The following is a 112,512-nucleotide window of genomic DNA, read 5'->3' on the forward strand; positions in this document are numbered from 1 at the left end:
CCGGCGGGGCGCGCGCCCCCCGCCGCCCCCCCCCCCGCGGGCGGGGGGGGCGGCGCCCCCCCCCCCCCCCCCCCCCCCCCCCCCCCCCCCCCCCACCCCACCTTCAGGCCAGCCTCAGGGGATGGTCCAGCGCATCCAAGGCGCTGGCCACGGGTGCGGGGGCGGAGCACGCCGCGCCCAGCCGCTGTCATTCGGTCAGCCTGCATCTCGCGTCAAGTTGCCGCCCGTGCACAGGTTCTGAGCCGTGCGCCTACCTGGGAGATCAGCACGGAGTACACGCCCAGGGGTGTACTTCGGCGCGACATGTGCGGCGGAGTGCACGAGTAACGTGATCCCCAGTGCACATCCGGCTAGGATCAGCGCGTCCACTGATCAATGAGAGGCCCGACCGCGATGGCAGCTGCACGGAAGCCGAAGCCTGGTGGTGCCCCGGTTCACGCACCCCAGGGGCCTTCGGAGCGATCACGAGGTCGACGGCCATCTCCTATCGACGCCTTCAGGCGGCAGGCTGAAGAGCAGGGCCTCGACGCTGCGATCAGCAAGCTTCCCACCAACCGGTCTGTCGGCATCGTTGTCCCGGCCGACCGGGAACCGGTTCAGATGCTCGGGGAGGAGTGGCAGATTGACTCCTCCAGGTTCAACCAGTGGCTCATCCTCTACTTCAGTGAGTACACGCCGGTACGGGTGTGGCACTGGATGGCTGGAGAAGCTGAGTACGGCGGGTTCCTCCAGACCACCCAGAAGAAGATGGCTGATGCTCTGTCTCTCAAGCAGCAGCATGTCGGGTCTGCCATTGGAGCACTCACCTCGCTCAACCTCTTGTGGATGGAGAAGCGCGGAAAGTACTGGCTTCAGCCCTTTGTCACAATCAAAGGTGGCGGTCCGAAGCAGGCCGAAGCGCTGGAGTATCTCGCCAGCGTGAATGCACCTCCTACATTCCTTCGCATGCCAGTACTCCCAGATCCTAAGACCAGGCCCCGAAAGAAGAAGGAGTCGGCGGAATGAGCGCCCAGATTGAGCTCTTGTGGACGCCAACAAATGCTTTCGAGGTCATCTCGCGAATTGGCCTTTCGCGACTGGACAGGGACGTGCTTGATGTGCTGATGGGCCTGCAAGAGCCCGGTGGTCGGGTAGTTGCAACCCATGAGGTGATTTCAGAAGGGCTGGTCTCTCGAGGAAAGAAGGCCCGAGACCGAAGCTCTGTCACTCGTTCTATGGGTGCATTGAGAATGGCTCGGCTCGTTCGGTGGCCCGATACTGGTCGTGGACGTGGTGGCGTATACCAGCTCAATGAGATGATCTCGGGCTTTAAGCACCCTGAGGACATCTACGATGCCATCGACAAAATGCCAGAGGACATGCGCCTAGACGACCCCGAGTATCAGGCCAAGCTGCAGACGGCGCGGGCTCGAGCCGGCCGACACCTTCGGGCGATCTAAGACGGTGCTGCAAGCGCTTGGGCTTACCAACCTCGCTGGCTGGTAAGCCCAAGCTCTGTGCGTCAGGCCCAGGTTCCGACGACGAACGACTCCGGGCGGGGCACCTCCAGGGCGACACGCTCATCGGCGCGGATGGAGATGACGCCGTTCTCGAAGTTCAGGCCGTTCTCGCTGGACACGGTGACGGAGACGGACTCGCGATCGTGGAGCTGGGCGCCGCTGCCGAAGGCCCCAACGAGGAACTTGTCGTCGGCCATGGCGGTGGTGTCGACGACGCCGAGCCGCCAGACCTTGCGCTCGGCGCCGACGGCGACGGCAACGGCGATGCGGAAGGCGCCGGTGTCGTCGGTCTCGAGTTCGAGTTCCTCCCACAGGTTCGGGGAGATCACCAGGCCGGTCATCTCGTACTCGGCCAGCACGCCCTTGGTGATAGCGCGGCGGACCTGCACGGACCGCTTGTCGGCCTGGAGGGCCTGGTACTCCTGAACGCCGGGGACGTTGAACAGGCCTGTCAGCTTCTCCCCGTCGCCGGTGGAGTGGAGCAGGTCGTAGTCCTCCCGGTACTTGACGCCTTCGATCATGCGGCCGTTGATGAAGGTCTTCAGCCGCGGCTCGTCCGACAGGATGTTCTTGTGGGCGTGAAGTACGTGGGCGATCTCGCTGATCGGGTACATGACCGGCTTGAAGTCGAGCTTCGACTCGGGCGCTCGGCCCCACTGGTCGGACGGCAGGCCGGCGGCGGGCGAGGTGCCGTCCGCGGCCGTGCGCTGGCGGACCTGGGCGGCGTTGTTGGTCCAGCCGGTCTCGCGGATGCCGTACAGCACGGAGGCCTTGGTGGTCGACTTCGGGAACAGGTCGCGGATCCGGGCCTTGCGGCGGGCCAGCTCGCTGATGCCCACGTTCTGCGCGCCACCGAACGAGTTGTGGGTGACGGTACCCGCGGAGAGCGCCCAGATGCTCTTGCCCTCCATGCCCGCACGGATCTGGGCACTGCCCTCGAAGCCACGCTCGCGAGCGCGCTCGTAGCCGTCGGACTCGATGAACAGGTCACCGAGGGACTTCACCTCGGAGCTGGGGGCGGAACCGTAGAACTGGCCGGCCGCGGACGGGGTGTCGGGGGCGTCGAGGAAGCCGGCGATGTCGTCGGCGGCCTTCCGACTGTCGATCAGGGACTTGAGCTCCTGGGCCTCCTGGATCACCTTGCGGTAGGCCTGGTTCTGCTCGGTCGAGACGGTGAAGCGGCCCTTCTCGTCGACCTTGAAGGTGTCGGAGATGCGTCGCGCCTCGGACTGACGGGCGGCGAGCTCGTCGATGAGGGTCTTGAGGGATACGTCGGTGCTGCTCACGGTGCCTTCCAAGTGCTGGTGGACAGATGGCGCGCGTCGCTCGCCCGGCCAGCACCGGGACGACTCGAACGTCCGGGACAGTGGAAGGGACCAGGGGGGTTAACGTCGCGTGCTGCCGTCCCTGGGCACGAACGGCAGCACGGCGGGTCGTCGTCGGGTCAGGCCGCAAGGGCCTTCAGCTGGGCTTCGACCTCATTGGGATCGAGCGTGATCGCGGCGGCGTCCTCATCGCCGTCATCGGGCGTAGTGCCGACGTCGGCCGCCGCGGGCTTGTCCGGGCTCTTCGGCCCGGTTGCCGGGGCGCCGCCCTGGTCGGTCGCAGGAGCCTCGTTTGCACCGTTCGTGCCGTCCGCCTCGTCACCGTCATCGGTGGCATCGTCCAGGTGGTCGTAGAGACCCCAGTCGTCGGCGAAGTCGTCGTCCGGATCGTCGCCGTCGACGGTGACGGGCATGCCCTTGCGCGCGAGGGTGTGCAGCAGGCGCTCGACGGCCGGCCGAAGGTCCTCAAGCTGCTCCGGTGCGATGTCAGCGACCGCGATGGCCGAGGTGGCATCAGCGAGCCGGCCTGCAGCCGGTCGGAGGAAGCGTGCTGCGGCGGCCTCCTCCGGTTCGACCTCCACCTCTTCGTCGTCCGGCCCGTCGGCGTCGACGGCCACGACGACCAGCTCGACCCGCTCCGGGGTACCGAGAGTGACGACGTCGCCGACGGCCGCGTACGGCACGGCGTAGGTGGTGCTCTCCCCGGCACCGGGCCGGTCCACGGACACGATCACGCGGTCGGGGAAGGTGGCCTCGATGCACGCCCAGGCCGCCTCGGCCGCGCTCTCCTGGTTGGGCAGGAACAGCACCTGCACCGCGTCACGGAGACGGGCCTGCTGCTCCTCATACGATCCGGCCATCGGCGGGTGCATGCTCTTCTCCTCGGTCGTGGGCCCCGCGGTGCTGAGCGACTTCGCCTCCGCGACAGCCTGGTGGGCGGTCTTGATCTCGAGATTCCCCCTCTGAGCGGGGAGAGCCTTGGCCTCAGCGACGGCCTGGTGAGCGGTCTTCACCTCGGTATTGCTCAGCGGGGCCACCGATGTCCGGCCGCCGGCCGGGTCAACGGGCTCGGTAGCGGGCTGTTCCTCCGGGCGACCCAACGGGATGCCGACCCGGTCGGTGCCCCTGACAACGAACACCTCGTCGAACGCGACCGGCGTCGGTTCGATGGCGGGAACGTCGTCCGGGAGGTCGTAGCCGAGCGTCAGGTGCGGGGTGAACCCGTGGTCCTGGTGCAGCGCCTCGCTGAACACCGACCCGGCCAGAGCGGCAGCGATTCGCTGCTGAAGCTCCGCCAGGCCGGGTACGTCCACAGGCACCCACACCGGCACGCCCTGCTCTCCGGGCGGGAAGCGGCCGATCCCACCGAGCTGTCCTTCCAGCTGAGGCGAGCCGGCAGTCGTCGAGCGGATCAGGTCGGCCAGGTCGTCCGGGTGGCCGCCCAGGCCGTCGGACTGGCCGAGGTAGGCCAGGGTGATGTGCAGGTCGCCAGCGGCGGTGCCCTGCGGGTGAGCGAGCTGGTCGGCGACCTCGGGCGCGGGGTACAGGGCGATCATCACGCCCTGGCCAGCCAGGGGCTCGCCGTGCGGCTGCCCTGTGGCCTTGTACTCCAGCCCGTTCGGCTGGCCGGCCGGATTGCCCTTGACCTCCAGGGCCATGGTGAGCGGGTGGGCGCCGTGCAGCACCGGTGAGACCTCGTACAGGTCGAGGTCATGGATGATGCGCACCCCTGCGCGCTTCGTGGCACCGCCCTTGGGGACCACGTAGCCGATGGACCACTGTGCTCCACCGCCCTCGTCGTGCCACTGCCGAACCTGCTCGAAGGTGTCGCGGCCGCGGGTGGTGCGAAGGTTGAAGCCGACGTCGGCAACCAGGGCGCCAGCCTCCTTCGGCCAGGGCTTTCCCATCGGCGTGGTCTTCGGCAGCCGCGGGTCCCCGGGCAGCCACTCGGCCACCTGATGGCAGACCCCGATGGGGTCCTTCCACTCGTGGGAGAACACCGGCTTGACGGGACGGCTCGACAAGGTGCGGGTGAACGCCCCGGGCAGGATGACGTCTCCGACCTCGTCCTGCACACCGGTGACGGCGCAGATGGCGGTGACGATGCCCTGCAGACGGCGGGGCGCCCGGGCTGGTGTACGCGGCGGCACGGTGTGCTTCCTCCAGGGCCGGGGACGAGTGGGCCCCGCGACCGTGCCCGCTGGGACCACCTACCGTCGCGCGGTCACCCCATCACGTCCATCACCCGGCCGAAGGCGGAGCCTGCGCAGCCTCAGCCGTACCCGCGCCGTTGAAGCCGCGTGTCCAGAACCGCCGCCGGTACCGCTGCCCGAAGTTGCCGTCGGCAGGGTAGGGGCAGTCGGACACGTCCTTCCCGGCGGCTGCGGCCTTCGCGCCTTCCGCCAGTGCTCGTACTGCGTCGCCACGACCAGGCAGATCCTGGGCCTCCATCGCCACCTCCTACTTCTCCAGCTCGTCCGGGAGCCCATCCTCACCGTCCGGTTCGGGATCCTCCAAGTCGTTCGCCTCGTCGTCCGCCGACGGGCCGCTGGCGCCGCCAGCCGGTGCCATGCCGGCGTCGTCCACATCGACGGCCCACGCATCAGGGTCCGAGTACCGGTAGACCTGCCCGGACGGATCCCGCAGCCAGCCGGTCAGCGTGCCGTCCTGGGACCGCTCCAGCCAGGCCTCCTCACCATCCTGCGCCGAGAACCGAGCCGTTACCGACGGGTCGTCCGGCAGCACCTCATCGCCCTCGTCGTACGGATCGCCTGCCCATCGCCGGCCGTCATCGGGGGGAGCAGCCTCAGGCGTCGGCGGAGCGGCCGCGGCGTCATCGGCCCGCGGGAGCGGACTGCCGCCCTGCTGCGGGGGGAGGGACTTCACGGAGACTCGGTAGGTGCGCACATGGCGAGGGTGCGCTGAGGGACAGGCTTGTGTCGCGCCGCACATCCTGCAGCCCCATGCCGGGAAGCCGTCTACGCCACGTACAGCAACAAGCCTGATCTCCCTACGTAGAAATCGCCCCAAAACGGGATCAGATGGGGCGGGAGCCTGGACAGTTCCGGATAGGGTGGCAGTGGCGGGAAGGGCGTTCGCCCCCGCCACCCCATTCGCAAAGGTCCACGCGCCAACCCCATCTGACCTGCGGAAACGTCGCTTGATGCGCGTTCCTGCCCTCGCCACTGTGGTTCTCGTGCCGGAAACGCCAGCACATCCCACAGGGAGGGAACCGCAGATGGCCAGCACGAGGCGTCCGACCGCCGACCGACCGAATGCCGGATGGCAGCAGGTCAACCTGCAGTGGCGCAGGCCCCGGTTGCTCGAGCTCATGCGGGTGCTGACCTCGATCCCCATCGCGGTGCTGCTCGCCGAACGGGGCGGAGAGGACCCCGTCATGATCGGCGCAACCGCCACTCTTGCCCTTCACACCGCTGCCGATGTCGGCGCACGGTGCGTACGGCGCACCCGCAGCTGACCCTCCGCTTCCGCGAGGCAGCCCAGGACCAGCCCTGCTCCGGGCCCGCTGCGGGGCCGAAAGGCCCCGCAGCGCACCACGGTCAGTACACCGTTCCGGCGACATGCACCTCGTCAAGCCGCAGCGGCGCCCCGTGCGTCCCAAGGATCCGGCTGCTGCGCTCCTCCAACAGCGCCAACACCGATCGCGCATCGGCGCCGTCGACCGCCACCGGCTCCTCGGTCGGCGCTGCCCGCACGAGCACGCCATCCCGCTGCGCCGCCTCGACCATCGCGGCCACCAGCCGGGATCCGACCACCGGCCGGTCGCCCCGGCCGGTGACCTCCACCTCGTACAACTGCCCGCCAGGCAGAACGCCCGTCACCCGAAGCGCCACCGTCTCCTCCGATCCGTTCACGCCCGCCGGCCCAGCGTGCTCATCACACCGAGCAGCCACTGCCGCAGGTCGTCGTCCAGATACCACGTCGACCCGGTGAACATCGCCTCCAGCGCGGTCGGCAGCACCTCCCACGAACGGCCGTCGGCCGGCTCCGAGCCGGTGAACAGCTCAGGCCAGCCACCCTGCCGGGCCGTCGCCTGCGGGTGGTGCCCGCGTCCCGGGAACAGCTCGGCCAGCCGCACCTGCGGTGCCCGCTCCCGCATGCCGACCTCGCCCCGCGAGGTACGCACCCAGTGGTACGCCTCCTCAGCCGCGACCAGCTCCGGAACCGAGTGCTGCAGGTGGTGCGCGAGGGCGTGCAGCGCGGGCGCGTCGTTCTCCCCGAGGGCCAGGTGCCTGTCCTGCGGGTCGTAGGAGCCGCGCTGGGCCCCCGAGCTGACCGTCACCGGGCCGGCAGCGGCCAGCCACTCGGTCGGCAGGAACGCTGAGAGGCCACGCATCCGCTCAGCACCCTCACCATCCGCCTGCAGCGCACCGCTGTTCCCCGGGCCCATTGGGCGGACCTGGCCCAGCGCATCGCTGGCGGCGTCGCGCAGCGCGACCGCGTACGCCGCCTGAACGCGCTGCTCGTCCGCCCGTGCCTGACGGGCTTCCGCCCGGGCACTGTCGAGTTCCAGCTCCGCATCCCGGCTGCCGGCAGCTGCCTCTGCGGCGATCCGGTCGGCACGCCGGATCGCCGACTGCGTGTAGCTGCGCACCGACTCCATGTAGCGGTGCGGGCTGGCGCCGAGCTCCGGCGCGACCTGCTCCATCCGCGCGGTGACCATCCCGTCCAAGACCTCGCCCGCGCCGCGAACGGCCGCCAGGTGCCGCAGGGCCTCCGGGCCCGGGCCGCCGTCGACCGCCCGGTCCGCGACCCATCGACGTTCCTCGACGGCTTCGGGAAGCCGTCCGGCCTCGAGGTCGGCAGTGCTCGCCGTATCCCAGTGGCTGACCGTACGCTCCACCCGCCCGAACCGGCCGGCCGGCAGCATGGCCAGCCACGGTGTCAGGTCCGCCGCGTCCGAGGCCTCCTGGGCATCCTCGGCCGCGGCAGTGACCGCGGCCTCGATCTCCTGCGCCTCCGGCCACCAGCGAAGCCGGCGCAGCAGCCGCTCACGAACACGCTCCAGCCTCCTGCCGTCCTCGCCTCGCATCGCGGTGGCCACCTTTCGCAGCAGCTCCCGGAGCCAGAGCGCAATGCGGCGGGCCAGGCGCACCAGCGCGGCCATCACCCGCGAGGACAGCCCCGGCCGGTCCTGCGCCGGCAGGCCGTCCAGAATCTCGCGCGCCACCTCTTCCTGCCCGTCGGCCATCGCCCGGACCGCGCGTTGCACGATCGCCTCGACCTGCTGCTCGTCCAGGCGCCGACGGCGCACGGCCGCGACAGCCGCGCCCAGCGCCGAGCCGACCGCCCGCCCGGCGAACGCCGCCACCGACCGGCCTGCCTGCTGCCGTGCCCGCTCGCCCGCGCCAGCGGGTGCTGCCGCCCCGCTTCCAGCCGCCCGGTAGGAGCGCGCCATCGCCACCAGGGCGAAGTGCACCGGGTCGATCCCCTCAGGAATGCGCCGCAGCAGCCGGACCGCGCGTTCGGCCGTCTCCTCCTCGGACTCCCCGTCGAGCGGCTCCAGGTCGTTGAGGGTGCGCAGCACCGCCCGCACCGCGGCCTCCCTGGCCCTCTGCGCGGCGTGCCGGACGGCCTGCTCGGCGTGAGCGTGCGCGGTCTCGTCCAGACCCAGCCGGCGCAGGGCCTCGGCAGCGCTCGCGGCCGCACGCCGTTCGCCGCTGCGGGACGCGCCAGGTGCCAGCCGCTCCGCAACGGACTGCCGCAGCGCGTGAATGGTGTCCGGCACCACGCCGTCTACCGCAGCCTGCACGACGGCGTCGATCGCATCCCTCGCGCGGGCCGCGACAACATCCCCGGTCCGCGGCTGCGGCGCGGGCGACGGCGCGGCAGGCCGTGCCTCGCCCGGCCCGGCGGCGGGTGCCGGCGGATCGGGCAGGTGGTGCACCGGTGCCGCGGCGGGCAGCACCTCTTCCTCCTCGATGCCGTAGGCGTCCTCCAGCGTCACGGCCTGCGTGCCGCCCGGGCCCGGCCGGGAGCCGGTCACCATGACCGGCTTCGAAGTGCCGTCGCCCTGCGGAACCGCCACCCGGTCGCCCGCTACCAGGTCCCCGGCGGTGCCGGGAACCGGCTCCTCGCCGGCCGGCTGCGGCGTGCCGCCGGAGGCCTCCGCGAGCCGGTCGGCCGCGCGCCCGGCCGTACGGCCCTCGCCGGTGCCGGGGTCGGAGTGCTGGCGCAGCACCTCCTCCAAGGCCTGCGCCTGCTCGACGGTCACCGGCAGGCCCGCGTCGATGCGCTCGGCGCCCTGCTGCGCCTGCGGATCATCGCCGTTGCCCAGTCCGAGGCCATGAATCCGCGCGCGTTCGACGGGCGACAGCTGCGGTGTGACCGCGGCCCCGGCCTCCGGTTCCGCGACGACCGGGGTGACCCGCCGGGTGTCGTCGATCCCGGTGACCGCTTCCTGCGGGGCGAGGTCGGCTGGCCGGCCATCAGCGCTGGTGGCGCGCTGCAGCAGCAACGCCCGGTCGGCGCGCAGCTGCCCGCGAGCCCCGGTCTTCACCTCCTCGTAGTCCACGGTGACGCTGTCTCCGTCGAGGTCGGGCCGGCCGACGACCCGCACGGGAGTCTTCCGTCCGGCGTCGTCGACCAGGACCACGTCGCCGTCCGCGAGGTCGCCGGCGGCCACCGGCCGCAGGTCCACGATCGCGGGCCCGGCCTCGTCCGGCTGCGCGCCGCGTGCCACGGTCACCGAAGCGCCGTCGGCGACCAGGACACCGTCCGGCGTCGCGACCTGGACGTTATCGCCATCCACGGACTGCACCACGCCGAGCGGCCGGCGGCTGTCCGGGTCGACCGCGACCTGCCCCGGCTTGATGTGCTGGCCGTCCCGGGTCCAGCCGGCCGGCCGAGCGGCGCCGCCATCGGTGACCTCCAGGTCACCCGGGGCGGCATCCTGGTCGTGGCGCCGCCCGTCGTAGCGCACGGACGCCGTCGAGCCGGTCACCCCGGTCACCAGGCCCTCGCGGCCACCCGGCCCGCGTACCAGCGAGCCAGGGAACAGTCCTTCACCGTGCCGATCGGTTGGGTGGTTGCCGTCCAGCCGCCCGTTCATGGCCTCCAGCTGCGCACCGGACAGCAGCGCACCGCCTCCAGCGTCCTCGTCCCGGGCGCTCGCCCGGGCGGCCTGTGCGCCGGCAGGGACGAACACCACTCCGCGTCGGCCCGACACACCGTTGACGTCCTCGGCGATGGTCACCTCGTAGCCGCGGACGAAGTGCCCGCCCTGGCTGATCAGTTCGTCGTGCCGGCCGAGTACCCAGCCGGAGCGGGCAATCGGGTTGCCGTCCATGTCGGTGCCCTCGACCCGGGCGACATCGCCCTGCTGAAGCTGGTCGACCGCCACCCACTGCGCGGGCCGGCCGCCGACCGGCTCCGGGGCGCCCAACTCCTCCAGCCGCGCAGGCCGTTCGGCCGGGACCGGCACCTCGGCTTCGGGACGGCCAGCGGTAGGTACGTCGTCCGCGTCCGGCCGGACAGTCGGCCCCTCGCTCGGCCCCTCGCTCGGCCTCTCGCTCGGCTCATCGTCCGTCCCGGCCGGCCGCGCGTCCCCCGCGCGCGGACGCGGGAGCTCACCGTCGCCCGGGGTGCCCTCCACGGGTGCCGGACCGTCCGGCGTAGCCGCGCGCGCGGCTTCCTGCTCCTCCTCCCAGCGCTCGCGGGCCTGGCGCTCGCCGGCCAGGTGCTCCTGGTAGTAGCGGGTGAACGAGACCGGCCGCTGGCCGCCGTTGTGGTACTCGACCCATTCCCGCAGCTCGTCCGAGGCGTGCCTGTCATAGACGGACTGCGGTGCCTCGAAAAGGATGTAGTCCGGGTCGTCTATCCGGCCGCCGGCGGCGACCCGCCGGGCCGGACGGTCCTCGGCCGCCGCGCGCGCATCCTCCGCCTCCTGCTTCGCCCGGGCGGCGCGCGCCTTCTGCGCCGACTCCCGGCGCACCAGGTAGCCCTTCGTGTACTCCTCGACCGCGTTCTTGATGGTCGGCGTGTACTCGTTGTCGTACTGGTGGCGCAGCCGCTGACGCTCCGCCTCCACCCGCTCCAGGTACTCCCGGCGGGACTCCTTCGTCGGAGGCAGGCCAGCCGCCAGCTGGTCCATCAGCTCTTCCTCAGCCGCCCGCTCAGCATCATCGGCTGGTGGCACGTCCGAAGCCTGAGCGGCCAGCGGGGTGAGCCTCTGCCCGGAGTCCCGGCGCTGCGCGGTACGGCGGTCCAGCTCGTCGGCGACCCGGTGCAGCTCCGGGTTGTCCCAGTCGTTGGCCGCTGCGGCCCGGTCGCCCAGCACGACCAGGTGCGCCTCCAGAAGGCCCTCGTCGACGTCCGTCAGGTCGTCGGGGAGCACCTGGTCGGTGCCGTCCATCGTCGGCATGTCCGGGTCGGGCTGCCCTTCCCGGGCGTCGTCGGACACGTTCGAGGCAGCAGCGTGCTCGTCGCGGACCGCGCGCATCGCGTCGCCGATCTTCCGGCCCTCGGCGTCGCGCCAGCCGCGTCCGGCCTTCTGCGCGTCTTCCGCGTCCCAGGGGAACGGGCGGCCGTCCGCATCGACCAGCTGCTCGTAGCGGGCAGCCATGGCCGCTGCGTCGTCCTGGGTGCCCTCCAGCGTGCTCGCGTCGCGCGAACCGACGGTCGCACCCGTACGGGCGTGCCCGAACTCCCAGGTGCGGCCGCCGTCCTTCGACCAGTACGCCACCCCGCCGCCGGGCGACACACCCAGCGTCGGGTTCGCGCCGATCCGCGCCACGTACGCGCGGTTCTTCGCGCTCCCAGGGATGCCCGCCCCGCTGGTGAACCGCTCCCGCACCCCCGCTACGCGCTCGCCCTCACCGGGCGCCTCAGCCCCATCCAGGCCCGAGCGACCCGCGCCCGCAACCTGATCGGCCTCCACGGCGCCGAGCTGCGCCCGGCGCCGCTCGTGCGCCTCCAGGGTGCCGGGGAACCGTTCCTGGCGGACCTCGTCCGGCAGGCCGGCCACCATGGCGTAGAACGCCTCGTGCCTGGCCACGTTGATCGGATCGTGGATGCTGTCGTCGTCGACCGGCGACTTCCGATCCGGATCGGCGCCGTTGGCGTGCGTCAGGAACCGCTCCGCGACATCCGGGTCCAGGCCCCGCCGCTCGGCTTCCGCCCGGGCCTGCGCGACATGCTGCGCAAAGGCCTCCCGGACCTCATTGAAGTAGCGGCCCTCGCCGACGATGCCCGGCCCGCCGCGCCGCCCATCACCCCGGTACGAACCGTAGTAAGCGGCCTCGGCCGCCTTCGGGCTGGACGCGGTCCGAAGCCGCTCCAGGTAATCCGCCAAGGCCCGCTGACCCACAGCCTCAACGTCGGCCCGCAGCATCCCCGCGCGCTCGGCCAGGAACTCACGGACGGGACCATCATGCTCGTCGAGGAAGTACTCGACGTTCGCGTCGAACTGGCCGAGCGGCTTCAGCGCCTCGGCCTCGCCCAGCAGCTCCCCCCATTCCTTGGCGTCGTCCGGGTGACCACCAGCGGCCGCAGCCAGACGCCCGGCGACGTTCGGGACCTGCCCGCCTTCCTCCGGGTTCCAACGGCTCGCCACCACTCCGTGCGGCGGGCGGACGTGGCCGCCGCGGCCCACCGGCCTGCCCACGGCCGCACCACGCCCGCGCGGGTTCGGCACCCGGCCAGGCCGGTCGGCCGTCGGCGCCGGCGTGAGCGGCAGAGGGATACCGTCGGGCAGCGGCGCGCCGATCAGCGGGAGGTCTGGCCCGTCAAGGTCGACGTTCAGGTCCACGCCGTTCGGGCGGCCCCGGCGCCGGCGCCGCCGGCGGCGCCGCTCGTCCTCACTGCCGTCGCCGTCCTCGTCATCCTCCTTGTCTTCGCCGCTTTCGTCGTGAGCCCGGTCCGACCCCAGATCGTCGTCGTGCTGCTGGCCGTCCACCAGGTCCCGCTGTTCGTTCCCACCGTCCTCACGGTCCTCACCATCAGCTGCGGATCGGTCGGCCGCCGGAGTCGCCTCGGGCGCCTCCTGGTGGTCGTCCTGGTGCTGCCCCCGGCCGTCCTCGTCGACCGGCCGGGCCCCGTCGCGATCCTCCCGGTCACGCTCCTGGGTGTCGTCGCTGTCTCCCCCGGGCGCATCCGGTGCCGGGAAAGCCTCGCGGCCGTCCTCCGTCCGTTCCTCCTCGTGCTCAACCACCCCGGGAGCATCCGTGCCGCCGGAAGGGTCGGCCTCAACGGAGTCGTCTCGTTCACCGTCGTCCGGGTCGGCTGCCGTCGGAGCGCCCGGCCGTTCAGACCCGGCGTCCTCGTCGTCGGCCGCGATGGACTGCAGGTCGGAGCTCACCTGCTCGGGAGACAGCAGGACGCGGTCCTCCGCCGACCGGCTCTCCCCACTGGCACTCGCGGCATCGTCGGCCTCGTGATCGGCCGGGGAGCCGATCTTGTCGGCAGAGGTCCCCTCGACGCGGGCCTGCTCGCTGGCGCGGTGCGCATCGAACTCGCGCCGTTCCCGCTCGATGTCCTGCGTGCTCGGCTCACCCGTCGCCCTGTGCGGCCGGTCCTCGGGGCGCAGTGTGTCGAAGACGATCCCGAGGCCCATCTTGAGGAAGGGGGAGTTCGGGTCGCCGTCCAGATGGGCCAGTTCGCGGCCGTCGTCACGTACCGTCCGCAGGTCCTGGGGAACGCTTCCGCTGTCGGTTCGTCCTGCTGCGAGAGCCTTCAGCGTGCGAGTGACCGCGGCGTGCAGTCGCGCCGCCTCCTCGTCGTTCTCCAGGCGGCCGAGCGGCGGGAGGGTTTGCAGCAGGTATTCGGCGAGGCCTCGGAGGTGCCAGTCCGGTGCGTCGACGGGCGGCGGCCCATCGAGATCGTCGAGCTTCACGGCCTGGTCGATGGCTTGTTCCAGGGTCGCGAAGTCGTTCGGCATCTTCATCCCGCGCCGCTTCTTCGGACCACTGATCCCGTACGGGTGGTACGGGAAGTACCGGCCGTCGCGGGTGGCCAACCGGCTGATCAGCCGCCCGTCCCGCCAGAGGTCGTAGAAGTCGCCGTCGGGCTGGAATCGGTTGAGGGTCACCCCGTCGCGGTGGGTCGGGTACGTGGTGAAGTCGCCCGGGCCAGGGAGCGGCGAGCTGGCCGACTCTGCGCCGGTGGTCGCGTCCGTAGACGGTGCGGCGTCAGGCGCGATCGACTCCAGGTCGGCACCGACCTGTTCCGGAGACAGCACCGCCTGGCCGGCCTCGTCTCCGGCCGCCGGATCCGATGGCTGCCCGACGTCCGCGCCCCGAGTGCCGGGCGGGGTGAACCGGCCGGAGTCGGTCGCCTTCTGGAGGTCCTCGTCCGAGGCGACCTCGGCGCGCGGCTGCGGATCGCCGTTGCGCCGGCGGACCTGCTGCAGGGAGATCGTCGAGCGGCGGCCGCTCTCCTGGTCGCGGACCGTCAGGACGCCATCGGCCGCAACGACCTCGCCGGTGAGCAGCCGCTCCCCGTCGTCGTCGATGTAGAGCACGGTGTCGCCCGCGGTGAAGTCCTCGGACGTCCAGTCGCGCAGGTAGTCGGTGTCAGGGCGCTCCATCGGGTCGTCGGAGCGGGTTACCTCCCACACCCAGCCCAGGCCGCCGGCGTCCAAGGCCTCGGTGGCGCGCGTGACCGCGACGTAGGACAGCCGCAGGTCCTCATCGCTCGGCATCGTCGCCAGGTCGTACCGGCCGTCCTCGTTGAGTTCCGGACCACGGAAGTCAGCGGCGATCCGGACCCGGCGCCACTCCAGGCCCTTGGACTTGTGCGCGGTGGAGATCACCACGTCCGGGTCCTGGTGCTCACCGACGATGCCGCCCTCGCCCTCCGCAGGCGCGTGGCTGTGCCGGTCGATGTACTCCTTGACGGCGGCGTGCGCGGCATCGCGGTTGCCGGTCGGGTTCTTCACCGTCCAGGTCCGGCCGGAGCGCCGGTTGGTCACCGTGTGCGTGCCGGGCTGGTAGTACCAGCGCTTCGACTGGTCGTCCCAGGCAGCCTTGCCGAACCCGTTGGCCTTCGCATCCTTCAGCCAGCGCGTGAAGTCCTCATGGTCCGGATCGCCGAAACGCGTGCCGGAGATCCACAGCCGCTCACCGTCGTCGCTGATGCGGATGTCGGACGCCAGCCCGCCGGACTCCAGCAGCCGGTCGAGCGTGCCGTCGGTGTCGTTCTCGATCAGCTGGACCAGGGTGCGCATCGACCCGGCCGCCTCGGACTCCTGCTCGACGTACTCGACGACATCGTCCCAGGCAGCGAAGTCGGCGAGGTCCTTGTGATTGGTCCTCTCGCCGGCCTGCAGCTGCCGGGCCGCCTCGACGAACTTGCGGATCTCGTCCAGGCCGCCGGCCACCGCGACGCGCTTACCGCGATCGAGCGCGTCAATCGCCTCGATCACCGCGGTCGCGTTGGTGCGGCACAGCACGGCGTCCGCGTCGTCCGGCCCGAGCTCGGTGATCCGCGAGTCCTTGCTCGGCAGGCCCTTGAGACGCATCTCGGTGCCGGACAGCCGCAGGAACCGGTTGCCGATCTCGGCGATCTCCTCGCCGAACCGGAACGACTGGGTGAGGGTCAGCCGGGCGTCCACAGGAAAGCGCGCCAGGGCGTCAGTGGCGCCGCGGAACCCGTAGATCGACTGGTTGGAGTCGCCGACCGCAACGACCTGCACGCCCTGCTTCATCGCGGCGCGCACGACCCCGTCCAGCACGGGGTTCACGTCCTGCGCCTCGTCGAAGAAGATCACGTCGGAGTCGACCTTGAAGCCGGACAGCGCCCACTGCTTGACGATGTAGTCCTGGTCGTACGTCAGCTGCCCGTGCGGGTCGAGGATGTCCGCCCACATCCGGTCGGCGATCGGCTTCAGCGCCTCGAACAGGGCACCGCGGTGCTCCTCGTCGATCCACGGCGGCAGGTTCAGGTGCTGCGGCCCCATCTCCTCGTCCGCGGATTGCGACCAGCGGGAGATTATGTCGCGGGCCTGGTAGGCGGCCGACGACGGCTTCAGCGACTGCCCGGGTGTGTACTCCACCCAGTCGTAGACCCGCATCAGGTCGGCGACCGTCTGGGCCGTCTGCCGCTTCGCACCGCCGTCGCCGTCCTGCGGCAGACGCTTGCCGAGGTCCCGGCCAGCCTCCTGGTAGCGCTTGTTGACCGCGCGGAACGCCATGCCGTTCGCGGTCTGCGGGGTGACGTTGTCCGCGTACTCACCCTTGGCCTTGGCCTGCTTAGCCTCCTCGGCCACGGACCGGTTGAACGCCAGGTAGTCGATCCTCTTGCCGGGCATGCGGCGCGACAGCTGCTTGAGCGTGGAGGACTTGCCCGTGCCTGCGAGCGCCATCACCGCGGCGTTCAGGCTGCGCCGGGCCACCGCCTCGTGGATCAGCGCCTGCTCGGCGGTCGGCGGGTACTCCTCCTGCTCGGCGGCCGAGGCAACGATGCGCGCCCACTCCTCATCCGACGGCGCGCCCGCCTTCGCCGACGGCATGTCCTCGATCCGCTCGACGTTGCGACCCTCGCCCTCGTCCGCGCGCAGCCCATAGCCCCACAGCCGGTTCTGAACCTCCTCACCGCGGTCCTCCGGCTTGCCGACCTCCGTCTTGCGGTTGAGCTCCTTCTGCACCTCCCACTGCCGCAGCTCCGCACGCCGGCGCCACGCAAGAGCCAGAGGATCGGTCGAGTCCTTGATCTCGTCGAGCGCGGCCTCGAGGTCCGACAGCTCGTCGTCGAGCTCGTCGTGGCCCATCTCCGCAACCGGCCTGCTGCTGAGCACACCTCGGTCGCTGCCGTCAGCCGGAGCCCCTGTCGTTCCCGGCGCCGGGTCGGCCGCGCCGTTCGGGGCCACCGGCGTGTCCGGGACGTCCGGGGTCTCCTCGGCGGCCTTGTACGGCTCCGCGAACGGGTCGGGCTCGCCCGGCCGGGGAAGGGTGGCCTGCGACCGATCCGTCTCGTACGCCTCACGGTCCAGCTTGTCCGCCGCGTTGCGCAGCACCTTCTGTTGGCGTCGGCCGGCAGTGGTGCTGGTGTCCGCCTCGTCGGCGGCCGCCCGGGCGGTAGCCCGCAGGGTGCGCATCTGGTCTGAGCGCAGCGTGTACCGCCGGTGGAAGCCGGGCTTCCAGGCGATCGGTTCGTCCGGGTCGGGCTGGGCGAGCGGGGCGAGCTCCCGTACCTGCGCCTCGGTGAACGTCACCTCCTTCCAGACGTTTCCCGTCTGCCACAGGCCGGTCTTCTCCCCGCGGTGGTTCAGCTCGATGCCCTGGGCAACGTGATTCGCCGTCCGGATGGGCGGGATGCCGGCGGTCGCCGGCATCTTGTCGTGCCAGGTCATGCTCTCAGGGGCGCCGCCGCGGGCATCCTGCCCCCACCAGGCCGTGCGGCCCTTGTCGTCCGGCCGGGAGCGCACCCAGCCGATCGTGTTCCCGTCCTCGTCGACGATCCAGCCGTGACCGGCCTCCATGTCGAGGCTGTGCAGGCGGGCGCCGTACCGAAGGGAGAGACCCTCAGGGGTCGCGGCCTGCGCCAGCTTTACCTGCCGGTCCTCATCGGCGGCCGCGGCCTCGCGAAGCGCCTCCGCCACCGGCTGCTCGCCGGGCTGGTGTACGTCGCTCAGCGGGTGCATGACGTAGGTGCCGTCGACGTTGACGAGGGCCTGGCCCCCGGTGGCACCGATGAAGTGACCGGTGCCGTCCGGGGTGACCAGCTCGGTCCCGTGCTCGTACGGCTGGTCCGCAGTGCCCTCTTCGGCGGCAGCGGGCGCCGTCGGCGGCTTCGGCCCTTCAGCCGCTTCCTGTGCGGCCGTGGCGGTGACAGCCTCCTCGGCGGCTTCCGAGGTGGTAGCTGGCTGCGCATCGCCCTTACCAGGCCGCCGGCCCGAGGGGGTTGTGTCGTCGGCGCGCCGGAACGTGTGGTCCGGGCGGTGCATGAGGGTACGGCCGTCGGTGGTGCGCACCCGCACACCGCCCCTGCCGCCCTTGCCGATGGCCTCCGGCTTGCCGGCCACCTCGGCGACGGTGCCGTCGTCCGCGATGTACCGATCCCCGGTGCGAAGGTTAGCGGCCTTCAGCCGCCCGGTGGCACCTTCGGCGTCGGCAAACATGTCGGGGGTCCCGAACTCGTCGCCCGCTCGCTCGGTGGGCTGAGCGGCGAGCACGTCGGCTGCTCCGAACAGCCCCGGGTCGGCGCCGCCCGCCTGCTCGGCCTGCATCTCCATCCAGCTGCCACCCGGTCCCTTCGGGGCGCCGGTCTTGGCGTTCTCCGCACGACGGGTCTGCTCCTTGACGAGCTGGGCGTGCCGGGCGACGTCCTCGTTGCCGACCTCCCCATCGCCGAGTAGATCGGGTTCCAACGAGGCCATCTCGTCGGCGATCTGCTCGTCCGTCAACGTCGACAGATGCGGCCGCTCCTCCCGCGCAGGGGCCGCGGTGTCCTCGGCATCCGGGATGTCGGCCTGGGGCGTGCCGTTCTGTGCCGCCGGCTCGACAGCGCCCTGCCCAGCCCCGGCCAGCCAGTCCGGTCCCGAAGTCGGCGAGGCACCGGAGCTGTCCGGACGAGCCGACTGCTCCTCCCCACGGGGGGCGGCGTCGGACGGCGAGTCCGGGCCGATCGACGCCAGATCGGACTGCACGCTCTGCGGCGTCAGGTCCTGCGGGACGTTGTCCTCGTGCTGGTCGGCGGAGCGCTTCTCAGCGGCGTCCTTGGCCCGCCGCTGTGCCTTGAGCCTGCGCTGTTCCTTCCTCGCTTCCCGGTCCGGCCAGGTGACCGTGGGCCGGCCGGCGGCGTCGGTGGACACCACCGGCGGCGCGGGGGTGCGGGGTGTCACGTCCAGGTCGTGCTCGGCGCTCGGATCGTCGGTTGCCGCCGGGTCCTCGCCGGCACGGATCCGGGCCTCGCGGAGCTCCTGCTCCAGTGCCTCGATCTGCCGGCGCCGGGCGTCGCGGGCCGCCTCGTCGCCGGTGACCGGCTTGGACTGGGCCGAAATGATCGCGTTGACCAGCCGCGAGCGTTCCTCGGCCGTCTCCAGTTCGGCCGCCTTCTCGAACGGCTTGTTCAGCCGCTCGGCGGCGATCTCCGCGTTTCGTTCCTCGCGGCGCAGCATACTCTGCGCGGTCTCGATGTGCGCCTCGGTGTCGGTGAGCGAGTCCTCCAGGCGCGTGATGGGCGTCAGCGACTCGCCGTCGAGCATCGCCTTGGTGTAGGAGCGACGACTGCCGGGCACGTCCGGCATCGAGATGTCGGCGACGTAGACGCGGGCACCGTCGCGGTAGCCGACACGGAACTTGCCGACGACGTCGATGCCTCCGACTTGACCGAGGCGGACCTGGGCGTGCGTTCCCCAGGGGTTGGTTCGGCCCTCGTCGATGACGGCGTGGGCCAACCGTGAGAGTTCGGCGGCCGCCTCCTTGCGGCTGGTGAGGTCCTTCCCGTCAAAGGATGCGTTGAAGTCGTTGCCGCGGGTGACGCGCTTTCGCTGGTTGACCGACTGGAGCTTGGCGACGAGGCTGGCGGTCTGCTCGCGCAGTTCCTCGGTCTGCTGGATGGTGAGGCGGGCGCCGTCGACGCCCCGAAGGTACGCCTTGTGCTGGCGGCGAAGCAGTCCGAGCGAGGCCCGCACGTTGGCCTGCTCCAGCAGGTACGGGTTGCCGGTCGAGATCGCGGTGACCTGCTCGGCGTTGAACACGCCGTCGGGGATGTCCTCCACCGTTCGGTCGGTGAGGTTGCCCTTCATCAGCTGCTTGATGAACTTCGCCTTGCGAGCGACGGTCTGCCACGAGAAGCCGTCGAAGGACTGCTCGGTGACGTACTGGAAGATCGACACCTCGGGGTTGGCGTTGCCCTGCCGGATGATTCGGCCGTTGCGCTGCTCCAGGTCGGCCGGCCGCCACGGGCAGTCGAGATGGTGCAGCGCGGTCGCGCGCAGCTGCGCGTTGGTGCCGGTGCCCATCTTGGTGGTGCTGCCGACCAGGACGGCGATCTTGCCGGTCCTGGCCTCGTGGAAGAGGCGGGCCTTCTCCGCGTCGTTCTTCGCCTCATGGATGAACCGGACCTTGTCGGCGGGGATGCCGCCGTCGACGAGGAGGGCCTTCAGTTCAGCGTAGGCAGGGAACGCGCTCTCGCTGAGTTCGTCGAGGTCGGCGGCCTGCTCCTGCTTCTTCCCCTTGCCCTTCTTCTTATTCGGGTCCTTGGGGGTGCCCATGTCCAGGAAGACGAACTGGAGCCCACCCTTCGTTGGGTGGGGGGTCGGGTCGTCCTTGCTGGTCGGGTACTCGGTGTCCTTGGTCGCCGCGTGGATCCGCAGGATGTTCTCGGCGGCCGTACGCAGCTTGTGGCCAGGCTCGTCAACGCCAACCATGCGCGGGTCCAGCGAGACCTTCCGGCCGTCGCTGGAGATCTTCAGCATGTTGTCGTCGGACGGGTCGACGAGCCCGTTCTTCACCGCGTGCGCGCGGCGTTCCAGGTCGGCCTGGTATTCCAGTTGGCCTTCGGTCGGTTCGACCTTGATGGTGATCGCCCGGCCGGTCGACAGATCGGGGACGTCGAGGTCCAGGTCCTCGGCGGTCTTGACGTCCGCGACCGTGCGCCAGATCCGCATCAGCTCGGGCATGTTGCGGAACGCCGCGAACCGGGACACCTCGCGGAAGCCGGAGCCGTCGGCCGCGAGCTCCACGCCGTTGATGATCTTGCCGTACGTGGACGCGAACTCGTCGAAGTCACGGATCCTGGCCTGCTCCAGGAGGTCCGGGCGCAGGTAGCGCAGCATGGTGTGCGCCTCGGTCACGCTGTTGGAGATGGGCGTGGCCGTCGCGAAGGTCACCACCCGGCCGGACTGGGTCCGTCCGCGCAGGTAGTCCAGCTTCATGTCCAGATCGGAGGCCCGGTTGGAGCCCTCGATGCCGGCGCCCGGGATCGAGCTGTTCGTCGCCAGGTTCTTGTAGTGGTGCGCTTCGTCGACGACGACGTAGTCGATGCCGGTGTCCTCGAAGGACAGGCCGGCCTTGTCCTTCATCGCGGCGGTCTTCTTCTCGATCTTTGCTTCGAGGTTCTTGAGCCGCTTGCGGATCTCCTTGACCATCCGCGTCTCGCGGCCGGAGGCCGGGCGGTCCGCGTTCGCGACAGCTCGCTCGCCCTTCGCGCGGGCCAGTGCTCGTTTGAGGGACTCCTTCTCTCGGTTGATATAAGCGAGCTGGGTCTCCGGCCGCATGTCGATCGACTCGAACGCCCGCTGGGTGAGGATCACCGCGTCGCAGTCGGTCGTTGCCACGCGGGCGATGAACTCGCGCCGCTTGCGGCCCTCCAGGTCCTCGCTGCCGGCCGCCATGAGCTTGGCGTCCTGGTACAGCTCCAGGAACTCGTCGTGGAACTGCTGGAGCATGTGGCCGGGCACCACGATCACCGGCTTGTTGACCAGCCCCAGGCGGCGCAGCTCCATGACGCCCATCGCCATCTCGGCGGTCTTGCCAGCGCCGACCTCGTGGGCAAGCAGCACCGCCGGTTCGTTGACCATGCGGGCGACGGCGGCGTGCTGGTGGTCGTGCGGTACGAAGTGCTCGGACAGACCGGGCATGGTGCGCCGCTGCCCGTCGTAGGAACGCAGCGCGAGGTTGTTGTGGGTGTCGTTGTAAGCCTTCTTGATAGCCTCGGCGCGCTTCGGGTCCTCCCACAGCCAGTCCTGGAAGCGGTCGCCGAGTTCCTCGGCCTTGGTCTGCGCGAGGTCGGTCGCATCGACGTCGACCCAGCTGGTGCCGTCGTCGCGGTAGCGGCGGACCTGGATCTTGCTGTTGGTGAGGATCGCCTCGATGAGCTTCGGGGCGGGGTAGTCCTGCGTGCCCCAGACCTCGGTGGCCGCCTTGGACTTCTTGATGTGGGCCTTGGCCTCGACCTTCCACAGGCTGCCGCCCTGGTACTCGACCTTGACGGGCTCGTGCATGATCGAGCTGAGGAACGCCTGTACGGGGCCAGCGCCGAGCCAGGACGCGCCAAGCGGGGCGTCGATCTCGCCGGCGGGGATGTCCGGTGGCAGCACCTTCTCCAGCTGCTCGACGTTGGTCCGGAACCGCGGGTCGGTGCCCGCCTTCGTCGCAGCCTCGTTGAGCTTGGCGCGGACGTCACCAGACAGGTAGTCGGCCGCCATCTCCAAGGAGCCGTCACCGGGTACCTCGAAGGCAAGCGGCATCTCCTCTCCAGTCGCCGGGTCCACGGACCGGGCCGCCAGAAGCCGAGCCCTCGCTTCGTCGGGGGAGGTGCGCATGACGCGGGCAAGTTCGTCCACGTCGAGGTGGCCGACGCGCTCGTGCACCAGCACGGCGGCGTCCTGCGGCGATTCGGCGGTTTCGGCGATCGCCCGGTGACGGCCGATACGGCGGGTGAAGATGGGCGAAGCGGTGCTGGTGCCGGTCTCGGTGTCGTAGGTGTCCAGGGCCTTGACCATGGCCATGGTCGGGTCCTTGGTGAAGAGACCGCCGCGCGGCGGCCTGTGGCGGATCGCCTTCTCGACCTGCTGGCCGGTATCCGGGTCGGTGGCCTTGCGCACCCGCCACTCGAACCGGTTGATCGCCCCGAACTGGCGGTGATAGGCGTCGTAGCGTGCCTTGAGGTTGCCGCGAAGCTTCTCGATCAGCGGCTCGTCGTTCTCCGGCGCGTTCTCGGCGGTGACCAGCGCCTTGAAGGCATCCCGCAGTCCGAGGAGAGCCCTCGCCTCCTCGGCCTGGGTCTTGGGTACGTCGAACTGGTGGACCTGGCCGTCCCGGACCTGGGTAAGCGTGCCGTCCGGTTCTATCTGGACGTGACCGTCCACCCGGGTCGAGCCGGCCTCCAGAAGACGCGGCTTGGGCCGTCCGCCGTCATCCTGGCGGTAGGCCAGGCCGTTGCTCCTCGCCTGGTCGACGACCTGCTTGAGCGCGTGGTCGAGCGCCGGCGCGAGGTGGCCGTCGCCGTCCACCCGCAGGTCGTTCGCTCGGTACGCACCGTGGCCGATGGCCATCTGCCCCAGCACCCGGTCCGGGTGTTCGGCGAAGTACGGGTTGACGAAGACCCGTTCCTTCGGGTCGACCGGTGCCTCGGGGTCCTGGCCGGGCAGGTCCGTGGCGGGGGCGGAGTGCACCCACATCGGCGGGTCGTTGGGGCCGCGCTCCTCCAGCGGCTTGATGGCCTTCTTCCGGTCCCGGCCGCTGGTGAACTCCTTCTCCCCGTCACGGCGGCGGAAGATCAGCAGGTCGGTGACCACGCCGGTGCCAGCGGTCCGCTGGTGCGCGCTGGACGGCAGACGGATCGCGCCGAGCAGGTCGGCCTTCCGCGCCATCTCCATGCGTGCGTCCTCGGCCCGCACCGAGTTGCCGTCCATCGTGTACCGCGAGGTGACGACGGCAACGATGCCGCCCGGCCTGGTCAGGTCCAGCGACTTGATGATGAAGTGGTTGTGGATACGGTGGTTGCCCTTGTTGTGCCGCAGGTCCACGACTTCGTAGTTGCCGAACGGGACGTTGCCGACCGTCGCGTCGAACGTCGCGTCCGGCAGGTGGGTCTTCTCGAAGCCCTCCGCGCGGATGTCCGACTGTGGGTACAGGGCCTTTGCGATGCCGGCGGTGATCGGGTCCAGCTCGACGCCGGTCATGTGCGCGTTCGGCGGGGCGTAGCCGATGAAGTTGCCGCTACCCGCGCCGGGCTCCAGGACCTGGCCGCCGTCGAACCCGAGGTCCCGAAGAGCCCCCCACACCGCCCGGGTGATCTGAGGATCGGTGTAGTGCGCGTTCATCGTGCTGTCGGCCGCGCGCTCCCATTCCTCGTCGGAGAGCAGCGACCGCAGTTCCCCAGCGAGGGAAGCGAACTCCTCCGATGGGGAATCCATGAACACCTGCGGCGTGGCTCCCCACCCGGACCAGCGGGCCAGGACGGCCTGCTCCTCGCGGGTAGCCGGGCGCTGCTCGTCCTGGAGACGGCGCAGAACCCGTATCGCCTCGATGTTGGCCCGCACCCTCGGCGCGACGCCGGACGGCACCAGGCTCCGGCCGTCGGCCGGCGGCATCCAGGACGGGGCGCTCCCCTCCTCCTGGGGGGAGCCGAGGACTACACGACGATCGAGGGCAGCGCGACCCTCGGCATGTCCAGATCCTCCGTTCCGGGCTCCTTCTCCTGGCTGTAGATCAGCTCGTGCAACGCCCTCTCGCGGGCCATCGACCTTGCCATGTTCGTCAGCCCCATCGCGGCCTGCGGATCCGTCGGCGCCTCCTGCTCGTCGTAGATCTCCTCCCAGGTCTCCCCGATCTGCGTCTCCACCTGTTCGCCGATCCCCGCGAAGAACGCCTCGGCCTCCGGCCCCATCGTCGCCGTCGCCGTCGGCCGGTACGTCTCCCAGTACGCCTTCGCGATCCGCCCGTACCCGTTCACCCTGATCTCCTCGCTGCTCTGCGGCCGCACCACGGCCTCCGTCATTCTCCCGACCGCGCGCCTCCGCGATCACGCGGGCGAAGGCCTTGGCGAACTCCTTGTCCTCCAGACGATCCCGCAGGTTGGGCGAGTCCCAGTCGAACAGATTCCCGTCGTCGTTGCGGACCTGCTCAGCCGCGTTCGCGACCAGCAGCGCCTCCCGCTTCGTCGAGAACACAGGCCGCGTGCGCTCGCGGTCGCCGTACTGGTCCGAGATCAGCAGGCCGGTACCGGAGTGGTGGACGACCCACTGGCCCTTCGGGGTCTTCGAGACCATGAACCGGCCGTTGGTCGACAGCTGCTCGCTGCGGGTCAGCTGCGCGACCTTGAAGGCACTGCGCCGGTCCTTCTCCGCCCTGTCCGGGTCGGAGCTCGATGAGTCGGCTTCGTCGTCCCAGTGGTGCAGCACGTCCATGACCGCTCCGAAGCGGCGCTGCGCACTCTGGCCAGCGGGCAGCCAGACGCCTCGACCCCGCGCGGCGTTCGGCTCCTTCGGACCGTGTCCGCTGCTGGCGTCGGGGGTCGGCTCGACCGTGGGCAAGGAAGCGGACCCGCGCTCGTTGGACGACTGCCAGCGGGCCTCGGCCTCGATGTCGGCCGACGGTGCGTCACCGTTGCGGTCCTTCTCCCACCGCTCGAAAGGGTACGGCTGGCGAACCAGGTGGAAGCCGTCCGCTGCGCCGCCGTTGGCGACCTTCAGCGTCTCCTTGCGGCCGCCGTGGCCCTCCCAGGTGAGCGTCGTGTACTCGCCATCGTGCTGCACGTCCAGGACGCGCCGCGTGTACCAGCCGCCGTCGGCCTGCGGGTTTCCGGCCACCACGAAGTCGCCCTGCTCGACCAGGCGCGCCTGACTCCAGCGGTAGCCGGGCTGCTCCTCGGCCGCACCGGCCGGCGCACCCGCCTTCTCCGCGGCCGCGCTCAGTTCCTCCGAGGTGTAGGACTGCCAGCCGCCCTGCTTGTGGATGGGGCCGGCCTCGAGCGCGTCGGCCTCGCTCAACGCGTCCCGCTTGCTGTTGTGCTGGCCCTCGTGGACGCGGCCCGTTGCCGCCTCGTACACCCGCCACGTGCCGTCCTGCTGGCCGACCAGATGCCGGCCTGAGCTGGTCAGCTGCGGCGAGGAGATCGCGTCGGCGCGTTCCCGAGCAGCCTCGCGACGCAGCTGGGCGTCCTGCGGCTTCTCCGGGTCAGCGGCCAGCGGCCGGACCTCGCCCCGGCGCCACGACTCCAGAACGCTCGCCACGGTCGGCTTCTCGTCCGGGATGTCCTGCCCGTCATCGCCCGTGGCGTGCGGCTTGGCCGGTACCCGAGGGTCTCCGGCGTCCGGCTTGGTGATGCCGTCACCCCGGCCGCCGCCCGCGGCCTGCGCCTCGCGCTTGGCGTCCTCCGCCAGGACCTTGTCCTCGCTGGCGGTCGGCGCGGTGCCGTCCGGCCGGGCCACCATCGTCAGCCGGTTCGCGTAGAGCCTCTCCTGCTTGCCGCTGTCGAGCCGCTCGACGAGGACCTTGTCGCTGGCCAGCGCCCGCAGCACCCGGGCCAGACCGCCGCCCCACAGCCGGGCGATCCCGCCCGTCTCCACGAAACGGCCTTTGCTGTCACGCGGGTGCAGAGCAGGGTTCCAGGGCCGGCGGGCGACCTTGACCTCAAGGCGGGCAGCGGCGGTGCGGTTCTCGTGCGGCATGCGGCGGACCATGCACGCCCGCTGCAGCTAACGTCGCGCCCTGCCGGGGCAGCCGAAGCGGCAGCCCCGGACACAGCCGGGGGTCTCACATCGTCTCGGTGAGGATGTGGAAGAGGAACCACGCCGAGAAGCCGCACCACGCCACGGTGAACACAGCCCGGCCGGGCTTCGTCCGGACCCGGAACCAGGCCCGGGTCCGCTCGGACAGGGTGTCTCCCAGCTTCCGGTTGCACAGCGCGTAGGCCTCGACCACGGCGCCCACGCCCAGCACCAGGCCCCAGACCAGATCAGCGTTCGGCATCGACTTCTCCCTCGTCGGTCAGCAGCGGCTCCGCCTGGTAGCGGAGCCGGCAACGGCAGTTGCGGATCAGCGCGGGCGGCGCGATCGGGTCGCCCGGGTAACGCAGCGGGAATCCGTCGGCGGAGAACGGCTCCAGCACCGGCAAGGTCTGCCCGTTCAGTTCCTGGTGCGCAGGCCGGACACGTTCGTCTCCGCGGCTGATCCAGGTGCGGGTGACCTGCGGCCCGCACGCAGCGGCGGAGGCCTCGGCGGCGCCGTTGACGGCCGCAGCGGCAATGCCGCGCGCCGTTGCGTCTGCCACCGCCCGGGCGTGCTCAGCGAACAGCCTGCGGACATGGCCGACCAGTTGCTCCAAGGTCAGACCGGGATGGTTCTCCTGCACCGCGGTGATGGCGTCCGCGACGTCTGCGAGGAAGGTCTGGACCGAGACCGCTCCGAGGGTGACCGCATCCAAGGTGGCGGCGTGCAGGCCGCCGGCCGCGGCCGCGAGCAGCGGCGCGCTGCCGGCGCTACCGGCGAGTGCAGCCAGGCACTCCGCGGCGGTGGCCTGCACCGCCAGGGCGACGAGCGGTTCAAGGGTGGAGACGGTCTCCTCCGCCCACCGATCCGGCGCCACGACCCGTGCCGGGTCGATCGGTGCGTCTCCGGACCGGGTGTCGACCTCGTACGGCCCGGGCTGCCAGTACCTCGTCTTGCTGCGGACCTTGGGGGAACGCAAGCGCGCTCCGATCACCTCGGCCTGGCGGGCGAGAAGCGCATCCAGGGCGGCGGCCGCCCCGGCACGGAGACGATCTGCCTCAGCTTCCGACGGCTCCCAGCCCGACACAGGGCTGGGCCCGGATACTGGTAGAGCCTTCGTCTCCCTGACGGATGCCACCGCGGCAGCCGCAGGCCCGAGACCGGTACTCGACCTGGAAGCACGCGCCTGGTCAACGGCCGCCGCTGCTGCGCCCGACCCCTGGGGGGCATCCGGGCCGCTCCGGGCGTTCGCGACGGCCGCCGCGGCTGCGCCCGGTACCGACTCGGCCTGTTGCCCCTGAGCGGCCGCGACGGCCGCGGCCGCCGCGCTCTGAGGACTTCCAGGCGAGGCAGGGCCCCGGGCCGCCTCGACCGCGCTGGCGGCCGGCCCGCGCGGCACCCCGGACGGCTCGCCGTTCGTCTGAGCGCCGACGGAAGCCGGGCCACCACCGCCGATGTCCTGCCCCGGGCCGCCGCCCAGACCAAGTTCGGCTGCGTCCTCCGGGCGCCCCGGCACGGGGGCCTTCTGCGGGCTGAACCAGAGCGCCCGGGTCTGCGCGTTGTCGATCGGATCCCGCCCCGCGGCCTCCCGGTACTCATCCGCGGAGATCAGGCCGGCCGTCCACTCCTCGCGCAGAACCCGTAGCCGCTCCCGCCGGGGCAGGTCCAGGACCTCGACATCCGAGGTGTCGATCAGCGGCCGCCACCCCTCGTCGACATCCAGGTCGGGCAGGAACGCGGAGGCGATCAGGTCCAGGTGCGGCAGCTCGGTGATCGTCCAGAACGTGAACTCGTCCTGCTCGGCATTCGCATAGGTCTTGCCGGCGGTGTTGCCGAACATTGCCTCGCTCACGCCGAAGGCGGCGAGGATCTCGTCTTTGCTGATGCTCGACAGGTCCTTGTACGCCATGTCGCGGGGCTTGGCGGAGGTGTCGACGAAGTCGATGCCGCCGGGGCCGGTGCCGATGACAGCGAGCTGCCCGGCATGGTCGACACCCGGGGCGAAGCGGGCTTCGATCCGGTCCAGCTGGCGCTCCGTAGCGCCCTTGAGGTCGACTCCGACGATCCCGCCCGGCCGGCCGTCGCGCCGCAGGAACGTGACGTTGTAGAGGCGGGCCAGATGGTCAAGGTCGACGCTGATGCCGGCAGCCTCCAACGGCGTGATCCCCGAGAACGGGTCTGTCGGGTGGGGTTCACGCACCCACCTCACGCGCTCCGGATCGAGCTCCCTCAGGCGGCCGGTCCTCGTGGTGAACTCGTAGTGACTGATGTAGTCGCCGCTCGGATCCGGCACGGGCCGTACCCGGTCCGGCGGCAGCAGGTCGAGACGGGTGATCGTCCCCAGCCGGCTCTTGGTCACTTCGATGAAGGCGCCGCGCTTGGACAGCAGCACCTGCGCACTCAGGCGCTTACGGAAGACCCGGCCCGACTCCAGCGGGTTGGCCCGGCCGTTCAACACGCGGTAGAGCGGATGCTCAGGCAGGAACTCCGTGTACTGACCGGGCTTTTCGCCTCGGCCGATCGTGAACGGCCGCCGCGCCTGGTGACCGGCGATCGTCTCGACGCTCTTGAACACCCAGACGCCCTGCTCGTAACCCTCGCTGACGACACGCTCCATGTCCCAGCCGTCAGCCCGGCCCTCCGTGCCGTACTCGGCAGTGATCCCCGGCAACGAGGCCCACGACCCGTTCCACCGCGCGGCCTTCGACTCCACCCCAGCTGGTACCGGGCGGGTGACCAGGCGTCGCAGCCCCGGCGCCAGGCGCCGCCCCATCAGGCGTCCTCACTGGCCAGCCACAGGCCCGTCGCCACGATCAGCACGGAGATCACGGCCGCCCCGCACAGCGGGTGGAAGACGAACGCCACTGCGGTCAGGGACAGGGTACCCACGACGGCCAGGAGCAGCCCGACGAGCTCCCGCGGCGGGAGCGGCGCCGGCTGCGACTGCGCGGGCTGAGGAGGCTGCGAGGCCGGAGGAGTCGTCACCCGGCGGACCGTAGGCACCCCCACCGCTTGCGTCGCGCCCTCACACCATCCGCTGGACGTACGCCTCGACGCCCCGCCGGCTGTACGTGTGCCCCGGCACCAGCCGGGCACCTGCCGGAGCCACCGGCGCCGGCAGCCGCTTCGCCCGGACCCGCTGATCGCCACCGATCAGGTGCCGGTTGTCGACCACCGCCGCGCACTTCTCATCTGCGACATCCTCGTACGGACGCCGGCACCCCTTGCAGTACACCTCCAGCGCGGTCACCCGCTGCTGCGCCTTGGCCAGGAAGCTGCCGCGAAAGTCGGCATACCGGGCAATGTCGGAACTAACCGGCAACTCGGCGGCGACGACCCACTCGTGGTCGGCCGGGATGGACTTCTTCGTGGAGTTGGTGCTGCTCACAGACTTCCCCTCGTCGAACGGCCGAGAGGACCGGCTCCACTCCGTTCCTCTCGCTGGGAAGTACGGCGCGGGCCTCAAATTGGTTACACCTCCACCCCGCCGACCCGGTGTGAGGCTGTGCCTAGCGTTGGCTCCTCGTGCGGCGCGGTACCGTAGGCCCAGTCATTTCAGCGCCTGTAGCTATGAAAAACAGACCTGTAGGAGCTGAGCCGGTGACAATCGGCGTGGGGAGGTCCGGCAAAATGGACACCATCTCAGGTGTCGAGGTGGAAGGCCGGCCCGTCCACGCAACGCACAGCGCCCGCCGGGGAGGGGTTCCCCAACGGGCGCAACTGTGCTCGACCCTTAACCATCTGCAAGGAGCTCAAGAGTCGTGAACACCAACGATAGCCACCCCACGGGAGGTGGGCGCGCATGAGTGCCGAGACGTTCCAGGCGCCCGTCGACGCGGAAGCCCGGATCCCCGGCCAGGCCGGGGAACTGGATGAGCCGGTGGCGGAGGTCAAGGGTTACACGCCGCCGGAGCAGGAGCCGGACGTGGTTGCCGTCGCCGGCTTCAAGGGAGGCGTCGGCAAGAGCCGCACGGCCAAGGAGCTGGCCTTCCTGCGGCAGGCCGTCCTGACGGACTTCGAGTGGGACTGGGGTGGCGTCACCCGCGGGTGGGGCTACTTCGAGGAGGACCGCGTCAGCACGCCGCCTCTCCTGCGCGCCTTCCAGACCGGTGAGACGCCGAAGCCGCTGTCCGGCAACGGCCGCAAGCCGGACCTGATCCCCGGCCACACCGACTTCGAGCGCAACCAGCCGAAGGCGGACGTGGTTGCCGAGTCCCTCCAGCAGTGGTCGCGCGGCCTGAAGCGGCGGCTCGTGGTCGACACCCACCCGGGCGGCTGCGAGTCCACCTACGGAGCCATGGCGGGCGCCCGGGTCACGGTCGTCCCCGCAGTCCTCGGCAACGAGGAACTGCGAGCGCTCGAAGGGCTGCTCACGAACCTTCCCGACTATCCGCTGCTGCTCATCCCCTACAAGGTCAGCCGTGCCCCTGCCGCCTGGCTGCTTGACGAGCTCGAGCGTCTCTCGGACACGTTCCAGGCACAGATCGGGCCCGCGGTCGGCAACTACTCCTGGATCCCCGACCGGCGCAGCCGCGTGCCGATCTGTGCCGGCAAGCCGTCCAAGCGCACGGGGCAGTTCATCGAGGAGATGCAGGCTGTCGCGGAGGCGGTGGAGAACTATGGCCGATGAGATCGTGAGCGAGACGGTCAACGAGCCAGCGGTCAAGAAGGCGGCGGGCATGGGCGCTCTGAGGGCGCGAACCCAGAGGACTCCGCGCCAGGAAGTGGCCCGCCGCGAGCCCCCGAAGCCGCTGCACCCCAAGGCGCTCCCTGCTGCTGCCACCGCAGTGCCTGCGACCTTCCAGCCCGCAGAACAGCCTTCCAACGCCCCTGACCCGGACAGCGTGCCGACGACGAGCGTGCTGGACGAGGCCCCACAGAAGGCCGCACAAGCCGAGCAGGCGGCCGCCCCCACGGAGGCGCAGCCCGCCATCGAGACGGCCGTGGTCCCGGTGCCGGAGATCCCTGCCCAGACCGCGCCGTCGAGCGATGGCGCGAAGCAGCCGATCGAGTCCGACACCGTCACCCAGCCCACGGCAGCCGCTGAACCGACGGCTGACGTGCAGACCAGGCCCGCTGACAACGCCTCTTCGTCCGCGGTACCGGCTGCAGGTCAGTCTGCACCTGCAGCGCCTGCCGCCGTGGCCGAGAAGGACGCAGACAGCCGCGGCACGTTGCCCGGTCCCGAGGACGCCCGGCCGTCTGAGGCCGCCAGCGTCCGAGCGGCCGGCGCTGCCCTTGAGATCCGCGCTGGGCAGATCCCGGTGAAGGCCGACCCCGCCACCGCGACGCACTGGGACGTACGCCCTCCGCAGCAGGTGAGCGAAGGCTACCCGAGGGCCGAAGAGGTCCTTAACCAGCGCCACATCACCCGCGAGGCGCTGAACGCACAGATCCCCGTCGAGCTCCAGATCCCTCATCGGCTCGAGCTTCTTCGGGTCGTCTCGCGGATAAGGCAGATCCCGCAGGCCGACTTCGTGGCGCTGGCCGTTGACTGGTTCCTCCGGGGAGGCAGTCAGACCCCTGACGCGATGCTGCCGCCGTGGAATCACTACACCGGCCCCGGCGAACCCGACGAGATCCGGCAGGCCGAAGCGGTCCTCGAGGACCGCTTCATCTCCAGGGAGCCTCTGAAGGCTCAGGTGCCTGTGGAATTGCAGCTTGGACACCGCATCGCGGTCTACCTGGTCATGAACAAGCTGCGCAAGACGCCGCCTGCCGACATCGTTGCGGTTGCCCTGGATCGCTGGCTGCGCGTCATGGGCTACTAGGCGTACAGAATGAAGGTGCCCGCCATCTCGCGAGATGGCGGGCACTTCTCGCATGGTAGTAATAGGCCTACGGCTAGGGCAACGGCTAGGCGCCTAGCCGTAGGCCTATTACTACGAAAGCAGAAGGAGAAGCAGATGCCCTCGAAGCATGCCGCACTTGCCCGCAAGGCTCAGCAGCTGGCCGACGCCCTTACGGCCCTGGAGGCACAAGGAGAAGCGGCCTCCAGCTTCGCCCCCCACCCCGACACCGACGCGCTGCTGAACCGGCGTGGCGTCACCCGCGAACAGCTCAACTACGCGGTACCCGAGACCCTGGACCTCAAGAACCGCCTCAACGCCTACAATCTCGACAACGGCAGCCCTGGACAGGGGAACATCGTCGCAGCCGTCCTGGACGCATTCCTCCGTGCCGAGGGATACCCGCCCGACCTGGACACAGCGAAGACGCCCTAGCGGCACCCCTGCTCCGGCTGCACCGACGGTAGGACACAAGCCCCGGCCGGCGACGACAGTGCCCGCCATGTCGACCACCGTCGCGCCGCTGCGCACCGCCACCGCCGAAGTCCTGGCGGAAGCAGCCCGTACCGCCGGCCAGGGCGTCCGCTCCAAGGACGCCGCCAACATCGCAGACCTACTGCTGCGCGCCCCGGTCCCAGCACGGCGCGCCGCCGTCAAGACCCTCAGCGCGCGAGAACTCGGCTTCGTCGTCCGAGAGGTCCGTCGCGAACAGGGCACCCTGTACGGACTGTGGCACGACAGTCCGTCAGGGTTCGTCGAAGACGTCCTGGGCGAGACGATCTGGAGCAAGCAACGCGCCGTTCTCGACGCCGTCGCCCGCTACAAGCGCACCGCCGTCCCCGCCGGCTTCGGCGTCGGTAAGACCTGGCTCGCTGGCCGGCTCGTCGCGTGGATGGGCTGCGTCAACCCGCCCGGCACCGCGGTCATCGTCACCACCGCGACGCGGTTCCGGCAGGTCCGAAACCAACTCTGGCCGCACATCCGCAAGGTCGTCGCCCGCGGTGGCCTGCCCGGCTGGTGCGACACCACCCAGTGGAAGATCCCCGACACCTGGGGCAACGCAGTCGTCGTCGCGTACGGCTTCACCGCACCCGAGAACGACGAAGCAGCCATGCAGGGCATCCACGGCACCCCGAAGCTTCTCATCGTCGTCGACGAGGCCGGCGGCATCGCCCGCACCATCGGCAACGGCACGAACAACCTGCTGACCGGCGATGCCCGGATGCTGGCCATCGGCAACCCGCCGGCCGACGACCCCCGCTCGTGGTTCGAGCTGCTCTGCGACGAAGGCGACGACCCCGAGGAACCGACCACCGCAACGATCCCGATCCGCGTTCTTGACTCGCCGGCCATCACTAAGGAGCGCGTCCCGTACTGCCGGGACTGCCCGCCCGGCGGCGCCCCACACTCCCTCGCCGAACACCTGCCCAACATGGACTGGGTCGGCCGGACCGTACGCGAGTACGGCGAGGACCACCCCTACGTCCAGGCCAAGGTCTACGCCCGATTCCCGAAGGGCGGGTCGAGCAAGGCCATCCCCCTCGCCTGGATCGAGGCCGCCCAGGACTCCGACGACCCCGACGGCCGGGACTGGATACGCCTCGACCAACTCGGCCTGGTCGGCGAGACCGCCACCCACACGGTTCGCCGCGGCTCCTGGGTTCGCCTCGGCATCGACGTCGCAGCCGACGGCGGCGACGAGGTCACCATCTACCGCGTCGTCGGCGACGCCCTGGAGCAGCGGCACGCATCCAGCGGCCAGATCAACATCAACCAGGTCGACGTCGCCGAACGGGCCCTGGAGGAGATCCTCCGGGCACAGCGTCTGGCGGCCGCGCTCGGCAGCCGGGCCCCGGTCCGAGTCAAGGTCGACCGCAACGGCCTCGGGCACGGCGTCACCAGCATGCTCGAACGGTGGGGCGAGGAAGGCCGGCACGACGCGGAGATCGTCGGCGTGATGGTCAGCGAGAACATCGACCCGGACCGAGAAGACCCCGCGCAGCTGATGCGCCCGTACCGCAAGCGCGACGAAATGTGGCTGGCCGGGCGGGCGCTGCTTCAACCTGACCCGGCGACCGGCAACGGCAAGCTGCGCCTACGCGTCGATCACGCCTGCGCGGTTCAGCTCTCCTCGCCGAACCTGTCCACCAACTCGAGCGGCGCCTCGGTGGTCGAATCGAAGAAGAGCATGAAGGCCCGCGGGGTCTCGAGTCCGGACCGCGCCGACGGCGCGCTCATGGCCATCTACGAGCCCGAAGACCTGTTCGGCCACCGCCGCATGGGCCTGATCAACTAGCGGCACGGAGTTGCAGCGGGCCCGCATCTGTCTGCCTGTCAACTACCCAGCTCTGGCGCGGTCTTTTCTGGGGTACCGTCCCCCCGGGACCAAGGATCGGAGTGGACAAGTGCCCGAAGAGAGCTTTGAGCACGCTGGCAAGCGAATTGCCTACTACCGCAAGTTGCGTCGGCTGACCCAGGAGGAACTGGCGGCGGCCGCCCTGACGTCGTACAGCCTTCTCACGAAGGTCGAGCAGGGGAAGGTGCCAGCCTCCCCGACTCTGCTGGGGGCACTCTCCCACGCTCTGAGAGTCCCGGTGACGGACCTCACCGGGCAGCCGTACCGCACGGAGCTGGAAGCCGACGAGATCGACCCGCTGATCCAGGGCATTCGTGATGCGCTGGACGGCTACGACCTGGGGGCGGACGAGGAGGTCCGGCCCCGACCGCTGAGCGAGCTCCACCAAGCGGCCGAGGCGCTCTGTGCCCGGGTACGCAACACGGACATCAAGGGCGTCGCCATCGAGCTGCCTGCGCTCATCGACGAGGTGACCTCGGCGGCCTACCTGGCGCCGAGCGACTCCATGTGGCGAGTGCTGGCGTCGCTGTACCGCACGGCCTACGACGTCACCAGCAAGCTTGGCTACCCCGATCTGTCGATGATCGCGCTGGACCGCCTGCAGTGGGCATCCGAGCGGGCGAGCGACCCGGTGCTGGCCGCAACGCGGCAGTATTACCGGACGCTCGCCTACACCCGCTCCGGTCGGATTCGAACCGGCAGCCGGCTGATCGCGGCGAGCATAGCTCTCCTGGGGGAGGCCGCTCCCGGCCGAGAGCGGGACGTGGTGGCAGGGCAGCTTCACCTGGGCGCGGCTGTGGTGGCGGCCCGCTCCGGCGACGGCGACCGGGCCCTGGACCACATTGCCGAGGCAACCCGGATCGCCGCCCTGACCGGGCCTGCGGAGCAGGTGCACTGGCTGTCGTTCGGGCTTCCGAACTGTGGCGTTCACAAGGTGTCGATCCTGGCTGATCTCGAACGCTACCCGGAGGCGGTCGAAGCCGCGGGACAGCTTGAGATCCCGACGCACTGGCCGGTCTCACGCTACGCCGCGCACGTCACCGAGGTTGCCCGGGCCCAGGTGATGATCGGCGACAGCGCCAGTGCTCTGGCGAGCCTGCGTAGGGCCCGTCGGATGGCGCCGCAGCAGGTGCGGTACCACCCCGTGGCTCGAAGCGTCGTCGGGGCGTTGATGCACGGGCGACGAAACCCTCCGCGCGAGCTGACCAGCCTTGCTTCTTGGGTTGGTATGTGACGCACAGTCAAGAGGCCGGACTATCAAACTTCTTTGATAGTTCCGGCCTTTTTGCGCGGGCACACTTGTAACTGTCCGAAACGGATTGGCTACGAGGTGATCATGGCTGTCTTGCGCAACAAGAGCGGACCGGCGCCGATACGGCGCACGCGCCAGGACCTGGAGCGACGTCGACTTCTTGCCGAAGCGGCCGCCGGCCATCACGGCTTCACCCTGCGACCCACCGGCCCGCGGCCGGCGCCGGCGCAGGGGGATGACGCTCCCCGCTGAGCCCAATCCAGCGACCGACCCCGCTACCAGAGACCCGTTCGCCATGGCGGCCTTCCCGTGGAGCAATGACATGCGCACCTCAAGACTCTCTCTCAAGCCGGTGAAGACCTCGCTCTATGCCCTGTCGACCGGCCTGTCAAAGCCAACGCCGGCTCTGACCGACTGCGAGATCCTGGCGAAGAAGCGTGGCTGGCAGCCGGTCGGGGAGTTCTGGGACTGCGCGCCGCCAGGGTGTACGCGCCTCGACCATGCACAGCGGTGGGCCGCGGCGCTGAAGCAGGCGGAGATCGGCATGACCCGCGGGATCGTGGCGAGCAGGTTGGACGACGTGGCACCGGACGCGGCGGCCTACGCCACCCTCACCGCCTGGGCCGCCGACCACTGCACCTTCGTGCTCTTCGTGGACGGCGGCCGGTACGGCCCGCACCACCTGATCGGCCCGGCTCCGTCGGCACCGACCGCGAAGGCGGCCTGATGAGCGACGGTCAGCGGGAGGGCCGGGAGGCCGCGGCTGCACTTGACGCCGCCCTCGCCCGAATCGGGTTCAGGCTGCCGACGGTGGAGGAGTACCCCTGGCCCGTAGGGCCGCGCCCGGTGCCGATGGTGAAGATCGGGCTGTGCCCGGCCAAGACGATCAGCGGCCTGGCCGCGTGGATCAACAAGCACGCCGACTGAAGCCGGGGAGGTGGGGCCGATGCCGCAGGTGGAGCTGTTGGTGGTCGCGAGTGCCAGGCAAGCGCCGGGCCTGCGGGCGCGGGTGATGCGGGAGCTGCAGACCTGGGGCGTACGCCTGGACGGCGCCGCCGCGGACATGGTGGGCGTCATCGTCAGTAACACCTTCGCGACCGCGCTGCACGGCCCTCACCTGGGGCAGCTCGTCATCGTGCGCCTGGTCCTGAGCGGCCACGAGCTGGCCGTCGAGGTGTTCGCCGGAGCGACAACGTTCCCACCCCATCGGACGGCCGACGCCGGGTCTGCAGGTCGCTTCCCGAGGGTCCTCGCGATCTACGCCGTCGAGACCGGGATCGAGACCGGCGCCCGCGGCACCCGGTACTGGGCGACCGTCCACCTACCCGCACCGGCGCGCCGACGCCGGCGGTGGCCACGCCTGCCCAGGCCGTACACCCTCGCCTGAACTGCGCAACCAATCCCGATCCACGAGAGGAACCTTCGCGTGTACGCCCCGCCCGAGCACCGTCCTGCGCCCGTGTTGCTCCAGCCACTGACGCCGCCCGCCCTGCCCCCGGGCAACCCTGCGGGGATGCGCTGGCTCGCCGAGCTGCATGCCGACCCGCAGTCCTGCCTGGACGCATGGACGGCCGGCCGGCTGGCCGGGATCCCGCTCGGGCGCTTCGAGGTGCTGCGGGTATCCGCGTCGATCGGCTACGCCATCCTTCAGAACGGGCCGCGCACCGCACCGGTCCTACACACCGTGGCCCTCGGCACGACGGACTTCTTCCTCATCCCCGGGAGCATGCCCGCGCACAACAGCGTCGGCATGCTGCAGCAGACAGGCGTACTGCCGTGTCCCGCCCCCGGCCGCGCCCTGCCCCGGCGCCGCACACTGCCCCTACCCGGCGAGCACGTGAGCCCGGAGGACCTCGCGCCGACCTGGCTGGTGAAACCGGACGGCAGCGGCGACCTGTGGCACGGGGAGCAGGTGCTGGCGGCTACTCACTCGGCCTACGCCTACTTCGACAGCCTCTCGCACCACGAGTCCACCCCCGCGCCTGCCCAGCCGGGCGCACCACGGCCCGAGGCGGCCGCGCAGTTCATCGCCGCCTCACGAAGAGCGTCCTGAGCCCCTCGGGGCGGCCGGCAGCGGCAGGCTGGCGGCCATCCCGAGGTATCAACGCCCGCCCCTTCCGGGGCGGGGCAGAGCGGCAGGGCAGCACGCCATCCTCCTCGCGCGCCGGGCTCGCCGCCACCGCGGGCACCGTAGCGCCGACAACGGCGCAGCGGACCCGTCCCAGCCACCGCCCGACACGCCCCCGTTGACGGGCGGCGGCACCCGGTGGGGCCCGGCCTCTGGAAGCGGAGCCCGGGCCCCACCACCCGAAGCACCACGCCGACGACGAGAAGGACCGAACGGGGATGACGAGTACGAGCATCCTGGACAGCCGCAAAACCGCACGGCGACGCCCGCGCGTCACCGGAGGCCGGCCACCGGCACCGCAGGCCAGTCCCGACGAGGACCGGCCCGAGCGTCCGGAACCGCCGCTGTGCGTCCTCTCCTGGGACCTGGAGGGCGCCGACGTGTGGTCGGCGGCCGACTGGATCGCCGACCAGGGCGCCGACCTTGTCCTGCTCCAGGGCCTGCCCACCCAGCACGTCGCGCGCCTGCACGAGGCCCTGGCCATGCACCTCTACACCCGGGCGGGCGAGATCGACGGGGTGTGCAGCGCGGTAGCCGTCGCGGATGACGGCCCGCTGGTCGTCGGCGCCGATCCCTTGCCCCTCGCCCAGCCGTGGCCGTTCGCCACGCCGGTCGCGGTGCGGCTGCGGGCACAGGGCAGCGGCCGCGAACGTCCGCTGCTGCGCATCCTCTCCGTGGACGCCTGCTCCTGGTCCGGACCGCGGCGCCTGGACGAAGCGCTCTGGCTGACCGCGCTCGCCCAGCGAGAGAGCGTCCTCGCCGCCGGTAACTGGCACTGCGCACCCATCGGCCAGGGCACGATCGTCCGAGAGATCACCGACCCGGTGCTGGGGTGCCACCGTTCCTACCCAGTCGGCAAGAACACATGGTTCGGGGACGACCGCCCCGACCGCGTGCTGACGAACGGTGGCCTGCCGGACCCCGCCTGCGCCCCCGAGGCCCGCCCGCCCGGTCCGACCACCGGCCACCGTAGCGGCGACCGGCCGCTGGAACGCCTCCACCGTCTCCACCTCGCCACAGCCCTGCTGCCCGCCGTCCTCGGGGTGATCACAAGTGACGACCCCGACCTGCGCAAGTGCGCCGTCCACCTGCCGGTGACCGCCGACCTGGACGTCACACGCCTGAACACCGGGCTGCGCGAGGATGCAGCCCGGCGCGCCGCGAGACCCCCGTGTAGCTGAGCTTCCCGCTCCAAACCGGCCCACGGCCCGGAGCGGGACGCGGTACGCGGCCGGACGCGATCCGTCGGGCCACGTACCGTGCCGCGGCGGCCCGGCCTCCTCCCGATGTTCTGGGGAGACATTGGGCGGGCCGGCCGCCGCGCGCACCACCACCGGGGGCGAGAACCCCCTCGTCCCCGAACCACCCTGCCGACCAACCGACCGGAACGGTGTGCACATGACCGCCGCCACCCACGTGGGCAACCTCGTCCTCGGCACCCACCTGCGCCACCTGCGCGAGTGCCAGGACCTCACCCCCGCGTCCGTCGCCGCCCGCCTGCCCGACCCGGCACCCGGCGTCGACACCATCAACCTGATGGAAGCGGGGAGCAGCCCGGCGCTGCGCGACGCCGCAGCGAACAACCGCCTGGCCGCCTTCCTGCACGCCTACGGCGCCGGCCTGGTCGCCGTCGCCGACTTCCACCAGGCCGTCGACGGGATCGACCGTCACAACAGCCGCTTCCCGGACGACGGAGCGGGCTGGACACACCGCTACCAGCTCCTCGAGCAGCGCGCCGACGCGCTCCTGCTCGCCGGCGTCACCTCCATCCCCGCCCCGCTGCGCACCATCGGCATGGAGCGGGCTGTGTGGCTGGAGCTGCACGCGCCGAGTGTCCCGCTCGGCCTGCCGGCGCTGATGGCCCAGCCGACGGGCGGCTGCCAGCCGTGCCGGCTGTACCGGGACGATCTGCTCAAGGACTCTGCGATGGCGGGGGTGTGGCGGGCGGCCGTCGCCGCCGCACGTGCGGAGGCCTTCGACAAGCGGATCCGGCGGGAGAGCGGCCAGGAAACGGTCGTCCTGCTGGACGAGAACCTGCTGTACCGGCCGCAGGCCGGGCCGCGTGCCCACGCCGACCAGATGCGCCACCTCGTCGACCTCGGGGCAACCACGCGGCTGCGCGTGCGGGTGGTGCCTGCGAACAGCGGGGCGATCCTGCTTGCCGACATGGCCGAGCTCACCACGCAAGGGCGGACCCTGACGGCCGAGCTGGGGGACTCGAAGGCCGACTACGCGGACGGCGTCCACTCCGGTCTGCGGTTCGCCCTGGAACGGTCCCTGGACCCGGAGGCGAGCGCACGTCTGCTGGAGCGCGCCGCGGCCGGCACCCTGCCCCGCCGGTGGCCGTGAAGGCCCCTCGAACTTGCCACCATCACTACGCACCTGGCCACCCAAGGCGTGATCAACGGCTGAACCGGCCCCGCCACCCCCCGGAGCTCTGGGAGGCTGGACCACCCACGTCCCGAGGCAAGGAGCCAAACCCATGAGCACCATCCTGACCACCGATCACCCCGCCTGGCAGGAACAGCCCGACGCCACCCTGCTGCGCCCGCTGCGCACCCCGCACGGCATGTGGCTGGCCAGGTTCGGACCTGACGGGCTCGACCTGGCGTGCGTGGACGGCGCCGAGGACGACAAGCCCACCGCGGTGGTCACCGATCCAGCCGACCTGCCGGCCACGGTCCCCGCCGCGCTCAGCACCGGCCTGCGCGCTCTCGGCCCGAGCCGGCGAGTGGCGAACCCTTGGCTGTGGGACGCGATCACCACCGCGATCCTGCGCCAGGTGGTCCGCGCCGACCAGGCCCGCAAGCTCTACCGCACCTGGTGCGCCACCTACGGCACCCCGCTCAACGGCCCCTACGGGCCGGTGCACATCGCCCCCGGTCCCGCGGAGGTTCTCGACCTGGCGGACGAGCAGTTCGCCACGGTGGGCACCAAGTTCCACCGCACCGCGCTGCGCGCCGCGGCCGCCGCCTACCTGGAGCACGCCGACACCTGGCGCCAGCTCGCCCCGGCCGCCCTGGTGAACGCTCTGCTCGCCGTCGAACGGATCGGCCCGTGGACGGCCGCGGCGGCGGCCGCCGACTACACCGGCGACTTCGCCGTCTACCCGCACGCCGATCTCGCGGTCCGCACCTGGGCCGCCCGGATCGCCCCCGACCACCCCTGGCCTACCGCCGACAAGCCGAAGACCACCGAGGCCCTGTTCGGCGCGCACTGGCACCACCTGGCCGGCAACGGCCGCCACCTGCACACCCTCACCCTGTCGACACTCACCTGGGGGGCTCATGCCCGTACAGATCAGCTCGGAGGACACGACCAGCACCGACCGTGACCTCGTCGCTGGCGCGGACCCGCACCGCGTCCTCGACTGCCTGTTCGTCAACGCCCCGCTGCGCGACTACGACCTGCGCCCGCGGGTCAACGACTACACCCTGCCCGTCCTCGGCATGGCCTACATCGCCACCTACGCCGCGCAGCAGGGCTTCAACGTCGGCATCCTGGACGCCGAAGCCCATGGCCTGGGCATCGCCCGCACCGCCGCCATCGTCAACACCCTCCGGCCGCGCTGGGCCGCGTTCAACCTCCTCGCCCCCACCTACGAGGTCTCCGCGCGCATCGCCGCCGCCCTCGACCCCGCAACGCTGGTCATGGTCGGCGGCCACCACGCCCAGGCCGACCCGGACCGCGTCCTCACGGACCCGCGCTTCGCCCGCCTGGAGGCCCTGGTGGTCGGCGAAGGAGAGACCCGGGTCGCCGCGCTGCTCGCCGACGTACGGCGCCGCAACGAACTACCCCAGGTCATGTGGCGAGACCAGTTACTCGGAACCACCGCGGTCGGCATCCCGCAGGGCCCCACCACCCGCTGGCTGTCCCCGGACATCAACGCCCTCACCCTGGACCGCCGCTTCCTGCCCCAGGACCCCTACCGCGCCGGCGACGGCCGCATGGAGGCGAACCTGGTCTGCAGCAGGGGCTGCCCCTACGAGTGCACGTTCTGCGGCGCCGCCGCCTCCATGAACCCCGACGTGAAGATCCGCGCCCGCCACCCGCGGAACATCATCGACGAGATGGACCAGCTCCACGCCGACTACGGCTGCACCGCCTTCCGCGCCGTCGACGACCTCTTCCTCGGCACCCGCCGCATCATCCACACCTCCCTGAAGGCCTTCAGCGACGCCCGCATCGGCGAGCGCTACGTCTGGGACGCCACCGGCCGCATCAACATCCTCGACCACGAGGACGACACCGTCCTCGACCAGCTGCGCACCAACGGCCTGCGGGAGGTTGCGCTCGGCATCGAGTCCGGCTCGGCCCAGATCCTGAAGGCGATGGACAAGCGCATCACCCCCGAGATGACGCTGAGCGTCGCCCGCCGGTTGATGGAACGCGGAATCCGGGTGAAGGGCTACTTCATCCTCGGCTACCCCGGCGAGACCCGCGGGGATGCGGTGGACACCCTGCGGCACATCCGTGAGCTGTGGGAGCTCTCCGACCGCCTGGAGGGCACCTTCCGGGCCTCCGCGTTCACCTTCCGCCCCTACCCCGGCTCCCCGATCTTCAACACGCTCGTGGAAGAGGGCTGGGACCCCGAGGCGATGCAGACCTACCAGGACGTCGACCTGACCGGGCACGGCGCCGACGAAGCGATGCGCGGGCGCGACGAGTTCAACTTCGCCACCGGCCAGCAGTTCGGCGAGGTGCCCCTCTCGCAGCTCTACGACTGGCTGGGCGACATCTCCCGTGAACAGCACGACCGCACCGCGACCGCGAAGGCGGCGACGGCATGAGCGGCCTGCTGATCACCATCGACGGCCCCAGCGGCCTGGGCAAGTCCACCACCGTCGCCGCCACCCGCCGCGCTCTGCAGGCGGCCGGCCATACCGTGCACACCGCCACCGGCCCCTCCACCACCCCGTTCGGCCAGGCCGTGCGCGAGGTGGCCGCGACGATGCGCGGTCGCGCCCTGGCCCTGGCCGTCGCCGCCGACCGCCTCCACCAGCTCGACACCGAGATCCGGCCGCACCGTGCAGCGGGCAACATCGTGCTCTGCGACCGCTACCTGCCCTCCACGCTGGTCCTGCAGCGCGCCGACGGCGTCGACCTCGACTTCCTGCTCGCCATCAATGCCGACGCGGACGTACCCGACCTCTCGGTGATCCTCACCGCGGACGTGGACACCGTGCAGCGCCGCCTGGCCCACCGCGGCACCCGGCACCGCTTCGAGCTGGACGCCGCCGCCACCGCCCGCGAGCTGCAGCTCTACCACGAGGCGGCGCCGGTGCTGGCCGAGCTCGGCTACCGGATCCACACCGTGGACACCACCCACCTGACCCCGGAGGAGATCGCACAGTCCATGCTGGCAGCGGTCCCCATCCGGACGATCAACACCCAAACCCCGTACGGCAGTTAGAGAGACCATGACCACCAGCACCACCACCAACGACACCGCGACGACGCCGGCCATCGCGCCGCCGGTCGTGGACACGCACGTGATCGTGCGCACCGAGGACGGCAAGATGCTGCTGTCCCAGCGCGGCGGCCCCTACGGCTACGGCCAGTGGCACGCCCCCAGCGGCAAGCTCGAACCGGGCGAGCTGCCGGCGGTCGGGGCCGCCCGCGAGCTGGAGGAGGAGACCGGACTCGTCGTCGACCCCGACCACCTCCGGCTGGCCTACACCGTCAGCCACTACCAGAGCCCGAGCGTGCAGCGCCTCGGCCTGTTCTTCGTCGCCACCGTATGGGAGGGCGAGCCCGAGAACCGGGAACCGGCCAAGTGCCTGGACCTGCGATGGTTCACCGAGCACGAGCTTCCCGAGGACCTGATCCCCTACCCCGCCGCCGGCATCCGGGGAGCCCTGACCGAGCCGGGCGGCCTGGCGCTGCACAACTGGCCGACAGCCTGACGGCCGTGGTGGCCGGGGACGCTGCTCTCCGGCCACCAGAGGCTTCAGAACAGCAGGCCGGTGGCCGCGCAGTGCCGGGCGCGTCGACCTGGCGAAGCCGGGCGTGCCCGGCCCCGGTCATCAGCGACCGCCAGCCGGCCCACGGTTGAACCTGCCACTCGCTGTGCTCCCTGGCCTGGAGGACAAGGCCGTCGAGCCGCGGACCGGCGAGGCGGCCTCCCTCGAAGACGAACCCGACCTTGGCGCGGGCCACCGCGGGCCGGGACCGGCGAAGGACACGACGGGCAGACGCGGCTGTCTGACGAGGCCGGGGTGCAGCTCCTCCACGGCGTGACCGGACTCCTCGCCGAACTCGCGCACCCACCCCCGACACCAGCCTGCGCATGGTGACCAACGCCGCCGCTTCGACCCCTTCCGGCCGAACCCGGTGAACAACCCGTTCCCGGGCCCTACCAAAGATGTGGAGTTCAGTGTGATCGCACCCGCCGTGTTCCCCACGTTCCAGGACGCCTACGCCGCCGTCCTGCGGCACGTCACCGAGACCTACGAGTACGTCAACACCGCTCGGGGCAACGACAGCCACGAGATCATCGGCGCAGCCTTCCGGCTCACCGACCCCCGCCAGCGGGCCCTGTACCTGACGAGCCGGCCGGTCAACCCGGTCTACCACCACGCGGAAGCGCTCTGGTACCTCGGCGGCATGCGGAACCTCGACCTGATCGGGCACTACGCGAACCGCCGCCGGGCCGACTCACGCAACGGCGTCACCATCGACGGCTCGTCCTACGGCGCGCGGATATTCGCTCCCCGGACGGACGGTGCGCCTTCCGCCTTCGACCAGGCGCTGGAGCTGCTGAAGGCCGAGAAGGACAGCAAGCGGGCCTACCTGCCGGTATTCGAGGCCCGGGACCTGGATGAGATCGGCCACCCCGACCTGCCGTGCCTGGTCGGCCTCCACCTGCTGGCCCGCGACGGCCACCTGCACATGGTCACCTACATGCGCGCCAACGACGCCAACCGCGGCATGGTCTGCGACGTCTACAGCTTCACCCTGATCCAGGAGTTCGCCGCCGCCCTGCTCGGGCTGCGCCTGGGCTCCTACATCCACCACGTCGGCTCGATGCACGTCGGCCTTCGGGACCTTCAGCGCGCAGGCAAGGTGCTGGACGAGGCGGCGGCAACGGCCCCCGACACGATGCCCCGCTTCGCGGCCCCGGTGATGCCCGCCGGCACCACCTGGGAGCACATTCGGACCGTCCTGGAGCACGAGGAGCTGCTGCGCACCAACCGGGTGCAGTACACCCCCGGGGACGTCGCCGAACTCGACCTGCCGCGGTACTGGCAGCGGGTGCTGCTGCTCTTCGAGGCGCACCGCCAGGTGGTCAACTGCCCGGCTGACCCGGTCGACCAGGGCCTGCTGGGCGCGCTGGAGCCGGGTGCCCGCTGGCAGTTCGAGCGCCGCTGGCCGGCCCGCGTTGCGGCCGGGGAGAGCGCATGACCCGGCAGGCCGGGCAGCAGAACCCGCTGAGGGGGGTGGACTGGTCCCGCTGGAGCGTGGTGCTCCTCAAGCCGGACTGCGTGCGCCGAGGCCTGACCGATCAGGTGCTGGCCCGGCTGGAGCCGGCCGCGCGGATCGTCCACCGGCAGCAGGTCGTCGTGGAGGACTGGCAGATCTTCGTCCACTACTGGGACCTGCTGGTCACACGGGACCGCTTCGAGGTGGACGTGCCTCTCTGCCTGCGCACCGCCTACGTGGGGCAGTCGGTGGAGGTGGCGCTCGCCTACGGCGCCCCGGGCCTCCCCGAGAGGCTGCGCGGCCTGCTCGGGCACTTCGACCCCCGCCAGGCCGAGCCGGGAACCATCCGCGCGGACCTGGGCACCGACACTCTCACGGCCGCCCGGGCGCAGCAGCGCCTGGTGGAGAACCTGATCCACACCTCCGACCACGCGCGCGCCGCGCGCCGGGACTTCGGGACGTGGTTCGGGGCCGGCCAGCACCAGTTACTGGAGATCAAGGAGGATCACCGATGACGACCGCCACCCCGAGGGCCCGGCGCCCGCTGCCCCTGCTGAACGCCGGGCAGATCGCGGGGCTCAAGCCCGAGCTCGCCGAGGTCATCGAGTACCGCAAGTCCGGGCTGTCGCTGAACCACATCGTCGGCTGCCCGCTGGACTGCGGGTACTGCGTGCGTCACCTGTTCGACAACTTCGAGCTGAAGACGCCCCGCGCTCTGATGAGCGACGAGGATGCAGTGGCGCTGCTGACCGGGCACAAGTACTTCCGGCCCCACCGCACGCCGGTCCAGATCTTCAACCGGGCGACCGACCCGATGCTGCCGGTCGTCAAGCCGCACACGTTCAACACGCTGCGGCTGCTGGACGAGCAGGGCCTGACCAATCACGTGCTGGTCATCACCAGGTGGCGCGTCGACCCTGAGGACTGCGCGGTCCTGAACTCCTACCGCAACATCCGGCTTACCGTGCTGGTCACCCACTCCGGGATCGACCACCCGGGCATCGAGCCCGTGGACTCGGCCATCGCCGCCGCCAGCCTGCAGACGCTCCACCGGCACGCCGAGCGCTACCGCACGGTGCTGTACTGGCGGCCGATCGTGCCGGGCCTCAACGACTCCGACGAGCACATCCAGCGGGCCCTGGAGCTGTCGCGGCACGCCGACGCGACGGTGTTCACCGGGCTGTTCTTCCGCAAGGAGATCGCCGCGTACTACGCGGACCACGGCCTGCCGATGCCGTACGACGACATCGCCCGCCGCAAGATCATGCCGGAGGAGTCCGAGCAGCGGATCCTCGCCGCTTTCCGCCGGCCCGACGACCAGGGCGAGCCCTACGGACCCCTGTTCCGCAAGACGAGCTGCGGCGTCGCCTACGCCCACAAGGTGGCCGACTACAACGGCCACTACGGCATCCGGGAGCTGTGCGACATCTGTCCGGTGGCGCAGCTGGGCCTGTGCCGCGACGCCTGGCAGGCGCCCAGCCTGGAGGAGGCCACCGAAGCCGCCCGTGCTCTCGGGGCAACCGGCGACGTTGAGGTGGACGAACGCGCCATCATCGTCGAGGGCTTGAGCGAGCCGCCGCGCTACTACATGCAGCACGGCTTCGGCTACCAGGTCCACGACCGTGACAAGCCGCACCGCCCCCGTCGGCACGGCCGGGCCGAGATCGGCTGGACCGACCCGAAGTAGAGGAGACCGCGATGGACTACGGCACCTGGCCCCGAGTCTTCGTCGTGGACGTCGAAGGCAACGGCGCACAGCCGCCGGACCTGGTGGAGGTCGCCGCGATGCCCGTGATCGGCGGGAGCCCGGTGCCGTCGTCCACGCGCTCCACCCTGATCCGCCCGCCCCACCCGATCACCCCGTTCGCCCGCCGGGTGCACGGCATCCGCGACCAGGACGTCGCCCAGGCGCCGACCTGGGAACAGGTCGGCCCCCAGATCCACGCCTCCCTGGAGGGCGTGTGGATCGCCGCGCACAACGCCCACGTGGACTACGGCGTGCTGCTGCGCCACATGCCCCACTGGAAGCCCGCCGGGGTGCTGGACACTCTGCGGCTCGCCCGCGCGACCTACCCGAAGGCCGGCAGGTACAGCCTCGACGCGCTGATCGAGCTGACCGCCATCGACCTGGAGCCCATTCCCGGCCAGCGCCACCGGGCCGCCTACGACGCCCACGCGACCGCACTGCTGCTGATCGCCCTCGCCGGGCACTACGACACCTGGGACGCGCTGCTCGAAGCCGCGGTCCCGCCCGGGATGCCCGGCGCCCCCTTGCCCGCCCCACCCAAGTCCGAGGAACAAACACTGTGGTGACACCGCTTCGCCTCTACATCGCCGGCACGCACTCGACCGGCAAGACCACCCTCGCCCGCCGCATCGAGATGGAGCTGCGCGCCACCGGCATCACCGTCGCCCGCACCGGCGGCTTCGCCAAGCGGGCCGCCGAGCTCGGCCTCCCGAAGATGACCAGGCACACCGCCCAGTCCACTACCTGGATCATCAACGCCACCTCCAACGCCGCCCTGGAGGCCGAGCTCACCGCGGACGTCGTGATCGTGGACCGCACCCCCTACGACGCCCTCGCCTACTACCTGGCCGCGGTCCAGCACCGGGACGAGCACCCCGACCCCGAGGCACTGTCCCGCCTGACCGCCCTTGCACAGCTGGCCTGCCCCCACCCGCCGGCATTCCTCGCCACCCTCCTCGACCCGGCGCTGCCGCTGGCCGAGCACCCGGGCAAGGACCCCGACTGGACGGACACCGGCTTCCGCGAGGCCGTCGACCAGCAGCTCCACCAGGCCCTCGCCGCCTACGCCGTACCGCACATCCCGGTGCCCAGCCACGGGCACGCCACCGCCGTCGACGCAGCGGTCAAGACGATCACCGCCGCCTGGGAGGCCGCCGCGTGAACACGATCACCATCGCGGGCAAGAAGGTCCCCCGGCTGGGCCTGGGCACCATGCGCCTGACCGGCCCCGGCACCTGGGGCGAGCCGGCCGACATGGTTGGCGCCGCCGCGCTGCTGCGCGAAGCCGTTCACGACCTCGGCATCCTGCACATCGACACCGCCGACGCCTACGGACCGCACACCGTCGAAGAGCTGATCCGCCGCGCACTGCACCCCTACCCCGAGCAGCTGCTGCTGGCCACGAAGGTCGGCATGGTGCGGCCCGCACCGAACGTCTGGCGCCCGCTGGGCCGCCCCGAATACCTGCGCGCCGCCGCCGAGGCGTCCCTGCGCCGCCTGGGAACCGAGCGGATCGACCTGTGCTACCTCCACCGGGTGGACCCCGCGGTGCCGCTGGCCGACCAGGTCGGCGAGCTGGAGGATCTGCGCACCGAGGGCAAGATCGCCGCCATCGGCCTGTCCAAGGTGACCCCCGAGCAGATCCGCGAGGCCGCCGGCCTGGTCACGGTCGCCGCCGTGCAGAACTGCCTGAACGCCGCCGAGCCGGACGACCCGGCACTCGAGTACTGCCTGGCCAACGACATCCCGTACGTGCCGTACCGGCCGCTGAACGCCGGCCTGCTGCCCGATCCAGCGGCGGCACTGCGGTGGCTGCTGGCACTCGGCCCGCTGGTGGCGCCGATCCCCGGCACCGCAGACCGAGCCCACCTGCGCGCGCTCTTCGCGCGCGCGGCCTGAGCGGCAGGCCGGCGATGAAGACCTGGATGCCCCGCGAGGAGTTCGTCGAGACACTGCCCCGTGCCCTGCACGGCTGCGGAGTGCTGCTCTTCGACCCGGACGGGAAACTGCTGCTCCTGCACGACTCCTTCAGCGCGGGCCGGGCCGCCAAGGGCTGGCCACAGCGCTGGTGGGCACCGGGCGGCCTCCTCGAAGCCGGCGAGGCCCCCGAGCAGGCTGCGCGGCGGGAAGTCCTGGAGGAGACCGGCCTGCGGCTCGACGGCCCGCTCTGCCCGGTCGGCGTGGACTTCCTGTCGCCGGCCGAGGGCTGGCCGCCCGTCTCGACGTACTTCTTCTCCACCGGGCCCCTCACCCGGGGGCAGGCCGACGCGGTCACCCTGTCCGAGGAGCACGACGAGCACCGGTTCCTGTCGCTCGCCGCCTGGGAGGACGAGGTGTCGGCCACTATGCATGCGCGCCTGACCGCGCTGGTCACCGCGTTCGCGACCGGGCGCCAGGTCGTTCTGCACTGCGGCAGGCCGATGTGAGCTGGCAGCAGCACGACCGCGAGACGGTGTTCACCGCGCCCCGCATGGCCGTCCACCTGGACCAGGTCACGCGGCCGGACGGGCAGCCGGGGGAGGTGTGGGTCACCGAGCAGCCGGACGGCGCCCTGATCGTCCCCGTGGACGACCGCGGACGGGTCGGCATGGTCCGCTCCGTTACGTACCTCCACGGCGAGGTCGTCACCCCGCCGGGAGGGACCGTTGAGCCCGGCGAGAGCCCCGAGGACGCCGGAAGGCGGGAGCTCCGCGAAGAGGCCGGGCTCACCGCCCGGAACTGGACAGCGCTGGGCAGCGTCGCCCTGATGACCCGAAACACTGCCCGGCTGCACTTCTTCCTCGCCCGCGGCCTCACCCTGGGTGAGCAGCAGCTGAGCAGCTCGGAGGTCGGCATGACCCTGGAGTGGTGGGACCTCCTGGAGGCGGTCGAGGCGGCCTGCGATGGCCGGCTGACTCTGTCGGGCGCCTCGCTGGGGGTCTTGATGGCAGCCCGCCACCTGGAGGGCGGCCGAGAGCAGTAGGGGGACCGTGGTGTGTACGACGTTCGTCAGCATCGACCCCGGCTCGCCGGTGCCGGTGTTCCTGCTCGCCGTCCGGGACGAGTACACCGACCGCAGGTGGCTGCCGCCCGGCCGCCACTGGCCGGACCAGCCCAATGTCACCGGCGGCCTGGACCTGGACGCGGGCGGGACCTGGCTTGCCGTCGCCCCCGGCACCGTGCCCAGTGCCGAGCCGGTGGCGGCCTGCCTGCTCAACGGCATCGGCCACACCGCGCCCCCGCAGGAGCGGCTCTCCCGCGGTGGGCTGCCGCTCATCGCCGTCAGCGGCCGACCGGTCGCCGATCTCCAGCTGGAGCGCTTCGATCCGTTCCACCTGGTCGTCGCCAGGCCCTCCGGGGTGCGGGTGGCCAGCTGGAGCGGCAGCCGCCTGGAAGAGCAAGAGCTGCCCTCCGGTCTGAGCGTCGTGCTCAACGACGGTGTGGCGGGCAGGACGGGCACTCAGCCCTGCCCGCCGCACATCCGCGCGACGATGGCCGCCCGGGCGGCGCACTTCCGGGCGCGCCTCCAAGCGGTTGCCCGCCCCGAGCCGGCGGACGAGCTGCCGGACGCCGCGTGGGGCGAGTGGCTGCCGATCGCGCGCGGCGACGGGCTACCGCCGGACGACCCGGCGGCCCTGATACGCCGCCTGGTGTCGCCGAGTGGACGGGTCTGGGCCTCCGGGTCGCTCTCCATGGTTGCCCTCGCACCCGAGGGGGCACGCTGGGACTTCGGCACCATCTCGGGCTCTGGTCCTTTGCCGCGGATCGCTCTGGAGCCGGTTTCCATCGACGCTGACCCCACCCCCTGAGGCCGAATGCGAGGATCCGAACCTCGCCCTCGTGGAGATGCGCACCACCGCCATCTCCGCATCCGCAACCGCCCCTACCGACCGGACAACAGCTCTGACAGCGTCGACCTCCCGATCCCCAGGTCGGTCCGGGCCGCGGCCTGCGACCCGAGCTGATCGACGAGCAGCTGGGCGGCGATGCCACGCTGTGCCCGCACGTCCGCCCCAACGGTGTGCCGCAGCAGTTCCGTGACGACCGCAGCCGCCCGGGCACCGGCCCGAGCCCGCTCGACACCGGCATCGGCCGGGGTAGCCAGCGACTCAACCAGCCGGCGCGCGTGCCGAGCGGCGAGCAGCGTGGGCGGCAACCCCTCCTCGCGCAACGCCGGGAGACGGTAGACCAGCCGAGCGGCCTCAAGGCCGCCGACATCGGACAGCTCCCCCTGCCGGTCCGTGGACAGGTAGAGCCCGCAGCGGGTGACGAACAGCTCGACACCCGGGCCGGTCACCCGCTGCGCCGCGGCAAGGTCAACAACGCAGGCCTGCTGCCACGTGTAGTGCGGGCCGGTGACGACCTGGAGGTGTCGGCCAGCGGTGGCGCCGGCCACCTGCCACGAGCCGTTGGCGATGAGCAGCTCGTCGAAGGTGTCGCCGGCAGCCAGGCGCTCGTGCAGCACCTCGGCATCGATCGCCACCAAGCCGTCCGGCTCACGTGGCCCGAGGGCCCAGCCCCGGCGCCCGAGCCGCAGGCACGTGGCGGCTGCACGCTCCACGGGAGTCTGAGCAAGCTGCAGGAGGTCAGCGGTGGTGAGGACGAGTCGCACGGGAAGTCCTGCCGTCGGCGGTTCGGGGCACGCCGAACCTAGCTACGCCCCGCCCCTACCGTCTCGCCTGTCGGAGTGTGGATCTCGAGGTCGGCCGCCCTTCGGGCGTAATCGGCAGCGGTGGCCCACAATTCGCGACCGCGGCGGCTGACCGTGTCACCGCCGGCTGCCTCGGCGGCCGCGGCCGCGAACCCCCACATGTCCCGCAGGGGCCCGGTGCTGGCGGCCTCAGCGCCGCGCAGCACGGCGGTTAGCGTTGCAGGGGACGGCTCGCCCGCGCGCGGGCCGAGGGCATTGGTGATCGTGTTGAACGCGACGGTGCTGTCCATGGCCGCAGGATGGCAGCTGCCACCCACAACGTCGTGCCGACCAGGTCTGAGTAGTTGGAGTACAGGAAATCCCGGCGAGAACGATCATGGTCCGGTCGGCGCGAGAGTGCTGACGCGGTTCTCGCGGGGGGCGGTCGGTTCCCCGCGCCCCCCGCCACTCACGCATCAGACGACCTGCGCTGGCGAACGCTCTTTAGTAGGAGAGGGTCACCCGCAGGAGGTACACCGCGTACGGCGGGAAGCCGTTCACGTAAATGCACGTGTACCTGACCTGGTAGCCCTGGGAGCCGTAGTAGGCCTGGAGGTACTGGCCCTGGGCATTGCAGTCCCAGATGTTGTAGTACCCAACGTCGTAGGTCTGTGAAGCCGAAGCCGAAGCGGGCGCGGCAGCGGCCGAAGGAGCCGAAACGGCGACTCCCCCGAGCGTGATCGCAAGTCCTGCCAGCGCTGTGACGACTGTCTTCTTCATGTGCAACTCCCGTGTTGGTTTGGCGAGGAGCGTTCTGTGGCCATGCTGCCTTGCCTCAGAGTTGCAACAGCCTTTAGATCAGGCCAAGTTGTTGGGCTTGTGGCTGGAGCACCCAGAACACCGGCCTCGGCTCACACCCGGACCACCGCCGCGTCGCTGGCTGGCATCGGAGAAGTGGTCAGTTCTGCAGCTGGTCCTCGATGACCCGGCGGCCCGTTCGCGTGCGGCCTACCCGAGGAAGGGGTTGGGGCTGGCGGCGAGGCCGTCGGCGGTGAGGGTGTGGGCGAGGTGGGCGAGGGGGAACACGCCGGGGGCGGGGGTGTAGGCGGCGGCGACGGTGCGCAGTAGCTCGCGGGGACTGTTGTAGCTGTCGAGGCGGCGGCCGCGGCCGCTGGTGAGCAGCGGGCCGGCTTCGGGGCTGCTGTCGGGGGCGGCGGTCCGGCGGTGGGGCAGGTAGCTGTCGACGGCGAAAGCGACCGGTGGCGGGAGTTCCTGGATCTCGGTGCCGCCGCCTTTGAGGGTGACGCGTGCGGTGGTGCGGTGCTGCTCGCGGATGATGTCGGTGATGTCGAGGGCGACGGCCTGGTGGGCGCGCAGGCCTCGGCCGAGGACGAGGTAGCCGAGCGCGCGGGCCCGTTCGGGCATCAGGCCGTTGTAGCTGTCCAGGGCGCTGATGTAGAGGGTGGACTCGGCGCGGGTGAGCGCGGGGCGGCCGGCGGGCAGGCCGTCGACGGCGGGCCGCAGCCCCCTGGGGACCGGGTTGGCGATGGTGCGGTCGAGTTCCTGGGCGTGCTGGTAGAAGCCGCGCAGGACGCTGATCCGCCAGGCCTCGGTGCGGGGCCGGTCGGGGGCGTTCACCCAGTCGCGGACCTGGCGGCCGGTGCTGCTCCAGATGTTGGGGCCGGTGTGCTGGATCCAGCGGGTGACCTCGCGCTCGTAGTCGCCGCGGGTCTCTTCGCCGTAGGGCTTGGTGAGGAGCCAGTGGGCGAGGACGTGGTGCGGGTCGAGGGTGCTGGTCATGTGCCACAGGGTGTCACAGGCTGGGCCACGGGGTGGTCGGCGTGGGTGCGGGGCCGGGTCGTGGCTGGGTTCTACGGTCTGGTCATGTACTCGAAGGTGCTGCAGGTGGTTGGAGGGTTCCTGGCGCTGGTCGGGTTGGTCGTCGCCGGGTTCGGGGTCCGGGACACGCGGAGGTACTTCGCGCCGGAGCGTCCTGGGACGTGGCGGTGGCTGCTCGGGTTGGTGCCGCGTGGGTTCCGGTGGGTGACCGGGGCCTCGCGCAGAGGGCCGGCGGGTCCCCGGGAGGCGGTGTACGCCTTCGCGGGGCCGGTCGAGGCAGCGGCGACGGCCGAGGACGGGCGAGGGCGAAGGATGGTCGGGCCGCTGACGGTGGAGCAGCGTCTGGAGGAGGCGGTGGCCCGGGTGGAGCGGTGCGAGGGGGAGCTCGGCCGGTTGCGGAGGGCAGTGTCCGAGGAGACGCGGGTCAGGGTTGATGCGGTGGAGAGCCTGGGCGTCGAGGCCTATCGCAGGATGGACAAGGTCGATCGGGACATCGACAAGATCACGGTGGACGGCCTGGCCGGGGAGACGTGGGGTCTGTGGTTGGCCGGCGTGGGTACGGCCCTGCAGATCTGGGGGACGTTGATCGCGGACTAGGGAAGGCGGCGACCCCTCCAAGAATGACTTGTGATAACAGCCCTACCCCCACCAACCGCCTTGGCGAGCCTTCCGAACCGCCGTTTCCACGTGCGCGTGAGGGGCGCGCGCGGCGCCGGCTGAGTGGGTGGCTGAGGTCCAGGGCTGTTATCACAAGTCATCACGGGGTTCCTGGTGGGCCCCTCAGGGGCCCTTGGCCGTGTCCGGCGGGCGGCTCCCACCACACACCCGCCGGACACTCACACCCTGAAGTACGACAACGCGCCCCGAAGCGTTACACCCACCCCCGCCCGGGCGAAGCCCTACTCGCACCACCACAAACGGCAGTTTGTGGCAGCGAACATGGACTGCCCGGCGGCGCCCCCTGGCTGTTCGCCGACACCAGGGCCCCTCAACCCGCGCCGCCCCGGCACGAGAGCCCGCCGGCCACAGGACGCTCGCGACCGGGCCAACGAGCGGACGCGGCTGGTCGCTGGTGTTGTGGGTGCTGGCCGGTAAGCTCGGCGCGGCGCACCTCGCTTGTGCGCGCCGGCCCGGGCCCACCCCCGGAGCACCGGTGAACCGTGCTGCCGCGCGGGGGCGAGCAACGACGGGCGCCCTCTTCCAAGCCGTGCACCCTGGCCATGCTCGTGGTGGGACGAACAGCAGGCGTCAGGACGCGACGAAGGAGAAAGATGTCCTCGAACAACACCACCAACCAGGAGCGGATCGCCCGCGCGCTGAACCGCTTGACCGGCTGCGGCTACCAGAAGGCCCTGCAGCGGGTGAGGACCGCTGCCGCCGCCGGCCAACTGCCCGCCAAGCTCGACCACGCTGGCCGCGACCAGGCTGTGCGGATGCTCGCCGACGACCACTCCCGGCCCGCCCCGGCAGCCGTGCCTGGCGAGAAGGCCGCCGGCGACCAGCAGAAGCACCAGGTGCCGCTCGCAGACCTGATAATGGAGGCGCACCGAGCGACGGAGAGGCTCCGGGGCCTGCGGGACAAGGAGCGCACCGTCGAGGCCATGCGGGCGCAGCGGGACCAGCGCCTGAACCCCTTCCTCATGCCGCAGGACCTGGAGCGGCTGATGGAGCTAGGCGGCGAAGGCAAGACCGTCACCGACGCCTCCGAGCTGGCCCGCCTACTTCCTGGGCAGCAGGGGGCGGACCGGGTCCTGGTAGTCGACGTAGACCCGCCCACCTCCTCGCTGGGCTGGCTGCGGCAGGCGGCCGCGTTGTTGCCGGAGCCCGGGTACGAGCCGGTGTTCGTGGACGTGGACGCCCTGCCTTCCGGAGCCCCCGAACTGACGCCGCAGGAGAAGGAGGAGCTGCTGCGTCGGCTCGCGTCTGACGACCCGCAGTAGTCCGGCCCGGCAGTGACGGCCTGACGCGAAGGCGGGCTGCAGCTTGCAGGAGGCCGCCGAGGCGTGCCCTCCGTCCACGACTGACCAGGTATCAGGCCTGCTTGCGCGCTCAGCCGAGCGAGACCGCGAGCAGGCCGGCCTCCGCATCGGCCTTCGGCAGGCTGATCTTCCCGCGGTGGCTGACCTCGACCTGGTAGAACTGCGGCCCCTTCGGCACGTTGGGCACCGTCACCGGGAAGTCGCAACCGTCCAGCGACTTCCCCTTGCCCGCACCGAGCGTGCCGGTGGCCAGGACCCGGCCGCCCTCGTCGTACACGGTGACCGAGGCACCCATCGCGATGTCGCTGTACCCGCCACGGCCGACGCACACGGCCCCCGTGGTGGCGCCGCTCTTGAGGGACATGGACCCGGTGAGGGTGAACGTCTCGGGCGCCGCCGGGTCGGCCGAGGAGGACAGACCCCACGTCAGACCGACCGCCCCGGCGCCGGCCGCGAAGCCCACCAGGCCCGCGACGAGCCACACCGGCACGCGTACGCTCGGCCCTGCCGGCCTCTCGACGACCTCCTGCAGCGGCTCGGTGGTGGGTGCGGGCGGCGTGGCGGTGGTCTCGTCCATGCCCGCGAGCATCCCAGCCTGCAAAGGCCCCGTGTGGGCGGTGGAACCGAATCGTGATCAAGGCCCTGCCGGCCGCGTCAGGCGACCAACTTGCGCCCGCGGGAACGGGCGAAGCGCTCCGCCTCCACCCGGTGCACCAGGAAGCGCCCGCCCTTGGGGCCCAGCCGAATCGGGTTGGGACCGTCCGGCTTGCCGACCAGCCCGTACAGCGTCGTCGCCGGCGTCCCCGTGGCCTCCGCGAGCTGCTGCACGCTGAACCACTCCACCCCATCCGCCCGAGGCACCCCACCCCCCTCCCGGCGCTGCGCCGCAACGCTGCCCCGGCTCTGCTCCACCACTTCCGTCAGGAAGTCGCTCACCGACACCCCGCGCTCCAGCGCGGTGCTGAGCAGCCACTCCGCGATCGACGCCGGCAGCTCGTGCGTCAGCTGCACCAGCGTCTCCCCTGCCGCGCCGGCGTCCAGGCCGTGCCGGCGTAGCAGGGCGTTCTTCGACTCGAGGAGCTGGCGCAGCACCTCCAGGTGTTCGTCGGTGACGCTGTTGGCGGTGAGGTTGAGAGCCATGTTCGTGATCCTGTCGCCGAATCGGTGCTGTACCCGGATGTACGGCGGGCGGCCCGCCGGCGTTACAGCAGCCCTTCGGGGCGGCTCTGTCGGTGGTGGCGGATAGGGTGCGCAGTGGTCCCGAGAAGACCGTTCTGCGGTCCCGGCGTTCTGCGCTGGGACCGCGCCAACGTCCGCAGGTCTACCGCGGGGCGTAGCACCAGGGGCAGTTCGTGCCGTCGGTCGGCAGGTCGACGGCCCAGCATTTCCTGCACATGGAGAACTGCAGCTCTTCTTCCTCGTTGCAGCCTTCGGGACAGTCCGGCAGGACGCATCGCTCAGGTCCGGGGCACTGGTAGGCGTCGAGCATCGCCTGATGGGCCGCGTACTGCTCGTCGCCGCGGCGTCGGCCTTCGGCGCACTCGGGGCAGTCGGGGATCGTGCAGGTACCCCAGCCGGATCCGTCGTCGTGGCTGGGTTTGATGGGGGCAGTTCCCTCGGCCCAGCGTCGTTGGTCCAGCGCGGCCACGGCCTGCCGGTAGCGTTCGCCAGTGGTGGCCATGCGTTCGCGGACGGCCTTCTTGCGGGAGTGCTTGTCGGGCACGGGGGCTCCAGGGCTCGAGGACTCAAGCGCGGTGCGGAGCACCTTGGATGAGACGCGGCGCCGCCGTCGCCCTGGGCCGGCGCAACGGCCCCAAGTTGGACGGGAGCGTAGCAGCTCCGAGCGCTGACTCTGGACCAGGCGTCCCGGTGTCCAAGATCTTTCTGTGAGCCGGTCCGGCGTGCTGTGACCTGTCGCTGCGAAGAGATCGATTACGAGGTCCCCATCGGGCCCATCTCGGCGGTGCCGTTTTCGCTGGTGAGCGACGTGTAGTCGGTTCCGGCATCCGTAACATCGGCCGACGCCGTGACGGCTTCGCGTACCCGCTTGGCCTTCCGGGCCCGGTAGGCGGCCTGTCGGCACGCGGAGCTGCAGTAGACGGCGTCTCGGCGGTGGCCGTGTTTGTGGGCGAAGCGGCGGCCGCAGGCCGGGCAGCGGACCACATGCTCGGTCTCGATGCCCATGGTGAACCACAGGCCGATGGCGACGGCCTCAAGGTAGTGGTGCCGCTGGCGGCGGGCAGCGGCTTTGCACTTCGCCGAGCAGTACTGAGCGTCGCTGCGTGCAGTCGCTCGCAGCGGTTCCCAGCAGTACGCGCACCGGCGTACCCGGCCGGCCATGGTTCCACGGTACGCCCGTCATGGAGACGTGCTCCACGCCCCGAGAGTGCTGCCTGACCTGCGGGATCGCAGGGCTCATCCGGGGTTGCTACGGCCCCGGGACGGCGCCCGGGCCCGCTCGGGGGTTCGGGCCGGGGCCGCTGTTGTCCACGATGCCGGTGCCGGCCGGGCCCGGCATGCGGGGTTACGCCGTGACGGCGGCGGCCGTCGATCCGGTGGTCCGTTCGATGGCCGGGGCCAGGGGCTGGGCTGTGCCGTCGGGGCCGGGCAGGAGCAGGGTGGCGGTACGGGTTCGCGTGCCGGCGCGGCCGCGGCCGGTGCAGGCGGCGTCGACGGTTCGGGAGGTGATGTGGCCCCACCCGTCGCCGAGGCCTTCGATGCGGGGTCGGCTGGTGGTGAGGCGCAGTGCTGCGCCGGGCCAGGGGGTGGTGACGAGCAGGGTGGAGCCGGATTCGCGGAGGCGGGCGGTGAGGCGCTGGTGGTCCCGGGGCTGCGGGGCGGTGGTCGGTTCGAGCAGGATCACGCCGAACGCGCCTTCGCGGACGAGCGCGGAGACGACCTCGGCCCACTGAGGACCGGGGTCGTCGGCCGTGGCGAGGCGGCTGTAGCTGACTCCCATGGCGCTCAGGGCCGCGAGCCCGAGGTCGGGGAGGCCGACGAGGCCGACGTGCAGGTCGGGGTGTTGGGCGGCGCCGGCCGCGAGCGCCATCAGGAGATAGCGGTCGCCGAGGACCTCGACAACCGCGCCGCGGGGTAGGCGGCGGTCGGGCAGGAGCGGGGCGATGGCGTCCAGGGCGGGCCAGGTGGTGGCGTCGACGCGGCGCTGGCGGGCCTCGGGTGAGGTCTTCGCCAGCAGGTCGGCAAGGCGCTCGTCGTGGTTGGGAGCCGGGGCGAGGTGGAGGGTCACCGGGGCTGCTCCGTGGTCGGTGGCGTGGATTCCGTGGGTACTGGGCGCAGGGTGATGCCGTCGGCGATCAGCCAGGCGCATTGCTTGTCCTCGCCCCAGCGGAACTGGGCGATCCATGGGAGGTCGGGGCCGGGGCGGCGTTGTGCGGTGACGAGGCCGGAGCGCCACTGGTCGTCGATGCGGGCCCAGGCCAGGCGCCAGCACCGGGTCTCGCCGTCGGCGCCGGGTGGGCCGGTCAGCTCCGGGGGCACGATGACGGCGTCGCGCCACGTACCGAGGAAGGGTGGGCCGGTCGGTGGTGGGTCGGCGGGTTCCGGGAGCGGGCGGATGGTCTTCCCGTCGTCGTAGAGGAACCAGCCCCATCCCTCGGTGCCGGGGGTGGTGCCGTCCTCGCCCCACGTCACGTGGACCACCCAGACGCTGCTGTTGGGTGGGCGGCGCCACACGGTCAGCAGCGCCGGTGTCCAGCGGCCGGCGTGCTTGATTTCCACCAGGCACCAGCGGCGGGTGTCGCGGTAGGCGCCGGGCAGCGTCATCAGCTCTCGTGGCGCGCGCTCGGCGTCGCCCGGCAGCGCGGTGGCGCGGACGGGGCGGGAGAAGGGGACGGCGGCGGTCACACACCCAGTATTCGAGTATTTGTTCGAGTGATCAAACGTCAGCCGTCTCCGTGCCGCACCTGCGGAAACTCGGAGGCGGGCGGACGGCGCCTGCTGCAAGGATCGACGACGTGACCAACACCTCCGCGCCCTCTTCGCCCGCCCCCACCCCTGTCCGTCCCCGTCCGGACGACCGACATGACGTTAACCTTGCGCAGGTGATGTTCCGCCGCGCCGTTGTGGAGAGCCGCCAGGCCGGCCACTTCGCCGCCCAGGCCGAAGTCGACCGCGCCGTCGGCCGTAGCGGCCTGGAGCGCCGGGCCCGGGAGCGCGACGCGGTGATCTCCACCGTGGTGCTCGTCCAGGCCGCTGTGGAGGCGTTCATCAACTGGACCCACATCCAGGCGGGGAACACCATCAGCAGCCCGAAGTTCGACGACCGGGCGGGGGCGGTCACCCAGTCCGCGGCGATCCTCAACCCCGAGGCCGAGCCGTTCACGTGGAACGAGGACGAGAAGGCCTTCTTCACCGAGCTCACCAAGTGGCGGAACTTCCTGGGCCACTCCGACACCATGGCGCGCGATCGGCTGCGGAAGGTACTGGTGAAGCGGGGCGAGATCACGGAGAACGCCAGCGATTCGCAGATGATGGACCTGCTGACCGCGGGGCTGGCGGAGCGCTTCGTGGACACCGCCCAACGGCTGATGAACCGCACCGCCGAGGTGACCCACCTCGGCGCCCCGTTCAGCGACGGCGCCTGGTACGCCCCTGACGAGCTGGGCGAACCCGTCCTCGAGGACCCCGAGCAGCTGCGCGCGGTGCTGGCGGTCGTGCTGCGCCGCGCGAACGAGCTGGAGGTGCCGGCCGAGGAGCTGGCGGCCGAGCTCGACCGGCAGCGTGCCGGCCAAGGCGGGCTGCGGGTCCAGGCGGGTTCCGCTGGTTGGACGCTCGGGCTGGACTGACCCACAGGCCGCGGGGAAGACCCCCCCTGCTGCTGATCCCGCCGGGCGGCGGGATCAGCAGCAGGGGGTCCCGCCGGTCCCTTCGGCTGTTCCAGGTGCGATCAACGGCCGGGAGCGGTGAGCTGGAAGACCCGGGGGGAGCAGCGCAGGAGTCGGCCGTGCCGAGTGTGATCGCGAAGAAGGTTCTGACGTTCTCGCTGGTCAGTGTTCCTGTCGGGATCGTCTCGGCGACCAGCGAGCACAAGGTCCCCCTGCACCAGGTGCACGCCACGGACGGCGCGCGCGTCCGGTACCGGAAGGTGTGTTCGAGGGACGGGCAGGAGGTCCCTGAGGAGGACATCGAGCGGGGCTACGAGCTGCCGGACGGCCGCACGCTGGTCCTCACCCGCTCCGACCTGGAGTCGCTTCCCATGGCGGACACCCGGGAGATCAGGGTGCTGGGTTTCCTGCCCGCCGACCGTGTCGACCCGCTCTACTACCACCGCGGCTACTACCTGACCGCCGGCCCGGGCGCCGCGCGCCCGTACGCTCTGCTGTGCGAGGCCCTGGCCCGCTCCGGCCGGGTGGCGATCGGGCGCACCGCGATCCGCACCCGCGACAGCCTGGTGGCGATCGGGGCCCGCGACCGGGTCCTGTCGATGATCACTCTGCTGTGGCCTGATGAGGTTCGCAGCCCGGAGCACCTGGCTCCCGAGGCGCTCCGGCTGCAACCGGAGGAGGTCGACCTGGCCGGCCAGCTGATCGACGCCTTCGGGGAGGGCTTCAGCCCGGAGGCGGAGGAGGACGAGTACACGGCGGCACTGGTGCGGGTGGTGGAGGCCAAGGCCGCGGGTCTGCCGGCCCCGCACGCCCCCGACGCCGCGGTGTTCGAGACCGCGCCGGTGGTCGACCTGACCGCCCTCCTCGAGGAGGCGATCGCCCGTGCCGCGGCCGAGCATCCGAAGACCGCGGCCGCCCGTCCGGCCGGAGAGAAGCCGGCGGCGAGAAGAGGCACGCGCCGGCCGTCGCCGGGCTGACCGGCGCGCGGCTGGATCTGCTTCGGGCTGTCGGTAGTTGCCGCTACGCTGTGGCCGTGCTTCATCCGGCCGCCGGTGGCGGTCGGGGCCAGGCCGTCGGCCCGTGACCGGCGGGAGAACGGCCCGAGGGTGCGCCTGTGCATCTCCACCAGGATCAACCTGCTTCGCCGTGCCCTGATACCGGCGCGCAGCGGGTCACGGGACCGGCGCGCCAACGGCCAGGGACAGGAGCCCGAGATGGTCAAGAACCACGGACGCAAGCAGACCGCCCGCCGCCGCGCGGCCGAGGCCGGCGGCGGCCACCAGGCGGCAGTTGAGGGGCTGAAGGCGCGCACCGCACCCACAGGATGGGCCACCCGGGGCCGCCAGGTGCTGGTAGCCGATCTGCCGGTCCCGGATCTCGCTGGCACCGCGCCGTGCCCCGCCTGCCAGGGCTTCGGCAACACCCACGACCACTACGAGATCCCTGGGGACGGCGAACGGGTGCTGCTGGCGCCGGTGGTCTGCCGCGTGTGTGGTGGCTGCGGCCGGGCTGGGCACGAGGAGTGCGCGCCGTTCCACATCTGGAATGACCCGGACGAGCTGCAGGAGTGGCTCGCCAACCTGGACGATCAAGCGTGGGAGGACCATGGCGAGGAGCCGGAGCGTTGCCCGTCGTGCCAGGGCCTGCAGTTCCACTTCCAGCTCGGGTTCGGCGCGGAGACGACCGAGTCGAGGGCCGCGCGCGTCGAGCTGCTGCGCCGTGCCGAGGCCAAGGGGCTGAGCGAGCGGGACATCGACGGGGCCGCCGCCTTCGGGGAGCTGGACCAGGTGCTCGGCGACGGTGCGCAAGCGCTTGCCGAGGCGAGCGACACCACGCTTCACCTGCGGGTGGCGTGCGGCTGCGCCGACGAGCTGTGCCGGGTGGTCAACATCCCGGCCGACCGCTGACCGTGCCCGCTGTCGCAGCTCTCCACCCCCTGAACCCTCCCGAGAGGCACCACCGGTGACCGAGTCCTTCTCCTTCTCCTCCGCCCGCATCTGCGGGCTCGACTCCACCCGCGAGCCGCAGGCCGACGCCGTACTGGACGTGCCCGCTCACGGCGTCGTGCGGTACGTCCTGGACCCGGGCGGCGCGAGCGAGCACTACGTCCTGCGGATCGCCCTCGCGGACCTGCCGCAGCTGCCGCCGACCGACGAACGGCTCGGCCACGACGTCAGGCTGTGGGGCCACGTGCAGCCGTTCCCCCGTCCCCTGGAGGTGTGGCTGGCCGAGGTCCGCTTCGAGCCCGCCACGGCCGGGGGCGGCTGGACCGAGCTGATCGGGCGCGGCCGCGGCCGGTCCATCTACCCGGCCGACGAGGTGCCCGTGCCGGCCGACACCTCGCCGCTCCCAGCCTGGATCCCGGCGCCCGGCAGCCCGGACGACAGCCGCGTCGCCGAGAGCCGGTGAGACCCGAGATGCCGAAGCCGACCCCGGACCAGATCTGGCAGGACCTCAACCCCCGTCAGCAGCTCTACCTGAGCAGCATCTTCGACGCCGACCAGGCCAGAGAGGCGCAGCGCGCCGCCGACAGTGCGGCGGGGCACTGGGACGACACCCCGGCGGCGGTGTGGCGGCTGATCGACGCCTATCACGAGCCGAGCTTGCCGGCGCTCGTCAGCTACACCGCCTTGCAAACCCAGTGGCGTCATGCCGGGGTGCACGACCAGGGGACGGGGTCGACGATGGCGGTGCTGCACGAGCGCGCCCTGATCACCTTCGGCCACCGGCCCACCCGGTACGGGGTGATGCGGCAGGTCGCGATGACGACGCTGGGCCGCAAGGTCGTGCGCGCCTCTCGGGGGTGGAAGGCGCCGGCCCGCGCCAAGAAGCCCCCGGCGGGGCTGCTGCGCGAGCGGGCGGTGGAGGTGCTGCTCATCCTCGCCCAGGCGTGTGCCGGCCAGCGCGGCTACCTGGACTGGGGCCACAGCCGCACCATCGAGGACAAGCTGATCCACCACGATCCGCCGCTCGCCGCCAGCTACCGCCCGTACGGCGGCGGGTACGTGATCACCGAGGCCGGAACCGCGCACCTGGCCGATCACCACGCCGCCTACGTGGAGCTGTACCCGCAGTTGTTCCCCGCCGATGTTCCGGCGCCGGAACCGGTGTGGCCGGCCGAGGCCGACCGACTGCTGGCCGCGCTTGGCCGGCGCTGCGACGACCTGGTCTTCGCCGAGGAGGATCTGCGTGCGCTGCTGGCCGAGGCCGCGACGGCCACCGTCGCCCGGCCGCCCATGCCGGGCGGGCGGCTGGTGGACCTGCGCACCGAGTTGCACCGTCTCGACATGGAGCACGCCCGGGTCCGGGTCGGGCTGATCCGTGGGCGCCTGGAGCAGCTGGACCCGCTGGGCCCGGCCGTCGCCGCGTACGTGACGGCGGCACTGGCCGCGCTCGCGGCGGCCGCCGACGGCACCGACCCCGTCGCGGCCATCCAGGCCACCGTCGACGGCGCCGACCTGGAAGCGCTGCCAACGCCGGCCGTGGTCGGCGCGACCGAGGTCGACGTCGAGGCGGCGCGCCTGTACCGGCTGGCCACCGGCAAACGCACCCGCGGCCGCCGCCCCGCCAAGGCCGCCCTCGGCATCTCCCGGCACCGGGTACCGGCGCCGGCCGCCGACAGCGTGTACGCCATCGCGTGGGCGCTGGCCGCCCACCTGGAGTCCGCCGTCGCCGGCGGCCGCGCATACGATCTCGCCCACCCCGCGCCCAAGCCCGCGACCGCACCGCGTCGGCCTTCCCGTCCCCGGCACCTGCTGGACGAGATCGCCCACCGGCTGCTGGCCGCGCTCGCCGCGGCCGACACCCCCGAACGCGCCGCATCCCTGCGCCAGCACGTCGCCCAGTCGGGCCGGCTCGCACCGAAGGTGGTCGCCGACCTGCCGGGCGGGCTGCTCTCCGGCTCCGTCACCGCGGTCACCCGCAGCACCAAGGCCATCGAGAAGCTCACCTCCCGGGGCCTCGCCGCCGTTATCGACCTGCGCTCCCTGCCGGGCTGCGCCCCGTACCGCAACCCGTACGCCGATCCCGCGGAGGCCGACCGGCCATGGCCGCTGCTGCACCTCACCGACGCCGGACGCACCCACCACGCCGACCACCACCAGGCCTACGCCGAGCTCTACCCCGACCACAGCCCTCAGCCCGCCGGACCGGCTTCTCTGCCACGGGTGAATCCGGTCCGACAGGTGGCACCAAAGGGCTAAGGAGGACTGGTCCCGGGGATCCATGGGCCTCGCCGACGTCGGCATGCAACACGAAGTGAATACGCCGACACTGCCTTGTAGACGCCAAGCAAGGAGCCCTTGAAGCCATGGCCGACAGGTTGCTCGACTTTGATGACAAGCCATTCAAGGTCGGAGATAAGGTCCTTGTTGCCATTGGGGACCGGATCTACCACGCCGAGGTCAGGCTGGCACGTCGGCCTGAGATCGTGGTGGAGACATACATGGGGCTTCATGTGATTAAGGGTTGGTACCCACGCAATTCCGATGATTGTAAGTTCGATGCCGTGGGGCGTCCCACCATCTATATGTTCGGCAATCGGACCCTCTGAAACGCTGGCCTCGGTGCCGTGCGACTACAGGTCGTCCAGTTCCGGGTCGACGCCGGTCATGTCGATGCCGGGTGGCTCCTGGATGGCGATCGGCTCGATGACTTCGGCGAAGCTCCGCCAGCTGTCCAACCGCTCGTGCATCGTCGCCGGGTAGTTCTCGTCCAAGATCGCCTGGGCCTCGTCCTTGTCCTCCTGGCCGGCACGGATGTCGGCCTCGACGTCAGCGAGGACAGCCTGCAGATCCCAGACGAAGACGCTGAGCGGCCCGTGGGTCCGCCGGTGGGGGCGGTTGCGGCGGCGGATGAGTCGGGCATCGGCAAGCCGGAGACCGGCGGCCCGGGCCTTCTCGTCGATCTCCTCGGCAAGCTCCCGGCCGCCCTCGGTGAAGTGCGTCCAGGTCACCATGTCGCCGGTGGGAACGGCGAGGGACGCCTCGACCCGGCTGAAGTCCGGCTGGCCTGCACCGAAGGCACCCCACAGCCCGGTGTGTACGGGGGCGTTGCGGTCGCGGGCGGCCTGGGCCGCCGCTTCGTAGCGGTCCCGGCGGGCATCCATCTCGGCAAACATGCGGCGCCGGTCAGAGGCGTCACCGCGCTGGGCTGCGATCGCCGCGTTGGCCTGGGTGTAGGTCTCGCCGGTCTCGGCCATGCGGGCGCGTACGGCTGTCTTACGGGCGTGGCGGGGTTCGGTCATCGTGGCCGTCCAGTTCGGCGCTGCGGTCCGTGGCCCGAGCGCCTGGTCGGCACGACGGGGAACTGACCGCTCGCCGCGTCGCGGGTCCGACCTGATGTGCCGTCTCTGCCACGGGCTGGACGGCGGTCTGGGGCTGCGGGGCCCTCCCGCTGATCCTAGGAGCAGCCAATCCCGTCCAACGCCCTCGGGGCGCAGGTTCACCCGGACGAGTCAGGTCTCCCGGGGGTGGTTGACTCGGTGCCGAAGCAACCACCCCCGGCGTGCTCAGCCCTCGTCTGGGCGCAGCGTCGGGTCGGCGCCGACGGTGGTGGAGCGGCCGAGCGGATTCGCGGCCAGGCGTTGGAGGTCCTCGTCGGTCCAGCCGCGGAGTCCGGCGACGGTGAGAAGGTTCATCGCGGCCGGCCTCCAGGCTTCGGGGAGGCCGGGCCACATCCGGGTGACCGTGTCGCGCGCCGCCCGGTAGGCGTCCGTGATGACCTGCTCGTCCTCGTCCTGCTCGTCCCAGGGTCGGCGGGAGCGTACGGCGATGAACGCCTCGACCGGGTACCAGCCGGGCGGGGCCTCGTCCGGGCGGGCCGGGCGCAGCACCACGACGTCGGCCCAGGCCGGGTACTCCTCGCCGGTGTCTTCCCGGGTGAGGACCTGGCAGTTGTTGGCGACGGCGGCGGCAAGGACCGTCTCGGGCGTCGCCTGGAACGTGCTGTTGGGGTCCGGCTCGGTCGGCAGGCTGCAGGAGAAGAGGAACCCGACGGTTCCGACGGTCCAGGTGCTGGGATCGGCAGCGGTGGTGAGGCGGCGGCGGGCCTGCATGTAGGTCTCGCCGGGCCGCGCGCTCATGCGGGCCCTGATCTGGCGCTTGCGGGGGTCAGCCATCGTCAGCGTCTTCCTGGCCGCGCGTCCCACGCCCGCGCCGGCCGGGTTCACGGGACGGCGGTGAGCAACCGCGGTCGGCATCGCGTTGATCGCTGGCCGGAGGCGTGGGCACGAGGTCCGGCATGGATGACGGGCAGCCGCGGAGCTACCCCGCCTCTGACGATAGCGCGCCGGCCGGGCACCCGCGGTGAGAACCGCCGAACTCTCCTGTCCAGGCTCCCGGTTCCTGGCCCGGCCACCGGACCGTCAGCCGTAGGATGACGGTCAGCGACGGGCGTACCTGGGGCTGGAGGATCGGGATGGGGATCATCACCGAGGAGTACTTCGGGTTCGAGCAGCCGAAGCACGGCCCGGGCTGCCGAGCGACCGGCTGGGAGGTGCGGTACCGGGCAGTCGAGCGCGAGCGCGGTGAAGGCCACGTGTGCCAAGACCCCAAGTGCGAGAACCACAGCGGGCAGTACACGGACCTGCGCGTGCAGATCCTCTGCCGGTCCTGCGACCGCGTCACCGAGCTCACCGGCGAGCAGCACACGTACCAGCACTCGTCGCTGGCCGCGATCGGGTACGGGACGGCGCCGGTGAAGGCCGGCCCGGTGTGGCTGTACGCGGGGCTGCCGATCCTGCGCGGCGAACCGGAGGTCTTCGGCTACCTCGTCGCCACCCGGCGCACCGACCACCTGGTGCAGAACGACGTGATCGGGCAGGTCCGGTACTACAAGACACCCCGCGGGGCGTGGCGCTGGGAGGGCCACGCCCATCCCCGGTGGCACCACGACGGAGTCATGGTGGCCTACCGCACCACCCAGGACGGCTTCTCCACCCCGACGGCGGCCGCGAAGTGGGTTGCCGCCCAGCCCGCGCAGGAGTGACCGGTGGCCAGCCGCAGCAGCGAAATCCGCGCCTTCGTCCGGCAGATGTCGAAGATCCACCAGTGCGACATGGACGCGGAGTACTACGACGCCAGGCAGCACTGGGTGATCCGCTGGCACGACGGACCGACCAGGAAGGCCATGCTCGCTGCCGTCCAGCGGCACCTGCCCGAGCACAAGGACATCGTCTATGCCGGCCGCGACCTCTCCGACGAAGCGACCGTCCTCGGAGCGATCCGCTGCTACGTCTCAGGCGAAGTCCACCGCTGGAACACCCCGCGCTACGCCGCGGAACACTTGCTGGAGGACGTCGCGTTCCCGCTGCGCACCGCGACCGCGCGGGAGCTCGCCATGGTGGAACGGCTGCTGGAGGAGTCCGCTCAGGACAGGCCCTGGGGCCGGGACCGGAACGCAGACCACGCGCTGGAGCTGCTGACCGAGCGCAAGGGAATCGGCTGGCTCCTCACGCCGCCGGCCGCCCCTGACGGGCGTCAGCCAGAGGCTGACGCCGCGCCGCCCGTCCTGGAGCCGACCCCGGTCGAGCTGCTCACCGCCCGCTACGCCCGCGGCGACCAGGGCACGGCCTGGCGGGAGCGCGCCACACCGATGCCGCTGGTGGAGGCCTTCGCCGCTGCGCTCGCGGACGAGGAGATCGACCGGGATGCTGCGCTCGCCGCGCTCACGCTCGTCGCCGATCTGCAGGCCGTCCTGGACGCGAACACCGCCGCACTGATGGCCAGGGCGCGCGGCGCCGGCGGATCCTGGAGCGACGTCGGCCAGGCGTTGGGCGGGATCACCAAGCAGTCCGCGGCGAAGAAGTACGGGGTACTCACCAGCCCGGCGAAGCGGGCGTCAGCCAACGGCTGACGATGCGGTGCCCCGGAGGGCACTGAACGAGGTCTCATCCGCCGGGCCTCCAGCAGCAACCGTCAGCCATTGGCTGACGCGCGTGCTCACCGCGTACGGGGGCACCAGGTCGAGCGGAGGCCGGCGGGAAGGCTTACCCGAACGTGCGGCCCGGGCGCAGCGTCGTGTGCTGCGCCCGGGCCGGGCCGCGGACGGTAGCCCTCCAGGGGCAGCTCCTTCGGCTGCGCCGCACTGGCCACTCGCATCCGCGTCAGGGTGTTCCTACCGGCACTCGGAGCGTTGTGTCGCCTCCTCCCGGGCCCGGTCAGGTGACGTCGAGGTTGAGGTGGGTGCCGTCCGCACAGTAGAGCTCAACGTGGAAGAAGAACCGGCAGTCGACGTAGTCCTGCATGTAGCCGTCGCCGCGCCAGTTGTACGCGTCGCCGATCACCCAGAGGGCCTGCGCAAGGTTTCTGCAGGCCGACGAGGGCACGTTGCGGACGACACCGGGACGAACTTCCGAACTACCGCTGATGGCCCAGTCGTTGGGCAGGCCTCGGACGTTGATGGCGATGCTGGCCGACCCGGTGGAGAGCCGGTGCGAGACGTGGATGCGGGTGCCCTTGGGCGCGTCCCGGATCGGGTTGTGCAGCGTGACGGCGTCCCGAGCGGGTCCGCGCGGCGCCGGCTGCCGGGCGGTCTTGATCTCGGCCTTGATCAGGGCGGCAACGTCTCTGGTGGGCAGGTCCCAGGTGGCTTCGGCCTTCGCGCCCAGCACCCGGCTGCCGATGGCGGGTTGGCGTGGCGGTGGCACCTGCTCCTCGAGTAGCAGGCCGTGCCGTTCCTGAAGGGCGGCCAGCCGGTTGAGGGCGGCCTCGCGCAGGCCGTCCGGCACCCGGTCGTCCTCGGCGACCGCTTGCATCTTCGCTGCGCGCGCCCTCTGCTTTTCGTCCATGGCCGCCCGTCTCGTGGTGGAGCTCCAGGATGCCGCACCGGGCTGACAGCGCCCGGCGCCCGCAAGTCCACCGGCGGAGCCGGCGCGCGTGCTACTCGGTAGCAAAATGCGTCATCGCAGGTCAACGGATGCCACCCGGAGGAATGGATATCGAAACGATATGCCCATTCGGGCCGAATTTGTTATCGGCCGGAGGGTGGCTCTAGGATCAGCATCGGCACTGCATTCAGGAGTTCCTGACCCTCCCCCGTGTACCCGCTTGGGCCAACCGGTCCAAGCGTTCAAAAATGCGGAGGGGAGCAGCGTTCCATGACGGTTCGAACGAAGCCGGGGGATGACGACGAGTCGGGCCCCGACCCGGATGACCAGGAACGCCGCTGGCAGTGGCGCATGATCCTCATTGAGACCTTGAGGGTGCTGGTGGAGGTATTCCGCCTGCTCTAAGGCTTGGGTGCGGTCGGGGGCACCATCCCCAACCGCACCCGAGGTGATTCGCCCGTGTAGCGGCCCGCCGTCCGACACTCCTACGGGAGCAGTCGGACGGCATCACCATGCTTCCCGGCAAATCATTGCCGGAAACTCTCAGATCAAATAAGAAACTATCTCGTCAAAGTTGGTCAGACTTTGAATCAGATTAGTTCCGACTTGATTAATAATCGACTCTGTGGCGTAAGCTAATCGTCTTCGCTGCTGGGTGGCGAACAGCAACAAAGAAGCCCTTTCGATGACGTAAGTCTAGACCGGGAACTTCGCCGAAGACAAACCGGAGTAGAACAACCTGAAGACTCAGAAGTTCTGTACTTCGTTGTTGACGAAGCCTTCACGGCTATCCTCTCGCGCACTTCGCCAGGAAGCGGCCGCAGGTATCGCGACCGCGTTCCGGTGCGTGCGCGCCGGTCAGGGGCGGGGGTGCGCCTGGAGGTACTGCTGAACGGACACCGAGGTGACGCCGCCGTCCGGGTGCCCGTCGAGCTGGCCCGTTCGGGCGAGCAGCTCGACAGCGCCGGAGTCGATGCCGAGCATGGCGCCGCCCACGCTGTAGGTGACGGACTCCGCGGTGGGGTGGCCGGTGCTGGCCGCAGTCAGCCGGCCCAGCGGCGTGGTCCACCAGTCGTCGGGGATGGGAGTGTCGCCTGGGTAGAGGTTGGTCACCAGGTCGAGCACGGCCTCGGCCACCGTCTCATCATCATCCGAGCGCAGTTGGGCGGCGTAGCGAGCCGAGGCCTGGCTGAGGCTGGAACGGACCATGTCGGCAAGTCCCTGGTCGCCGGTCAGCAACTCCAGTCGCCAGCCGATGAGTTCGAACTCCTGGTAGATCTGCTGGTCCAGCGGGTCAAGCTCGGCGGGGGTGTCGCTCATCGCACTCTTCCTGAAGCAGGGCCTCGGTGACGACCAGCCTAGCGACGCACCCGTCCCAGCGCGGGGGCTTTGCCCGGCTCGACCTGCCCCACCTACTCGCGTGAGTAGGTGGCCGGCCGCCTGGCCGGCCCGGGAGCCCCGCTAGATATCTAACGGGGCTCCCGGGCCCTTCACCCGTTCGGGTGCTTCCCTGGTGGGCGAGCACCAGGGCTGGTCGTTGCGGTCTTCCGGTCGGCGGCGACAGCGCTACGGTCGGGCCATGACGACGAAGACGAACTCCGCCACGACGGAGGGGGACGACCCGCGGCTTCCGGGCGCGGAGCAGGCTGTGATCTGGCTGGTTGCGGTGGTCGCGCTGCCGGTGACCAGGTGGCTGATGGGCGATCTGGCGCCCGAGCGTGGGTCGCTGGCCCGGCGGCTGCGCCGGGTGGCCGACGCGATCGACCAGTTGGAGAAGGACGAGGAGCGCAAGAAGCGGGAGAGGCGCAAGCGCTGACCCGGAACGGCGCGGCCGGACCGGTGCCGGCCGCGCCGTCCCCTACACCTCTCCAGCCGCTTGCGTCGCTGACTAACGTCGTTAGCCTCGTATAAGCATCAATATCAGAGGCTACCGCTGTGAGAGGCTTTCCCTCGTCAGCACCCCGCGCGCGCAGGAGAGCCCGTTGAGCACCACGCCCGCCCCGAAGCGACCCGCCTCGGTCCTCCACTCCTATGAGCGCGGCATCACCGCCGACCTCCTGCACGAGGTCGGCGGCTACCCGGGCCTGCACGAGGAGGCCCGCACCGAGCTGGCCGACGAACATCCGTGCCGCCGGGAGAACCCGGACGCCGACCTGCCGCTGACCGTCACCTCCGACGAGGCCGGCTACCTCACCGTGCGCGCCGAGATCCCGTGCACCGACCTGCGGTGCCGTACCGAGGCCGCCGCCGTCGCCCGCTACCAGGAACTGCAGGACGCCTTCGACCGGGCCCAGGAGTACATGGCGGCCGCCAACCTGCTGCTGCAGCAGCCCAACCTGGCCGACACCCCGGACCCGGCGCAGCTCAGCAAACTGTGGACCAGACGCGAGCACGCGATCCGCGAGGCGCTGCGCACGGTGATCGACACGATCACACCGCACGCCGAGCCGGCCCCGGAGTCCGCCGCCATTACCACCCAACAGCCTTACCACAAGGAGGAGTTCGCGTGACTGGACGTCGTGTCTGGGGCCGCTGGTGGCCGATCGACCGCGACGTGGAAGGGCCGGTGACCAACCCGCTGGAGTGGTGGCCGAGCCGCACCGGCGCGGAGCAGGCTCTGCTGGACCGGCTCGCCCCCACCGTCCCGGGTGCCATCCCCCGCTGCCGGGAGAACCTGGCCGACGGCCGCACCGTCGAGGACGCGCAGTACTTCGGCAACAAGGACTCCCGGATCTACCTGTACGAGGTGGCCGGCGAGCCGGGCGCCGAGCTGACCGTTGCCGAGGCACCGTACGCGGTGGTGGAGTTCGGCCCGCGCGGTGGAGTCCGCAACCGCCCTCTCGCCCCGGCGCAGGTGACCCGGTGACGCGCACCCCGGCACAGGCTCGGGAGCACGCCAACGCCGTGCACGGCTTCGTCCGGGCCCGGCTGGTGGAGACCGCGGCCGCGGCCGGCCACACCGTGCCGGAGGAGCTGGTCACCGCGTTGACCATGAGCGCCTACGCGCTCGGCCGAATCGACGGAGCCCTCGATGCCGGTGACATCCCGGGCGCCACTACCGCGCTGAACACTCTGCACCAGCTGGCCGGGAACTGGCGTGACCACGCGGACAACCCAGACGCCGCGGGGCGACAGTGGCAGCGCGCGGACCAGGCCGGCGCCAAGTGAGCACCGAGGTCGAGGTGGTGGTGGACGGGGAGCTGGTCGAGGCTGGCGGCCCCGCGCTCCCGGCCGTCCCGGTGCGGGCGCCCGGCCTGGACGTCTCCGCCTTTACCCGGGACACCGTGCTGGTGGCCGGCCGGCCGCTGCCCGCCCCGTTCGTCGCACCGCAGTACACCGCGGTCGACTTCGTCATCCCCGAGGAAGTCGCCGAGCTGATTGAGAAGGGCCCGAAGGAGAACACCCGGCGCAACCGGGCCAATCAGATCCGGCTGTTCGAGAAGTGGTGCGCCGAACGCGGCCGGATCGCCCTGCCGTGCACCACCGCAACGCTGATCGCCTACGTCGGCGACATGATCCTGCGCAAACTGGACCCGGACACCATCGCGGTCTACAAGAGCGCGGTCGTCACCTGGAACGAGGAACAGACCCCCGGCAGCACCAGGCCCGGCACCCGGCAGGTCACCGCGATGCTCTCGGCCTACCGCGCCAAGTGGAACCGGACCCGCACCGACAAGCAGAGCCCCGCGATCCGCGAAGTCGACCTGGAAGAGATGGTCGCGGTCTGCGACGAGCAGGGCCGGCCCGCCGACCTGCGCGACGCCGCCATCGCCACCCTGGGCTACCACCTGCTCAGCCGCCGGATCGAACTCGCCCGGCTGATCGTCACCCACGTCACCCTGCACCGCGACGGCATCGACGTGCGCCTGGTCGACCGCAAGACCCACAAGGACGGCTCCGTGTTCGAGGCATGGATCCCCGCCCGGGACGACGCCCCGCACATCTGCCCGGTGCGCCGAGTACGCACCTGGCTGGAGTACGGCCGGCGGATCCGTCAGCCCGAGGACCAAGCCCTGTTCCGAGCCCTCGACAAGGCCGGGCGCCTCGGGGTCCGGCTTACCCCACAGACCCGCCCCACACACCCGGACGGCACGCCGAAGACCGACGAAGAACTCACCCCCGAGGACTGGACCGAGCTGTCCTTCCTCTCCGGCGAGACCATCAACAAGTACATCAAGGCCCTCGCGAGGAAGGCGTACACGCGTGTCGCCCACCTCACCGAGGACGAGCGCGTGAAGCTCGGCTACAACGCGCTGCGCGACGCCACCACCGCGGGCAGGGTCACCGCCCACGGCCTGCGCGCCGGCGGCGCCACCGAGCTGTACGAGAGCGGCATCCCCGAGGACACCATCGCCGAGCTCGGCGACTGGGCCAAGGGCTCCACCGCCATGAAGCGCTACTTCCGCAAGATCAAGTCTTCCAACGAGAACGCCTGGGCTGCTGCTCGCGAGAAGCGCAAGGCCGGGGCCGGGCCGGAAGACCAGGGCGCAGCGGCCCCTCAACAGCAGGCGCGCGTGGGACTGCAGGTGTAGGCACCGCCGGGAACGGCGCTGCTCCCGGGCCGGAGTGCGGTGGCCCGGGAGCAGCAGGGGGTGTGAGGGCTGTGGAGGAGCACCTCACACCCTGGTGTACGACGGGGGGCCCGTGAGCGTTACACCTGGCGTGCCGCGGCTGCCGCTTCGTCGCGGCGGGCGCGGGCTTTGGTGATGAGCTGTCCGTGGTTCTGCAGGGCGGCGAGGGCGGTTTCGACGGGCAGTTCGTTGATGCCATGTTCGTGGGCGATGCGGGCTCGGGTGGCGCCGGCCCGCGGTGCCTCCGCCGTGTCGTCGACCTGGCCGAGAGCGTTCCTCCACACCTGGTCCCACTCCTCGCGGGTGCAGCCCAGTGCCGCGTTCATGTGGCGGATGCGGTGGCCCCCGTAGGCCCACAGGGACAGGGCTGCGAGCTCGCGTTGACGGGTGTGCTCGGCAATCTCCTCGTCGACCTGGTCGACGATCTCCGCGGCGCGGCGTGCCCGTTCGGCGGGGCTGAGTGGGGCCAGCTCCGCGGCGAGCTCGGCGGCGGCTTCCTGCTGCGCCGCGTCGGCTTCGGCCTGCTGGCTCTCGTCGATGCGGCGCTTGGCCGCGGTCCCGACGGTGTCGGTGGCGGCCATCCCGCTGCGGGCGGCGATCTCCTCGTTCGTCAGCTGGTAGGGCGGCTGCTTGAGTGCAAGGATCGCGGCGTCCCGGACCTGTCGGGCCTCCGTCTGCCGGGCGATGGCCTGCTCGGTGAGGATGCCGAACTTCGACACCTCGGACAGGGCGGTTTCCACTGGCAGCTCGGTGATGCCTGCGGCGCGCGCGGCCGCGACGCGGTCGGGGCCGGCGCTCGGCGTGGGCGGGGGGACCTTCCCGGCGATCCTCCAGCCGAAGGCGCCTGCCTGGATGCGGGTCCACTGCATGCGGGTGCAGCCCATCGACTGTTCCAGGCCGCGGGTGCGGTGGCCTTCGTAGGCCCACAGGGAGAGGGCCGCACGCTCGCGCCGGGGCTTGTACATGGCGATGTCCTGCTCGGCCTGGGTGAGGACCTCGACGGCTCGGCGTGCGCGCTCGATGGGGTGGGCGATCTTGCCCAGGTCCGCGGCGACGGCCTCGCGGGCCTTCCTGCGGATCTCGGGGAAGTCGGGGCGCTCGGGGTAGATGAACGCGCTCGTGGGCATGGTGGTGGGCTCCTGGCACAGTCACGATGGAGTGTGCGGCTGGGGAAGCCCCATCACCGACTCCTTTAACTGTAACAGCCGAAATGGAGCACGGGTTAACAGCCGGTCAGCGCCTTCATCAGCGCTGCGCGCTGGGCGTCGGTCACCCCCAGTTCCCACCGGGCCTTCGTGCGGGCGTAGCCGGCCGCGTACGCGCACTCGGCGGCCTTGCCGGCCGAGGGCTTCCACTGGTCGGGTCCGCGGCCGCCCTTGGACCGGTTCACGGACGGGAGGGTGGGGACCAGGTTGTCGTCGTCGTTGGCGAACTCAAGGCGCCACTGCTCGGTCCAGGTGTTCGCGCCGGAGGCCCAGGCGTCCCGCAGTGAGACGCGGTGGTCGATGTCGATGTGCTCGACGTCCGTGACCACGCTGGTCCCGCTGTAGGGGTCGGTGAGCCGGCCGGACAGGACGATCGTGCACTCGGTGGGCCGTTCCGGGGCGGTGACCTGCTCGGTGAGGGTGCGCAGCAGGGCGGCCTGGCGGGCGTTGCAGCCGTCGCCGTCCAGGTCTTGCCAGTCGCCGAACAGCGAGCGGTCGTAGCCGGGCGCGGGGGCGGTGACGGCGGCCGGGAGGGCGGCGACGAGTCGCTGGTCGTCGGTGAGGGGCGGCTGCGCCGGTGGGGAGGTGACGGCGCAGGTGGCGGTGACGGCGAGCGCGGCGGCGACTCGGGCGGCGAGACGGACGGCGGGCACGGGCTTCTCCTGGTCGTGGGCGGGGCTACCGGGCGGTGTGGCCAACGGCCGGTGGTGCCGGGCGGTGGCTGCTGATGGGCCGGCCGGGGGCGGGGCAGGTGCAGTAGTTGATCGTTTCCCCGCACGTCGGGCAGAGCTGGTGCCGGGGGCATTCTCCGTCCGCGTGTGCTTCCCGGATGCATGGCAGGCCAGCCACTGAGGTGGTCACTGGGCTGCCTCGGTGGGGTGCCGGGCGGGGGTTCGGCGTGCCGTGCGGGCGAGGCGGTGCTGCTTGCCGGGGCGCTTCCAGTCGGCGAACGTCTGGCCGAAGACGCTCTGGGGGGTGCCTCCGGCGTGCATGCGCACGGCGTAGCCGCCTGCGGCGATCTCGAAGGGGCGCTGCAGGTGTTCGAGGTAGTCCACGGGGGTGTGGGCGGGGGCCTGGGCGTCGAACCAGGTGGGTAAGACGAAGTTGGAGACGGTCACGGGCTGGCCGGCGACCTTGACCTCGTAGGTGGAGTCCTCGACCGGGTCGCAGATTTCGTATGCCCACAGCGTGCCGTGGCCGTCCTGGGCCCACAGCTGGACGGCCGGGTCGAGGTAGGTCTCCAGGACCTCGTGCGAGAGCACCGCCGAGACGGACAGGGCGCCGTGGAGGGGCTGGCCGCCGTTGTCGAGGACGGGGCGGGCGAAGACCTTGCCGTAGACCGTGCCGTGGCTGTCCTCGGTGTGCCAGCCCAGGGCGCCTTCCTGGTCGGCGTCGTCGAAGATGCCGATGATGGCGGCGCCCGGCGGCAGCGGCTGCTTCGTGGTCGCGGCGACCACGGTGATCGGCCGGACGCCCCAGTGCGGCGAGACGTGGTGCTGGACCTGGGCCGCACAGGCCTGGGCGGCAAGCTGGACCTGGTCGTCGGTAACGAGGGTGGAGTGGTTGATGACGGCGATGAACACGTGGTGATGCCTCTCTCGGCGGTCAGCCCCGGGCAGGGAAGAAGGTGCGGCGGTATGGCAGCGCGGCAGGGGCGGTCACTGGCGGGCCGGGGAAAGGCCGGCGCGGCGTCCCGTGATGACGACCGGGACGCCGAGGGTGCGGCTGGTGCCGTCGGTCTCAAGGGTGCGTAGCTCCCCGGTGGGGTAGCGCACGGGTACGTGGGCGGGGTCGGTGGGTCGGCGGACCTTCCACCCGGCCGCGTAGGAGGCGGCGGGGTTCGCCTCGAACCACATGTTGCAGGCCTGGCAGGCGGTGAGGAGGTTGGTCGGCTGGTTGATCGCCGGGTCGCTGCTGCCTCCCATCGCCCTGTTGGTGCGGTGCTGGATCGTCAGCGTGTTGCCGGTGCCGCATCGCACGCACCGGTGCCCGTCCCGGGCGAAGACCAGGGCACGGACGGCCGCGGTGGGGCCGGTGTTGCGGGTGCGGGTGCGCAGCGCGGTCACGACGGATGTGGTCCTTCCTCCTCGGGCGCAGGCGGCCCAAGGTGGCGGGAAGAGTGCAGGCTGGCAGGGTCTTGTGTCACCCGCTGGTGTTGGGCGGCCAGTCGCGGACGTCGACGTTGACGACCTCCAGGTCCTCGGTGGTCTGGGTGTGCTTGGCGGGGTCGAAGTGGTCGATCCACAGCTCGCGGTAGTCGTTGAGCCAGGCCATGAGGGTGTGCTGCTCGTCGCAGAGGTACCGGTGTCCGTTGCCGTCGTCGTAGAACTCGATGAGTTCGGTGGGGACCTCGTCCAGGGGGACGTCGAGGGCGAAGACGGTGGTCTCGATGACGGTCAGGCCGAGGGTGAGGGGGGCAGTGCCGGGGGCCTGCGGTTCGTTCGGCTCGATGCCGACGAGGGTGGTCCGGGTGGTGTCGGTGGTCATGGTGCTCCCTGTTCGTTGGCTTCGGTCAGGGGAGCAGCGCGCGGTGTCTTGTGTCGCGGCCGGCCGCCGGAGCGGGCCCCGTTGGGCTGGGGCAGTGACCGGAGCGACCGACGGTCGGATATGCCGTCAGGAATGCCGCTGCGCCCCGTCCTGGGTGGGCGGGGCGCAGCGGCGGGCGGGGTGTCAGGGCAGCTACTGGGCGGGCCGGATCCGGTGGAGACGGACGTCGTCGGGGGTGAAGAGTCGGGGGCCAGCGAGGGCCTTGGGGATGTCGGCGATGGTGGAGTAGCCGGGGGTGATCCAGACACGCTCTTCGCGGAGCTGGGAGTCGGCGGTGGTGTTGTAGACGACGCGGACCTTGAAGGGCTCTCCGGCTGCGTAGGTGTCGGCGAAGGCGGCCGTGGCAGTGTCGATGATCTCGGCGTTCATGCTGGTGCTCTCCCTTGCTGGGCGGGCCGGGGCTCCCGGCCTGGGGGTGGAGCCGGCCCGGTTGGCGGCTCGGACGTTCGACAGGGGTCTACGGTGCGGGTGGTGTTGCGTCGCGCTCACCCGGGCCTGCTGCGCCCAAGGTGGTCGGGCGCAGCAGGCGGGCGGGTCAGAGGCGGGCGGTCTCCTGCACGGTGAGGTACCAGCCGTGGTCGAGGTAGTTCTCGATGGATGCGGCGGAGGCGAAGTCCAGCGGGCCAACCGGGCGGCCCTGCATGTGGTCAACGAGCTGGTCAAAGGTGAGCAGCTGGCCACGGAACGGGAAGATCAGGACCAGGTCGTCGGCGGGCCACGGGTCGCAGGACTCCCACGGGAAGCCGTTGGTGAGGACGACGGTGCCGTTCAGGCTCTTCACTTCGTCGAGGCCGCACACGCCGCAGCCGCACGTCGGGTCGTAGGGCTGGGGGTTCGCGGCGTAGGGGCCGTAGGCGAAGTAGTCGGTGCGCGGGAGGCGGCCGGGGTTGGCGGGCTGGAAGCCGGAGATGATCAGGTCTCCGGCCTTCACGTCGGCGGCGCGGACGACGGTGAGGCCGGGCCAGGTGAGGGCGCGGCGGGCGGCCCTGTGTTCGGTGGCAGCGGTGACGACGACCGGGTGGAACGTGATGCTCTGGATGGCGTACACGGGGTGTCCTTTCGGTGGTGTGGGGTGCTCCCCCCAACGCAATAACTGTAACATGTCGAATGCTTCGCCGAACAGGGTTCACCACCACGCTTCTTCGGCGGCAGCCCGTCGGCGCAGCGCCAGCCGAGGGGGTCTCAGAGGTGGATGGTGCCGACCTTGCGGGCGTCGGCCGGGAGGCTCCACCCGTAGGGCTGGACGCGCTGAAGCAGCGTCGTGAACCAGGCGGGCCGCTCGCCGGCGGGACGGTCGAGGAGTTCGACGTAGGCCGTCTCACCGTTGGGCAACCGGGCGTACAGCGTGGTGCTGAGGGTGTAGCTGAGCTGTCGGCCTGTGACGTGGCCGTCGTACTGCAGCCGCAGGGTCTCCGGTGTGGCGGGCCCCTCCGGCGTGATGACGGGCCCGTACCCGAGGTGGCCGATCGGCAGGCTGACTGTGGCTCGCTGGGAGCTCTCGGACGGAAGGTCGAAGCGGTCGTTCACCGGGGTTCTCCTTGGCGGGTGTTCGCCCTCGGGGGTCGGCCGGGCGGGCCGGCCGACCCCCGAGGGGCAGGGTCAGAGGTTGATCTGCAGCGGGTCGCCGTCGGCGGCCGGCCGCCAGTTCGCCAGGGCCTCAACCGCGCGGACGAGTGCCGTGGCGTTGCTGAGGTCGGTCTCGATCCACCGGCCGGTGCCGCCGTACAGCGCGACCTCGGTGAGGTCGTACGCGCCGGACGTTCCGGCGCAGCTGGCCTGAACGGGGAGCGCGGCCTTGGTCAGCGGCCTGCCGTCGATCTGGATGCCGGCGACGGCCGCGCGCAGCTCCCGGCGGACCACGGTGGTGAGGCGGGCCCGGATGATGTGGGCCGCGGCGTGGTGGACGTCCTCCAGGTCGTTGGTGGTGAGGTCGTCCAGGTTCCGACTCGCGGGGAGGGTGTGCCCGGGGGGCGGCGCGGCGGCGGCGGGCTGGGTGAGGCAGTCCAGGCAGTCGTCCGTGGGGTGGTATTCGCGGGCTCGCTCGGCGACGAAGTCACGGACGTCGTCCGGCGCGGTGGCGACTCCGCTCAGGACATCGGCGTACCACTGGTGATGCTGGGTTTCGTCGTACGGCCCGGAGTCGGTCAGGTGGAACCGCACGACCGGGTGGATGTCGCTGTCCGACCAATGCGCGGCGCTGCGGGCCTCCACCAGGACGCCGTTCAGGTAGACGCGCGCGTGGGTTATGCCTTCGTCGTCGTCCCGGTCGACCACGAAGTCGATACGCGGGGCCGCGCTGTCGTCCGGGCCGCCGGCGGCGGGCCGGGCGGGGATAGCGGCCAGGAGGCTCGGCAGGGTGGCGGTGAGAACGGTGAGTTCGGCGGGCGGGTTGACGGGCACGGTCGGGCCTTTCGGTTCAGGGCAGGGTCAGAACAGGGCGGGATCGGTGGAGGGCCGGGGGGCCGGCTTTGGTGCGCGGCGGGGGACGGTCGGCGCGGTGGGCTCGCCGAAGAGCGCTTCGGTGCCGCAGGCGTCGGCCTCGGCCGGGACGGGCCGGGTCGGGGCTTCCATCGGGAACAGCGCGCTCGGGATGCTCTCGTCGAAGTCGTCGCGCTGCATTCGGCGCCAGTCGCGCACGGTGGTCTCCTCGGTCAGGTGGTCCGGCGTCGGACGTGGGTGGTGCAGGGGCACGGGCCGGGGTCGTCGCGCTGCTCGTGCACGAGGACCTTGGCGCGGGGAGTGGCTGTGCGGTCGGCGGGGCCGCCGATGCGCCACGGGCCGGGGCCGCTGGCGGGGAGGGTGAGCACGGCGCCGTGCAGGAAGTGCCGGCGACCGAACCACCGGTTGCTCACGGTCTCGCTGGTGGCGACCAGCATGCGGCCGCCGTCGTGGAAGTCGATCACCGCGCCGGGCTTGATCTCGTCGGCCGGGGTCATGTCTCTGGCCTCTCTGGTCAGCCCGTGCTGCGTCGGGCAGGGCGCAGCACGGGGGCGGGCGGGACGGGGTCAGCGGGCGAGGATGGTGGCGGCGGCCTGGCGGGCGCTGAAGCGGTCCACGGCGTCGAACAGGAGCGTGTCGAGCCGGTTGTCCCGGCACCGGGCCCAGAGCTCTTCGTCGTCGGCCCAGGTGGCCGGCGCGGCCACAACGTCGACGACGTCTCGGCGGCGGGCGGCCTCCCGGTACAGAGCGATGAACGGCTGGGGGATCTTGGTCAGGCTGTGGGTGCCGGGGGCCGTGAGCGGGATGTAGAGCATGTTGCGCCACCGGGTCGGCGTCACGCCGGCGGCGTCGATCGCTGCCCAGAGGCGCATCGCTGCCGCGTGCTGCCGGTTGTCGTCCCCGGCCAGAAGGTTGGTGAAGCGGCGGCCCTGGTGGCCTCGCAGTGCCGTGTACCTGAGGTCCCATTCGTCCGTGTCGCTGTTGGCGCCGATGGCGAGATGGGTGAAGGTGCGGTTGTCGTTGGTGAGCTGCTGCACGGTCTGGGCGACGTTGTAGGCGGCGCTGAGGACCGGGCCGGTCATGGCGGCGTGCACAGCGGGGTGTCCTTCCGGTTGGGGTTCGGGGCTCTCCGAACCGGGGGCGCGGCGGGGTTGAGGGTGCTGCGCCCGGGCGGGTTGTGTCGCGCGGTGGCCGGCCCCGGGGTACCCGGGGGGATGTCAGGCGGCGAGGGCGTGCGCGGGGCGCAGCAGGCCGCCGGCGATCCGGTCGAAGGCGCGAATCGCGTCGCGGTTCTTGCGGCTCTTGGCGGGCCGGTAGACGGCGAGCACGGCGTCGACCTGGTCGGGGGTGTAGAGGGTGACGTCTTCGGGGCGGGGGCCCTTGGGGGTCTGGGTGGTCCGGGTGAGAACGCCGGCGGTCGGGATGTCGAGCTGCTTGGCCTTGCGGGTGGCGGCGCCGTTGTAGCGGTGCGCGTAGTCCGGGTGCATGCCTCGGGCGATCAGGTGGGTGGAGAGGGAGCGCACGGGGTTGGCGGCGACGGCCTTGATGGAGCGTCGGGTCTCGCGCATGTCCTTGAGCCGCTTGCGGACGCGGGTCTTGCGGGCGGTTTTGGGCATGGGGGTGCCGTTGTTGCTGCGCATGGGGTGTCCTTCCGGTGTGGCGGGTGCTCTCCCGCCGTGGCGCGTTGGGGGCGTCCTGCCCGGTGTTGGGCGGACTGGCGAGGCTGGGGGTGCCGGTGGCGGCCGCCGTCCGGCGCCGGGGGCGCCCCACTGTGGGCGGGGCGCCCCCGGCGGGGGGCGGTGGGTCAGGAGGCGGCCGGCTGGGCCTTGAGGCTGGCCCGTGCCGCCTTCGCCCGCTCCAGCGTCTTCGTGGCCCCGTTCAGCTCGGCGTGGGTCGCGTCACCACCGAGGTTCAGGAAGGTGGTGGCGTACTCGGCGAGCATGGCCATCACGGTCACATCGCCCGTGATCCCCAGGGACTGCGACCGGCCCCGTCGAACCCACCGGCCGTTCTCGAAGGCGAGGCGCAGCGCGAGGCAGTCCGGGTCGCTGTCGTCGTCGCCCTGGACCGCGCCGGTGCCCTCCAGCCACTCGGCGAAGGCGCCGGGCACGCTCACGGTGGCCGTGGGGCGGGCGGCCGGGGCCGGCTGCTCCTGCTTCGTGGGCTGCTCCTTCGCGGTGCGCAGCTCGGTGACGCGCCGGTTCAGCTTCTCCCGGGCCATCTCGGTGGGGGGAGTCTGGTCCGCCAGCACGGTGACGGTGCCGACCGGGGCCCAGGTGGCGGTGAGGCTGTCCGGGCCGATCTCGTCCAGCTCGATCCCGTGGAGGCGCTGTTCCTCGGTGGGGTTGTTGAGCCACCTGAAGGTGCCGGTGGCGCCGTTCGCCATGCGCACTCGGGTGCCCTTGGGGGTGTCGAGGGTGGCCGGCTGCTCGCCGTAGGGGTTCGTCTTGATCAGGGTGACGGTCATCGGGGGTGTCCTTCCGGTTAGGCGGATGCTCTTCCGCCGGGGGCCCTTGTGTTCGACCCGGTGTGGTTCCCACCGTAGGGCCACCAACCCTACAACTGCAACACGTCGAAGAATCTTCTTCAATTTTGCCTGCCCACCTTGCGGACACCATTCCGACTGTTACAGTTAGGCCATCGGCGGGACAGCATCCGCCCAACCGGAAGGACACCCCCCATGCCCACTTACGACCAGGCGATCCGCAACCTCGAACGCAACGTCAGCGCGGCCCGCGCGGCACTCGACTACGCCGTGACTCAGCTCGTGCTCAGCCGCTTCCCCGGCGGCATCGTCAACCCGGACGAGGGCCCGATCGCCGGCCGCGTCTGCCTCCAGTGGGAGGGGCCCGGCCGCTTCCTGGAGACCGTCATCACCAACGGTGAGCAGGTGTGGATCAACGCCAACCTGCCCGAGGCGGACACCGACGCCCTCGTGAACGCGGCGCTCGGAGTCGACGCCCGGCGCTACTGCAGCCCCACCAGCCCGAACACCCAGACGGGAAGCATCACCGAGGCGTACGCCGGCTTCACCCACTTCATCGACCACGAGGACGGCACCCCCGCTGCGCACCACGTCGTCCGCACCGGCGACGGCACCACGCACATCAGCCTCGACCGGATCCCGCTGGACCGGGCGCTGTACGCCCTCGCCACCCTGCACGAGTACCTCAGCGTCAGCCGCGTCCCGGCCACCCGCTGACCCCCCGCTGCGCCCCGGGGCACCGCCACCGGGGCGCAGCACCCCGCCGGGAGAGCACCCGGCGCCCGAAAGGACACCCGATGTTCGATCAGCTGCATCCCACGACGCCGACGATCCTGGCCGCACTGCACGCCGCCGGCCTGACCGCGACCGTGGAACCGGCCGACGGTGGTGGCTACCAGATCCACCTGCCGGGCCCGTACGACACGTTCGCGCTCATCGGCTGTGAGGAAGTCCTCCCGTCCGCCGGCGAGGAGCTGACGGCCCTCCACTCCCAGCTGCAGTCCGCCGCCGATGGTGACTGCCTTGCCGTCGTCTTCCACCGCTGTTCCGACCCCGCGTGCATGCACGCCGGGTGCGGCGAGGGTGCCGTGCTGGACCCGGCACCTCTGGTGGCCGCGCTGGCCGACGCGATCAACGGCCGCCGGCCGGCCTTCATCCCGAACGGCTCGGACTTCTTCAACCACGAGGGCATCCGGTACGGCGCCTACTTCGACCCGGCGGAGCACGCGGTGACGATCACGCGGGACGTGCGCGCGGGCGTCTCCGGCCCGTTCGGGGAGGCACCGGCCATGACGTTCGGGGAGGCCGAGGACGTGTTGCGCGGGCTGGGGTACGCGCCGGTCACCGAGTGGGCGGGCCCGACGGTCGACGGCTCGTTCTACTGCTACCTGCTCCGCCCGGGCCAGTAGCCCTGGGGCCCGGCTGGCCGCCGCTGACACCGCGCGGCCGCCGGCCGGGTTCGCCACGCCCCGAACAGTCCTCGCGCGCGTGCGCGTGCGCGTTGGGACGGTCGCAAAAGTCGCAAAAAGCACAGGTTCTTCACATCTCGATGGCCTTGGAGGTCTGCATGTCCGCTGATGTTGGCGTTGTCGTGGTGGGTGGTCCGGTCGTCCGGCCGGGCGTCCGTTCGGTGACCCGCCTGTTGGACGAGAAGGGCGAGTTCCCGGTGTGGGAGGACGGGGGTCGGTCGGGGTTCTCGGCGGAGCGGGTGAAGGCTGGGAGCGAGGTGGCGGGCGCCACGGTGCGGGTCTCGTGGGTCCGGCCGACGACGCTGGAGGATGAGCCGGCCGTGGTCGTCGCCGAGCGGTTGGCGATGACGGAGCAGTTGCGCAGGTTCCTGGTAGCGAACCGGTACGCGGTCCGCTGCGCGCCGGACCGGCTCTCGCTGCTGCTGCTCAGTCCCGTGGCGCAGCGCGTCGTTGACGGGGAGGTGCAGCACGGGGAGTCGGGGGTGGTGACGGCCGAGGACCGGTCGGTGCGGGAGGTGCCGATGCCGGTGCCGGCGGGGCGTTGGTGGCTGATGTTCTGGGAGCGGTGGGACTCGGGGCTGCGTGGGATCGCTGGCGCGGCGGACGTCGCTGCGGCGGTCGAGTGGGCCGGCCGGAAGGGTTCGCCGGTGGTGCTCGGCGGTGAGGGCACCGTGTGGACCGGCGGGGCGGTGCACTACCACCCGGAGCAGACGGAGCCGTCGATGGAGCGGTGGACCCCGTACGCGGTGCCGAAGGCGTTCGTCGACCTGCGGCAGGAGCACCGGGGGGTGGCGCGGCAGTGCGCCAAAGTGCTGTTGCCGGTCTGCGAGTCGTTCCGAAGGGAGCTGTTCGACACCGCCGGCGGGCAGGTTGAGACGTCGGAGGTAGTGGACCGGGCGTGGGCGGTCGAGTCGCTGGAGTCCCTGCTGCAGTTCCCTCTGAGTCGGGTGGAGGCGAACGGCGCCGGCGTGGTCCGGGTGTGGCGTTGGGGTGGCGGCGTGACCGTGTGGACGCCCGTCCAGGGGCGCTAACTCCCCTACCGGGGTTGGGTGTTGTTACGAGCCTGACCCTATTGCGCAGATCATTCGCCGTGTTACAGTTATGGGGTGCCGGGGAGGAAGAGCAGCCTCCCGGCACCCCACCGAAAGGACACCCCTGATGACCGTGAACCTCCTCAAGCCCGGCACACCCGTCTACCGGAACGAGATCCCGTACCGGGACCGCGAGATCGCCGCCGCTGTCGTCGCGATCCTCGGCCCCCAGTGGCAGGCTGGCGAGAAGATCGACCTGACCGCTCTGACGCACACGTCCGGAATCGTCGTCGACTTCTGCACCCTTCTCGTGCCGGACGACGAGTCGTCCTACGGCGAGACCGGGGCGATGGCCGTGCGCGCCAGCAAGTCCGGCGACGAGATCGACCTGGGCGAGCCGCACGTGCAGCTGTACAAGCCCAACGAGGAGAACCCCGACGGTCCTGTCGGTTGGACGCCGCTGGACACCCTCGCGGACTTGATCGCCGGTGTCGCCCGCAGGGCGCTCGCGCACAACTCCACCGTCGCCCGGGCACTCCCCGGAGTCGTCCTGCGCCTCCAGGCCCCTAGGCCCGCCTTCCAGCCGCCGGCCGAAGCCGACCCGATCCGCGTCGGCGCCTCCGTCTACGACTCCATGCCGGGCCGTCAGCTGCTCCGGACGGACATCCGCACCGCCCCGGACGGCATGCCGTGCGGTGACTACCTGCCGGAGCTGCGCAACGGCTCGCGATGGGACCAGGCCCCGGCCCATCTCCCGCTGTCGACGCTCACCCGGGGGCAGGTGCTCCGAATCCTGCGCGAGCACATGGACAGCCGGCCGTGGACACGGGCATCCGTGATGGACACCGGCACCGTGTACATCTCCACGGGGGCGTTGGCCGCCCGCTACCTGCCGCTGCACCCGTACCGGCCCGGTGACGGCCGTCCGGCCTGCCCGGAGGACGCCACCGCCCCCGCCTACCTGGTGGAGCACCACGACCCCGCCCGGGAGCCGGAGGTGCGCACGGGCGGCTTCCTCGCCAAGGAGCTGCGGCGGCTGATCGCCGAGTACAAGGGCGCGGCCGCGCTGGAGCCGGACGGCACGATCCGCCTCACGTTCACCTACGGCAGGGGAACCGGAGAGCCGGGGCCGGTCCTGGCCGCGACGCCGGTCGACGACCCCGGGCACGAGCGGTGCGCCCGGTGCGGGCTCTGGGCCCGTGAGCACCTGTCGTGGGGCTACCACAGTTGCGGCGCCTTCCTCCCGTCCGCCGGCTGACGTCCGGCACTTCACGGGGCGCCCCGCGTTCGGGGCGCCCCGAACCGGCCGGGCAGAGGGCCGTGCGCTCTTCCCCGGCCGGCCCGCGTACCGACGAACGTCCGTACGCCCGCGCGGGATAGCACCCGCCACCGAAAGGACACCCATCTCCATGGGCACCCGGCTCTCGAAGAGGACCGGCGCGACGCTCCTGCGCAGGACGGCAGCGCTGCTCGGCTCCCACTGGCGCGACACCACGAGCCTCAGCGCACTGAGCATCACGCACAGCACCGGCCTGCGGGTCGAGCTGGACTTGGAGGCCGGCGAGCACCTCGTCTTCCTCAAGTTCGGCGACGAGGGCGAGTACGGCAAGCCGCAGCCGCTCAGCATGCCGTACACGGCATCGGGCAACCGCGGCGCCGTCGCGCTGGCACAGCAGATCACGGACATGCTGATCTCGGAGCACATGAACCCCACCGCCGGACCCGCCTCCTTCGCCGCGCAGGATCAGCCGGCCACCGGCGCGGACACGGGCGACGCCGGATCGATTGCAGAGGCCGTGTGCCAACTCCTGGCGTGCGCGGTCGCGCCCGGCGGCGGTGCCGACGAGTTCGAGCTGCTTCTCGGCGTCCTGGACTCGGTGAAGGTGACGGTCACCGAGGACGCCGTCACCTTCCGGCTCCGGCACTTCGGCCAGGCCGACGGCCCCGTGCGTTCGGTCCCGACGCTCGGGGTGCCCGCTGCCAAGAAGGCCTCTTACCTGGTGCAGGGCATCGTCCGGGCGCTCCTGTGCGACCGGGAGCAGCTCGTCGGGGAGTTCAAGCAGCTCCGCAACCGGGCGGCGAAGGCCCGCGCGCTCCTCAGCTGACGGCCCGGGCCGCCGGCGCCCGCCGCGCACCGCAGCGGCGCCCTGCAGTGTTCGGGGCGCCCGAACCCCGGCCGGCCGAAACCCGGTCGGCCTTCCACCAACAGCGGCCCACGCCGCCGTGAGAGGGCAGACACCATGACAACGATTCCCCGCCCCGACGCCAACACCGTTCTCCGCCGCACCGCCGCCCTGCTGGACGAAGGCTGGCGCGACAGCAGCAGTCTCAGCACCCTCTGTGTGTCCCACGACACCGGTCTGCGCATCGAGCTGGACGACGAGGACGGACAGACCTTCGTCTACCCCAGGTTCGGCGAGAACGGCGAGTACGGCCCGAAGCAGTGTTTCGTGTGGCGTCGCGGTACCGAGGCCTCCGCCCGCAGCCTGGCCGCGCTGATCAGGGCCATGGCCGCCGCCGCATCGGCGCCCACCGCCGGCTGACGCCGCGCCGTTCCCCTTCCCGGCCCCTGCCGGAACCGCTGCATCGCGGGGCTACCGGCGGGGGCCGCTCGCTTCACCGCCGGCGGGAGAGCACCCGCCCCACCGAAAGGCACCACCGTGACCACGCCCAACTCCGTCCACTTCACCGACGCCGAGCTGATACAGGAGACCACCCTGCAGCTCCGGCAGCTCAGCCCCGGGTGGAGCAACACGAGCACCTCCGGCCAGCCGCGCATCAGCCACTCCAGCGGCCTCAATGTCGAGCTCGACGGCGAGGAGCACGGCTCCGCGCTCGTGCTCAGGTTCGGCGACGACCCGCACGCCTACGGCCAACCCCGGGCGTTCGCCACGCAGCACGGCTGCACCCTGGGCGAGGGCGCCCAGGATCTGATCCGGGAGCTGCTCAACATGCTCGCCGAGGAGGTCATGGCCATCCCGGTCCGCCACCCGAAGGCGTACAGGCCGGGCGAGAACGGCCGCACCGTGGGGAAGGCCGCGGCGAAGCAGTTGGGGCCCTCCTGGCGCCTCTTCGACCACCCCAACGGCCCGGACGCCTTCCAGCTCAACCACGCCAGTGGGCACGCCGTCCTGGTCGGCACCGGGGACACCCTGACGTTCCGGGTCGACTTCGGCAGCACCGGCCCGGGGTCCGCCGAGGCGGCCCCGCTGCGCGAGGTCGTCCCGGAGGCGACCGAGTCGGCGAAGGCGACCGGACGCCGTTTGGCCGCCGCGATCACCGACGCCCTGGTGGATGAGCTGGTCGCCGTGCACTCCAACTACGAGCAGTTCGAGGACTTCAAGGCGTCGCTGCGGGGGCTGCTCCGCTGATCCGCCCCGGCCGTGCCCGACCGCCGGGCGCGGCCGGCCACCCCACATCCCCGCACCGTGCACCGTCGCGGTGCCCCCTCGGCCTGCCCTGAAACGGATCTTTGATGCCCACCACGCCCGAGCTGCTGCGCACCAGCAGCCGCAGCACCCTGCACGTGCCCGACCCTGCCTTCCCCCACCGTGCGCTCTGCGGCACCCGCGCGCCCCTGCGCCCGGCCGGCTGCCTGGCCGCCGCCGACACCCTGTGCCGCCGCTGCACCACGTCGGCGCGGCTGGCCCGCGCGCTGCTGCGCCTCGCTGACCGGTGCCTCCTCCAGACCTCCGGCGGCAAGGACTCGCTCGCGGCGACGATCGCCGTCATGACCTGGGCCCGGGCGGCGGGCGCCACCGACCGCGTGCTGATGGTCCACTCCGACCTCGGCGAAGCCGAGTGGCCCGGCACCCGGGAGCTGGTCGAGCGGCACGCCAGGTTCTTCGGCGTCCCGCTCACCGTCCGGGCTCGGGAGGGCGGCTTCATCGCCATGGTGGAGAGGCGCGGGATGTTTCCCGACTCGGCACGGCGCCTGTGCACGAGCAGCTTGAAGCGGGACGTCCTGGCCCCGGTGTACACCGAGACGACCGCCGGGCTCGGCGACCTCGGCCGGCCCGCGCTACTGCTGGCCGTGTTCGGCTTCCGGGCGGAGGAGTCGCCGGCCCGTGCGAAGCGCGAGGTGCTGTCGATCGACCGGCGGGCCAGCAACGGCAAGCGGATCGTACTCCAGTGGAACCCGGTGCATGCGTACAGCACGGCGAAGGTGTGGCGCAGCATCGCGGCGGCCGGCGTGGAGTACCACCCGGCATATGACATGGGCATGCCGCGCTTGTCGTGCACCTTCTGCATCCTGGCCGGCTTCGAGGACCTGGTGCGCGCCGCCCGGCTGCGCCTCACCCTGGCCGCCCGGTACGTCGCCCTTGAGGAAGCCGTGCAGCACCAGTTCAAGCCGGACGTCTCGATGGCGCAGGTGTACGCGGAGGCCGTCCGGCGCGGCCCGCTGACCGGCTGGCGGATCGGCGACGTCCTCACCCGGTACGTCAGCGCGGCCGCCGGCGATGCCTACCGCGGTCGGTACGCGCTCACGGCCTGAACGTCTGCAGCCGGCCGGGCACCTTCCCGGCCGGCCACCCCCCATCACGAGAGGATTCACGATCATGTCCCGCACCGCTTTGCAGGTCGCCCGTGCCGTCGCCCGCGTTCTCGGCGACGGCTGGACAGCAGAGAGCGTGGGTGACGCCTCCTGGGCGATTCTCGAAGGCCCGGACGAACTGAGCCTAAATGTCCACCACGGCGCCACCGGCAACGTGCTGATGGAGGTCCGGCCGAACGGCATGCACGTCTGGCCGGACCGCAGCGAGTGGATCGACAGCGTCTGCGGCAGTGCCGTCGATGCCGCCGGCCTGGCCGAGAAGGTCGGAAGCCGGGTACTGCCCGCCTGGAGGGCACGGCAGTCCGTGCTGGCCGGGAAGACGGAGCTGGCCAAGGCCGCGCTCGTCACCCTCACGACCATGGCCAGCGAGCTGATGCCATCGGCCACGGTCGAGTGGGGCAGCCGGCCGAACGTCGCCACCGTCCGGTGGCCGGGTGGTGTCGCCCACCTGCACGGGCAGGGCGACGGCACGGTGAAGTTCGCCGCCCTGCACCTTGAACACCTCGACCAGCGGGCCGGCCTGCGGGTGCTCTCGGCACTCGCCTCCGAACCGGCGCCGGACGACGTCGAGGCCGAAGGGACGGCCGAGCACCGGTTCAGCCTGCCCTCCGCCGTCGGCTGACCGGCCGCCTCGCCGAGCGTTCGGCCCGGCCGACGCCGACACCTCTGCCGCCGGCAGGCGCGCGGCCTGACCCTCTTGCGGCCGGCCGGTGAACCCGGCCGGCCCCTACTCCATCCGGAACGTCCCACACCCAGGAAGGGCCATGACCCAGTTCGGACCACCTATCGACCTCTCCGACCTGCCCGGATTCAAGCAGGCGGACGGGCGTCCCCGTCGCCCGGTGTTCCTCGGTCGCGTCAGCACGAAGGACAACCAGAACCCGGCCACCTCCATCCCGCGGCAGGTAGCCCTTGCCTCCGCCCGCCTGGAGCCCGGCGAGTCGTTCATCGCGCACTTCTGGGACGTTGAGTCCGGGATGCTGCCCCCGGAGCTGCGAGGCCTCGGGCCCCAGCAGATGTACGACGCGCTCGCCGTTCCGGTCCCCCGGGACGGCGGTCTCCAGGACCTGGTGGACCGGGCCGAGCAACTGGCCGTCACCCACGTCATGGCCGAGCGTTCCGACCGCCTGGCACGGGCCATGCTGACCAGCCTCACCGTGGAACACCAGCTGGAGCGAAGCGGCGTGGAAGTCGTCTACGCCAACGAGCCGATCGGCGGCACCGAGTCCGGCCGGCTGCGCACCCGCCGGTACTCCCAGGTCGATGCGGAGATCTACCGCACGGTGCTGATGGAGCAGTCGATGGGCGGACAGGTCCAGCACGCCATCAACGGCTGGAACCACGGCTACGCGCCGTACCCGTACGTCACGGTGATCGACGAGAACGCCCCGGTGCCGGAGCGGGGGCGGTTCGGCCTGGTGCGGCCGAAGCGCAAGCTCGCTCCGCACCCGGATCCGCGTCGGTTCGACGCGGCGCGGGAGCTGTGCCGTCTGCGGCGGGAGGAGCATTTGAAGGCGGCCGACATCATCTCGATCCTGGCGTCGGAGCCCGACCGGTACCCGGTCGATCGCCGGTGGACGCACAGCCTGGTCGAGGGGTTGATCGCCAACCCGAAGCTGGCCGGCTACCAGGTGTTCAACCGGAAGGCCACCCGCACCGGCCGGGCCGGGTTCTCCAGGCTGAACCCGATCTCGAAGTGGGTGTGGTCACCGGGGGTTGTGCATGAGCCGGTGATCAGCTTGCAGGAGTGGAAGCAGGCCCAGGAGGTCACCGCGGGCCTGCGCGCGGGGTTGGCGGCGACCGGGTTGATGCGTATCCGTGCCGCCGCGCAGCGCTTGGGGCTCACCGTCACCGTGGTCGGCAGCAGCGGAACGCACACGCTGTACCGGGTCGGGGGCCAGCAGGTGGTCTTGCCTGTCCCCGTCCCGGACATGGTGGCGCAGCAAGTCATCGACGACATGGAGGGCGCGGCATGAGCACGCCTCTTGAGTGCCGGGCCGGCCGGCGCGGCCGGACCTGGGTGGTGCACGTTCCCGAGTACGGGGTGTACGGCCATGGGCGGACGTTGAAGGCGGCGCGCGAGAGCACGGTGCAAGGTCTCTCCCTCGTTGGCGTGGCCGCAGAGGTCAGGCTCGTCCCGGTGACTCCGGAGTTGGAGGCGCTGCGCTCGGCCGAGAGCGCCTACACGGCGGCCCTGGGCGAGGCGGTAGCTGCCCTGGCGCTGCGGCGGGCAACGGTGCGTGACATCGCGCTGGCAACGGGAGCGTCGGTCGCGCAGGTGAGGCGGGTCCTCGCCGAGCGGTCTCAGGTGCCCAAGGCTGATCCGGCCGCCGGGCCGGACGTGCCGGGCCGGTAGCTGGGCTTCGACCGGGTGTGCCGGCCGTGGGCCGGGCCGCGCCGGTATGACTTTCCGGGTTCGCTGGTCGGTTGTCGGTGGGGGGCGCTACGGTTCTCGTGTTGGCCAGCCCTCGGGTGCACCAACGCTGCAGTCCCTCGGGGCTGGTGGATCTCAACACAGGTGTGCGGGTGCACACAACTGCGGGAGCTCTTGCAGTTCTGACGTCCGCCGTGGCGGACGGTGGCGGCCCCTCGGGGGCCGAGGATCTCAACGTGGATCGATCAGGACGAGTCGTCCTCGATGCGTAGGGCCCTGGGGCGTGTCGCCCCAGGGCCCTACTGCGTGTGGCTGGCGCTGCTCGGAGGCCGGTCGGCCGCGGACCTGGGCTCAGGCCAGGAGGGCGTAGACGCCGCCGGCCACCAGGGTGCCGAGCGCGGCGCCGGTGATGGTTTGGGAGACGGTGTGTTCGCGGACGGCGACGCGGGCCCAGCCGAGGAGCGCGACGAAGGCGTACCCGAGGATCCACCACGGGGTGTAGGCCTGGGCGAGCATGGCGAAGGAGCCGGCGGTGACGGCCGCGTGGACGCTGATCTTGTACTTGGCCAGGAAGGTGATGGGCCAGACCGCGGTGACGGTGGCCCACATGGCCGCGGTCATGGCGATGAGCGGGCGGGGGGCGTTGGTGGCGGCCTGGAGGGCGATGCCGGCGGCCACGGACGCACTGATGACCGGTAGGACGGTGATGCGGCGGACGCGGTCGGTCACGTGCCGGTCGGCCCAGCTGCCGTCGCCCTCGATGTACACGATGTAGATCATCGGAATCACCGCGGCGAAGACGATGGCGATGACGGCCCAACCGAGGCCGGGCCAACCGTAGAGACCGCAGCCGATGGCGAGGCTGACGGCGATGATGGTGTTCTTCGGGTCGGCCCAGTCGCTGAGTCGGCGGCCGAGGAGCGCCAGGGCGTGGTCGGGGTTGGTGCTGGTGGTGGTCATCGGCTCGTCTTGTTGTAGGCGCGGGCCACGTTGGTGGCCCAGAGGATGTCGCGGGAGGGGGCGCGGAGTTCCTGGTGGCCGGCGAGCTGGAAGTTGGTGGCGAGTTCGCCGGCCGCCTTCTGCTGGAGCGCTGCCCGTGCGCGGATTGCTTCGCTGGTGGGGTCCTGGCTCGTTCCGATGCCGAGGTTCATGAAGGCGTCGCGGATCACGAAGGCACGGTGGGCGACATCGATGGTCAGATCGCCCAGGGTGAAGAGTTCGCGAAGGCGTGAGCGGCGGTCACCGAGGTTGAGGTTCGGGAACTCGGTGACGATCGCGGACCAGAGGGGGTGGAGGATCCACATGGTGCGCTGGTCACGGATGTAGCGGGTGAGGCCTCGGAGGGGCGGCAGGACCAGGCCGATGATGATGAGCAGGATCGACGTGGCGACGGTGAGGTCGAAGAGCAGGTTCAGCGCCGCGCTGTGGCCGAGGCCGGGGATGGTGATGTAGGGCAGGCGTTCGGCAACGTACAGGGTGCCGAGGGCGCAGCCGGCGGTCAGGGAGGTGACGCCGGCCCGGACGACTCCGCGCGGGACGGCCCGGCGGGTGGTGCCGAAGGTCTTGGCTCCCAGTGCCATCGCGGTGCCGAGGTAGGCGTAGAAGATGGCCTGGTAGGCGATGACGGCCGGTTCGCCCTGGTGGTCGGTCAGCAGGTCATTCGGGTCTGGCGTCACATCGCGTGGCAGCACAAGGAAGAAGAGCAGCGTCATAACGGTCGACGCCGCGGCGGCCAGTGGCAGGTTGGTGCGGCTTCGTCCGCGCTGGCCGGGTCCGTGGACGGCGTAGAGGTAGTCCAGCAGGTAGGCGGTGCTGGTCATGCCGAGCAGGTGGCGCAGCACAACGGGCAGGCCGGTGTAGAGGTCGTTCAGCGGCACCTTGACGGCGCCGACGCCGAGGGCCAGGCCGAGTGTCCCGATGGTGATGCACAGGGACCGCGGGGCCCGCCCGGATCGGAGAGCTCCGGGGAGGCGCCACAGGGCGATGGCTACCAGGGTGGCGGGGATGGCCTTGGCAATGATGTCGTCGATCACGCTGCCCGCCTCCACCCGAGGATCCTGCGGACGGGGAAGCTGAGGCTGCGAAAGACGGCGCGGCCCTGGCGGGTGCTGCCTTCGTCGGCGCTGAAGGCTTCCGCGAGCAGCAGGGCCAGCATCTCGGCTTGGGCCTCTTGCTCGTCGTCGTAGCCGTCGCGGGTCAGCAGCGTGCTGCGGATGAGTTCTGGGGTGAGGCCGGGGAAGAGCTTCTCCAGGAGGTCCGGGCTGACCCGGCACTCGTGTCCGAACGCGATGTGGGCGAGTTCGTGAAGGATGATCAGGGCCTTGTGGGCCGGGCTGGTGTTTGCCTGGACGAAGATGACGTCGACGGAGGGAAGCCGGACCCACAGCCCGGTGGGAACGCCGGGGCCGGGGTCGAAGGGTATGGGCTCGATGACGATCTTCCGGCCGCGTTCTGCCGCGAGCGCTTCCGCGAATCCCTCGACGCTGAACGGGTCGGGTATGGGCAGGCTCGCGAGCATGGACTCGCACTGCCTGCGCAGCCCGGGAGGGATGGGCATGGCGGTGGCCCTTTCAGTGGTGCGCATGATCCGGCAGTGCACATTTCTGGCTTCGGAACGCGCATTCAACCACATCCGAATGCCGCATTCCGGTTCATGCTTCACGCCATGCTTGGTCTACACCATTCAGGTCGGCCGGACCGCGTTCTGTGCTGCCCGTTCTACCCCGTACACATACATCAGGGCAGTGACACTGTCGACGCCGTAGACCTCGCGGGCGGCGGCGACGTGCTTGGCGACGGTCCGGGTCGAGATCCCAAGTTCCCTGCCGATGGCCTCCTGTGACCGTCCGTGGGCCAGGAGCTGGAGGATGACGCTCTGGACGGGGGCGAGCTGCAGCTCCTCGCTGGGACGCCACTGGGAGGCCGCGTTCCACCGTGCCTCGAACTCCGCGACGATGTACCGGACGAGTGCGGGGTCCTTGACCAGGAGGGCTTCGGCATGTGCCTGCGGCTCCTCCGGCCCGGGGGCGTTGACGGAGGGGATGAAGGCAACCTTGGAGTCGATGATGACGACCTGTTGGAAGGGGCGGGCGAGTGTTCGGACTTCGGCGCCCTGCTCCGTCATCGTCGCCACCCACTTCGAGGTCGGCTCATCCAGCCGGTGACTGTCCGGATAGATCGTCCGCATGGCCACGCCGCGTGTCAGCAACGGGAAGTCGCGCTGGTAGGAGCCGCGGATCACTCGCGCCGTCCGGGGGGCCGGCTGGGCGGCGCACATGGACTCGGTCGCCTGCTCCAGGTAGGTGGCGATCCGGCGGTTGATGTAGTCCATGCCGACCAGGAGCTCGACGGCTGCCGTGTCCGGCCAGGAGGAGCCGGCGAGCTGATGGACCGTCTTGGGGAGCGCCTCGGTGTGCGCCAGGACGGCGCGGGCGTGTTCGCGCAGGCCGTCCAGGTGCTCGTCCAACGTCTGGCCCGGGCCCGGCCGGCGGCTCTCCGCAACTGTGAGTCCCATGCCGCCCCCGCAGTACGCCATGCCCGATTCATTATCAGTTGTGCGAGTTTGGGCATCTAGCGCCATCTGTCTGTCAACTTCTTTTCTTGATCCGGAAGTGCAGGTATACGAAGCCTGAAGCTCTTGATTCCGATTGCTTGATCATGAAATGTAGTCGAGGGGATCTCCCAAGGGAGAAGGACCCCTCAATGTCAGGACACAGACGCTCCCCGCCGGGAGCGGTCACGGGGGAAAAGATGCACAATCTCAAGCGAATCCGAGTTCTCACCGGCCTGGCTGCGGCCGGGCTGCTCGCTGTGGTGGCGGTCTCTGCCGGCTCTTCGGGCACGGTCGACCAGGCCACCGCGGCTGACTCGATGTGGGGGATCACGGGGCCAGTCACCCCGGAACCCACCAATCCGGCGCCCGCACACGTCGACGACTCGATGTGGGGCTGACCGAAGCGCGGCCGACGCGTCAACCCGCTCGTCAGCCATCCCGTTCAGCCGAGTTGTCAGGTTCCTGGCGTGCGGCAAGTTCGTGCGCCAGCAGCCTCTCGGCGAGGTCGTTCACCAGCCTGTAGCCGTCCGGGCTGAGCTGGGCCGCCCGGAACGCGAGGCTGAGGCCGGCATCGCCAGGCGCGCCCTGCGGGCCGCGGATCTCCGCCAGGGCCTGGAGCGCCCTAAGCTGCTTGTCAACGGCTTTCGCTGCGGCATCCGAGGTGAAGTACTCGGCTCCGTTGCGGATGCCGAAGACCTCGCCGATGGCATCGAGCGTGCTCACCTGCGGGTTGGCCGGGGCGCCGCGCCCGTTCTCAGCCTTGTGCAGGCCCCGGACCGTCGTAGGCGAGACCCGGTCGCCGGTCAGCTTGGCGATCTCGCGGTGGGTGATCGGATCCTCGCCTCTCGCTTCTCGGCGCGCGTTCTCCGTGGCGATCAGTCGGTCGAGCCTGGCCGCGATCTCGTGAGCCCTCGCCTGGGTCTTGCTCGCCGCGGAGCCCTCCATGCTGCTCATCTCTTACCAATCCCTTATGCACGTGGTAACTCGATCATAGCCGTGTTCAACCTGTTGAACTCTCGACGATCAACTACCCTTGGTAATCAGACGTGCTAGATGTCTTAAGATCTGGTTATGCTGCCCTCGTGTTCAACCTGTTGAACATCGAGCGGAGGGGCGGTGGGACGTCGATGGGCGACTGGAGAGAGTCGATCTCCACAGCTCGCTCGTCCGAGGGGGCGGCAGCACAGGCGGGCATCGCTCGCGGCAGGCAGAGGACTCCGTGGTGCGGGACCGGACCAGGTGCCTCTCCACGGCGATCACGGCGACGACACGTGGGCAGGGATGCCGACCGGCCGGTCGCCTCTGAGCCCCTCCAGGACGAGTCCTTGAAGGCCGGCGTCGAGCGCGGCACGCTGGGCCCTCGCCACAACAAGCGGGCGGACGGCCGCCATCACGGCTTACGCAGGAACATTCCGTCAGGCCTGGTTACCACCCTGCCGGTGCGGCGTCCGTGGCGGACCGCAGATGCCAGTGGAACTTCGTCCACAACATAGGCGTCACCACAGAGTGTGACCGCCGCACCCTGATCGCGAACGATGCGCACGGCATCGGCCGGGGCGAGCCACTGGCCGACGGGCAGTCGCGCGAGCAGGCTCTGGGCCCGGGACGGGGGATGGCTCATCAGCACGACTCCTTCCCATTGCAGCCGAGCGGCGCCGGCCGGCTGGCCGGATGCCAGCAGATTGACCATAACTGTAACAAGTGAAATAGACAACGCTCGAACGTGTGGTCGAATTTCTGTTCCATCCCTTGCCATCCCCAGACCAAGGGCGGTCCCTGATCGTGCTCCTGTCCACCTCCAAGTCCGCCAGTCGAGGCCACGGCGACCTCGACGAGATCGAGCGGTACGCCAAGGCCGCGGCCGAGGCCACGACCGCCCACGATCGCAAGGCGGCGCTCGGCACTCTGTATGCGGCCCTGCGCGACCCGGTGATCCGCGACATCCGCGGCCGGGTGGACAGCATGGCCACCGCGGAGGACCTCGCGCAGGAGACCTGGGTCCGGGTCGCCCGTTCGATCGGTCAGTACTCGGCCCGCAACGGCGGTTTCGTGCCCTGGCTGTTCACCATCGCCCGCAACCTGGTCGTCGACCACTACCGCAGCCTGGGCCGGCGAGCGCCCGAGATCCTGAGCTCCACGCCGGTGGAGATCGAGGGCCCGTCCGACGAGGACACCCCGGAGCAGCTGGCCGAACGGCGTGAACTGGCAGCCTCGTTGAAGCACTACCTCGCCAAACTGCCGGCCCGGCAGCGTGAGGCGGTGTACCTGCGGGTATGCGTCGGCTTGAGCACTGCCCAGGCCGCAGAGGTGCTCAGCACGCCCCTGCGCCCGTGCACCGAGGGGTCGGTACGGGTTCTTCTTCTTCGCGGTCTGCGTAAACTCTCCGAGGTCATGCCTGATAATGAGGCAGCCCTCACCTTGACCGAACCACTCACCGCGCCTGCCCTTCTCCACGAGGACCGTGCTGCACGCGATGTGATCCCGGTGTAGCGACGAGATTGGACGCATACATGCGACGCGCATCGAGAGCTGGCGACCGCCTTTGTCGGACCCTGGACGGTATATCCGGCACGCACGACCGGGTCACCCAGCGGGCCGTGGCAACGGGCCGGGCGCTTCTGCCGGCCGAACCACTAAGCGAAGCCGCCTATCAGGCCGGTCTTGAAGCGATGTTCGCCGCTGTCGACGAGTCGTTCCCGTCCACCGCCGACGCCGACGAGGCCGACGCCCGCGCTGCGGAACACGACAACTGGGCACTGCTGCCTGACGTCCGGTCGGCCAAGACACCGGATGGAGTGCTCGTCGTCGCCGCCAGCGTCAATACCCTCGACGACGCTGCCGTCGCGAGGATCACCCAGCAGGCCGCCCAGGTGGTCGAGAAACAACGCGGCCGGACCGGCGCCAACGACAGATAGGCCATGCACCCAGAGCTCCCCGATGTGATCGCCACCTCCGATGTCGACGCGGACGCCGTCCTGCTCGTCGACGGAGGCACTGCCTACCTGGTCCTCAATCGCCGTCAGACGTTCGACTCCGCCGTCGCAGCGGCCGCCGCCGTTCTTCGGCGGGACTTCCCGGCGATCCATCCGGACCAGGTCCGCAAGCTGGTGCGCAAGGCGCTCCCGGGCCTGCCGACGCTCGACACGGTGGTCGCAGGCGAGGCAGTTCCCCCGGTGCACCGAGCGACACCTGAGCGGCAGCTTGCCCCGTCCGGCCCGCAGCAGCGGCACCGCCGCTCCGCCTTGACGAACCTGCTGCTGGCGGCCACCGTCGCAGCCGCCGGTGTGGGCGTGGGCTGGCTCGTCCCCCGGACGTACACCCCCCAGCCGGCGCAGGCGATGACGCAGGCGAGCCCCAGCTCCGCGTACATCGGGGATCCGGCGTTCCGGGAGTTCGCCGAGGCAGGGCAGATGAGGTGCACCCCGCTGGGGCCGCTGCAGGCCCGGTGCACGGACGTGGACCGCATGGTCATGTATTCGGAGGCGGCGATCTCGCCGACGTCCATCGCGTACTCGTTCAGCTACGGCACCGAGCGGATCTTCGTCATGGCGTTCCGCACCGCGGCGGACGCCCACGAGTGGGAGCTCGAAGCCAGAACGCAGCCGTTGCAGAACCTGATCCGGGTGTCCCGGTTCGTGCTGTGGGGCTCAGATGCGCCACGCCTTGCCGAGTACCGGAAGCTCATCGAGTCGGCAGAGGACCGCGACCCGGGCACAGTCACGGACGGCCTGACCATGGGGATGCCGGAGCGACTGGCGACGCTGGCGTTCGGGACCCTGGGAGTGTCGGAGAGCAGGCTCGCGGCAGCAGAGGCGTCGTCAAGCCGGCTCTCCAGCCTTCTCTCCGCAGTCCGGCTCGTCATGGGAGGCGACAAGGAGAACGAGTCGGAGCCGGAGACCGGGGCCCTGACGGACGGCACTCTGGTCAGCTCGCTCCTCAGCGGCACGCCACCGACCGCGGCGGGCAGCGGGTCCCCTGGGCCGACCACAAAGTCGCCGGACGCCGGGCGGGCGAACCCCGGCGCCGCGGAGACAGCAGCGACACCACGGCCTTCTGGGGGCGAGAGCCCCAATGTCACCGCTGAGTTCTCGTCGGCACCCACGTCGCCCGCTGCCACGCCCAGCCCCCTGCAGACCGCGGCCGCCGGAGCGGGCCAGCCGCCGGAGGCCTTCGACGCGGAAGACCCCCGCGGCAGCCGCCGAGAAGCCCGTACCGCGGCCGCCGGCGGCCCTCCCCGGGGCGACGGCCGCGGCGCCGTCGGTGTTGCCGTCCTGGTTCCCGACCACACCAGGCCCGACTCCGGCCGGCTCCGTGTCTCCTTCGCCAAGCGGACCGGCCCCTGAAGCGGGGAGCTTCGAGGGGCCGGGGAACGGGGACAGGGCGCTCTAGAAGGGCGGCTGTCCCGTCCAGGTGCCGCCCGGGTCGGCGGACCACTGGTCGGTGCCCGCGCCGGGCTGTGCGCCCGCCGGGCCGGCGGACCGGCTGGCGCGGGTGACCTTCGCGGTGGCCGAGCGCAGGCTCGGGCCGACCTCGTCGACCTCGATCTCGAAGACGGTGCGCTTGTCGCCGCCGGATGTCTCGTAGGCGCGCTGGCGCAGCCGGCCCTGGACGATGACGCGCATGCCGCGCTGGAGCGACTCGGCGGCGTTCTCGGCCGGCTGGCGCCAAACGTTGCACGTGAGGAAGAGGCTCTCGCCGTCCTTCCACTCGTTCGTCTGGCGGTCGAAGGTGCGGGGGGTGGACGCGATGCGGAACTTGGTGACCGCCGCGCCGGACGGGGTGAAGCGTAGCTCGGGGTCGTCGACGAGGTTGCCGACGACGGTGATGGCGGTCTCGCCTGCCATGGGTGGGTTCTCCTCCGGGGGTCAGCGGGCGGCGAGGGCCGCGATCTTCTTGCGGGTGAGCGGGCCGGCGATGCCGTCGGCGCGGCCGAGGCCGGGGTTCTTGCGGATGACGGAGTTGACGGCGGCGGTGGTCATCGGGCCGTAGTAGCCGGTGGTGGGCATCTTGTAGCCGATCCGGTTGAGCTGCTGCTGCAGCTGCTTGACGGCGGGGCTGCGCATGCCCGGTTTGAGGACGACGGGCTGGGTGGTGACGGCGGAGGCGGCGCTGGCGATGCGGGCGCGGGTCTGGGGGCCGGCGATGCCGTCGGCGGGGGCGAGCGAGGGGTTGAGGCGGATGAAGGCGTTGACGGCGGCGGTGGTCTGGGGTCCGTAGTTGCCGGTCTCGGGGACCGGGTAGCCGATGGCGGTGAGTTGGCGTTGGAGTGTGGAGACCTCGGCGCCGCGCGATCCGGGGCCGAGCGCGCCGACGGGCCGGGTGCCGGTATTCGCGGCCAGGGAGGCAATGCGGGCGCGGGTCCTGGGGCCGGCGATGCCGTCGGCGGCGCCGAGCTCGGGGTGGGCGCGGATGACGGAGTTGACGGCGGCTGCGGTCTCACGGCCGTAGATGCCGTCCACGACCAGGTGGTTGCCGAGCCTGTTGAGCTGCTGCTGCAGTTCGCGGACCTCGGCGCCGCTCGCCCCGGGGGTGAGCGCACCCGACGGGTTGCTCGGGGCCGGGGTCTCGGGGTCGGTCGGGCCGGTCGGGGAGGGCGGGGTGCCGCCGGGCGGGGTGACCGGCTTGGCTTCCTCGGGGAGGGTGATGGTCTGGCCGGGCTTGATCTCGTTGGGGTTGGTGATCTGCGGGTTGGACTTGAGGATGCTGCTGACGGAGACGCCGGCGAGGAGGGCGATGGCGGAGAGGGTGGCGCCGGCCCAGACCACGACGCGCTTGACGGTGCTCGGCTGTGCGGTGTCGCCGGTGGCGGCGCGGGCGAGGGAGATCAGCGTGGCGAACGGGATGTTCCCGGGGTCACCGTGGTCGTTCTCGGGGACGTGCTGGTGGCCTGCCCAGCCGCGGAAGGAGTTCCAGGTGGCGAAGGACATGCGGACGCCGTTGCCGGCGCCGTAGGAGGCCGGGTAGGGCGCCCAGCGGGCGGGGCCGTCGAGCGGGATGTTGTTGTGCTGACGCTGCCAGGCCATGAAGGCGGCGAGGTCGCGCAGTGCCCAGTCGGGGGCCTCGGGCCAGAAGATGTGCTGGATGCCGCGGGAGGCCCAGGCCTGGTGGGTGCGGGGGTCGCAGGTGCCGATCAGCTCGATCTGGACCGCGCCGTTGGTGTTGGTCTCGACGCCGCCGGCCGCGTTGACCAGGGCGCGGGCGGAGTGGTCGAACGGGAAGTGCTGGCGGAAGACCAGGCGGCGCGCGCCGAAGTCGGGCTTCGCGGTGACGTGCGGGGCCTCGGCGCCGCCGCTGTAGTCGGGCCAGCCGGTGCCCTCGGTGGTGTGCAGGATGCCGCGGGTCGGTGTCATGTAGCTGCCCGGGTAGTGCTCGGCGAACCACTGGCTTCGGTCAGCGCCCGGGTAGAGCGTGTCGGTCATGCTGCGCCCCTCTGGTCGGTCGTGAGGGGCGCAGCGTTGCGGCCGGCGGGGGCTAGTGTCGCGGGCTGTCTGCGGGGTCTGGCGGGTACTCCAGGGCGTGGAGGGTGACGGACAGGCGGTCGGCGAGTTCGTCGGCGTCGACCTCGTCAACCGGGGCGGTCGTCGCGGTGGTGGTGTCCTCGGTGGGGGTGTCCTTGCCCCAGTGCTGGCGCTGGCGGCGCTCCAGGTAGAAGGAGATCGCCTTGAAGTCGGGGATAGCGCGGTCGGTGGTGGTCTCCTCGATGACCGCGCCCGTCTCGGGGTCGCGGAACTTGCGGGTGGTCTCCTTGGTGACGAAGCCGCCGTTGATCAGCCTTCGCAGTTGGACGATCGCGCCGGCGTTGGCGATCTCGCGGGCCTGCTCGATGCGTTCGTGGAGCGCGAGGTAGTCGTCTTCGGCAGGGTGGGGTGGTTCGCCCTGGCGGCGGCGGTCGGCTTCCTCGCGGCCGCGGGCAAGCCAGCGCAGGAAGGTGGCCTTGTGGACGCCGGAGATGGCGGCCGCGGTCTCGACGGGCATGCCCTGGCGGGTGCCCTCGATCAGTTTGGCCTCGATGTCGGGGGTGAGCAGGCCTCGGCGGCCGCGGGCGCTCCCTCGGGGGGCGGCCGGGCCGTGTCGGGGCTTGCGACGGGCCATCGGGTGCCGGTGGGTCAGCTTCGGCGGGGTGTGAAGGAGTCGCCGCAGGTCGGGCAGGTGATCAGGTGCGGGGTGTCGTCGTCGGTGTAGGCGCTGCCGGTCTCGAGGTTGGTGGCGTTGAACGAGGGTTCCTCGCCGAGGGTTTCGGCGGGCGCTGTGCGCAGGAGGTTGTCCATCTCCTCGTCGGTGAAGGCGAGGCTGTCGAAGAGGGCGGCGTCGGCGGTGACGAGGTCTTCGAGCATGGTGGCGAGCATCCTGCGGTCCCAGTCGGCCTGGGCGGTGATGCGGTTGAGCTTGATGATCAGCGCTTCGGCTTCGGCGTCGGTGCGGGAGGACCAGCCGCGGGTGACGGGTAGGAGCCAGGAGCCGTCTTCGTCGAGGAGCAGGCCAGCGGGCAGGGGCTCGCCGTCGGCGTACATCTCGACCAGTGCTTCGTGGCGGCCGTGGCCGGCGATGCTGCGGCCGGTTCGCTCGTCGACCAGGACGGGGTCGACGAAGCCGTGTTCGCGGATCGAGTCCCGGATGAGGGGCAGTTCGTGGAGCTTGGGGTTGCGGGCGGCCGGGGTGAGCGCCTGGAGCGGCATGTAGGCGATCCAGCGTGGTGCCTGGACGGCGGGTGAGGCGGTCACTCGCGGGGCCCTCTTCTCGTCGTTGGTCGGGCCGGTCGCGGGGGCGGGGCTCAGTGGTGACCGCGGGTTCCAACCGCGCGCCCCTCTCACTGTGTGGGGCAACCAGGAGGCCGTCAGCCGTCGCTCCCGCGACCGGTGTTGCTCCGGACCGGCCCCTGTTTCCCGGGTGGAGTCGGTCCGGGGCCGCTGGGTGGACGCCGGTGCGCGCGGTGGCGTTCCGTTCCAGGGCCGGCCCGGACGGTAGAAGGTCGCGGCGCTTACGTCGCGCCGTCAATCATTCGCCGTGTTACAGTTATAAGGGTTGGGTCAGCCCAGCCACCCGGGGTCTGTAACGCCCCGGCGCCGTTCGTCGTACCCCCTGGTGTACGGCCCGGCACGAGCACGTCCGGGAGAGCACCCGGACCCACCGAAAGGACGCCCCGTGACCGAGCAGCAGGAATCTCCTCCCGACGCTCCCAGCCTGGCCCAGCTCGGCCAGAAGGCCAGCGTGCTGGCCGTCATGTCCGCCCGCCTCAAGGCTCTCTCCGACGACGCCACCGCCGACTTCCGTACGGCCATGCTGACGGCTCACGAGAACGACGGGGTGAAGTCGGTCGCGGCCAAGGTCGGTGAGGAGAAGGTGGCCACCTGGACGGTGAAGGAGGCGAAGGCGGCCGGCAAGGTCGTCGTCAGCAACCTCGACGCCTTCGTGGACTGGGTGATCGAACACCACCCCGAGCACATTCGGTGGGAGCCAACGGTCATCGGCTCGTTCCAGACCGCGCTGCTGGGTGCGGCCGTCTACGACGAGGCGAGCGGCACCATCACCCACAAGGAGACCAGCGAGATTCTGCCGGGCCTGACGTGGGAGCCTTCGCCGCCGCCGTCGAGCATCGCCCCGTCGTGGGCCCCGGACGGCAAGAAGCAGGTGATGGACTTCCTGCGCAGCGGCGCCATGAACACGCTGGTGGCTGGCGCATTCCAGATCGAACCGGCGGAGGGCTGATGTTCCCTGTCGACCAGTTCCCCAAGGCCATCTGCCGCCGTGTCGACCCGGACGTGATGTTCCCCACCGACAAGGACACCGACGGCATCGAGGCGGCCAAGGCAACGTGCGAGTTCTGCCCGCACAGCGCCCAGTGCCTGGAAACCGCGCTGGCACTGACGCCTGCACGGGACAAGGGCGTGCGCGCCGGCACCACCCAGGACGAACGGAAGAGGATCCGGCGCAAGCGCGCCGCGGCCGCGCGCCGGAAGCAGCAAACTCCCGTCGCCGCCTGACCCTGCCTGAACCGCCAGCCCGGCCGGCATCGCCCGGCCGGGCATCACCCGAGGACCAGACTTGAGTACCGCCTTGCCCGAATCGGCACACCCGCCGCTGACCGCGGCCCCGGCTCCCTGCTGCGCGCACTGCCGGCAGCAGCGAGCGGCGCTGGACGTGGGACTGTCCGCGCCCGCGTTCCGGCTGCTGTCCGCGATCGTGCTGCGCACCGCGGGCAACACCGCGGCTGGCGCGGCCGCGGCCGCCGGTCTGACTCCGCACCAGGTGCGGCCGCTTCTGGGCGAGCTGGTCCGTTCCGGTCTTCTGGCCCGCAGCCGGCGCCGGAGCGGGCGGACCACCGTCACCACGTTCACCGTCGCGCAGGGGGAGACCCGATGAGCCTGGACCCGCTGCTGTGGGCGCTGAACGACTCGCCGACCGCCGACACCTTCGAGCGGCTGATCCTGGTCGCCCTCGCCGAACGGGCCGATCCGGACGGCTGCAACGCCTTCCCGTCGAAGGCCACGCTGGCGAGGGCCGCGCTGTGCGACGAGAAGACGGTGGGACGCAAGCTCGCCCGGCTCAGGGAGCGCGGCCTGATCGCCGAGGGCGACCAGAGCGCCGCCCGTCACATCCCCAAGCACAACCGGCCCGTGGTGTACGACCTGCTGATCCCCTGCTCGTGGTACGGCCACCGGATGGAGCGGGTGAACGAGGAACGGCAGCAGAAGGGCCTGTCGCCGCTGACCGCGCGGTCGCGGCCGGACATTGCTCCGGCACCCGCGCGCACCCGGCGCAGCGACTACGGCAAGAAGCGCGTCACGGTGGACAACGAGGCGCCGTACAGGGGGGACTCTGAGTCCCAGGACTCTCAGTCCCCCCTCGGCGGTGGAGTCGAAGGGGGGACTGAGAGTCCTGGAAGGGGGGACTCTCAGTCCGCACAGGGGGGACTTGAAGACCCCCAAACCTCCCCTATGAACCTCCCCAGTAACCCGCCCCAAGGCGATGGTGCTGCTGACGTGCGCATTCGCCCGGCCGACGAATCGGTTGCTGCGACCGGCGGGAACGGCAAGCCGTCCCGCCCGAGGAAGAAGACTCCGGAGGCCACCGCCCGCCAGGAGGCCCGGACCCGCGAGGAGGAAGTGCTCAACCGGCTTGCCCAGGACGGTGCGACTGCCTGGTGGGAGCACGCCCACAAGCAGTTCGGCACGTGGGCAGGCGGCGAAAACGGCTTCCTGATGCTGCGGGGGATGATCAAGCGCGCAGCCAAGGCCAAGTACACCAAGCAGCAGATCTGGGCCGCGTTGCTCGACTGCGGCAAGCACGTTCCCTCGGCGCAGCAGTGGCAGGCAGCTCTCGGCGCGGCGGCCGGCAAGGCCGTCCAGCCGGGTCGGCGCGGTGCGGTGCCGATGTACGACGACGCCGCCTCCCACCCGCAGCAGCAGGACCCGTCCCCGCGGCCGACGACCGACGAGCTGATGAACGCGCTGAGCAGCCGATGAAGGGGGAAAGCGGCATGGTCACCTCGCTCACCGAGCTGACGCTCGGCCGGGAGCTGACGGCTGCCGACAGCGCTGCCACGGTCAAGGCGGTGGCGAAGGTGATCGCCAGGGGGACGGCGGAGCAGCGGGCGCGCGGCGCGGTGCCGGCCCAGGACGGCGCCGTGTGGGAGAGGCCTGACGAATACCGGCAGGGCATCTTCACGACGGCCTGGCTCAAGAGCCTTGACCGTGCCCGCCACCAGGCCTACCTGCGGCACCACGTCACCATTCCGCCCGGAGGACTGCCTGCCGGCCACGTGCTGCTCGACGAGGACCAGTACCCCCAGGCGCTCGCGTACTGGGTTCAGTGCCTTGCGGCGCGCCAGGAGACCAAGCAGCACCTGGTCGCGTTCGGCAACGTGGGCTCGGGCAAGACTGCCGCGGTGATCGCACTTGGGTCGCTCGCCGTGCAGTCGGGCATCATGACCCGCTACGTCCGGCACGGCGACTACGTGCGCTGGCTGCGCCCGGACGGAGCGCCGCCCGGGCTGACCGCGCTCCAGGTCCGCGAGTTCCACGACCGGTGCCAGCTTCTGATCCTCGACGAGCTGTGCGGCGAGATGGACAACCAGGCGACCGAGGCCGTGCGCCAGGCGACCGGAGACCTGCTGTCCGCGCGGATCGCCTCCGGGCTGCAGACCGTGGTCGCCACCAACCTGCACTCCGCGCAGATCGCACGGATCCTCGGCGACAGGATCGTCTCCCGGCTCGGCGAGAGCGCCTTGGCATTGAAGTTCGAGCGCCCGGACCGGCGCGAGCCGGTGAAGTGGTGAAGCGCCGGCCCCGGCGGTCGCGCCACGGGGGTCTTACGCGGGTGGCTAGGGTGCGGAGGGAGTACACGAAAGGACGCTCCCCCATGCCCCAGTTCGGTTCGGCAGTCCGCGCGCAGGTGGCCGCGGCGGTTGCTCAACGCGATGTCAGCCAGTTTGCCGCCGCCCTGGTGGGCACGACCTCGGTTGACCGGCCGGCTCGGGACCGGATCCGCGAGGCCCGCCACCTTCGCCTGCTGGCGCTGGAAGCATTGGACCGCACGGTGATCGCCGCGCGGCTGGACGGGATGAGTTGGGAGGAGCTGGGCGAGGCCCTGCTCCTGGACCCGGTCACGGCGCAGGTTCGGTACGAGGCCGCGGTGGCCCGTTGGTCGGCTCCGGAAGGCTCCGTTCGGCAGGGCCCTGGCGACCCCGGCGACCCGGACCTGACGGGAACGGCGGAGCTTCTCGATGCCTGGTACGCGCAGGCCGTGACGGCATTGGACCCGCAGGCCGGCGAACCGGTCGAACGGCCGGTCTCGAGAATCCTCACTCTCTGAAAATCATTTCGCATGTTACACTTAAGGAGGGGATCTAAGGCTGCCTCACCCGGCAGCATCACCGGGCCAGCAACCCGGACCTACCGAGAGGACACCCATGACCCTTCTCCTGCCGCCGCGCCGCCTCGACCGTGAAGTCGCCGAGCCCACCGGGATCCCCGCCTTCCCCCGACTGCTTCTGGCGGGCGTGGAGAAGAGCGGGAAGAGCTACGCCGCCGCCGAAGCCGCAAAGTCGGATCTGATCGGCACCACCTTCTGGCTCGAGATCGGCGAGGACACTGCCGAGGAGTACAAGCAGCTGGGCCCGTACAAGATCGTCAAGCACGACGGCAGCTACATGGACATCCTGGACGCCGTCCGCTACGCCGTCGCGCAGCCCCGCGGCGCGGACGGCAAGCCGAACATGATCGTGATCGACTCCGTCACCATGCTCTGGGAGCTGCTGTGCGACGAGCAGACCGCCGTGGCGCGCCGGCGGGCGAACGAACGTGGGGCCGCCTGGGACAGTGAGCTGACCATCACCGCTGACCAGTGGCAGAAGGCGAAGAACCGCTTCAAGGACATCATCAACACGCTGAAGTACCACGACGGCCCGGTACTGCTCCTGGCCCGGCTTGAGGACGTCGTGCTCTTCGAGGGGGACAAGCCCACCCGGGACCGGGTGTGGAAGGTGAAGGCGGAACGGTCGCTGGCCTTCGAGTGCACGGCGGTCGTGCAGCTCCGGGCCCGGCACTCCGTGTTCCTGACCAACGTCCGCAGCCTGAACCCGGACCTGAGCGCCATGGACATCCGACCCCTGCCCGGCTTCACTGTCGACAAGCTCTTCCGCGACCTCGGCATGGACCGGCGGGTGACCCGCTCCACCTATGTGGCACCGAACCCGGAGGCCTTCATCACCGAGCACGCCCAGCGCCTGGACGTGCTCGACGACCTTCCCAACGACCCGAACAGCGAGCAACTCGGAGAGCTGATCAGGCTCTCCTACAACACCGGCAACCCCGAGTACCTGAACCGCCTCAACGCCGTGTACGGCCACGCCTGGCTGAGCCGCCGCCAGATCAAGGGCAAGAACGGCATGGTCCTGGCCTCCGACGCCATCGAGGCCGCGCTCAACGCTCTGGCACAGCGCGCCAGGGCAGCGACCTCCGTCCGGCCGGACCACAACGGCGCGGCCGCGGCCGCCGCGACCAGTGCCGCACAGGCCGTCCCCGCGCAGGACGAGCAGCCGCAGTGCACCGTGCCGAGGTGCCCGACCCCGGAGGACCGTGTCCGCCCGTACCCCAACGGGGCGCGGTGCGAGCAGCACAGCCCCCGACAGCAGGCCGAGCGCCGTGGTGAGGCCGCGCACCGGGCCTTCGCTGAAGAGTGGGGAACCACCGCGCAGGACGTGGACCTGTCGGCCGGCTGGCCGCCGTTCGGCTTCACCGGCGATGACGACGCGGAGGAGGAAGGCGACGAGGGCGGCGAGACCGATGCCGCGGCGGTGGACCAGGAGGAGACCCCGGAGCCGCCGAACCCGGTTCAGATGCTGCGGAACGAAGCGGTCGCGCAGGCCCGGGTGCTCGGAATCACCGTCGACACGCACCTGGCACCGCTTGCTCCTCCCGGGAGCACCCCGGGCCAGTTGCCGCCGTCGCGGCTGGGCGCGCACCTGCTCACGTGGCGCCCGGTCGTAGCGGCCAAGCTGCGCGAGGAGGGGCACGACGGGATCGCCGAACAGTATGCGAAGCTCGGCCGCCGGATGCCTTCCCAGGAGGCCGCTGACATCCTCAACGCCAGCGCATAGCCGTCGACGCGGCTGTGGGGCGGGCCCGATTCCAGTCCGGGCCCGCCCCACAGTTGTGCTCTACTGCCGGCCGGCCGCCTTCGGACGGCGGGACCGCTTGGCCGCACGGCGCAGCTGGGCGGCCTGTTCCTCTTCCTCGCGGCGCAGGCGGGTGTACTCGGCGGGGAACATGTCGGCCAGGCGACGTCGGGCCCGCTGCGCTGGGTTGCGGCCGCGGTCGATCCGGCCGGTGGCCCGGGCGGCGTCGCCAGCCGCGATCACCTGCGCGAGGTGGAGCTCCTGCTCCAGAGCGGCCCGTGCCCGCGCTGCGCGCTTGTTGTAGGCGTTCCGGGACTCGTCGTCGGCCTGGGTGAGTAGGGGGCCGTGATTCTTCAGCAGCCGCTCGGCGGTGCGGGCGACGCGCGCGACTACCTCGGGCGCGCGGAACGCGGCGATCAGCTCGGCGGCCGGCTGGGGGTGCGTCACGAAGTCGAGCAGCAGGTCCGCGAACGCCGGCTCGGCGGTTGCGGCCAGGGCGGTGGCCATCTGGTTCGGTGTGGCGGCCACGGTGCCGGCTCCCCTTCGGTGTGGTGGATGACGTACGGGCGGCGGCCCGCCTGCCTTCCCGCCCGCCGTGTGCCGGATCTCCACGTAGCTGCGCTCCCCGGCCCCGGCCCGCGCCCCGAGGGGCACTGCCGGTGGACTTGGCTACTTGCTGCCCCCGCGCCGAAAGGACACCCCTGCTCCAGACAAGGAGATGGAGCGAACTTCGCGGGGACTTTCGCCTCGACGGTTGGGTGGTGGGGCGGCGGGCCGCCTGGTCGGAATGCTACGGGCTGCCGGACGGAATCAGGAATCGCTCCCGGCGCCCGGCTCGCGCAGCCGCCGCCTCAGCCGCGCCAGGGCCTCGTCCGAGGTGTCGAACTCCATGTTCGAGAGGTCGATGCGGATGGGCGGTGCCGGGCTGGTCGCGACCTCGATCTTGGGCGCGATGCCGGAGCGGTGCCACAGGGCGGCGTAGGAGACCTCGGAGGTGGCGAGCACGGCGGCCAGCGCGGTGAACAGCGCACCGGGGCTGGCGGCGTCGCTGAGGCCGCCCTGCGCGGCCACGGTTGCGACTCCGGAGACACCGGCGAGGATGCCGACGATCACCCGCTTCGCGGTCGGGGACCAGTGCGGGCGCAGCACAACGGCCGCGATCAGGGGGAGGACGGAGCCGACGGCGGCGCCGTAGCCGGCGCTGTGGACGACCAGACTGTTGAGGTTCATGAAGGCCTTCCGGTTCGGTGGGGTTCGGGTCGGAGGCACGGTGGCGGCTGGGGCGGGTTTGTGTCGTGCCCTCAGGGCTCCAGGTCGGCGCGGATCGGGTCCTCCGGGGCCGGGTGGGCTGCGCCCAGGGAGGCGAGCTGGGCACGCAGGAGGCGGATGTAGCGGATCGCAGCGTCGCGCCACCGGCGGTGGTCCTCAGCCATCCGGTCGAGCTTCTCGGCCTGGCGGGCCTGGCCGGCTTCCAGCGCGCTGATCCGCTCGCGCAGCTCGGTTCGCTCCGCCCGGTGTTCGGCGTACAGGGCGACGAAGCCGGCCTGCAAGGCTTCGGCGGCCGCGGCTTCGGCGTTCTCCACGGTGGCCTCGGCCTGGGCCTCGGCCACGATGTCCTCGCTGACTGCCTTGCGTGCGGCCTGGCGTGCTGCGAACCAGCCGCTGCCGATCACCCCGAAGAGCGTGCATATCGGGGTGGCGACCGCTGCGATCGTTTCGGTCGTCTCCAATACGCTTCAGGCCTTCCTCGGAGGGGTGGGTGCGCGCGGGCCGAAGTGGTGGAGGGGAGGGCTCCGGCCCGCGCGGATCTACAGTGACGGCACGTACTGGTTGCGTCGCGCCCTGCTGGCTGTCAGTCGATGATCGACCAGCGAACGGTGTCGAGGCTGATCCAGCCGCCGGTGGTCTTCCACGTTTCGATGTCGCCGTTGGCCTTGACGTAGAGCTGGGAGATCGACTCGTTGGCGTTGGCGACCGCGAAGATCTCGGGGAGTCGGGGGCGTAGTGCCGGATCGTCGATCGTGGCGATCACGCCTCCGGGGAAGGAGGCGGGGATCTGGATCAGCCCGCGCAGCGCGACGGTGCCGTCGGGCATGGCCTTGATGCCGGGGGCCTGCCAGCCGTCGATGCCAGTTGCGCCGCCGTTGAGGGTCGGGGTGATCCACGTGGCGTCGTTCTTGACGAAGCCGCCGCCCTGGAGGGTGATGTCGCCGTACTGGACACGCAGGCCGGTCTGGGTCTGGATGAGGACTTCGCCCTGGAGGGCCTTGATGGCCAGGCCGTTGGTGTCGAGAGAGATGGTGGCGATCTGGTCGGCGAGTTGGATGGACCAGGAGTCGGGGCGGAGTTGCTCGATGGCGCTCTTCAGGTCGCTGAAGCGGCGAACGTAGGCGTAGACGAGTCCGTCGGCGTCAGGGCCGCTGCCGGCGGCGCCACCGAAGAATGCCTCACCCGCGAGGCCTGGGCCGGAGGCAGAGAGGCTGAACATGCCCTGGGGGACATAGCCGGTGTTCGGTCCTCCGCTGCTGAGCTGCAGGCGCGGGGTGTGGGAGCCGTCGGTGGTCATCTGGGGGGCAGTCAGGCGTGCGGTGGCGGCACTGTAGAACGCCACCGACCGGGCGGCGGCGACCTTGCCGCTCGTACCAGTGCCGGTGCCGGCGCCGCCTTCGATGGCGCGGACCTCCGCGGTGAGGCGTGCCGGGGCCTTCTCGGTACTGGCTCCGGAGTACAGGAGTGCCGATGGGTTGGCGCTGCCGTCGGTCGGGTCTGTGGGGGAAAGCAGGACGCGCCGGCCGGTCAGCGCGGTTTGGATGGTGGAGCCGACGAGGGTGACGCCGGTGATGGTCTTGCCGTCGATCGCGTCGGCGGAGAGTTTGGCCGCGGTGACTGCGCCAGCCGCGAGTTGGCCGGCGGTGATGGAGTTCGCCGCGATCCGATCGGCGGTGATGGTGCCGGCCTTGATCTCGCGGGCGGTGACGGCGTTCGCCGCTATCGTTCCGGCGGTGACGGCGTCCGCGGCGATCTTCCCCGCGATCACGGCGTTCGTGGCGAGTTCCGTGGCGGTGATGGTTCCGGCTGCGATCTTGCCCGCGGTGACCGCTCCGGCGGCAAGCTCCGCGGCCGTGACGGCGCCGGCTGCGAGCTTGGCGGTGGTGATCGCACCGGCGGTGATCTCCCGGGCTGTGACGGTGTTGCTGGCGATGGTGCCGGGGGTGACGGAGTCCGCGGCGAGCTTGCCGGCGATGACCGCGGCCTGCCCGATCTTCGAGGCGGTGATGGCGGCCTCGGCGATGGCGCTGCTGTTGATCGCCCCAAGGGCGATCTTTGCCGCGGTGATGGCGCTGTTGGCGATCTGCAGTTCACCGATGATGCCGTCGACCAGGTCGTCGGAGACGACCTTCAACGCGGTGCCCTTGGTGGCGGCGCTCGCCGGGCCGCGGGCGCCGGCGGCGTTTACGGCGACCAGCCGCACCCACAGCGGCGTGTAGGTGGTGGTGGCCAGGGTGATGCTGGCGCCGGCGGCCGCGAGGGTGGCGGCCATGCTCTGCGGGCTCGGCGTGAAGTCGGCGCCCTCGCCGACGTGGACTTCGACGTGGGAGAGGTTCAGCGGGGAGCTGTAGGCGTCGACCCACTGGCCGTCCCACGTGACGTTCAGCGCAGCGGTGGCGGGCTGGACGAGCGGGGCGAGCGGGGTCGGCGGCGGCGGCGAGGCGGCAACCGTGACGCCCACGGTGCCGTCGGCCTGGCGGCCGACGGTGCTGATGATCGTGCCGGCGTCGTCCACAACGTGGAGCTGGCCGCGGGCGGCGCTGTAGGGCAGCTGGGCGGCGCGTTCGAGGTTGGTCAGGCGCTGGTCGAGGCGTCGCAGGAGTGCGGCCAGCTCGCGTTCCTGGACGGCCTGGTCGAGTGGGTTGTTCAACGGCTTCCCTCCGGTC

At 71.2% G+C, this 112,512-nt stretch carries 115 protein-coding genes and 1 pseudogene; 64 read left to right on the forward strand and 52 right to left on the reverse strand.

Annotation, left to right across the window (positions count from 1 at the left end; translation table 11 throughout):
- Positions 1-393: 393 nt before the first annotated feature.
- A complete protein-coding gene (locus tag ACIPSC_RS32835) occupies positions 394-1,005 on the forward strand; it encodes a hypothetical protein (protein WP_400831489.1) in 612 nt (203 codons plus the stop codon).
- Positions 1,002-1,439, forward strand: coding sequence for a hypothetical protein (locus tag ACIPSC_RS32840; RefSeq protein WP_400831491.1), 438 nt, complete (start codon positions 1,002-1,004; stop codon positions 1,437-1,439). Before ACIPSC_RS32835 ends, ACIPSC_RS32840 begins: the two co-directional genes overlap by 4 nt.
- Positions 1,440-1,501: 62 nt before the next feature.
- On the opposite strand, the gene ACIPSC_RS32845 is transcribed toward ACIPSC_RS32840, so the two are convergent.
- The 4 genes from ACIPSC_RS32845 to ACIPSC_RS32860 all read right to left on the reverse strand — a co-directional run bounded on the left by ACIPSC_RS32845 (position 1,502) and on the right by ACIPSC_RS32860 (position 5,710).
- Complete coding sequence (locus ACIPSC_RS32845) at positions 1,502-2,785, reverse strand: phage major capsid protein (RefSeq protein WP_400831494.1); 1,284 nt, start codon at positions 2,783-2,785, stop codon at positions 1,502-1,504.
- A gap of 158 nt (positions 2,786-2,943) precedes the next feature.
- The gene (locus tag ACIPSC_RS32850; RefSeq protein ID WP_400831497.1) at positions 2,944-4,899 is read right to left on the reverse strand and encodes a 2'-5' RNA ligase family protein; all 1,956 of its coding nucleotides are present in this window, start codon (positions 4,897-4,899) and stop codon (positions 2,944-2,946) included.
- Positions 4,900-5,065: 166 nt separating this feature from the next.
- The gene (locus ACIPSC_RS32855) at positions 5,066-5,275 is read right to left on the reverse strand and encodes an Rmf/CrpP fold protein (protein ID WP_400831499.1); all 210 of its coding nucleotides are present in this window, start codon (positions 5,273-5,275) and stop codon (positions 5,066-5,068) included.
- A gap of 9 nt (positions 5,276-5,284) precedes the next feature.
- Positions 5,285-5,710: a hypothetical protein gene (locus tag ACIPSC_RS32860; RefSeq protein WP_400831503.1), complete on the reverse strand. Its 426-nt coding sequence runs from the start codon at positions 5,708-5,710 to the stop codon at positions 5,285-5,287.
- A gap of 352 nt (positions 5,711-6,062) precedes the next feature.
- Here ACIPSC_RS32860 and ACIPSC_RS32865 point away from each other — a divergent pair, with 352 nt between their 5' ends.
- Positions 6,063-6,302: a hypothetical protein gene (locus tag ACIPSC_RS32865; protein ID WP_400831506.1), complete on the forward strand. Its 240-nt coding sequence runs from the start codon at positions 6,063-6,065 to the stop codon at positions 6,300-6,302.
- Positions 6,303-6,384: 82 nt separating this feature from the next.
- Here ACIPSC_RS32865 and ACIPSC_RS32870 read toward each other — a convergent pair whose 3' ends face one another.
- The 6 genes from ACIPSC_RS32870 to ACIPSC_RS32895 all read right to left on the reverse strand — a co-directional run bounded on the left by ACIPSC_RS32870 (position 6,385) and on the right by ACIPSC_RS32895 (position 29,329).
- Positions 6,385-6,699 (reverse strand): hypothetical protein, encoded by a 315-nt coding sequence (locus ACIPSC_RS32870; protein ID WP_400831508.1) that lies wholly within the window; start codon positions 6,697-6,699, stop codon positions 6,385-6,387.
- Positions 6,696-25,901, reverse strand: coding sequence for a UvrD-helicase domain-containing protein (locus ACIPSC_RS32875; RefSeq protein WP_400831511.1), 19,206 nt, complete (start codon positions 25,899-25,901; stop codon positions 6,696-6,698). The genes ACIPSC_RS32870 and ACIPSC_RS32875 overlap by 4 nt, the downstream gene beginning before the upstream one ends.
- 85 nt (positions 25,902-25,986) lie before the next feature.
- Entirely contained in the window at positions 25,987-26,202 is a 216-nt protein-coding gene (locus ACIPSC_RS32880; RefSeq protein WP_400831515.1) for a hypothetical protein, read from the reverse strand.
- Positions 26,189-28,558 (reverse strand): phage portal protein, encoded by a 2,370-nt coding sequence (locus tag ACIPSC_RS32885; RefSeq protein ID WP_400831518.1) that lies wholly within the window; start codon positions 28,556-28,558, stop codon positions 26,189-26,191. Before ACIPSC_RS32885 ends, ACIPSC_RS32880 begins: the two co-directional genes overlap by 14 nt.
- 155 nt (positions 28,559-28,713) lie before the next feature.
- Entirely contained in the window at positions 28,714-28,926 is a 213-nt protein-coding gene (locus ACIPSC_RS32890) for a hypothetical protein (RefSeq protein WP_400831520.1), read from the reverse strand.
- A 40-nt stretch (positions 28,927-28,966) separates the two neighbouring features.
- A complete protein-coding gene (locus tag ACIPSC_RS32895) occupies positions 28,967-29,329 on the reverse strand; it encodes a hypothetical protein (protein ID WP_400831522.1) in 363 nt (120 codons plus the stop codon).
- Between the two features lie 414 nt (positions 29,330-29,743).
- On the opposite strand from ACIPSC_RS32895, the gene ACIPSC_RS32900 reads away from it, so the two are divergent.
- From ACIPSC_RS32900 to ACIPSC_RS33015, 24 genes are all read left to right on the forward strand, one after another.
- Entirely contained in the window at positions 29,744-30,571 is an 828-nt protein-coding gene (locus tag ACIPSC_RS32900; RefSeq protein ID WP_400831524.1) for a ParA family protein, read from the forward strand.
- Positions 30,561-31,712, forward strand: coding sequence for a hypothetical protein (locus tag ACIPSC_RS32905; protein ID WP_400831527.1), 1,152 nt, complete (start codon positions 30,561-30,563; stop codon positions 31,710-31,712). The genes ACIPSC_RS32900 and ACIPSC_RS32905 overlap by 11 nt, the downstream gene beginning before the upstream one ends.
- Before the next feature lie 135 nt (positions 31,713-31,847).
- The gene (locus ACIPSC_RS32910) at positions 31,848-32,165 is read left to right on the forward strand and encodes a hypothetical protein (RefSeq protein WP_400831529.1); all 318 of its coding nucleotides are present in this window, start codon (positions 31,848-31,850) and stop codon (positions 32,163-32,165) included.
- 67 nt (positions 32,166-32,232) lie between these two features.
- The gene (locus ACIPSC_RS32915) at positions 32,233-34,026 is read left to right on the forward strand and encodes a hypothetical protein (RefSeq protein ID WP_400831531.1); all 1,794 of its coding nucleotides are present in this window, start codon (positions 32,233-32,235) and stop codon (positions 34,024-34,026) included.
- A gap of 109 nt (positions 34,027-34,135) precedes the next feature.
- Positions 34,136-35,320 carry a helix-turn-helix domain-containing protein gene (locus ACIPSC_RS32920; RefSeq protein WP_400831533.1) on the forward strand — a complete coding sequence of 395 codons (1,185 nt, stop codon included), beginning with the start codon at positions 34,136-34,138 and terminating at the stop codon, positions 35,318-35,320.
- 340 nt (positions 35,321-35,660) lie between these two features.
- Entirely contained in the window at positions 35,661-36,065 is a 405-nt protein-coding gene (locus ACIPSC_RS32925; RefSeq protein WP_400831535.1) for a hypothetical protein, read from the forward strand.
- On the forward strand, positions 36,065-36,265 hold the full coding sequence (locus ACIPSC_RS32930) for a hypothetical protein (protein WP_400831537.1): 201 nt from the start codon (positions 36,065-36,067) through the stop codon (positions 36,263-36,265). The genes ACIPSC_RS32925 and ACIPSC_RS32930 overlap by 1 nt, the downstream gene beginning before the upstream one ends.
- A gap of 19 nt (positions 36,266-36,284) precedes the next feature.
- The gene (locus tag ACIPSC_RS32935; protein WP_400831539.1) at positions 36,285-36,725 is read left to right on the forward strand and encodes a hypothetical protein; all 441 of its coding nucleotides are present in this window, start codon (positions 36,285-36,287) and stop codon (positions 36,723-36,725) included.
- 39 nt (positions 36,726-36,764) lie between these two features.
- Complete coding sequence (locus tag ACIPSC_RS32940) at positions 36,765-37,391, forward strand: hypothetical protein (RefSeq protein WP_400831543.1); 627 nt, start codon at positions 36,765-36,767, stop codon at positions 37,389-37,391.
- 293 nt (positions 37,392-37,684) lie between these two features.
- A complete protein-coding gene (locus ACIPSC_RS32945) occupies positions 37,685-38,647 on the forward strand; it encodes a hypothetical protein (protein WP_400831545.1) in 963 nt (320 codons plus the stop codon).
- Between the two features lie 217 nt (positions 38,648-38,864).
- Positions 38,865-39,815 carry a Scr1 family TA system antitoxin-like transcriptional regulator gene (locus ACIPSC_RS32950; RefSeq protein ID WP_400831548.1) on the forward strand — a complete coding sequence of 317 codons (951 nt, stop codon included), beginning with the start codon at positions 38,865-38,867 and terminating at the stop codon, positions 39,813-39,815.
- Between the two features lie 133 nt (positions 39,816-39,948).
- Positions 39,949-40,800 carry a hypothetical protein gene (locus ACIPSC_RS32955; protein ID WP_400831550.1) on the forward strand — a complete coding sequence of 284 codons (852 nt, stop codon included), beginning with the start codon at positions 39,949-39,951 and terminating at the stop codon, positions 40,798-40,800.
- Positions 40,754-42,256 carry a B12-binding domain-containing radical SAM protein gene (locus ACIPSC_RS32960; protein WP_400831552.1) on the forward strand — a complete coding sequence of 501 codons (1,503 nt, stop codon included), beginning with the start codon at positions 40,754-40,756 and terminating at the stop codon, positions 42,254-42,256. The genes ACIPSC_RS32955 and ACIPSC_RS32960 overlap by 47 nt, the downstream gene beginning before the upstream one ends.
- Positions 42,253-42,879: a dTMP kinase gene (gene tmk / locus ACIPSC_RS32965; protein ID WP_400831554.1), complete on the forward strand. Its 627-nt coding sequence runs from the start codon at positions 42,253-42,255 to the stop codon at positions 42,877-42,879. Before ACIPSC_RS32960 ends, tmk begins: the two co-directional genes overlap by 4 nt.
- 7 nt (positions 42,880-42,886) lie before the next feature.
- Complete coding sequence (locus ACIPSC_RS32970) at positions 42,887-43,372, forward strand: NUDIX domain-containing protein (RefSeq protein WP_400831557.1); 486 nt, start codon at positions 42,887-42,889, stop codon at positions 43,370-43,372.
- Positions 43,373-43,844: 472 nt separating this feature from the next.
- Positions 43,845-44,870 (forward strand): thymidylate synthase, encoded by a 1,026-nt coding sequence (locus ACIPSC_RS32975; RefSeq protein WP_400831559.1) that lies wholly within the window; start codon positions 43,845-43,847, stop codon positions 44,868-44,870.
- Positions 44,867-45,403 carry a nucleoside-diphosphate kinase gene (locus ACIPSC_RS32980; RefSeq protein ID WP_400831561.1) on the forward strand — a complete coding sequence of 179 codons (537 nt, stop codon included), beginning with the start codon at positions 44,867-44,869 and terminating at the stop codon, positions 45,401-45,403. The genes ACIPSC_RS32975 and ACIPSC_RS32980 overlap by 4 nt, the downstream gene beginning before the upstream one ends.
- Complete coding sequence (locus ACIPSC_RS32985) at positions 45,400-46,575, forward strand: radical SAM protein (protein ID WP_400831564.1); 1,176 nt, start codon at positions 45,400-45,402, stop codon at positions 46,573-46,575. Before ACIPSC_RS32980 ends, ACIPSC_RS32985 begins: the two co-directional genes overlap by 4 nt.
- Before the next feature lie 11 nt (positions 46,576-46,586).
- Complete coding sequence (locus ACIPSC_RS32990) at positions 46,587-47,201, forward strand: exonuclease domain-containing protein (protein ID WP_400831566.1); 615 nt, start codon at positions 46,587-46,589, stop codon at positions 47,199-47,201.
- Positions 47,198-47,797: an AAA family ATPase gene (locus tag ACIPSC_RS32995; RefSeq protein WP_400831569.1), complete on the forward strand. Its 600-nt coding sequence runs from the start codon at positions 47,198-47,200 to the stop codon at positions 47,795-47,797. Before ACIPSC_RS32990 ends, ACIPSC_RS32995 begins: the two co-directional genes overlap by 4 nt.
- Positions 47,794-48,534 carry an aldo/keto reductase gene (locus ACIPSC_RS33000; protein ID WP_400831571.1) on the forward strand — a complete coding sequence of 247 codons (741 nt, stop codon included), beginning with the start codon at positions 47,794-47,796 and terminating at the stop codon, positions 48,532-48,534. Before ACIPSC_RS32995 ends, ACIPSC_RS33000 begins: the two co-directional genes overlap by 4 nt.
- Before the next feature lie 14 nt (positions 48,535-48,548).
- The gene (locus ACIPSC_RS33005; protein WP_400831573.1) at positions 48,549-49,061 is read left to right on the forward strand and encodes an NUDIX domain-containing protein; all 513 of its coding nucleotides are present in this window, start codon (positions 48,549-48,551) and stop codon (positions 49,059-49,061) included.
- Positions 49,058-49,597 (forward strand): NUDIX domain-containing protein, encoded by a 540-nt coding sequence (locus tag ACIPSC_RS33010; RefSeq protein WP_400831575.1) that lies wholly within the window; start codon positions 49,058-49,060, stop codon positions 49,595-49,597. The genes ACIPSC_RS33005 and ACIPSC_RS33010 overlap by 4 nt, the downstream gene beginning before the upstream one ends.
- A 10-nt stretch (positions 49,598-49,607) precedes the next feature.
- Entirely contained in the window at positions 49,608-50,423 is an 816-nt protein-coding gene (locus ACIPSC_RS33015; RefSeq protein WP_400831577.1) for an NRDE family protein, read from the forward strand.
- Positions 50,424-50,497: 74 nt separating this feature from the next.
- Here the strand turns inward: ACIPSC_RS33015 and ACIPSC_RS33020 are convergent, their stop codons facing one another.
- From ACIPSC_RS33020 to ACIPSC_RS33035, 4 genes are all read right to left on the reverse strand, one after another.
- Positions 50,498-51,097, reverse strand: coding sequence for a hypothetical protein (locus tag ACIPSC_RS33020; protein ID WP_400831580.1), 600 nt, complete (start codon positions 51,095-51,097; stop codon positions 50,498-50,500).
- A gap of 167 nt (positions 51,098-51,264) precedes the next feature.
- A complete protein-coding gene (locus tag ACIPSC_RS33025; RefSeq protein ID WP_400831584.1) occupies positions 51,265-51,555 on the reverse strand; it encodes a hypothetical protein in 291 nt (96 codons plus the stop codon).
- Positions 51,556-51,748: 193 nt separating this feature from the next.
- Positions 51,749-52,024 (reverse strand): hypothetical protein, encoded by a 276-nt coding sequence (locus tag ACIPSC_RS33030; protein ID WP_400831588.1) that lies wholly within the window; start codon positions 52,022-52,024, stop codon positions 51,749-51,751.
- 228 nt (positions 52,025-52,252) lie between these two features.
- Positions 52,253-53,044 (reverse strand): hypothetical protein, encoded by a 792-nt coding sequence (locus ACIPSC_RS33035; RefSeq protein ID WP_400831591.1) that lies wholly within the window; start codon positions 53,042-53,044, stop codon positions 52,253-52,255.
- A gap of 84 nt (positions 53,045-53,128) precedes the next feature.
- On the opposite strand from ACIPSC_RS33035, the gene ACIPSC_RS33040 reads away from it, so the two are divergent.
- Together ACIPSC_RS33040 and ACIPSC_RS33045 are read left to right on the forward strand one after the other, a co-directional pair.
- Positions 53,129-53,680, forward strand: a complete 552-nt coding sequence (locus ACIPSC_RS33040; RefSeq protein ID WP_400831593.1) for a hypothetical protein — start codon at positions 53,129-53,131, stop codon at positions 53,678-53,680.
- 674 nt (positions 53,681-54,354) lie between these two features.
- A complete protein-coding gene (locus ACIPSC_RS33045) occupies positions 54,355-55,023 on the forward strand; it encodes a hypothetical protein (protein ID WP_400831595.1) in 669 nt (222 codons plus the stop codon).
- A gap of 109 nt (positions 55,024-55,132) precedes the next feature.
- Here ACIPSC_RS33045 and ACIPSC_RS33050 read toward each other — a convergent pair whose 3' ends face one another.
- The 6 genes from ACIPSC_RS33050 to ACIPSC_RS33075 all read right to left on the reverse strand — a co-directional run bounded on the left by ACIPSC_RS33050 (position 55,133) and on the right by ACIPSC_RS33075 (position 58,926).
- Positions 55,133-55,639 carry a hypothetical protein gene (locus ACIPSC_RS33050; RefSeq protein WP_400831597.1) on the reverse strand — a complete coding sequence of 169 codons (507 nt, stop codon included), beginning with the start codon at positions 55,637-55,639 and terminating at the stop codon, positions 55,133-55,135.
- A gap of 77 nt (positions 55,640-55,716) precedes the next feature.
- Positions 55,717-56,202 (reverse strand): helix-turn-helix transcriptional regulator, encoded by a 486-nt coding sequence (locus ACIPSC_RS33055; protein ID WP_400831600.1) that lies wholly within the window; start codon positions 56,200-56,202, stop codon positions 55,717-55,719.
- Between the two features lie 181 nt (positions 56,203-56,383).
- Positions 56,384-56,785 carry a hypothetical protein gene (locus tag ACIPSC_RS33060; RefSeq protein WP_400831603.1) on the reverse strand — a complete coding sequence of 134 codons (402 nt, stop codon included), beginning with the start codon at positions 56,783-56,785 and terminating at the stop codon, positions 56,384-56,386.
- A gap of 209 nt (positions 56,786-56,994) precedes the next feature.
- Positions 56,995-57,402, reverse strand: coding sequence for a hypothetical protein (locus ACIPSC_RS33065; RefSeq protein ID WP_400831607.1), 408 nt, complete (start codon positions 57,400-57,402; stop codon positions 56,995-56,997).
- Between the two features lie 184 nt (positions 57,403-57,586).
- Positions 57,587-58,309, reverse strand: coding sequence for a hypothetical protein (locus ACIPSC_RS33070; protein ID WP_400831610.1), 723 nt, complete (start codon positions 58,307-58,309; stop codon positions 57,587-57,589).
- The gene (locus tag ACIPSC_RS33075; RefSeq protein ID WP_400831612.1) at positions 58,306-58,926 is read right to left on the reverse strand and encodes a hypothetical protein; all 621 of its coding nucleotides are present in this window, start codon (positions 58,924-58,926) and stop codon (positions 58,306-58,308) included. The genes ACIPSC_RS33070 and ACIPSC_RS33075 overlap by 4 nt, the downstream gene beginning before the upstream one ends.
- 197 nt (positions 58,927-59,123) lie before the next feature.
- Here ACIPSC_RS33075 and ACIPSC_RS33080 point away from each other — a divergent pair, with 197 nt between their 5' ends.
- From ACIPSC_RS33080 to ACIPSC_RS33105, 6 genes are all read left to right on the forward strand, one after another.
- Positions 59,124-59,867: a hypothetical protein gene (locus ACIPSC_RS33080; RefSeq protein WP_400831615.1), complete on the forward strand. Its 744-nt coding sequence runs from the start codon at positions 59,124-59,126 to the stop codon at positions 59,865-59,867.
- 158 nt (positions 59,868-60,025) lie between these two features.
- Entirely contained in the window at positions 60,026-60,883 is an 858-nt protein-coding gene (locus ACIPSC_RS33085; protein WP_400831618.1) for a Ku protein, read from the forward strand.
- A 237-nt stretch (positions 60,884-61,120) separates the two neighbouring features.
- Complete coding sequence (locus ACIPSC_RS33090) at positions 61,121-61,813, forward strand: hypothetical protein (RefSeq protein WP_400831621.1); 693 nt, start codon at positions 61,121-61,123, stop codon at positions 61,811-61,813.
- A gap of 55 nt (positions 61,814-61,868) precedes the next feature.
- The gene (locus ACIPSC_RS33095) at positions 61,869-62,315 is read left to right on the forward strand and encodes a hypothetical protein (protein ID WP_400831624.1); all 447 of its coding nucleotides are present in this window, start codon (positions 61,869-61,871) and stop codon (positions 62,313-62,315) included.
- An 8-nt stretch (positions 62,316-62,323) separates the two neighbouring features.
- A complete protein-coding gene (locus ACIPSC_RS33100; protein ID WP_400831627.1) occupies positions 62,324-64,108 on the forward strand; it encodes a hypothetical protein in 1,785 nt (594 codons plus the stop codon).
- Positions 64,109-64,215: 107 nt separating this feature from the next.
- The gene (locus tag ACIPSC_RS33105) at positions 64,216-64,458 is read left to right on the forward strand and encodes a hypothetical protein (RefSeq protein ID WP_400831629.1); all 243 of its coding nucleotides are present in this window, start codon (positions 64,216-64,218) and stop codon (positions 64,456-64,458) included.
- A gap of 24 nt (positions 64,459-64,482) precedes the next feature.
- Here the strand turns inward: ACIPSC_RS33105 and ACIPSC_RS33110 are convergent, their stop codons facing one another.
- Positions 64,483-65,151, reverse strand: a complete 669-nt coding sequence (locus ACIPSC_RS33110; protein WP_400831632.1) for a hypothetical protein — start codon at positions 65,149-65,151, stop codon at positions 64,483-64,485.
- Positions 65,152-65,415: 264 nt separating this feature from the next.
- Positions 65,416-66,024, reverse strand: coding sequence for a hypothetical protein (locus tag ACIPSC_RS33115; protein ID WP_400831636.1), 609 nt, complete (start codon positions 66,022-66,024; stop codon positions 65,416-65,418).
- Between the two features lie 299 nt (positions 66,025-66,323).
- On the opposite strand from ACIPSC_RS33115, the gene ACIPSC_RS33120 reads away from it, so the two are divergent.
- Positions 66,324-66,893 carry a hypothetical protein gene (locus ACIPSC_RS33120; protein ID WP_400831641.1) on the forward strand — a complete coding sequence of 190 codons (570 nt, stop codon included), beginning with the start codon at positions 66,324-66,326 and terminating at the stop codon, positions 66,891-66,893.
- Between the two features lie 3 nt (positions 66,894-66,896).
- Positions 66,897-67,760 carry a hypothetical protein gene (locus ACIPSC_RS33125; RefSeq protein WP_400831645.1) on the forward strand — a complete coding sequence of 288 codons (864 nt, stop codon included), beginning with the start codon at positions 66,897-66,899 and terminating at the stop codon, positions 67,758-67,760.
- A gap of 304 nt (positions 67,761-68,064) precedes the next feature.
- Here ACIPSC_RS33125 and ACIPSC_RS33130 read toward each other — a convergent pair whose 3' ends face one another.
- Together ACIPSC_RS33130 and ACIPSC_RS33135 are read right to left on the reverse strand one after the other, a co-directional pair.
- Positions 68,065-68,694 carry a hypothetical protein gene (locus ACIPSC_RS33130; RefSeq protein ID WP_400831647.1) on the reverse strand — a complete coding sequence of 210 codons (630 nt, stop codon included), beginning with the start codon at positions 68,692-68,694 and terminating at the stop codon, positions 68,065-68,067.
- Positions 68,695-69,591: 897 nt separating this feature from the next.
- Positions 69,592-70,053, reverse strand: coding sequence for a hypothetical protein (locus ACIPSC_RS33135; protein ID WP_400831649.1), 462 nt, complete (start codon positions 70,051-70,053; stop codon positions 69,592-69,594).
- A gap of 259 nt (positions 70,054-70,312) precedes the next feature.
- Between ACIPSC_RS33135 and ACIPSC_RS33140 the strand changes: the two genes are divergently transcribed.
- From ACIPSC_RS33140 to ACIPSC_RS33160, 5 genes are all read left to right on the forward strand, one after another.
- Positions 70,313-70,549: a hypothetical protein gene (locus ACIPSC_RS33140; RefSeq protein WP_400831652.1), complete on the forward strand. Its 237-nt coding sequence runs from the start codon at positions 70,313-70,315 to the stop codon at positions 70,547-70,549.
- Between the two features lie 166 nt (positions 70,550-70,715).
- Entirely contained in the window at positions 70,716-71,243 is a 528-nt protein-coding gene (locus ACIPSC_RS33145; RefSeq protein WP_400831657.1) for a hypothetical protein, read from the forward strand.
- Complete coding sequence (locus ACIPSC_RS33150) at positions 71,240-71,599, forward strand: hypothetical protein (RefSeq protein ID WP_400831659.1); 360 nt, start codon at positions 71,240-71,242, stop codon at positions 71,597-71,599. Before ACIPSC_RS33145 ends, ACIPSC_RS33150 begins: the two co-directional genes overlap by 4 nt.
- Positions 71,596-71,901 (forward strand): hypothetical protein, encoded by a 306-nt coding sequence (locus tag ACIPSC_RS33155; RefSeq protein ID WP_400831663.1) that lies wholly within the window; start codon positions 71,596-71,598, stop codon positions 71,899-71,901. The genes ACIPSC_RS33150 and ACIPSC_RS33155 overlap by 4 nt, the downstream gene beginning before the upstream one ends.
- Positions 71,898-73,265, forward strand: coding sequence for a tyrosine-type recombinase/integrase (locus ACIPSC_RS33160; RefSeq protein WP_400831667.1), 1,368 nt, complete (start codon positions 71,898-71,900; stop codon positions 73,263-73,265). Before ACIPSC_RS33155 ends, ACIPSC_RS33160 begins: the two co-directional genes overlap by 4 nt.
- 119 nt (positions 73,266-73,384) lie before the next feature.
- Here ACIPSC_RS33160 and ACIPSC_RS33165 read toward each other — a convergent pair whose 3' ends face one another.
- The 14 genes from ACIPSC_RS33165 to ACIPSC_RS33230 all read right to left on the reverse strand — a co-directional run bounded on the left by ACIPSC_RS33165 (position 73,385) and on the right by ACIPSC_RS33230 (position 81,962).
- Positions 73,385-74,431, reverse strand: a complete 1,047-nt coding sequence (locus tag ACIPSC_RS33165; RefSeq protein WP_400831669.1) for a hypothetical protein — start codon at positions 74,429-74,431, stop codon at positions 73,385-73,387.
- 95 nt (positions 74,432-74,526) lie between these two features.
- On the reverse strand, positions 74,527-75,162 hold the full coding sequence (locus ACIPSC_RS33170) for a DUF1524 domain-containing protein (RefSeq protein ID WP_400831672.1): 636 nt from the start codon (positions 75,160-75,162) through the stop codon (positions 74,527-74,529).
- Between the two features lie 204 nt (positions 75,163-75,366).
- Positions 75,367-76,092: a hypothetical protein gene (locus ACIPSC_RS33175; RefSeq protein ID WP_400831674.1), complete on the reverse strand. Its 726-nt coding sequence runs from the start codon at positions 76,090-76,092 to the stop codon at positions 75,367-75,369.
- Between the two features lie 75 nt (positions 76,093-76,167).
- Complete coding sequence (locus tag ACIPSC_RS33180) at positions 76,168-76,575, reverse strand: HNH endonuclease (RefSeq protein ID WP_400831676.1); 408 nt, start codon at positions 76,573-76,575, stop codon at positions 76,168-76,170.
- 76 nt (positions 76,576-76,651) lie between these two features.
- Positions 76,652-76,996: a hypothetical protein gene (locus tag ACIPSC_RS33185; RefSeq protein ID WP_400831679.1), complete on the reverse strand. Its 345-nt coding sequence runs from the start codon at positions 76,994-76,996 to the stop codon at positions 76,652-76,654.
- Positions 76,997-77,188: 192 nt separating this feature from the next.
- On the reverse strand, positions 77,189-77,425 hold the full coding sequence (locus ACIPSC_RS33190; RefSeq protein ID WP_400831681.1) for a hypothetical protein: 237 nt from the start codon (positions 77,423-77,425) through the stop codon (positions 77,189-77,191).
- A gap of 166 nt (positions 77,426-77,591) precedes the next feature.
- On the reverse strand, positions 77,592-78,104 hold the full coding sequence (locus ACIPSC_RS33195) for a hypothetical protein (RefSeq protein ID WP_400831683.1): 513 nt from the start codon (positions 78,102-78,104) through the stop codon (positions 77,592-77,594).
- A 134-nt stretch (positions 78,105-78,238) separates the two neighbouring features.
- Positions 78,239-78,583: a hypothetical protein gene (locus tag ACIPSC_RS33200; protein WP_400831685.1), complete on the reverse strand. Its 345-nt coding sequence runs from the start codon at positions 78,581-78,583 to the stop codon at positions 78,239-78,241.
- 72 nt (positions 78,584-78,655) lie between these two features.
- Positions 78,656-79,456 (reverse strand): hypothetical protein, encoded by an 801-nt coding sequence (locus tag ACIPSC_RS33205; protein ID WP_400831689.1) that lies wholly within the window; start codon positions 79,454-79,456, stop codon positions 78,656-78,658.
- 27 nt (positions 79,457-79,483) lie between these two features.
- On the reverse strand, positions 79,484-79,693 hold the full coding sequence (locus tag ACIPSC_RS33210) for a hypothetical protein (protein ID WP_400831692.1): 210 nt from the start codon (positions 79,691-79,693) through the stop codon (positions 79,484-79,486).
- A 14-nt stretch (positions 79,694-79,707) separates the two neighbouring features.
- Entirely contained in the window at positions 79,708-79,992 is a 285-nt protein-coding gene (locus ACIPSC_RS33215) for a hypothetical protein (protein WP_400831694.1), read from the reverse strand.
- 69 nt (positions 79,993-80,061) lie between these two features.
- Positions 80,062-80,589, reverse strand: a complete 528-nt coding sequence (locus tag ACIPSC_RS33220; RefSeq protein ID WP_400831696.1) for a hypothetical protein — start codon at positions 80,587-80,589, stop codon at positions 80,062-80,064.
- Positions 80,590-80,712: 123 nt separating this feature from the next.
- Complete coding sequence (locus ACIPSC_RS33225; protein WP_400831698.1) at positions 80,713-81,135, reverse strand: hypothetical protein; 423 nt, start codon at positions 81,133-81,135, stop codon at positions 80,713-80,715.
- A gap of 164 nt (positions 81,136-81,299) precedes the next feature.
- Positions 81,300-81,962, reverse strand: coding sequence for a hypothetical protein (locus tag ACIPSC_RS33230; RefSeq protein WP_400831701.1), 663 nt, complete (start codon positions 81,960-81,962; stop codon positions 81,300-81,302).
- A 213-nt stretch (positions 81,963-82,175) separates the two neighbouring features.
- Between ACIPSC_RS33230 and ACIPSC_RS33235 the strand changes: the two genes are divergently transcribed.
- From ACIPSC_RS33235 to ACIPSC_RS33285, 11 genes are all read left to right on the forward strand, one after another.
- Positions 82,176-82,697 carry a hypothetical protein gene (locus ACIPSC_RS33235; protein WP_400831704.1) on the forward strand — a complete coding sequence of 174 codons (522 nt, stop codon included), beginning with the start codon at positions 82,176-82,178 and terminating at the stop codon, positions 82,695-82,697.
- A gap of 80 nt (positions 82,698-82,777) precedes the next feature.
- Positions 82,778-83,389 carry a hypothetical protein gene (locus ACIPSC_RS33240; protein ID WP_400831706.1) on the forward strand — a complete coding sequence of 204 codons (612 nt, stop codon included), beginning with the start codon at positions 82,778-82,780 and terminating at the stop codon, positions 83,387-83,389.
- Between the two features lie 158 nt (positions 83,390-83,547).
- On the forward strand, positions 83,548-84,480 hold the full coding sequence (locus tag ACIPSC_RS33245; RefSeq protein ID WP_400831709.1) for a hypothetical protein: 933 nt from the start codon (positions 83,548-83,550) through the stop codon (positions 84,478-84,480).
- Between the two features lie 127 nt (positions 84,481-84,607).
- Positions 84,608-85,738: a hypothetical protein gene (locus ACIPSC_RS33250; protein WP_400831713.1), complete on the forward strand. Its 1,131-nt coding sequence runs from the start codon at positions 84,608-84,610 to the stop codon at positions 85,736-85,738.
- A 151-nt stretch (positions 85,739-85,889) separates the two neighbouring features.
- Positions 85,890-86,585, forward strand: coding sequence for a hypothetical protein (locus ACIPSC_RS33255; RefSeq protein ID WP_400831715.1), 696 nt, complete (start codon positions 85,890-85,892; stop codon positions 86,583-86,585).
- A gap of 135 nt (positions 86,586-86,720) precedes the next feature.
- Entirely contained in the window at positions 86,721-87,023 is a 303-nt protein-coding gene (locus ACIPSC_RS33260; RefSeq protein ID WP_400831717.1) for a hypothetical protein, read from the forward strand.
- A 117-nt stretch (positions 87,024-87,140) separates the two neighbouring features.
- A complete protein-coding gene (locus ACIPSC_RS33265) occupies positions 87,141-87,851 on the forward strand; it encodes a hypothetical protein (RefSeq protein ID WP_400831719.1) in 711 nt (236 codons plus the stop codon).
- A gap of 104 nt (positions 87,852-87,955) precedes the next feature.
- Positions 87,956-88,975 carry a phosphoadenosine phosphosulfate reductase family protein gene (locus ACIPSC_RS33270; protein WP_400831721.1) on the forward strand — a complete coding sequence of 340 codons (1,020 nt, stop codon included), beginning with the start codon at positions 87,956-87,958 and terminating at the stop codon, positions 88,973-88,975.
- Positions 88,976-89,039: 64 nt separating this feature from the next.
- On the forward strand, positions 89,040-89,657 hold the full coding sequence (locus ACIPSC_RS33275) for a hypothetical protein (RefSeq protein ID WP_400831724.1): 618 nt from the start codon (positions 89,040-89,042) through the stop codon (positions 89,655-89,657).
- 142 nt (positions 89,658-89,799) lie between these two features.
- Positions 89,800-91,011, forward strand: a complete 1,212-nt coding sequence (locus tag ACIPSC_RS33280) for a recombinase family protein (protein ID WP_400831727.1) — start codon at positions 89,800-89,802, stop codon at positions 91,009-91,011.
- Complete coding sequence (locus ACIPSC_RS33285; protein ID WP_400831732.1) at positions 91,008-91,391, forward strand: hypothetical protein; 384 nt, start codon at positions 91,008-91,010, stop codon at positions 91,389-91,391. Before ACIPSC_RS33280 ends, ACIPSC_RS33285 begins: the two co-directional genes overlap by 4 nt.
- Positions 91,392-91,760: 369 nt before the next feature.
- Here ACIPSC_RS33285 and ACIPSC_RS33290 read toward each other — a convergent pair whose 3' ends face one another.
- Genes ACIPSC_RS33290 through ACIPSC_RS33305 form a run of 4 tightly spaced genes read right to left on the reverse strand, consistent with a single transcriptional unit; the run spans position 91,761 to position 94,923 of the window.
- Complete coding sequence (locus ACIPSC_RS33290) at positions 91,761-92,369, reverse strand: hypothetical protein (protein WP_400831735.1); 609 nt, start codon at positions 92,367-92,369, stop codon at positions 91,761-91,763.
- Positions 92,366-93,457, reverse strand: a complete 1,092-nt coding sequence (locus ACIPSC_RS33295; protein ID WP_400831737.1) for an MAB_1171c family putative transporter — start codon at positions 93,455-93,457, stop codon at positions 92,366-92,368. Before ACIPSC_RS33295 ends, ACIPSC_RS33290 begins: the two co-directional genes overlap by 4 nt.
- On the reverse strand, positions 93,439-94,071 hold the full coding sequence (locus ACIPSC_RS33300) for a hypothetical protein (RefSeq protein WP_400831739.1): 633 nt from the start codon (positions 94,069-94,071) through the stop codon (positions 93,439-93,441). The genes ACIPSC_RS33295 and ACIPSC_RS33300 overlap by 19 nt, the downstream gene beginning before the upstream one ends.
- Positions 94,072-94,092: 21 nt before the next feature.
- Positions 94,093-94,923, reverse strand: coding sequence for a LuxR C-terminal-related transcriptional regulator (locus ACIPSC_RS33305; protein WP_400831742.1), 831 nt, complete (start codon positions 94,921-94,923; stop codon positions 94,093-94,095).
- A 236-nt stretch (positions 94,924-95,159) separates the two neighbouring features.
- On the opposite strand from ACIPSC_RS33305, the gene ACIPSC_RS33310 reads away from it, so the two are divergent.
- Positions 95,160-95,360 (forward strand): hypothetical protein, encoded by a 201-nt coding sequence (locus ACIPSC_RS33310; protein WP_400831746.1) that lies wholly within the window; start codon positions 95,160-95,162, stop codon positions 95,358-95,360.
- Between the two features lie 31 nt (positions 95,361-95,391).
- On the opposite strand, the gene ACIPSC_RS33315 is transcribed toward ACIPSC_RS33310, so the two are convergent.
- Entirely contained in the window at positions 95,392-95,916 is a 525-nt protein-coding gene (locus tag ACIPSC_RS33315) for a helix-turn-helix domain-containing protein (RefSeq protein WP_400831749.1), read from the reverse strand.
- 436 nt (positions 95,917-96,352) lie between these two features.
- Positions 96,353-96,652 carry a hypothetical protein gene (locus tag ACIPSC_RS33320; RefSeq protein ID WP_400831752.1) on the reverse strand — a complete coding sequence of 100 codons (300 nt, stop codon included), beginning with the start codon at positions 96,650-96,652 and terminating at the stop codon, positions 96,353-96,355.
- Positions 96,653-96,687: 35 nt separating this feature from the next.
- On the opposite strand from ACIPSC_RS33320, the gene ACIPSC_RS33325 reads away from it, so the two are divergent.
- The 3 genes from ACIPSC_RS33325 to ACIPSC_RS33335 all read left to right on the forward strand — a co-directional run bounded on the left by ACIPSC_RS33325 (position 96,688) and on the right by ACIPSC_RS33335 (position 99,305).
- A complete protein-coding gene (locus ACIPSC_RS33325; protein WP_400831755.1) occupies positions 96,688-97,452 on the forward strand; it encodes an RNA polymerase sigma factor in 765 nt (254 codons plus the stop codon).
- Between the two features lie 107 nt (positions 97,453-97,559).
- On the forward strand, positions 97,560-97,877 hold the full coding sequence (locus ACIPSC_RS33330; RefSeq protein ID WP_400831759.1) for a hypothetical protein: 318 nt from the start codon (positions 97,560-97,562) through the stop codon (positions 97,875-97,877).
- A gap of 3 nt (positions 97,878-97,880) precedes the next feature.
- Positions 97,881-99,305, forward strand: coding sequence for a hypothetical protein (locus ACIPSC_RS33335; RefSeq protein ID WP_400831762.1), 1,425 nt, complete (start codon positions 97,881-97,883; stop codon positions 99,303-99,305).
- 51 nt (positions 99,306-99,356) lie between these two features.
- Here the strand turns inward: ACIPSC_RS33335 and ACIPSC_RS33340 are convergent.
- The 4 genes and pseudogenes from ACIPSC_RS33340 to ACIPSC_RS33355 all read right to left on the reverse strand — a co-directional run.
- Positions 99,357-99,806: pseudogene (locus tag ACIPSC_RS33340) on the reverse strand (single-stranded DNA-binding protein); the annotation flags it as partial.
- Positions 99,807-99,827: 21 nt separating this feature from the next.
- Positions 99,828-101,381, reverse strand: coding sequence for a peptidoglycan-binding protein (locus ACIPSC_RS33345; RefSeq protein WP_400831765.1), 1,554 nt, complete (start codon positions 101,379-101,381; stop codon positions 99,828-99,830).
- Between the two features lie 52 nt (positions 101,382-101,433).
- The gene (locus tag ACIPSC_RS33350) at positions 101,434-102,054 is read right to left on the reverse strand and encodes a hypothetical protein (RefSeq protein WP_400831769.1); all 621 of its coding nucleotides are present in this window, start codon (positions 102,052-102,054) and stop codon (positions 101,434-101,436) included.
- A gap of 14 nt (positions 102,055-102,068) precedes the next feature.
- Entirely contained in the window at positions 102,069-102,683 is a 615-nt protein-coding gene (locus tag ACIPSC_RS33355; protein WP_400831772.1) for a ParB N-terminal domain-containing protein, read from the reverse strand.
- A gap of 421 nt (positions 102,684-103,104) precedes the next feature.
- Here ACIPSC_RS33355 and ACIPSC_RS33360 point away from each other — a divergent pair, with 421 nt between their 5' ends.
- The 7 genes from ACIPSC_RS33360 (at position 103,105) to ACIPSC_RS33390 (ending at position 108,559) form a co-directional block, all read left to right on the forward strand.
- Positions 103,105-103,668, forward strand: a complete 564-nt coding sequence (locus ACIPSC_RS33360; protein ID WP_400831774.1) for a hypothetical protein — start codon at positions 103,105-103,107, stop codon at positions 103,666-103,668.
- Positions 103,668-103,943 (forward strand): WhiB family transcriptional regulator, encoded by a 276-nt coding sequence (locus ACIPSC_RS33365; protein ID WP_400831778.1) that lies wholly within the window; start codon positions 103,668-103,670, stop codon positions 103,941-103,943. The genes ACIPSC_RS33360 and ACIPSC_RS33365 overlap by 1 nt, the downstream gene beginning before the upstream one ends.
- 61 nt (positions 103,944-104,004) lie before the next feature.
- On the forward strand, positions 104,005-104,322 hold the full coding sequence (locus ACIPSC_RS33370; RefSeq protein ID WP_400831781.1) for a hypothetical protein: 318 nt from the start codon (positions 104,005-104,007) through the stop codon (positions 104,320-104,322).
- Positions 104,319-105,425, forward strand: a complete 1,107-nt coding sequence (locus tag ACIPSC_RS33375) for a helix-turn-helix domain-containing protein (protein ID WP_400831783.1) — start codon at positions 104,319-104,321, stop codon at positions 105,423-105,425. Before ACIPSC_RS33370 ends, ACIPSC_RS33375 begins: the two co-directional genes overlap by 4 nt.
- Positions 105,422-106,237: an ATP-binding protein gene (locus tag ACIPSC_RS33380; RefSeq protein WP_400831785.1), complete on the forward strand. Its 816-nt coding sequence runs from the start codon at positions 105,422-105,424 to the stop codon at positions 106,235-106,237. Before ACIPSC_RS33375 ends, ACIPSC_RS33380 begins: the two co-directional genes overlap by 4 nt.
- A gap of 83 nt (positions 106,238-106,320) precedes the next feature.
- A complete protein-coding gene (locus ACIPSC_RS33385; RefSeq protein WP_400831787.1) occupies positions 106,321-106,773 on the forward strand; it encodes a hypothetical protein in 453 nt (150 codons plus the stop codon).
- A gap of 97 nt (positions 106,774-106,870) precedes the next feature.
- Positions 106,871-108,559, forward strand: a complete 1,689-nt coding sequence (locus tag ACIPSC_RS33390) for an AAA family ATPase (RefSeq protein WP_400831789.1) — start codon at positions 106,871-106,873, stop codon at positions 108,557-108,559.
- Between the two features lie 60 nt (positions 108,560-108,619).
- Here ACIPSC_RS33390 and ACIPSC_RS33395 read toward each other — a convergent pair whose 3' ends face one another.
- From ACIPSC_RS33395 to ACIPSC_RS33410, 4 genes are all read right to left on the reverse strand, one after another.
- A complete protein-coding gene (locus ACIPSC_RS33395; RefSeq protein WP_400831791.1) occupies positions 108,620-109,105 on the reverse strand; it encodes a hypothetical protein in 486 nt (161 codons plus the stop codon).
- Between the two features lie 282 nt (positions 109,106-109,387).
- Positions 109,388-109,807 carry a hypothetical protein gene (locus ACIPSC_RS33400; protein WP_400831793.1) on the reverse strand — a complete coding sequence of 140 codons (420 nt, stop codon included), beginning with the start codon at positions 109,805-109,807 and terminating at the stop codon, positions 109,388-109,390.
- 71 nt (positions 109,808-109,878) lie between these two features.
- A complete protein-coding gene (locus ACIPSC_RS33405; RefSeq protein ID WP_400831795.1) occupies positions 109,879-110,307 on the reverse strand; it encodes a hypothetical protein in 429 nt (142 codons plus the stop codon).
- A gap of 122 nt (positions 110,308-110,429) precedes the next feature.
- Complete coding sequence (locus ACIPSC_RS33410; RefSeq protein WP_400831797.1) at positions 110,430-112,496, reverse strand: hypothetical protein; 2,067 nt, start codon at positions 112,494-112,496, stop codon at positions 110,430-110,432.
- Positions 112,497-112,512 lie beyond the last annotated feature (16 nt).

Origin of the sequence: Kitasatospora sp. NPDC090091, from assembly GCF_044747365.1 — a bacterium.
GTDB lineage: Bacteria > Actinomycetota > Actinomycetes > Streptomycetales > Streptomycetaceae > Kitasatospora.

Bases quoted from the DNA above. Each gene is read 5' to 3' on its own strand.
- ACIPSC_RS32835 (WP_400831489.1), top strand. From the start codon at position 394: ATGGCAGCTGCACGGAAGCCGAAGCCTGGTGGTGCCCCGGTTCACGCA.
- ACIPSC_RS32840 (WP_400831491.1), top strand. From the start codon at position 1,002: ATGAGCGCCCAGATTGAGCTCTTGTGGACGCCAACAAATGCTTTCGAG.
- ACIPSC_RS32855 (WP_400831499.1), bottom strand. From the start codon at position 5,275: ATGGAGGCCCAGGATCTGCCTGGTCGTGGCGACGCAGTACGAGCACTG.
- ACIPSC_RS32865 (WP_400831506.1), top strand. From the start codon at position 6,063: ATGGCCAGCACGAGGCGTCCGACCGCCGACCGACCGAATGCCGGATGG.
- ACIPSC_RS32875 (WP_400831511.1), bottom strand. From the start codon at position 25,901: ATGCCGCACGAGAACCGCACCGCCGCTGCCCGCCTTGAGGTCAAGGTC.
- ACIPSC_RS32880 (WP_400831515.1), bottom strand. From the start codon at position 26,202: ATGCCGAACGCTGATCTGGTCTGGGGCCTGGTGCTGGGCGTGGGCGCC.
- ACIPSC_RS32885 (WP_400831518.1), bottom strand. From the start codon at position 28,558: ATGGAGCGTGTCGTCAGCGAGGGTTACGAGCAGGGCGTCTGGGTGTTC.
- ACIPSC_RS32900 (WP_400831524.1), top strand. From the start codon at position 29,744: ATGAGTGCCGAGACGTTCCAGGCGCCCGTCGACGCGGAAGCCCGGATC.
- ACIPSC_RS32905 (WP_400831527.1), top strand. From the start codon at position 30,561: ATGGCCGATGAGATCGTGAGCGAGACGGTCAACGAGCCAGCGGTCAAG.
- ACIPSC_RS32910 (WP_400831529.1), top strand. From the start codon at position 31,848: ATGCCCTCGAAGCATGCCGCACTTGCCCGCAAGGCTCAGCAGCTGGCC.
- ACIPSC_RS32915 (WP_400831531.1), top strand. From the start codon at position 32,233: ATGTCGACCACCGTCGCGCCGCTGCGCACCGCCACCGCCGAAGTCCTG.
- ACIPSC_RS32925 (WP_400831535.1), top strand. From the start codon at position 35,661: ATGCGCACCTCAAGACTCTCTCTCAAGCCGGTGAAGACCTCGCTCTAT.
- ACIPSC_RS32930 (WP_400831537.1), top strand. From the start codon at position 36,065: ATGAGCGACGGTCAGCGGGAGGGCCGGGAGGCCGCGGCTGCACTTGAC.
- ACIPSC_RS32935 (WP_400831539.1), top strand. From the start codon at position 36,285: ATGCCGCAGGTGGAGCTGTTGGTGGTCGCGAGTGCCAGGCAAGCGCCG.
- ACIPSC_RS32945 (WP_400831545.1), top strand. From the start codon at position 37,685: ATGACGAGTACGAGCATCCTGGACAGCCGCAAAACCGCACGGCGACGC.
- ACIPSC_RS32950 (WP_400831548.1), top strand. From the start codon at position 38,865: ATGACCGCCGCCACCCACGTGGGCAACCTCGTCCTCGGCACCCACCTG.
- ACIPSC_RS32955 (WP_400831550.1), top strand. From the start codon at position 39,949: ATGAGCACCATCCTGACCACCGATCACCCCGCCTGGCAGGAACAGCCC.
- ACIPSC_RS32960 (WP_400831552.1), top strand. From the start codon at position 40,754: ATGCCCGTACAGATCAGCTCGGAGGACACGACCAGCACCGACCGTGAC.
- tmk (WP_400831554.1), top strand. From the start codon at position 42,253: ATGAGCGGCCTGCTGATCACCATCGACGGCCCCAGCGGCCTGGGCAAG.
- ACIPSC_RS32970 (WP_400831557.1), top strand. From the start codon at position 42,887: ATGACCACCAGCACCACCACCAACGACACCGCGACGACGCCGGCCATC.
- ACIPSC_RS32980 (WP_400831561.1), top strand. From the start codon at position 44,867: ATGACCCGGCAGGCCGGGCAGCAGAACCCGCTGAGGGGGGTGGACTGG.
- ACIPSC_RS32985 (WP_400831564.1), top strand. From the start codon at position 45,400: ATGACGACCGCCACCCCGAGGGCCCGGCGCCCGCTGCCCCTGCTGAAC.
- ACIPSC_RS32990 (WP_400831566.1), top strand. From the start codon at position 46,587: ATGGACTACGGCACCTGGCCCCGAGTCTTCGTCGTGGACGTCGAAGGC.
- ACIPSC_RS33005 (WP_400831573.1), top strand. From the start codon at position 48,549: ATGAAGACCTGGATGCCCCGCGAGGAGTTCGTCGAGACACTGCCCCGT.
- ACIPSC_RS33025 (WP_400831584.1), bottom strand. From the start codon at position 51,555: ATGGACAGCACCGTCGCGTTCAACACGATCACCAATGCCCTCGGCCCG.
- ACIPSC_RS33030 (WP_400831588.1), bottom strand. From the start codon at position 52,024: ATGAAGAAGACAGTCGTCACAGCGCTGGCAGGACTTGCGATCACGCTC.
- ACIPSC_RS33035 (WP_400831591.1), bottom strand. From the start codon at position 53,044: ATGACCAGCACCCTCGACCCGCACCACGTCCTCGCCCACTGGCTCCTC.
- ACIPSC_RS33040 (WP_400831593.1), top strand. From the start codon at position 53,129: ATGTACTCGAAGGTGCTGCAGGTGGTTGGAGGGTTCCTGGCGCTGGTC.
- ACIPSC_RS33045 (WP_400831595.1), top strand. From the start codon at position 54,355: ATGTCCTCGAACAACACCACCAACCAGGAGCGGATCGCCCGCGCGCTG.
- ACIPSC_RS33050 (WP_400831597.1), bottom strand. From the start codon at position 55,639: ATGGACGAGACCACCGCCACGCCGCCCGCACCCACCACCGAGCCGCTG.
- ACIPSC_RS33055 (WP_400831600.1), bottom strand. From the start codon at position 56,202: ATGGCTCTCAACCTCACCGCCAACAGCGTCACCGACGAACACCTGGAG.
- ACIPSC_RS33065 (WP_400831607.1), bottom strand. From the start codon at position 57,402: ATGGCCGGCCGGGTACGCCGGTGCGCGTACTGCTGGGAACCGCTGCGA.
- ACIPSC_RS33090 (WP_400831621.1), top strand. From the start codon at position 61,121: ATGGTCAAGAACCACGGACGCAAGCAGACCGCCCGCCGCCGCGCGGCC.
- ACIPSC_RS33100 (WP_400831627.1), top strand. From the start codon at position 62,324: ATGCCGAAGCCGACCCCGGACCAGATCTGGCAGGACCTCAACCCCCGT.
- ACIPSC_RS33105 (WP_400831629.1), top strand. From the start codon at position 64,216: ATGGCCGACAGGTTGCTCGACTTTGATGACAAGCCATTCAAGGTCGGA.
- ACIPSC_RS33110 (WP_400831632.1), bottom strand. From the start codon at position 65,151: ATGACCGAACCCCGCCACGCCCGTAAGACAGCCGTACGCGCCCGCATG.
- ACIPSC_RS33115 (WP_400831636.1), bottom strand. From the start codon at position 66,024: ATGGCTGACCCCCGCAAGCGCCAGATCAGGGCCCGCATGAGCGCGCGG.
- ACIPSC_RS33120 (WP_400831641.1), top strand. From the start codon at position 66,324: ATGGGGATCATCACCGAGGAGTACTTCGGGTTCGAGCAGCCGAAGCAC.
- ACIPSC_RS33130 (WP_400831647.1), bottom strand. From the start codon at position 68,694: ATGGACGAAAAGCAGAGGGCGCGCGCAGCGAAGATGCAAGCGGTCGCC.
- ACIPSC_RS33135 (WP_400831649.1), bottom strand. From the start codon at position 70,053: ATGAGCGACACCCCCGCCGAGCTTGACCCGCTGGACCAGCAGATCTAC.
- ACIPSC_RS33140 (WP_400831652.1), top strand. From the start codon at position 70,313: ATGACGACGAAGACGAACTCCGCCACGACGGAGGGGGACGACCCGCGG.
- ACIPSC_RS33165 (WP_400831669.1), bottom strand. From the start codon at position 74,431: ATGCCCACGAGCGCGTTCATCTACCCCGAGCGCCCCGACTTCCCCGAG.
- ACIPSC_RS33185 (WP_400831679.1), bottom strand. From the start codon at position 76,996: ATGACCACCGACACCACCCGGACCACCCTCGTCGGCATCGAGCCGAAC.
- ACIPSC_RS33190 (WP_400831681.1), bottom strand. From the start codon at position 77,425: ATGAACGCCGAGATCATCGACACTGCCACGGCCGCCTTCGCCGACACC.
- ACIPSC_RS33215 (WP_400831694.1), bottom strand. From the start codon at position 79,992: ATGACCCCGGCCGACGAGATCAAGCCCGGCGCGGTGATCGACTTCCAC.
- ACIPSC_RS33225 (WP_400831698.1), bottom strand. From the start codon at position 81,135: ATGCGCAGCAACAACGGCACCCCCATGCCCAAAACCGCCCGCAAGACC.
- ACIPSC_RS33230 (WP_400831701.1), bottom strand. From the start codon at position 81,962: ATGACCGTCACCCTGATCAAGACGAACCCCTACGGCGAGCAGCCGGCC.
- ACIPSC_RS33235 (WP_400831704.1), top strand. From the start codon at position 82,176: ATGCCCACTTACGACCAGGCGATCCGCAACCTCGAACGCAACGTCAGC.
- ACIPSC_RS33240 (WP_400831706.1), top strand. From the start codon at position 82,778: ATGTTCGATCAGCTGCATCCCACGACGCCGACGATCCTGGCCGCACTG.
- ACIPSC_RS33245 (WP_400831709.1), top strand. From the start codon at position 83,548: ATGTCCGCTGATGTTGGCGTTGTCGTGGTGGGTGGTCCGGTCGTCCGG.
- ACIPSC_RS33250 (WP_400831713.1), top strand. From the start codon at position 84,608: ATGACCGTGAACCTCCTCAAGCCCGGCACACCCGTCTACCGGAACGAG.
- ACIPSC_RS33255 (WP_400831715.1), top strand. From the start codon at position 85,890: ATGGGCACCCGGCTCTCGAAGAGGACCGGCGCGACGCTCCTGCGCAGG.
- ACIPSC_RS33260 (WP_400831717.1), top strand. From the start codon at position 86,721: ATGACAACGATTCCCCGCCCCGACGCCAACACCGTTCTCCGCCGCACC.
- ACIPSC_RS33270 (WP_400831721.1), top strand. From the start codon at position 87,956: ATGCCCACCACGCCCGAGCTGCTGCGCACCAGCAGCCGCAGCACCCTG.
- ACIPSC_RS33275 (WP_400831724.1), top strand. From the start codon at position 89,040: ATGTCCCGCACCGCTTTGCAGGTCGCCCGTGCCGTCGCCCGCGTTCTC.
- ACIPSC_RS33280 (WP_400831727.1), top strand. From the start codon at position 89,800: ATGACCCAGTTCGGACCACCTATCGACCTCTCCGACCTGCCCGGATTC.
- ACIPSC_RS33285 (WP_400831732.1), top strand. From the start codon at position 91,008: ATGAGCACGCCTCTTGAGTGCCGGGCCGGCCGGCGCGGCCGGACCTGG.
- ACIPSC_RS33290 (WP_400831735.1), bottom strand. From the start codon at position 92,369: ATGACCACCACCAGCACCAACCCCGACCACGCCCTGGCGCTCCTCGGC.
- ACIPSC_RS33305 (WP_400831742.1), bottom strand. From the start codon at position 94,923: ATGGGACTCACAGTTGCGGAGAGCCGCCGGCCGGGCCCGGGCCAGACG.
- ACIPSC_RS33310 (WP_400831746.1), top strand. From the start codon at position 95,160: ATGCACAATCTCAAGCGAATCCGAGTTCTCACCGGCCTGGCTGCGGCC.
- ACIPSC_RS33315 (WP_400831749.1), bottom strand. From the start codon at position 95,916: ATGAGCAGCATGGAGGGCTCCGCGGCGAGCAAGACCCAGGCGAGGGCT.
- ACIPSC_RS33320 (WP_400831752.1), bottom strand. From the start codon at position 96,652: ATGGTCAATCTGCTGGCATCCGGCCAGCCGGCCGGCGCCGCTCGGCTG.
- ACIPSC_RS33335 (WP_400831762.1), top strand. From the start codon at position 97,881: ATGCACCCAGAGCTCCCCGATGTGATCGCCACCTCCGATGTCGACGCG.
- ACIPSC_RS33345 (WP_400831765.1), bottom strand. From the start codon at position 101,381: ATGACCGACACGCTCTACCCGGGCGCTGACCGAAGCCAGTGGTTCGCC.
- ACIPSC_RS33350 (WP_400831769.1), bottom strand. From the start codon at position 102,054: ATGGCCCGTCGCAAGCCCCGACACGGCCCGGCCGCCCCCCGAGGGAGC.
- ACIPSC_RS33365 (WP_400831778.1), top strand. From the start codon at position 103,668: ATGTTCCCTGTCGACCAGTTCCCCAAGGCCATCTGCCGCCGTGTCGAC.
- ACIPSC_RS33375 (WP_400831783.1), top strand. From the start codon at position 104,319: ATGAGCCTGGACCCGCTGCTGTGGGCGCTGAACGACTCGCCGACCGCC.
- ACIPSC_RS33380 (WP_400831785.1), top strand. From the start codon at position 105,422: ATGAAGGGGGAAAGCGGCATGGTCACCTCGCTCACCGAGCTGACGCTC.
- ACIPSC_RS33385 (WP_400831787.1), top strand. From the start codon at position 106,321: ATGCCCCAGTTCGGTTCGGCAGTCCGCGCGCAGGTGGCCGCGGCGGTT.
- ACIPSC_RS33390 (WP_400831789.1), top strand. From the start codon at position 106,871: ATGACCCTTCTCCTGCCGCCGCGCCGCCTCGACCGTGAAGTCGCCGAG.
- ACIPSC_RS33400 (WP_400831793.1), bottom strand. From the start codon at position 109,807: ATGAACCTCAACAGTCTGGTCGTCCACAGCGCCGGCTACGGCGCCGCC.